Origin of the sequence: Streptomyces sp. P3 (assembly GCF_003032475.1) — a bacterium.
GTDB lineage: Bacteria > Actinomycetota > Actinomycetes > Streptomycetales > Streptomycetaceae > Streptomyces.
This window is the reverse complement of the sequence record NZ_CP028369.1, coordinates 9,277,663-9,392,004: the sequence shown is the minus strand read 5'-3', so window position 1 is coordinate 9,392,004 and position 114,342 is coordinate 9,277,663. Positions and strand designations below refer to the sequence as shown.

Below are 114,342 nucleotides of genomic sequence, written 5' to 3'. Positions count from 1 at the left end.
TCGCCGGAGGTGTTCACGGACCGGTTGCCGAACGCCGGGTCGCCGATGCCGACGACGTTGACGCTGTTGCCGCTGACGTTCACCGGGAGCTGCACCGGCAACTGCAGGCCGTTGCCGGAGACGACGCCCGGCGAGCCCTCCATGTCGCCCTGCGCGATGGCCCCGCCGCCGGCGGACGCTCCGTGACCGCCGTGACCGCCATGCTCGCCGTGACCGCCGTGACCGCCGTGCTCGCCGTGCTCGCCGCGCGCACCCTGCCCGCCGTGACCGCCGTGACCGCCGGCGGCGTCGCCTCCGCCCTTGCCGGCCTCGGCACAGGTGTTGCCCGCGGCGGGGTTCAGCACCCCCACCACGTCGACCGTGTTCCCGCACAGGTTCACCGGGAGGTGTACCGGCAGCTGCACCCCGTTGCCGGAGATCAGCCCCGGCGAGCCGGCCGCGGCGCCGTTCGCCGCGGAGTCGGCGTGTGCGGGCAGTGTCACAGCCATCGCGCCGGAGACCACGGCGACGGCCATCACACCGGTTCGGGTAACCCGCTTCATGGGTCCCTGCCTTCCAGACTTGAATCGCGGGCAGTCGCCCGCACCCGATAGAACGCCGGCGAAGCGTCCGAGTTATGCCTTAACACCCTTTCACCCCATTGGGTGTCACCCCCGTCGCGCTCGCGGCGGGCTGCGCCCGGGGCCCCCTTCGCCGCCCGGAGGCGGCGGGTCCACCTGCCGCTTATCGTGAGCGAGGGCGCCGTTCCCGGACCGCTGCGGGCGTCCCTGGAGGCACTGATGCTGGCCAATCTGTCGACGCGGCCCGGGCTGCGCAGCTGTGCGCTCGCCGCGACCGCCGCACTGACCCTGCTCGGCGGCGCGGGCCTGCCGACGGTCGCCGCGAACCGCGCGGACGACGACGGCGACCGTCCCGACCTGTCCCGGTTCACCGGTCAGAAGGTCGCCTGGTCGGCGTGCAAGGGCGAGGGCATGCCCAGGGATCTGCAGTGCGCCAAGCTGACCGTCCCGCTCGACTACTCCCGTCCCGGGGCGGGCACGCTCGACCTCGCGCTGGCCCGCTACCGGGCCACGGGCGAAAGACGCGGTTCGGTGGTGCTCAACTTCGGCGGCCCCGGCGGCGCGGGCGTCCCCGAACTCGCCTACGGCGGCAAGGAGTTCATGGACCTGACGGACGGCTACGACGTGGTCACCCTCGACCCGCGCGGCGTCGGCCGCTCCTCCCCCGTCAGCTGCGGGGAGGGCGAGAAGAGCGGGCTGGCCCCGCTGAACGACGACACGGCCCTCGCCGATCCGCCGGAGCTCCTCAGCCGGCTGAAGCAGGCCGCCGCCGACTGCGCGGAGAACTCCGGACCGGTCCTGCCGCACATCGGCACCGTCCACGCGGCCCAGGACCTCGACGTCATGCGGCAGGCGCTCGGCGACAGGAAGCTCAACTACCTCGGCTTCTCCTACGGCAGCCGGCTCGGCGCGGTGTACGCGGCCCGGTTCCCCGACAAGGTGGGCCGGATGGTCCTCGACGGGGTGGACACCCTCACCGAGCCGCTCACCGAGCAGGGCATAGCGGGCGCCCGGGGCCAGCAGGTGGCCCTGGACGACTTCGTCGGCTGGTGCGTGAAGGACATCGCCTGCCCCTTCGGGCAGGATCCGCGGGTGGCACGCCAGGAGGTCGTGCGGCTGGTCCACTCGCTCGACGAGGATCCGCTGCCGACCGACTTCGGCGACGACTTCACCGGACAGGATCTCGTGGGCGCCCTCGGGCAGGGCTTGTACAGCAGGGAGCTGTGGCCCCTGCTGGAGCGGGCGCTGGCCCAGCTGATCGAGAACGGCGACCCCAGCGGGGTCCTCGGTTTCACGACCGGGGGCTTCTCCCGTCCGCTGCCGTTCCCCGTGCCGGTCCCGGTCCCGGTGCCGCCGCGGGCCGCGGGCCGCGCCGATCCCTCCCCCGGCGCCCTGGTCGACGCGGAGGACGTGCCCCTCGACAACCTGCCCGCCGCTCTCATGGCGATCAACTGCGCGGACGATCCGGACCGGCCCACCGCCGCCCGGATCACCGCGGACCTGGAGCGGCTGCGGACCGCCTACGACAAGGCGTCACCGGTCTTCGGCCGGTACCGGCTCAACGAGGTCCTGCTGTGCTACGGCCGCCCCAAGGGCACCGACTTCATCCGCGACGAGGTGAAGGACCTCCGCACCCCGAAGATCCTCCTGGTCGGCACACGCGGCGACCCGGCCACGCCGTACCGCTGGACCGTGGAGACGGCGAAGCGCCTGGGATCCCCGGCCGTGGTGCTGGACAACAAGGGCGAGGGCCACACCGGGTACGGCTCGTCGAAGTGCGTGCACCGCAAGGTCGACGACTTCCTGCTGTACGGATCGCTCCCGCCCAGCGGCAGTTCGTGCGGGCCGGACGAGGACGCCGGCTGAGTGCGCCGGTTCCTGCCGCTGCTGCTCGTCGCCCTGTGCGCCGCCGTGGCGACGGCCGCCGCGGCCGCCCTGTCCGCCCGGTGGTGGTTCGCCGCCGCACCGCTGTTGGCGACGGCGTGCCTCGGCCTGCGGGATCTGCTGCAGCGCGGCCGCTCCGTGCCGCGCAACCATCCACTGGTCGGACGGCTGCGGTACCCGACGGCGCGGGCGCTGCCCCGGGGCCCCGGCCCGGAGCGGCCCGTCGACGCCTCCGGTGAGCCCGACGGGCACGAGTACCTGGTGCCCTCGCTGCGTCCCGTCGAGGCGGCGCAGGAGCCGCCGTCGGTGCGGGTGGGCGGCCCCGACTGCTCCCAGCCGTACGACATGGCCCTGCTGAACGTGTCCGCGATGAGCTTCGGCGCGCTGTCCTCGCGCGCGGTCCTCGCTCTCAACCGGGGTGCCGCGCTGGGGCGTTTCGCCCAGGACACCGGCGAGGGCGGGCTGTCGGAGCATCATCTGCGCGGCGGGGGCGACCTCGTGTGGGAGATCGGGACCGGGTACTTCGGCTGCCGTACCGCCGACGGCGGGTTCGACGAGCGGGTGTTCGCGGACAAGGCGGCGCTGCCCGAGGTGAGGTGCGTGTCGCTGAAGCTGTCGCAGGGCGCGGCGCCGGGCAGCGGATCGGTCCTGCCGGGCGCGAAGGTGGGCGTCGAGATCGCGCGGGAGCGCGACGTGCCGGTGGGCGAGCCCGTGGTGTCGCCGCCCGTCCACCGGACGTTCGCGACACCGCGCGAACTGGTGCTGTTCGTGGCCCGGTTGCGGGAGCTCGCGGGTGGCAAGCCGACCGGGTTCAAGCTGTGCGTGGGGTCGCGGCGGGAGTTCCTCGCGGTCTGCCGGGCGATGGCGGCGGAGGGCGTGACGCCGGACTTCGTGGTGGTGGACGGGTCGGAGGGCGGTACGGGCGCCGCGCCGGCGGAGTTCGCCGGGCGGCTGGGCATGCCGCTCACCCAGGGGCTGATCACGGTGCACAACGCGCTGGCCGGCGTCGGCCTGCGGGACCGGGTGCGGATCGGGGCGAGCGGGCGGGTGGCGTCGGGCTCGGACATCGTCCGGCGGCTCGTACAGGGCGCCGACTACACCAACGCGGCCCGTGCGATGATGCTCGCCCTCGGCTGTGTGCGGGCCGGGCGCTGCCACACCGGCGCCTGTCCGGCCGGTGTGGCGACGCAGGACCCGTTGCGGACCCGCGCGCTGCAGGTGGCCGACAAGGCCCGCCAGGTCCGGCGCTACCAGCGCGAGACGGTCCGTGACGCGATGCGGATCATGGCCGCGATGGGCGTGCGCGAACCGGGCGGGCTCACCCCCGCCCAGCTGGTCCGGCGTACCGGGCCCGGCACGGAGCGCTCGTACGCGGAGCTGTACGAGTGGCTCGCGCCGGGCGAACTGCTCGCCGGAGCGCCCGAGTCGTGGGCGGCGGACTGGAAGGCGGCGGACCCGGACAGCTTCGGGTGACTCCGCGCGGGGCCTACGCGGGGCTGCCGGTCACGAAGGCGTCGATCGCCGCGGTCAGCTCGGCGGGCTTCTCCACGGGGAGTTCGTGACCGGCGTCGATGATGCGCACGGTGGCGTCCGGGTAGGCCATGGCCAGCCGCAGCATCTGACGCACCGGGAGCTGGATGTCGTGGTAGCCGTGGATCATCAGCGTCGGCGCCTGGATCTCCCCGGCCCGGTCGAGGACGTCGAAGGCCCGCATGGCGCCGTACAGGGTCATGACCACCTCGCGCGGGGTGTCCGCCGAGGACTTGACGTACGCGCGGATCTCGTCGCGCGGGTAACCGGGGGCGAAGGCGCGCTGGATGTTGGCGGCGACGAACAGCTTGAAGGGGACGAGGGTGGAGACGCCCATCAGCAGTCCTCGGCCCCGGCTGTAGGTCATGCGGCCGATGGAGTTCACCAGCACCATGCGCTCCACCCGCTGGGGGTGGGAGAGGGCCACGGTCTGCGAGATCATCCCGCCCATCGAGTGGCCGACCGGCACGAACCTGTCGATGTCCAGGTGGTCGAGGAGGGCGAGGAGGTCCCGTGCCAGCTCCTCGACCGTCTTCACGCCGGCCCCGGTGCTCTCGCCGTGGCCTCTCAGGTCGAACCGGATCACCCGGCGCTTCCCGGCGAAGTGCGCCATCTGGTGGTCCCAGCGGTGCCGGTCGGCCGTCCAGCCGTGCACGAAGACCAGGGGCACGCCGTCGCCGTCGTGCGGGCCCTCGTCGTCGTAGGTCAGTGCTGCGCCGTCGACTTCGAGCTGCGGCATGGGTGCCTCCTGCGGTGCGGTCCCGGTTACTGACGCGTACGGTAACCGGCCGCCGGGGTCGTCGTCACCGACGGCCGCCGGGGAGACCGAAGTGTGACCCCGGCCGCCTCCCCGGCGCCGATCCCGCCCCGTTATTGCCCCGAATGCCTGATACGTGATTCGGACCTATCGTGCTCGTATGGAGCACGCACTCAGCCCCGCCACCCTCTCCGAACTGCGCCGCCCGCGCCCCTATCCGGCGGTGTCCGTGCTGACGCCGACCCACCGGCGCGAACCCGACAACGCCCAGGACCGGGTCCGGCTGCGCAACGTCGTGGCCGAGGCGAAGAGACAGCTGGAGCACGACCCGGCGATCACCCGCGAGCGGCGCGCCGACGTCGCGGGACAGCTCGATCGCGCGCTGGCCGAGGTCGACCTGACGCACAGCGAGGACGGCCTGGTCATCTACGCGGCGCCGGGCGAGCACCAGGTGTGGTCGCTGGCCCGTCCCGTGCCCGAACGCGTCGTGCTCTCCGACACGTTCCTGACGCGCAACCTGGTCTCCGCGCAGGCCGCCGAGCGGCCGTTCTGGGCGCTCTCGGTGTCCGCCGATCGCGTCACGCTGTGGAACGGCGGCGCCGACCGGGTGACCGAGGAGCATTCCGGCGGCTTCCCGCTGGTCAGAAGCCAGCCGAACTTCGACGCCGAGCGCATGCAGCGGACCGGCGACCTGCCCAGCACGTTCCGCGACGAGGGCACCCGCCACTTCCTGCGCGACGCCGACACCGCCGTGGGCAGACTGCTGCGCGCGCACCCGCGGCCGCTGGTCGTCACCGGCGAGCCGGCGGCGCTGTCGCTCCTCGACGAGCTGCGCGGCGTCACCCGCGACGCGCTGCACATCGCGCACGGCGGACTCTCGCACGGCCCGCCGGAGGCCGTGTGGCAGGCGGTGAGACCGCGGCTGGACGCGGAGTCCCGCCGGGACGCGGCGTCGGTCACCCGGGTCCTGGACTCGGCGCGCGGGCACCGCATGTTCGCGGCCGGCGTCGACGAGCTGTGGCAGAACGCGCGAGAGGGCCGGGTCCGGCTGCTGGCGGTCGAGGAGAACTACCGGATCACGGTCCGCGACCACGGCGACCACCTGGTCCCGGCCATGAGCGGCGACCTGGACGCCCGGGAGGACATCGTCGACGAGATCGTCGAGCAGTGCCTGGAGACGGGCGCCGCGGTGCGTTTCGTGCCGGACGGCACCCTGGGCGACGCGGACGGCATCGCGGGCGTGCTGCGCTACTGATCCCGGGCTCGCCCCGGCCCTGTCCAGGCGCCGCCCCCGGCGACGTACGCTACGGCGTGATCGTCGACCGGGAGGGGGCGGGCGCGTGGGCGACCTGCTGGGCGTGGCCGTACTGGGTGCCGGACACATGGGCGCCGACCACGTGCGCCGCCTGGACCGCGTGGTGAGCGGGGCCAGGGTGGCCGCCGTGGCCGACCCCGACACCGCGCGCGCCGAGGAGGCCGTGGCCGGCATCGAGGCGGTGACGGTCCACTCGGAGGCGGAGGCCGCGCTCGACGCGCCCGGCGTCGAGGCGGTGCTGATCGCCTCGCCCGGCCCCGCCCACCAGGAGGCGCTGCTCGCGGCCTTCGCCCGCGGGCTTCCGGTGCTCTGCGAGAAACCCATGGTGCCGGACACGGCGGGGGCGTTGCGCGTGCTGGAGGCGGAGGCCCGGCTCGGACGGCGGCTGGCGCAGATCGGATTCATGCGGCGGTACGACGCCGAGTACCGCAGGCTGAAGACGCTGCTGGACGACGGACGGCTCGGACGGCCGCTGATGCTGCACTGCGTGCACCGCAACGTGTCCTCGCCACCGGGCTTCACCAGCGCGATGCTGGTCGACAGTTCGGTGTCGCACGAGATCGACGCGGCCCGCTGGCTGCTCGGCCAGGAGCTGACCTCGGTCTCGGTGCTGCGGCCGCACGCCTCGTCCGGCGCCCCGCAGGGCCTGCTGGACCCCCAGTTCGTGCTCTTCGAGACCGCCGGCGGCGCCCTGGTCGACGTGGAGGTCTTCGTCAACTGCGGCTTCGGGTACCAGGTGCGCTGCGAGGCCGTGTGCGAGGCGGGCAGCGCGCGTATCGGCGACGATCACGGCATGCTCGTCACCGCACGCGGCGCCGCCTGCGCGGAGGTGCCGCAGGACTACCTCGTGCGGTTCGCGGACGCCTACGACCGGGAGGTGCAGACCTGGGTCGACGCCACGCGGCGCGGTCGGGTCACCGGCCCGTCCGCGTGGGACGGCTACGCGGCCTCGGCCGTCGCCGAGGCCGGGGTCCGGGCCCTCGGGAGCGGGGCGCGCGTCCCCGTCGAACTCGCCCCGCGCCCCGGACTGTACGCCGCCGGCGGCCGTTGAGCCGGAGCGGACCTCAGACGTTGCCGAGCAGGGCCTGCAGACCCCGTTCGACCGCGCCGCCGACGTCCTCCCGGCCACGGGCCACGACCGCGTAGCTGCGCAGCAGGAAGCGGCGCAGAGCCTTGGTGTCGAACTGGAGCAGGGCCATCCCGAGCGGGGAGTGGAACTCCATCACCGTCCGGGCCTGCCCGCAGGGCCAGATGTGCACGTCACCGCTCCCGGCCGGACCGTCCACGCCCTGCTCCAGCAGTCCGCGGCCGAAGGTCCAGGTGACCGGCTCACCGGCGAGGGAGACCTCCGGCGGGAAGTCGACGTGCACGGCGAACGGGTCGGCGGAGTCGTAGCGGAGCGTGGCGGGCACGGGCAGCGCCTGGTCCTCCGCGGTGATCAACCGGGCGCGGACGAGTTGTTCCAGAGTGGTGTCCATGCACATAGGACCTCGCGGAGGCCGATCGCATTACGCCTTCTCCGGGACCAATTAATGTGACCTGCATCACACCGCCGAAGGCGTAGAACATACGCCCGTCGAACACCCGGATGACACTCACCTCAGCCCCCTCACGGGTCCCTCAAGTCACGTACTCTGTCTACGACTTGAAACCCCCCGGAGAGACTCGGGCCGTACTCGTCCACCCCTCCGTGAAGACACTGGCATATGCCGGAAGCACCACCGAATCGTGTGTTGCCAAATCCCTTACACCGCGTCGCGGGCTGTGCCACAGTCGTAACGGCCCTCGCGTCAGCCTTCGTCGAACCGTCCCGCATCGGAGAGCGTCATGCCGCCCCACGTCTTCGCGGATCACCCAGCCGCCCAGCCGCCGGCGCGCGGCTCGGTGGACGCGCTGATCTCGCAGACCCGACGGCTCAAGGGCGACATGGACGCCGTACGACAGGACGCCCAGGGCGACGCGACGGACCCCGAGGGACGCTGGCAGCGCGCCCTCTACGATCTGGCCCGACACCAACTCGAGGACCTCGACGCCCACTTGGCCCAGTTACGGGACGGCCCGCGGCCGGTTCCGTCCGCCGGCCCGCCGCCCGCGGCCGCGGCTCCCCGGCCCGAGTCCCTGCTCAGCCGGGTCGGCAGCGCCGAGTGGAACCTGCTGACGGACGAAGCCGTGTGGTCCGAGGAGCTCTACCGGATCCTCGGCCGCGATCCGGCCACTCCCCCGCTCACCCTCGACGAACTCCCCTGCCTCGTCCTCGAGGAGGACCGGCCCCGACTGACCGCGATGGTCACGGACTGCCTGGTCGACGCCCGGCCCATCGACGGCGAGTTCCGCATCCTGCGCCCGACGGGCACCCATCGCACCGTGCACATGATGGGCGAACCGGTGCTCGACTCCGACGGCGCCACCGCCTCCATGTGGGCCGTACTGCGCGACGTCAGCGAACTGCGGCGCAACGAGCGCGCGGTGCGCGAGAGCCACGACTCGCTGCAGGCCCGGCGGCAGGCACAGACCGAGCACCGGCTGGCGGTCCAACTGCAGGAAGCCGTCCTGCCCCCGCACCGCGTCCCCCTGCGCCTGCCGCACGAGGGCCCGAGCACACTCGACGTCGCCGCCCGTTATCTGCCCGCCGCGACCACCTCCCTGATCGGCGGCGACTGGTACGACGCGCTCGAACTCCCCGACGCCGAGACGCTGCTCAGCGTCGGCGATCTCACCGGACACGGTCCGGCCGTCACCTCGAACACCGCGATGCTGCTGGGCGCCCTGCGCGGCATGGCCATGGCGGGCGCCCGGCCGGCCCGGCTGCTGTCCTGGCTGAACCAGTTACTGGACGCCACCGTCCGACCGGTCCTCGGCAGCGCCGTCTGCTGCCGATACCGGCCGCAGACCCGCACCCTGGTGTGGGCGCAGGCCGGCCACCCCGCCCCGCTGCTGTTCCGCGACGGGACGGGGCGCCGACTGCGGGCACCGGCGGGCTCCCTGCTCGGAACCGCCCCACGCGCCGCCTACGAGCAGGCCGAGGAGACCCTCCGCGAGGGCGACCTGATCCTGCTGCACACCGACGGCCTGGCCCCCGCCGACCGTCTCCTCGCCCTGGCCCCACTCCTGGACGGAGCAGACAGCGCCCTGGAGTGCGTCGAAGCGGCCGTGCAGGAGTGCGGTGCGGCCGCACGCACCGACGACGCCTGCGTGCTCGTCGCCCGGGTGACCCGGTAGCAGGCCGGGCGACCCGGTGACGGGTGGCGACAAGGAAGCCGACTCGCTCACGCCCGGGCGCTGCCGCCCCCTTTCGCGCCCTTCTGCTTGGGCAGCGCCAGCCGGATCTCCTCGCGCAGTTCGCTGATCCTCGGGTAGCGGGCGTACTCCGCGGTGAGCCGGTACATCTGGCTCAGCCGGTCCCAGGTGCGCCGGGAGGAGTTCGACCCCATCGACATCAGGGCCAACCGTGCGAAGCGGTCCGCCTGTTCGGGGTCGTCCGCGATGAAGCAGGCGGACGCCATGGACAGATGGTCGAAGATCTTGGACCGCTCGCGCCCGTCGACACGCAGCGCGAGGGCCTTCTCCGCGTAGTACTGGGCGTGAGCGGCCGCCTGCGGCTCGAACTCGGCCAGCGTGCGGTAGGCGAGAGCCTGCATCCCGTACAGATCCTCGTCCCTGAAGGTCTGCATCCAGGACGGCGGGGCGACGTCGCCCTTGTCGGAGACGAAGAGGTCCTCCGCCCGGCCGAGGGTGCGCCGCATGGCCTGCCCCTTGCCCATCGCCGCCTGCGCCCAGGCCTCGATGGTGTGGAACATCGCCCGGGTGCGCGGCAGCACCTCCTCGCCGGAGCCGGACTGGGCCAGTTTCATCAGGTCGAGGGCGTCGTCGGGCCGTCCGAGGTGCACCATCTGCCGGGCGGCGCGGGACAGCGCCTCGCCGGCCCGCGGGCGGTCGCCGCCCTCCCGTGCGGCATGGGCGGCGATGACGAAGTACTTCTGGGCGGTGGGTTCGAGGCCGACGTCGTGCGACATCCAGCCGGCGAGGACGGCGAGGTTGGCCGCGACGCCCCACAGGCGTCGCTGGAGATGAGCGGGGTGACGGTAGGCGAGGATGCCGCCCACCTCGTTGAGCTGTCCCACGACCGCCTTGCGTTGCAGCCCGCCTCCGCGGGCCGCGTCCCAGGCCCGGAACACCTCGACCGAGCGCTCCAGTTCGTCGACCTCCTCCGCCCCGATGGGAGCGGCCTCGTAGCGGTCGAACCCGGCGGGATCGGCATGGTGCGCGAGCGGATGGCCGACGGCGGGAGCGTCGGCGGAGAGAGTGGGGTCGGTGTGCAGCCAGTCGTACATGGCGCTGCTGAGAGCTGATCCCGCGGTGAGCGCGGCACCCGCGCCCACCAGACCGCGTCGGTTGAGCATGAGGTCCATTCCCGTGAATTCGGTGAGGACCGCAGCAGTCCGTTCGGGCGCCCACGGCACGCCGTCGGGATGTTCAGCACTCCCGCCGCCGGGCCGTCTACCTGTACGCCCGTGCCGGACCAGACCGAGGTCCTCGATGGTCACGACACGGCCGAGACGCTCGGTGAACAGGGCCGCCAGCACCCGCGGCACCGGATCGCGCGGGATCTCTCCCGTGTCGATCCACCGCCGCACCCGGGAGGTGTCGGTCGACAGCTGGGGGTGGCCCATGGCCGCCGCCTGCCGGTTGACCAGCCTCGCGAGTTCGCCCTTGGACCAGCCGGCCAGGCCGAACAGGTCCGAGAGACGGGTGTTGGGTTGTCCGCTCACGTCAAGCCCCCAGGTTCTCGGCTGAGTTGACAGTAGCCCCGTGAAAGTTGCCGGGCGACTATTCGCCAGGGTTCGCCAGGGTTCGCCAGATGGTGTGCCACTGGGCGACGGGTGTCAGGTAGGAAAGCGCCACCCCGACCCGGTCACCGAGGGACATTCCCCAGGGTGCACCCGAAAGGGCCGGTCGGGGCAGCGCTCTGACGTCCGGCACACGAAGGGATCTGTTTCCCCCATGTACGCAGCATCGTCCTCCGTGTCCGCCCCGCCCCGGTCGCTGCACACCCGCCCGGGCGGCGGCGGCCCCTACCTCGCCCCCGCGCGAACGGCGGCCCCCACGCTCGGCGCGGGCGGCGTGCGCCGTCCCGCGGGGCTCGGCACGCAACCGCTCAGCGGGAGGCTCGACCTGTCCGGCCCCCAGGGCGCCCAACTGCGCACGGCGATCGCCTCGGTGCACCGCATCTGTCCGGAGTTCGCGCCGGTCCAGGTCCTGCGCCGCAGCGGACGTTCCGTACTCCTGGTCGGCACGACGGGACGCAGCACTGCCGTCGCCAAGTGCTTACTGGACCACTCCCCCGCGTGGGCCGAGCGGATCCGGCACGAAATAGCGGCATACCGCACGTTCGTCCGGCAGCGCCCCCCGGTGCGGGTGCCGAGACTGATCGCGGCGGACCCGGACAACTGCACTCTGGTGATCGAGCGGATGCCGGGGCGGGCGGCGGCCCTGCAGCGGCACCCCACCGAAACCCCGCCGCGGGCGGACGTCAGGGCCGCGCTCGGCGCGATCTGCCGGCTCAACGCCTGGCGGCCGCCGGCCGGCTCGTTCCACGCGCCGCTGGACTACGCCGCCCGCATCTCCCGCTATCACGAGCTGGGTCTGCTCACCGACCGGGACCTGGGCGACCTGCAGAAGCTGCTGCACGGCATCGCGGCCACCGCGGGCCGGCAGGGCATGGGCCAGTTCTGTCACGGCGACGCCCTCCTGTCGAACATCCTCCTCTCACCGGCCGGTCCGGTGCTGGTGGACTGGGAGCACGCGGGCTGGTACCTGCCGGGCTACGACCTGGCGACGCTGTGGTCGGCGCTGGGCGACGCGCCGGTGGCACGCCGTCAGATCAGCCAGATCGCCCAGTCGGCGGGCCCGGCCTCCCGGGACGCCTTCCTGGTGAACCTGATGCTGGTGCTGACCCGCGAGATCCGCACCTACGAGACGGCCGTGCAGCGCTCGATGCACGACACGGCCGCGGTTCAGGGGGCGGCCCACCCGGGAGCCGCGCCGGCCGGCGAGGAACAGCGTCTGCTGCTGCGGCGACTGCACGACGACTGCCAACTGGCCCGCCGGGCCGTACGCGCGGCGGTCGGCACGCGCTGAGAGAGCGTCCGCCCGCGGAGCGGCTGAACGGCGGCGCACCGCGGACAGACCCATGCGGTGTCTTGACGAGGGAATTCATCCCGCTATGGGCATGATTGACGGGTCGTCGGCCAGGCTGACCACTCGGCCGTGGCCGGCCCGCACGCCCCGCTCTCTCGTCCCTGGAGGCCGCATTGCGCAGACCCGCCGCTCCCCCCGGACCGCACAGACGTACCCGTAGAGCCGCAGGCGCGCTGGCGTCGGCGGCTCTCGTGCTGCCCCTCCTCGGCGCCGCCGACCCGGCCGCCGACGCGGCGCCCCGGCCGGTGAACAGCCTCCAGCAGGCCTTCGCGGCCGCGGCAGCCGAGTACCACGTGCCGCAGAGCGTGCTGCTTGCGGTCTCCTACCTCCAGTCCCGCTGGGACGCGCACGCCGGAGCACCCAGCGTGACCGGCGGCTACGGTCCGATGCATCTCACCGACGTCCGTACGGCCCTCGCCGCAGCCCCGCGCCACGGCGCCGGCACGGCGGACCCGCGCGGCGACCTGGCCCGGGCGGCCCGGCCCTCGGCCCAGGCACCGTCCCCGCACTACCGGGCGCCGTCGAGCGGGCGGCTCCCGGCGCGTCTGAAGACCCTGTCGAGGGCCGCGAAACTCACCGGCATCGCCGCCGAGGACCTGCGCACCGATCCCGCGGCCAACATCGCGGGCGGCGCGGCCCTGCTCGCCGACGCCCAGCGGCGCATGGACGAGCCCCTGAGCACCGACCCGGCCGACTGGTACGGCGCGGTCGCTCAGTTCTCGGGCGCCGACGACACCGCGACCGCCGCCGCGTACGCGAACGACGTGTACGGCGTGCTGCGCGCCGGCGAACGGCGCACCACGGACGCCGGACAGGAGGTCGCCCTCGCGGCGCGGCCGGACCTCGTGCCGCGGACCGCCCAGCTGCGCGGGACCGGTCTGCGTCACGTCTTCGCGGCGGGCGCCGAATGCCCGTCCACGGTGTCCTGCGAGTGGATCCCGGCGCCGTACGAGCAGTTCGGCGACGACGACTACGGCAACCACGACGTCGCCGACCGGCCCGCCTCGCCCGACATCGACTACCTCGTCGTCCACGACACCGAGGGCGGCTGGGAGGGCGTGCTGACCATGGTCCAGGACCCGTCCTATGTGTCGTGGAACTACTCACTACGCGCCACCGACGGGCATGTCGCCCAGCATGTGAAGGCCAAGGACGTGGCGTGGCACTCGGGCAACTGGTACGTCAACTCCAAGTCGATCGGCCTGGAACACGAGGGATTCCTCGCCGCCCCGGACGCCTGGTACACGGAGGCGATGTACCGCTCGTCCGCGCGACTGGTGAAGTACCTGGCCGACAGGTACGACATCCCGCTCGACCGGCAGCACGTCCTCGGCCATGACAACGTGCCCGGCCCGACGGCGGCGAGCGTGTCGGGGATGCACACCGATCCCGGCCCGTTCTGGGACTGGCGGCACTACTTCGAGCTGTTGGAGGCCCCCTTCACGGCGAGCGCCGACGGCGGCGGCCTGGTGACGATCCGGCCGGACTACGCCGCGAACCGCCCGGTGTACACGGACTGCGCCGCCCGGCGTCAGACCTGCGCGGCGCACGGCTCCAGCGCGGTACGGCTGTACGCCGACCATGACGAGAAGTCCGCGCTGATCAACGACGTCGGCCAGGGCTCGGGCCCGACCAAGGGGCTCAACGACACCTCGTCACGGGTGTCCACCGGGCAGCAGTACGCGGTCGCCGACCGGTGGGGCGACTGGACGGCGATCTGGTACCTCGGCCAGAAGGCGTGGTTCGAGAACCCGGCCGCGCGGCCGACGGCCGTTCCCGCGGCGGGCCAGGTGGTCACGCCCCGGGACGGCCTCGCGAGCGTTGCGCTCTACGGCCGCGCCTACCCCGAGGCGTCGGCCTATCCGGCGGGCGTCCCCGTCCAGCCGATCTCCGCGCTGCCGTACAGGCTGCCCGAGGGGCAGCGGTACGTGGTCGGGGACAAGGTGCCGGGCGAGTACTACTACGCGACCACGTTCTCCACCGGTTCGCACCGGCTCGTCGTCGGCCACGAGCAGTACTACGAGATCCAGTACGGCCACCGGGTGGCGTTCGTGCGGGCCTCGGACGTGCGGGTGATGCCGTCGGACTCCTAGGGTTCCCGGGGACCGTAGGGAAGCCGGGCCTCAGCCCTGCTGGAACAGCTCCGCCGGGAGCGGCTTCAGCAGGGCGTACAGGTCGTCGGTGATGGGGCGGTCCCAGGCGGCGATGGTCACCAGGACGTTGTCGCTGCGGTCGAACTGCACGCAGGCGACGCGCCCCTCGGACAGCTTCAGCCGGCGCACGATCAGCAGGTTGTCGCCCTGCATCACCGGCATGTCCTCGACGCCGACGACGGTCACCTCCTCGTCGTTCTCCAGCGCGAGCAGCAGTTGGGCCACCTCGAAGGGGATCTCCCCCTCCTCCACCTCACGGGCCGGAGAGCCCTCGGGCAGATTGCCGATGATCATGGCGGGACCGCGGCCGCCGAAGAGGTCGTAGCGCAGGAAGACGCCCTGGCAACTGCCGTCGGGGGCGGGCAGCAGCCCGGCGCCGAGATTGCCGGGCCAGTCGCCCGGGTCCATGGCCAGAACGTCGAATTCGGGCCCGGCGGGAGTGGCGCTGCGGCGGCGGAGGAACGACATGCGGCCATGGTACGTGGCCGCGGCCGTTCGGCGGCGGTCGGGAGCGTCCCGGTCCGTCGTTCGGACGCGGGCCGGGGAACGGCCGCCCGCACCGGTTGCGAAGGCGCCTTCGGCCGTGCCCGCTCGCCGCGCGCGGCAGCGGGGCCCGCCCGCAGGCCCGGAACCCGTCGAACCCGCCGTCGCCGACGGGATCACGGCGGCCGGGCACACCCACGGTCCGGTCCGTCCGGGAAGGCCCGGGGGCCCGGGAAGCGGTCGTCGGACCGGACGGCCCGTGGTGGACCGGTCTCAGGTCAGGTCGAACTCCCCTTCCCGCGCTCCCGACACGAACGCGCCCCACTCCGCGGGGGTGAAGATCAGCGAGGGGCTCTGGGGGCTGCCGCTGTTGCGCATCGCGATGAACCCCTCGACGAAGGCGATCTGGACATCCCCCCGCCCCCGGCTGCTGGACTGCCACTCGGCGTTGCTGAGGTCCAGCTCCGGCTTGTCCCAGCCCGTGAGCGGCTGCTGCTGGATGGTGCTCTCGGCCACGTCCGTGCTCCTCCCGGTTCGTCGTCCGCGGGCCAGCCTAGCGACCGGTCCCGGACGCCGACAGAGCACGTGGAAAGGACCTTTCAGGACTCCGGCGGCCGATCACCCACGAGCCACATGGAGAAGAACTGCGAGCCGCCCCCGTAGGCGTGCCCGAGGACCCTGTGGGCCCGTTCCACCTGGTGTTCGCCGGCCTGTCCGCGCACCTGGAGCGCCGCCTCCGCGAAGCGGATCATGCCGGAGGCGCCGATCGGATTGGTGGACAGGACACCGCCCGACATGTTGACGGGCAGTTCGCCGTCGAGTTCGGTGACGCCCGCCTCGGTGAGCTTCCAGCCCTCGCCCTCGTCGGCGAAGCCGAGGTTCTCCAGCCACATGGGCTCGTACCAGGAGAACGGCACGTACATCTCGACGGCGTCGATGTCCCGGCGCGGGTCGCCGATCCCGGCCTGGCGGTAGACGTCCGCGGCGCAGTCCTTGCCGGCCTGCGGCGAGACGGCGTCCTTCCCGGCGAAGAGGGTCGGTTCGCTGCGCATCGCCCCGCCGAGCATCCAGGCGGGCGGGCGCGGCGCGCGGGCGGCTCCGGCCCGGTCGGTGAGGACCATCGCGCAGGCGCCGTCGGAGGAGGGGCAGGTCTCCGAGTACCGGATCGGGTCCCACAGCATCGGCGAGGCCTGGACCTTCTCCAGCGTGATGTCGTGCTCGTGGAGGTGCGCGTAGGGGTTCTTCAGCGCGTTGCGGCGGTCCTTGTACGCCACCAGCGAGCCGACGGTGTCGGGCGCCCCGCTGCGGCGCATGTAGGCGCGCACGTGCGGGGCGAAGAACCCGCCCGCCCCGGCGAGCAGGGGCTGCTGGAAGGGGACGGGCAGGGACAGCCCCCACATGGCGTTGGACTCGGACTGTTTCTCGAAGGCGAGGGTGAGGACGGTGCCGTGGACGCGGGCGGCGACGAGTCCGGCGGCGACCAGCGCCGTCGATCCGCCGACGGAGCCGGCCGTGTGCACGCGCAGCATGGGCTTGCCGACCGCGCCGAGCGCGTCGGCGAGGTACAGCTCGGGCATCATGACGCCCTCGAAGAAATCGGGGGCCTTGCCGATGACGACGGCGTCGACGTCGGCCCAGGTCAGCTCGGCGTCGTCGAGAGCGCGCCGGGCCGCCTCCCGGACCAGCCCGGCGATCGAGACGTCCCGCCGGGCGGCGACGTGCTTGGTCTGGCCGATCCCGACGACGGCCACGGGCTCCTTGCTCATCGCGCATCCCCTTCGAGTACGGCGACCAGGTTCTGCTGCAGGCACGGGCCGGACGTGGCGTGGGCGAGGGCCCGGTCGGACTCGCCCCGGTGGATGCGGGCGGCGGCCTCGCCGATGCGGATGAGGCCGGCGGCCATCATCGGGTTGGCGGCGAGGGCGCCGCCGGACAGGTTCACCCGCACGCTGTCGTCCAGCCGCAGCGCCTTGCGCAGAACGATCTCCTGCGCGCTGAACGGGGCGTGCAGTTCGGCGGTGTCGACGGGCCGTTCGAAGGCGCCGGCCCTCTCGGCGGCGAGGCGGGTGGACGGCGAGTCCGTGAGGTCGCGCACGCCGAGCGAGTGGGCTTCGACGCGGTGGTCGATGCCCCGGATCCACGCGGGCCGGGAGCACAGCTCGCGGGCCCGTTCCCCCGCCGCGAGGATCACGGCGGCGGCTCCGTCGCCGACTGGCGGGCAGTCGCCGGTGCGCAGCGGCCGTACCGCGTAGTCGCCCTGGGCGACCGTGCCGCGCAGCTGGGCGTGGGAGTTGAGGGTCGCGACCCGTCGGCTGCGGGTGCCGATCGAGGCGAGGGCGCTCTCGTCCGCCTCGCCCGCGTCGATCAGGGCCTGTGCCTGGAGCGCGGCGAGCGCGACGGAGTCGGGCCACAGGGGGGCGACGTAGTACGGGTCGAGCTGGCGGGTGAGGACGTCGCGCAGGGAGCCGGGTGAGGACTTGCCGTAGGAGTAGACGAGCGCGGTGTCGGCGTCGCCGGTGAGGAGCTTGGTCCAGGCCTCGTACAGCGCCCAGGCGCCGTCCGTCTCGACGTGCGACTCGGAGATGGGCGGCCAGGCGCCGACGCCGTCGAGGGCGAGGGTGAAGGAGAAGGCGCGGCCGGCGAGGTAGTCGCAGGAGCCGGAGCAGGTGAAGCCGATGTCCGCGGTCTTCAGACCGGTCCGGTCGAGGACGCTGTGCAGGACCGGCATGAGCATCTCGACCTCGGAGAGCTCGTCGGTGGTGCGCAGCACGTCGGTCTGCGCGAAGGCCACGACCGCGATGTCGCGGACGCCCGGGGTTTCCTCGCGGGTCACAGCAGCTCCTTGTAGGCGTCGTAGTCCGCGTCGGGTTCGCCGGTCGGCCGGTAGTGGTCGGGGTAGCGGGCGTCGTCCGTCCACACGGGTTCGACGCGCAGGCCCATGCGTACCTGGTCGTAAGGGATGCCGGAGATGCGGCCGTGCAGGGCGAGGCCGGCGCCGTCGAGGGCGATGTGGGCGTAGACGTAGGGGACTTCGATGTCGAGGTTCTTCGCCTTGATGTTCACGATGCAGAAGGTGGTGACGGTCCCGCGAGGTCCGACCTCGACCTGCTCGGCGGTCGGGACGCCGCAGGTGGGGCAGGCGCCGCGCGGCGGGACGTACACCTTGCGGCAGGACGGGCAGCGTTCGCCGACCGTGCGCCGGGTGGCGAGCGCCTCGATGTAGGCGGACTGGGCGCGGCCGGGCGAGTAGGTGTAGTCGAGGCGGGCGGGGGCGACGATGCCGGTGACCGGGTCCGTGAACTCGCCCGTGGTGCCCGTGAGTTCGGCCGGTCCGCCGTCGTGCGGCTCGAAGCAGGCGATGTCGGTGATGGCGCCGGTGCGCTCTTCGGCCCAGCGGATGCGGACCCGCATTCCGGTGTGGACCGCGCCTGGGCCGGGGGCGTCGAGGGCGTGCAGGAGGGCGGTGTCGGCGCCGTCGAGCCGGACCAGGACCCAGGCGAAGGGCGTGGCGAGGGGCTGGCCGCGGCGGGGGGCGTGGTTCCAGGCCCAGGTGGTGACCGTGCCGGTGGCGGCGACCTCGACGAGGTCGTGGAGCTCCTCGGCGGTGACGGGGTCGTACTCGACGGGCGGGACGAGGGTGCGGTCGTCGGTGGTCTTCACACCGAGGACGACGCGCTCGCGCAGACCCGTGAGGAAGGCGCTCTGGACGGGGCCGAGGGAACGGGTGAAGGGGAACTCGATGACGAGGGGGGCCTTGAGGACTTCGGGCATGGCCGGTCTCCTTTCGGGGCCTCGTGAGGGTCAGGCCCGCCGGTAGCGGGGCGGCCGCTTCTCCGCGAAGGCGCGGGCGCCTTCCTTGGCGTCGTCGGTGTCGAACACCGGCCAGCCACGCACGAGTTCGGCGGCCAGCCCCTCGGTCTCGGTCAGCTCGGCCGTCTCGTACACCGACGCCTTGACGGCCTCGACGGCGAGCGGGGCGCAGGCGTTGACGCGTTCGGCGATCTCCAGGGCCCGGTCCAGCGCGGCACCGGCGGGGACGACGTGCCCGATCAGTCCGACGGCCGCGGCCTCCTGTGCGCTGTAGGGCCGTCCGGTGAGCAGCATCTCCAGGGCGTGGGTGCGCGGGATCTGCCGTGGCAGGCGGACCGTGGAACCGCCGATCGGGAACAGACCGCGCCTGACCTCGAAGAGGCCGAAGGTCGCGCACTCCCCCGCGACGCGGATGTCGGTGCCCTGGAGCATCTCGGTGCCGCCCGCCACGCAGTGGCCCTCGACGGCGGCGATCACCGGTTTGCGGGGGCGGTGGTGGCGCAGCATCGCCTTCCAGTGCAGGTCCGGGTCGGCCTTGAGCCGGTCGCGGTGCTGCTCGCCCTGCATGCCCTGGCCGGCGAGCGCCTTGAGGTCCATGCCGGCGCAGAAGGAGCCGCCGGCGCCGGTGAGGACGACCGAACGGACGGAGTCGTCCGCGTCGGCCTCGAGCCAGCCGTCGTACAGGCCGACGAGCATGGCGATCGAGAGCGCGTTCCTGGCCTCCGGCCTGTTGAGCGTGAGCACCAGTGTGGCGCCCTCGCGCCGCACGGTGAGGTGTTCGGTACCGCCCATCGCAGATCTCCCCTCGGAAAGAACGAGAACAGGTTGCAGGAGGCGTGATGGCAGTTCAAGGGTTTTCTGACAGACAGTCAGATTTCTTGGCCGGGGCCCTTCCCACTTGCCGTGCCCTTTGCTCTGATGACCGGCGAACCGTCTGGGAGCCGCGCCGTCGTGAGGTCAGGAGGAACGGTGGAGTACAACCTTGCCGACCTGTTCGAGTCGGTCGTCGACGTGGCGGCCGACCGCGAGGCGCTCGTCCACGTGGACCACCCGGGCTCGGGCGCGGAACGCCGTCTGACGTACGCGGAGCTGGACGCCGCGGCCAACCGCATCGGCCACCACCTCCTCGACAGCGGGATCCGCCCCGGCGAACATCTCGGCCTGCACCTGTACAACGGCGTCGAGTACCTGCAGACAGTGCTCGGCTGCCTCAAGGCCCGGATCGTGCCGGTCAACGTCAACTACCGGTACGTCGAGGAGGAGCTGGTCTACCTCTACCGGGACGCCGACCTGGTCGCCCTCGTCTTCGAGGCGGAGTTCACCGACCGGGTGGCCGCCGCGCTGCCGCAGACGCCGGCGCTGCGCCACCTGATACGGGTCGGGCCGTCGGGCGAGGGCATCGTCTCCTTCGCGGACGCCGAGGCGGGCGGCTCCCCGGAGCGCGGCTTCCCGGCACGCTCGGGGGACGACCAGTTCATCATCTACACGGGCGGCACGACCGGCATGCCCAAGGGTGTGATGTGGCGTCAGGAGGACCTGTTCTTCGCGGGACTGGGCGGCGGGGCACCGACCGGGGAGCCGGTGAAGAAGCCCGAAGAGCTCGCCGAGCGGGTCGCCGCGGGCGGCTCCGGGATCACCTTCTTCCCCACTCCCCCGCTGATGCACGGCACATCGACCCTCACCGCGTTCATCGGCTTCAACTTCGGCCAACGGGTCGTGCTGCACCGCAAGTTCGTGCCCGAGGAGGTGTTGCGGACCATCGCCAAGGAGAGGGTCAACGCCATCTCCCTGGTCGGTGACGCGATGCTGCGGCCGCTGATCGACGCGCTCGAGGGCCCGATGCGGGGAACGGACTGCTCGTCCGTGTTCAGCGTCTCCTCGTCCGGGGCCGTCATGTCGGACACGGTGCGCCGGCAGTTCCGGGCGCTGATGCCCAACGCGATGCTGCTGAACAACTTCGGCTCCTCGGAGTCCGGCTTCAACGGCACCGCCACGGAGGACTCCGGCCCCGAGCGCGGCTTCCGCGTCCGGGTCAACTCGCGTACCCGGGTGGTCGATCCCGCCACGAAGGAGGCGACCGCTCCGGGTGAGGTCGGCCGGGTCGCCCAGTGCGGCCATGTCCCCCTCGGCTACTACAACGACCCGGCGAAGACCGCCGAGAACTTCTTCGAGAAGGACGGGGAGCGCTGGGTCCTGCTCGGCGACATGGCCACCGTCGACGAGGAGGGCGTGGTCGTCGTCCTCGGGCGCGGCTCGCAGTGCATCAACACCGGCGGCGAGAAGGTGTACCCCGAGGAGGTCGAGCAGGCGCTGAAGGCGCATCCGGACGTGTACGACGCCCTGGTGGCCGGGGTGCCGGACGCGCGGTGGGGCGCCCATGTGGCGGCGGTGGTCCAGGTGCGCCGGGGCGCCGCGCCGCTCTCCCTGGAGGAGATCCAGAGTCACTGCCGCACCCGGCTGGCCGGCTACAAGATCCCGCGCCAGCTGGTGCTCACCGAGTCCATCCGCCGCTCCCCGAGCGGGAAGGCGGACTACCGGTGGGCGCGGGAGGCGGCGCTGGCGGAGAACTCCTGATCGCGGCCCTCGGGCAAAACCCGTAGCCGAACTCTTGCCTGACGGCCTCGGGCCTGGATTACTGATCCCGAGGAAGATCGACCGAATGATCGGTCGCCCGTATTGGTGCGATTCAGGTGAGGGAGAGTCTCCATGGCGGACGCGGGGAACGCGCTGGACGAGGGCGAGCGCCTCACCGAGGACGCCCTGCGCGCACGGCAGCTGGAACGCCTGCGCGCCTCGCTGCGTCACGCGTACGCCCGTGTGCCCTTCTACCGTGAGGCCTTCGACAAGGCCGGCGTCCATCCCGACGACTGCCGCGACCTCGGGGATCTGGCCCGGTTCCCCTTCACCGCCAAGGCCGACCTGCGCGCGCACTACCCGTACGGCATGTTCGCCGTCCCCAGGGAGCGCATCCGCCGCATCCACGCCTCAAGCGGCACCACGGGCCGGCCGACGGTCGTCGGCTACACGGACGCCGACCTGTCCCTCTGGGCGGACCTGGTGGCCCGTTCGATCCGCGCCGCGGGCGGCCGGCCGGGCGACACGGTCCATGTGGCGTACGGCTACGGCCTGTTCACCGGCGGCCTCGGCGCGCACTACGGCGCCGAACGCCTCGGCTGCACGGTGATCCCGGCTTCGGGCGGAATGACGTCCCGTCAGGTGCGGTTGATCCAGGACCTCGAGCCCCGGGTCGTCATGGTGACGCCGTCCTACATGCTGACCCTGCTGGACGAGTTCGAGCGGCAGGGCGTCGATCCGCGCTCCACCTCGCTGCGGGTGGGGATCTTCGGTGCCGAGCCCTGGACCGAGCGGATGCGGCAGGAGATCGAGGAGCGGTTCGCGATCGACGCGGTCGACATCTACGGGCTGTCGGAGGTGATCGGACCGGGAGTGGCCCAGGAGTGCGTGGAGACCAAGGACGGGCTGCACATCTGGGAGGACCACTTCTACCCCGAGGTGGTCGACCCGCTCACGGGCGAGGTCCTGCCGGACGGCGAGGAGGGCGAGCTGGTGTTCACCTCGCTCACCAAGGAGGCCATGCCGATCGTCCGCTACCGCACCCGGGACCTGACCCGCCTGCTGCCGGGGACGGCCCGGGTCTTCCGCCGCATGGCGAAGGTGACCGGCCGCAGCGACGACATGGTCATCCTGCGGGGCGTGAACCTCTTCCCCACCCAGATCGAGGAGATCGTGCTGCGGACTCCGGCCGTGGCGCCCCACTTCCAGCTCCGGCTGACCCGCGAGGGCCGCCTCGACGCCCTCACGATCCGCGCGGAGGCCCGCCGCGACGCCACGCCCGCCGACCGCGACACGGCCGCCCGGGCCATCGCGGCGGCGGTGAAGGACGGCATCGGCGTGTCCGCCGCCGTGGAGATCGTCGACCCCGAGTCGCTGGAGCGGTCGGTGGGCAAGATCAGGCGGATCGTGGACCTGCGGCCCCGGGAGTGACGAGGACCGCGAGGGTCACGAGCCGAACCGCCCGCGCAGTTCCCGCTTGAGGATCTTCCCGCTGGCGTTGCGCGGGAGTTCGTCCACGAAGACCACCCGCTTGGGGGCCTTGAACGACGGGAGCCTCTCGCGGGCGTGCGCGATGAGCTCCTCCTCGCTCACCTCGCCGCGCGCGACCACCACCGCGGTCACCGCCTCGATCCACCGTTCGTCGGGCAGCCCGATCACCGCGGCCTCCGCGACGGCGTCGTGGGCGTACAGCGCGTCCTCGACCTGGCGTGAGGCGACCAGTACGCCACCGGTGTTGATGACGTCCTTCACCCGGTCGACGATCGTGAAGTAGCCGTGGGCGTCGCGCACGGCGAGGTCGCCGGAGCGGAACCAGCCGTCGCGGAAGGCCGCGGCGGTCTCCTCGGGCTTGTCCCAGTAGCCCTCGCACAGCTGCGGGGAGCGGTAGACGATCTCGCCGGGCGTGCCGTCGGGCACGTCCGCCCCGTCCTCGTCGACGACCCGGGCGTCCACGAACAGCACCGTGCGCCCGCAGGAGTCCATCCGCCCCTTGTGCTCGTCGGGCGCGAGGACGGTGGCGAGCGGGCCGATCTCGCTCTGCCCGAAGCAGTTGTAGAAGCCGAGCCTCGGCAGGCGTTCGCGCAGCCGCTCCAGCACGGGCACCGGCATGACCGACGCGCCGTAGTAGGCCTTGCGCAGTGCGCTCAGGTCACGCTCGCCGAAGTCGGGGCGGCCCGCCAGGGCGATCCACACGGTCGGCGGGGCGAACAGACTGTCGACGCGGTCCGCCTCGATCAGGTCCAGGAGGCGGTCGCCGTCGGGGGCGTCCAGCACGAGGTTCGTCGCGCCGACCGCGAGGTAGGGCAGCAGGAAGACGTGCATCTGCGCCGAGTGGTACAGCGGCAGGGAGTGCGCGGGACGGTCGCCGGCGCTCAGGTCGAGGGCGGCGATGGCGCTCAGGTACTCGTGCACCAGGGCGCGGTGCGTCATCATCGCGCCCTTGGGCAGGGCCGTCGTACCGGAGGTGTAGAGCAGCTGCACCAGGTCCTCGGGACGCGGCCCGGGGCCGTCGTACGGATCGGCCGCGGGGAGCAGGGCGAGCAGCGAGTCCTCGGCGTCGCGCAGGGGCGACGTGCGCACGCCGTCGGGGAGCCGGGCCGCGAGGTCGGGGTCGGCGAGGACCAGCGTGCTGCCCGACTGGCGCACGATGTACGCCAGGTCGTCGCCGGTGAGGTTCTGGTTCACGGGGACGTGGACCAGGCCGGCGCGGGCGCAGGCGAGGAACGCGATGACGTAGGCGTCGGAGTTGTGGCCGTAGGCGCCGACCCGGTCGCCGGGGGCGAGACCGGCGCCGCGCAGCACACTCGCCGCGCGCGAGACGGCTTCGTCGAGTTCCTCGTAGGTCCAGGTGCGGTCGCGGTATTCGATCGCGACGCGCGCCGGGGTGCGGCGGGCGCTGCGACGCAGCACCCCGTCGACCGTGCTGCCGTGTCCGGGCGTCATGACCCATGATCCTCGGGCGGGACCCGGGGCAGGTCAAGTCGCCGTGACGGGGACCGGGCCGCGGCCGGTCCCGAACACCGGCGGCGCGGGCCCGGCCGCCGCCGCAGGGCCGCGGTCGCCCTTCTCGCCGAACGGCCTGGGCGGGCCTTCGTCGAGGGCGCAGGTCAGGGTGCTGCCCGAGCGGCCGGGCCCGGCGCCCACCCAGCGGTGACCGGGTCCGGCCCACGCCGAGCGGCCGGATCGGGCCCTCGCCGAGGGGCCGTCGCCGTGCCGCCGGCCGTCCGCGGTCACACGGGACGTGTCCGGCCCTCCCAGTACGGCTCCCGCAGCCGCCGCTTGTACAGCTTGCCGTTGGGATCGCGGGGCATCTCGGTGATGAAGTCGACGCTCCTGGGCCGCTTGTAGCCGGCCAGCCGGTCGGCACAGTGGTCGAGGAGGGCGGCGGCGAGGGCGGGTCCGGGCTCGTGGCCGGGCGCCGGTTCGACGACGGCCTTCACCTGCTCTCCCCAGTCGTCGTGCGGGATGCCGAAGACAGCCGCGTCGGCGACGGCCGGGTGGGCCAGCAGGGCGGACTCGATCTCGGCGGGGTAGATGTTGACGCCGCCGGAGATGATCATGTCGATCTTGCGGTCGCGGAGGAACAGATAGCCGTCCTCGTCGAGCACGCCGAGGTCGCCGACGGTGAAGAACTCGCCGATGCGGTTCTTGCGCGTCTTGTCCTCGTCCTTGTGGTAGGCGAAGCCGCCCGTCGTCATCTTCATGTAGACGGTGCCGAGTTCACCGGCCGGCAGCAGGTCGCCCGCGTCGTCGAAGATCGCCAGCTCGCTGATGGGCCAGGCCTTTCCGACCGTGCCGGGCTTCTTCAGCCAGTCCTGAGCCGTGGCGAACGCACCACCGCCCTCGCTGGCCGCGTAGTACTCCTCGACGCAGTGGCCCCACCAGTCGATCATCGCCCGTTTCACGTGGTCGGGGCAGGGCGCGGCGCCGTGGATGGCGTGCCGCATGGACGACACGTCGTAGCGCGCCCGCACCTCCTCGGGGAGGGCGAGCAGCCGGTGGAACTGGGTGGGGACCATGTGGGTGTGCGTGCAGCGATGGCCGTCGATCAGCCGGAGCATCTCCTCGGGTGACCACTTGTCCATCAGGACCAGCCGGTGGCCGATGTGCAGGGACGCGCCCGCGAACTGGAGCACCGCCGTGTGGTAGAGCGGCGAGCAGACGAGATGCACGTTGTCGTCGAAGGGTTTGATGCCGAAGATGCCGAGGAAACCGCCGAGGTAGGCCTCCTCGGGCGGTTTGCCGGGCAGCGGCCGCCGGATGCCGCGCGGACGGCCCGTCGTGCCCGAGGTGTAGTTCATGACCCAGCCGAGGGTGCGGTCGGCGGGCGGCGATTCGGATTGGCCGGCGAGCAGTTCGGCGTACGGCCGGAACCCGTCGATCCCACCGACGGCGTACCGCTGACCGGCGGGCAGCGACGCCTCGTCGGCGGCGCGGCGGGCCTGGTCGGCGAACCGCTCGTGGGCCAGCAGCACCTTGGCGCCGGAGTCGGAGACGATCCAGGCGATCTCGGGGCCCGTCAGGTGGTGGTTGACCGGGACCAGGTAGAAGCCGGCCTGGCTGGCGGCGAGATGGGCGGTGAAGAACTCGGCCGAGTTGGGCAGGACGACGGCGAAGGCGTCGCCGCGTTCCAGTCCGGCGGCGCGCAGACCGTGCACGAGCCGGTTGGCGGCGGCGTGCAGGCGGCCGGCGGTCCACTCCTCGCCGTCCGGGGCGATCAGGACGACGCGGTCGGGATCCCGGCTCGCCTGGGCCCAGAATCCCGCGGGGGGTGTGCTGGTCACTGGCCGCTCCTTCCGGCGATGCGGTCGACGCGGTCGACGGCTTGTTCGAAACCGCGGGTGAGGTCGTCGAAGACCTCCTGCACGCTGCGGACTTCGTTCATCCGGCCGACGATCTGACCGACCGGGGTGCCGAGCAGGGGGTCGACCTCGTACTTCTGGACGCGGGAGACGGCCTCGGCGACGAGCAGGCCCTGCAGGGGCATCGGCAGGGTGCCGGGGCCGTCGGGGCCGTCCCAGGCGTCGGTCCACTCGGTGCGCAGCTGGCGGGCGGGCTTGCCGGTCAGCGCGCGGGAGCGGACCGTGTCGCCGGAGCCCGCCGCGAGGAGCTTGCGGGTGAGGGCGGGCGAGTGCAGGTCGGCCTCGGCGGTGGTCAGCCAGAGCGACCCGAGCCAGACGCCCTGGGCGCCCAGCGCGAGGGCGGCGGCGATCTGCCGCCCGCTGCCGATGCCGCCCGCGGCGAGGACCGGCAGCGGGGCGACCGCGTCGACGGCCTCCGGGGTGAGCACCATGGAGGCGATCTCGCCGGTGTGGCCGCCCGCCTCGTATCCCTGGGCGACGACGATGTCGATGCCGGCGTCCTTGTGCTTGCGCGCGTGCCGGGCGCTGCCGGCGAGGGCGGCCACCAGGACGCCCCGCTCGTGGGCGCGGTCGACGACGTCGGCGGGCGGTGAGCCGAGGGCGTTGGCCAGCAGCCGGATCGGGTAGTCGAAGGCGACGTCGAGCTGACTGCGGGCGACCTGCTCCATCCAGCCGGTGATCCGCCACCCGGAGGCCTCGCCCTCGGCCAGCTCGGGCACCCCGTAGGCGGCGAGGGTGTCACGCACGAACTTCCGGTGCCCCTCGGGGATCATCGCCTCGACGTCGGCCTCGGTCACCCCTTCGACCTTCTTCGCGGGCATGACGACGTCGAGCCCGTAGGGCCGGCCGTCGACGTGCGCCTCGATCCAGTCGAGGTCGCGTTTGAGGTCGTCGGGGTCGGTGTAGCGGACCGCGCCGAGCACGCCGAAGCCGCCCGCGCGACTGATGGCCGCGGCGACCGCGGGGAACGGCGTGAAGCCGAAGACGGCGTGCTCGACTCCCAGTTGTGTGCTCAGCTCCGTCTGCATGGGCGCAGGATGCCGCAGCAACGCGGACGACGGAAGAGCCTTTCTGATAGACCGTCAGATTCTTGCCGCCGGACGCCCGGACCGGACGCCTGTCCGGATCCATGACCGGATCCATGACCGGATGCCCGACCGGATGCCCGACCGGATGCCTGACCGTGCCTGCCGTCAGACTCCGGCGTGCTCCTCGAGCACCGCCATGGCGGCGTTGTGCCCCGGCACGCCGCTCACTCCGCCGCCGCGCACCGCGCCGGCCCCGCACAGCAGCACGTTCGCGTGCGGGGTCGACACCCCCCAGCGTCCCGCCCCCTCCTGGGCGTGGGGCCAGCTCAGGTCGCGGTGGAAGATGTTGCCGCCGGGCAGTCCGAGGTCGCGCTCCAGGTCGAGCGGGGTCCTCGCCTCGATACAGGGGCGGCCCTCGGCGTCGGTGGCCAGGCAGTCCGCCAGGGGCTCGGCGAGGTGGGCGTCCAACTGGGCGAGGGTCGAGCGCAGCAGTTCCTCGCGTACGGCGTCGTTGTCCCGTGCGAAGAGCCGGGCGGGCGTGTGCAGGCCGAACAGCGTCAGCGTCTGGTAGCCCCGCTCGACAAGGTCGGGGCCGAGGATGCTCGGGTCGGTCAGGGAGTGGCAGTAGATCTCGGAGGGCGGGGCGGCGGGCAGCCCGCCGGCCGCGGCCTGGGCGTGCGCGGCGGCCAACTGGCGGTAGCCCTCGGCGATGTGGAAGGTGCCGGCGAACGCCTCGCGCGGGTCGACGGAGCTGTCCCGCAACCTCGGCAGCCGCTTCAGCAGCATGTTCACCTTGAGCTGGGCGCCCTCGGCGGGGGTCGGCGGGGCGTCGCCGGTGAGGGCCGCGAGCGCCTGCGGCGAGGCGTTCACCAGGACGTGCCGGGCCACGGCGACGCCCTCGCCGTCGGCCGTGCGGTAGGCGACCTCCGCCGTACGGCCGTCCGTGTCGATCCGCACCGCCTCGTGGCCGGTGGCGAGGACCGCGCCCGCGTCACGGGCGGCGGCGGCCAGGGCGTCGGTGAGCGCGCCCATGCCGCCGACGGGGACGTCCCAGGCGCCGGTGCCGCCGCCGATCACGTGGTACAGGAAGCAGCGGTTCTGCCGGAGCGAGGGGTCGTGGGCGTCGGCGAAGGTGCCGATGAGCGCGTCGGTCAGGACCACGCCGCGCACCAGGTCGTCCGCGAAGCGCTCCTCCACGGCGACGCCGATCGGCTCCTCGAACAGGGTCCGCCAGGCCTCCTCGTCGTCGACGCGCCGGCGCAGTTCCTCGCGGGTCGGCAGCGGCTCGGTGAGCGTGGGGAACACCCGCCCGGCGACCCGCCCGGTCATCTCGTAGAAACGCTCCCAGGCCGCGTACTCGCGCTCGCCGCCGGTCAGCCGCGCGAACGCCTCCCGCGTGCGCCGGGCGCCACCGCCCACGAGCAGCCCGGTGGCCCGTCCGTCGCGCTCCACGGGGGTGTACGAGGAGATCGTGCGGCTCTGGACGCGGAAGCGGAGCCCCAGGTCCCGCACGATCTTCTGCGGCAGCAGGCTGACCAGGTAGGAGTAGCGCGAGAGCCGGGCGTCGACCCCGGCGAACGGCCGGGTGGAGACGGCGGCGCCCCCGGTGTGGTCCAGCCGCTCCAGCACCAGCACGGACCGTCCTGCCCGGGCCAGGTAGGCGGCGGCGACCAGACCGTTGTGCCCGCCGCCGACGACGACGGCGTCGTGGACGCTGCGCCCCCGGTGATCCCGCCGGCCGTGATCGCCCTCGTGTCCCGCGCGTCCAGCGCGTCCTTCGTGTGCAGCCATGGTTCTTCGTAACACGGGCCGATCAAGGTCGGCCAGAGGGGGTTGCGCCGGGCTGCTCCACGGCTCCGGAGCCGGAACCCGGGGTGCGGGCCGGTGCGGGCCGGGCTCCCCTACGATCGTCATGGCCTCAAGTGCGTCGAGGTGCAAGCGCGTTGGATTCAGGGGGAGCCCATGACCGTCCAGACGTCCGCCATGCCCGGAGCCGAGCCGCGCAATTCCGCCGCCATGCTGGTCAACCGGCGCGGCCAGTACCTCCTGCATCTGCGGGACGCGCACAAACCGATCTGTGACGCGGGCCTCTGGTCGCTGCCCGGCGGCGCGTGCGAGGGGGACGAGACGCTCGATGAGGCCGTCGCCCGCGAGCTGAGGGAGGAGACGGGCCTGGTCCTCGAGGGGCTGACCCGGTACGCGGTCGTCGACGGCATCCAGGTCTTCCTGGGCGGCTGGGACGGCGATCCCTCGCGGCTGCCCGTCACCGAGGGCATCATGTTCGCCTTCTTCGACGCGGCGACCACCGCGCACCTGACGATGGCACCGGGCGCCGCGGAGGTCATCGCCCGGCACCAGGCGGACCCGGTCGCCCCGCCGCCGCAGCCGACCGTGCGGGAGCCCGTCCTCAACGCCGTGGGCGTCCACCTCTACCTGGAGCGCGACGGCGAGATCCTCCTCGGTCTGCGCCACCCGGACTCGCCCTTCGCGCCCCTGAGGCACCACTTCCTGGCCGGCCACTGCGAGCGGGAGTCCGCGGTGGCGTGTCTCGTCCGCGAGGCCCGGGAGGAGGCCGGACTGGAGATCGCGGCACGCGACGTCGAGCTCGTGCACGTCGTGCATGTCGTCGACTCGCCCACCGCCCGGCCGCGCCTGCAGCTCGTCTTCCGGGCCCGGCGCTGGAGCGGCGAGCCACGGCTGCTGGAACCGGACAAGTGCCTGGGCTGGAACTGGTGGCCGCTGGACGCGCTGCCGGAGCCGATGGTCGGCTACGCGCGCACGGCCGTCGCCGGGATCCGTGCGGGACGGCCGTACTCGGAGCTGGGCTGGGAGCGGCAACCGGCCCCGGCGTGACGGCGTGTCCCGGCCGGCGGGCCTGGGCCGCCCCCTGCAGACGGCCCCGGTGCGCCGCGCCTCCCGCTCGCCCCGGCGGCCGGGCAGTGCGGTGTGACGCGGACCGTGTCGTCGTGCGGCGCGGTCCCGCAAGACCCGGTGCGCCCGGCTTCACGGGGCCTGCGCACCGTCCGGAGTCGGCACCGCCACCAGGGTCGCCCGGGGGATCCACTCGTCGGTCAGTGCAGCCCCGGCGTCCGGACGCGCGCCCCGCGGTCCGGCGCCGACGGCCCGGTGACCGACGGTCATGCCCCGGGTCCAGGACGGCAGTCGGGGACCACCGCCGTCCGCCGTGTGCCCCCCGGACGGCTGCGGCGCGGGCCGCGACGGCACGGACGTGGACGGGCCGGTCGGCGTGCTGCGGGCCTCGGCGATGCGCTGGACGATCTCGCGGGCGTCGTGGGGTCGCTGGGCGGGCTGCTTGGCGAGCAGGTCGAGGATGATCCGGTCGAGGTGGTCCGGCAGGTCGGCGCGGTGCTCGCGCGGCGGCCGCGGCGGGGTGTCCCGGTGTCCGACGAGGATCGCCCAGGGGTCGTCCAGGTCGAACGGCGGACGGCCGGTGGCGATCTCGTAGAGCACGCATCCCAGCGAGTACAGGTCGCTGCGCCGGTCGACCTCCTCCCCCGCTATCTGCTCGGGCGACATGTAGTGCGGGGTGCCCATGGCGATGCCGGTGCCGGTGAGCCGGGAGGTGAAACCCACGTCGTGGCTGAGGCGGGCGATGCCGAAGTCGCAGATCTTCACGGTGCCGTCGCCGAGGCGCACGATGTTCGCCGGCTTCAGGTCGCGGTGCACCACGCCCTGGCGGTGGGTGTAGGCGAGGGCCGCGGCCACCTGGTCGGCGATGTCGACGACCTCCGGCACGGGCAGCGGCCGGCGTTCCCCGTCGTCCAGCAACTGGCACAGGTTGCGGCCGTCCAGGAGTTCCATGACGAGGAAGAGGACACCGTCGTGGTCACCGAAGTCGTGGACGACCGTCACCCCGCGGTGCTGGAGCGCGGCGGCCACCCGGCCCTCGCGCCGGAACCGCTCGCGCAGGACGCGTCCCGAGGACGGGTCGTGGTGCGGTCCGGCCGGTTTGAGGCACTTCACGGCGACCTGCCGGCCGAGGGACTCGTCACGGGCCCGCCACACCTCGCCCATCCCACCGCGCCCGATACGGTCCAGAAGCCGGTAACGGCCCTGGATCAGCGTGCTCTCCGCCATGGTGTGCCGCCCCCGTCGCTTTCCGGCCCTCCCCCAGAGGGTTCAGTATGGCGGCCTATCGTCGCACCTTGTACGGTGCCGGACGGCTTTCGGGGCCCAGTCTCGCCATCGCCCGCAGGACGTGTTTGGGCGGGAGCTGCCATCGCAGACGTGCGGGAACGCAGCGCAGCGCGGCGCCCGTGGCACGCAGCCGGCGGGTGACGACGGCGGGTGCGGGGGCGGGTCTGCCGTACAGCGCGTGGGCGTACGGCGGCAGCGAGGCATACGCCAGGTTCGCCACGCGCCGCCACAGCACGGCGCGTGCCGGGACCAGCAGGGGGTGGACGGGCGGACGGCGCAGGAAGTCGTCGACCTCGCGGGCCTCCGCTCCCGCGGCGAGCTCGGGGAGGGTCCGGTCGAAGTACGCCGCCATCTGCGCCCGGTCGGCGGGCACCGTCTCCGGGTCGAGGCCCACCAGTCGGGCGCTGACGCGGTGTTCGGCGACGTAGCGGTCGGCGGCCGCGTCGGTGAGCGGGTAGCCGGAGCGGCGCAGCACCTGCAGATAGGAGTCGATCTCGGCGCAGTGCACCCACAGCAGCAGCGCGGGCTCGTCGACGCCGTACCGCTCCCCCGTCTCCGGGTCGGTCGCGGACAGCATGCGGTGGATCCTGCGGACGCGGGCGCCCGCCTTCTCGGCCGCCTCGGCCGTTCCGTACGCAGTGGTGCCGACGAAGTCGGCGGTGCGCATCAGCCGGCCCCAGGCGTCGCGCCGGAAGTCGGAGTTCTGGGTGACGCCGCGGACGGCTCGCGGGTGCAGCGCCTGGAGGTAGAGCGCGCGGATCCCCGCGACCCACATCATCGGGTCGCCGTGCATCTGCCAGGAGATGCAACCTTAAAGGGCCTGTTGCGACTGCTGGTCAGGCAGCAGCACGTCGGCTGCTCTGCCCCGGAAGCACAGAGCAGCCGACGGTCCGCTACCGGCCTGGCCGGCGCTCGGGCCGGGAGCGGAGATCGGGAGAGCCGCTACCTGCCGGCGGCCGCGGGCTGGTCTGCGAACCCGTCGACGTCGACGGGTTCGACACCCTGCAGGCTGACGAGCAGCCGGGCGGCGAGGAGCCAGCGTAGAGCCGTCGCGTCCGCGTACGGCACCTGGTGCAGGCCGCTCCCGCCGGCGCCCGGGCCGGGCAGCGGCGTGAGCGTGCGGGGGTCGTAGGCGACGCCTGCGACGCCCCAGAGCGGGGCGCGGCGTACGAGAGCGGCCACCCATCCCCTGCGCAGGTGCGGGCACTCCCGCACGGCCCTTCTCGCACACGCGTCGTGGGCGGGCGGGACGGCCGTGACCTCGCCCTCACGGATTGCGTCGCCGGGGCGGGAGTGCATGAGGAACAGAGACTGCTCGCCGCCGTCGACGGCCGTGCCGCAGACCTGGCACAGCATGTGCGTCATCGCCTGACGCTGGCGCAGGGGGTGCATGCTGCGCAGGTCGGGCCGCCCGACGCCGGGGGTCGCGGCGCGGCGTACCCACAGGGCATCGAAGCGGCGGTCGGTGTCGACCTCGTCCGCGTAGCCGAGGCCGACACCGCCCCTGCCGTGTCTGATCTCGACCTCCGCCATGGGGCGCACCTCGCCGGACCACGGCGTGATCCACGGCACCCGGATCCCCTGCCAGAGCAGCGGCCGCCTCATGTCCCCTCCGGGCATCCGCAGTTGAGGATGCCCCACACTAGTGCGACCGCCAGGACGAGCAGCACCCCCAGGTAGGTCACGGCGCGCCAGTCGATGCGTCGTCGGTTCATCGGGGCGGCTCCCGGTGGGTGACGGCGCGGTAGAGGTCATCGCCGAGGCGGGCCACGGCCAACGGGTCGCACGGCATGGGCGGGTCGGCGAGGGGGACTGCCCAGTACAGGCTGTAGGTATCCGGGTCGAGGACGTCGCGCGCCGGACCGGGCGCGCCCATCCACGAGCCCTCGCCCTGGTAGATGATGCCGACCTCTCGCCACGCGGCGGCGGCCCGGTGCCAGGCGGCGGGCAGGCCTGACGGGACGATGACGTAGTAGTGCAGGCTGGCGGGGTCGCAGATGACGGGGCCGCCCTCGAGGACACGGGCGAGGTACTCGTCGATGGCGGCGGACGGCGTCTCGGGCTGGCCCGTCAGCGCGCGGAGTGGCGCGCTCGGGATCCTCACCGCGGACAGCCCCTCGCCGAGCGGCAGCATGGCCGTCAGCTTGCGCTGCCACAGCGCGAGGATCCGCGCCTGGGCCTGCTCGGGCAGGGTCCTTAGCAGCCAGTCCGCGGCTGTCTCTTCGGGGTCTGTGCTGGGGTCCATCTGCACCGACGACGGTGTGTGGTGGGACATTGCGCTTTCCTTCCGACCCGACTCGGGATGGCTGAGTCGTCATGGTCGGCAAGGTCTGTGAGCGATCCGATACACACTGTGTATCACCCGGCGTATCGTCCCCTTATGGCCAGTCGGGAACCATGGGCAGACGTCCGTCTCCGTGCCGCGTGGGCACGCCAGGACTGGGCTGCCATTTTCCGCGAGTACCGGCGCGCTGCAGGCCTCTCTCAGCGGGGCCTCGAGCCGATCGTGGGCATGCCGCAGCCCCACATCTCCGCGATCGAATCGGGCCGCCGGCAGGTCACCTCAGCCGAGCTCATGGCCCGCCTCACCGAAGGGCTGCACGTGCCGGAAGAACTGACTGGTGCCCCGAGACCACAGGGGCCCGATGCGTGGGCGCCGCCAGCCGAGCTCCGCGAGCGCATCGCGCATGCCCACTCGGTGGGCCGCGCCGATCTGCGCACCGCCGACTGGATCGGCCTGGTGCTCGCCCAGCATCGCCGCGCAGAGGACGAGGTCCTGGGCACAGCACTGTGGGGCATCGTGCGCCAGCAGCTCGACGCGGTGACCGGGCTCATCCCCCAGGCGGCCGGGGCCGCTGCGGACCGGCTCATGCTGCTCGCCGCCGAGCACGCGCATTGGCTGTCCTGGGTGGCGTGGCAGTCCGAACAGCGCGGGTCGGCGCTGGCGTGGATCGACCTCGCGCACGGATGGGCCGTCGACGGCGGCCATGCCGACATGGCTTCCTGGGCGCAGCGCATCCGGGCCTACTACTCCCTCAGCCACGGCGACCCGGTCCGTGCCCTGCGCACCGCCGAGGCCGCGCGCTACGTGGGCCCGCGCACGCTGTCTCCTGCAGCAGAGGCCGCGGCGGTGCACCAGGAGGCGATGGCGGCCGCGCAGGTCGGCGAGCGGGACCGGGCCCGCAGGCTGGCCGAGGAGGCCTGCAAGCTGGCGCTGCGGGTGCCGGCCGAGGAGGAGCGGCCGGGCTGGCTGTACTGGCTCGATCCGACGCGCGCTCAGCTGCAGGTCGCCGACGCGGCGTACGCGTGCCAGCGGTGGGCGGACGCCGCCGACGGCTTCCGCACTGCGCTGCCGTCGCTCGTGGCCTTCCCCCGGGATCACGCCTACTACCAGGCGCGGCTGGACGACGCCGCGCGGCGGGCCTAGTCCGCGGTCGCCTTGAGATCCACGCTCCGGATGGTGCCTTCACGGCCGTCGTCCAGACGCCGGCGGACCGCCAGCTGCAGGTACCCCAGCGCCGGGCTGCCGTAGGAGGCGACGCCCTGAGCGTTCACCCTCGTCTCGAAGAGCCGGGCGGGCAGGTGGAACACCTCGCGCCGAGGAGGCTCAGCCTCGCCGGCGTCCGGGTCCGCGTCCGGCCGGTACGGCACGTACGTGATCCACAGCGGGATGGTCGGGCCACCCTCCAGCGGATCCTCGCCAGGCTCGTCGTCGACCAGGAGCACGGCCTCCCGCAGAGTGCCGGCGCCGCCGCTCACCCGGCGGACGTACTCGTGCGCGGCTGCGATGCCCTCGCCGAGGAGGTCGTCGAGCTCGGCGTCAACATCCCGTGGGCGGTGTGGCGTGCCGAGGTAATACTGCAGACTCCAGCGCGCCATGACTCCAGCTCCAGCGATCTCGACAGCACGACGCCCCCGGGTGTCGGGCCTCGGGGGCGTGTGCCACGAGGATAGCGGCCCCCACCGACAGCGACGCACCGAACGCGAGAAAGCCCCCTGCACGGCCACGTGGGCCGTGCAGGGGGCGTCTCTCATGGGTACTGGCGGCGTGGGTCGAGGCCTGCGGCGAGCGGCCCGGCTGGTGTGCTGCCGCCTGGGTCGGGGACGTCGTCCTTCCGGCAGACCAGCGCGTCCGGATCCCACGCAGGCACCTGCAGGCTGTAGCCGGCTTGGCACGACGGCCCGGGCGGTCCCTGCTCGCCGCGAGGACCTGTCTCACCGCGTGGGCCCTGCTCGCCCGCCGGCCCCTGCTCACCCTGCACGCCCGGTTCCCCCTGCACGCCCTGCGCGCCGTCCGTCCCGGGTGCCCCGTCCTTGCCCGCCGCGCCAGGGGCGCCGGTGGCGCCGGCGGTGCCCGGGGTGCCGTCCTTGCCCGGGCGGCCTGGGTCGCCCTTGGGGCCCGGGATCGGCACGGGTACCTCGGCCCGCGCCGGGAGGTCCTCGACGGCCTCGGACGGGTCCGGAGCCACGGGCGTCTGGCCCTCGCCCGACACCTGCGTCCGCAGCTGCCGTACGTCCGTGGCGAGCGTGCTGACGGCCTGGCCCCGCCGGTCGGCCTCCGCGGCGAGCTCGTCGGCACGGGACGTCTCGGCGTCGATGCGCGCCCAAATAATGATGACCGCGCCGGACAGCGCGATCAGCCAGCACAGCAGCGTCAGCGGACGCCAGCGTCGGGCCAGTGCCCGTTCGGTACGGGTCACGGGATTCCTCCGGGTGGGATCAGGGCGCGGAGCCGAGCGATCTCCGCCTGGTCTGCGGCCCGCAGCGCCGCCTGCTGCGCGATCTCGGCGTGCAGCTCGCCCACCTTGCGGTCGAGCCGGTCACGCTCTTCCTGCAGGTCGCCTGTGAGCGAGCTGTAGCCGGTCAGGGCGGTCTCGCCCCGCTTACCGAGGTACGTCACCACCGCGCCGACGACCGCCCCCACACCGACGAGCAGGGTCCCGAGGGTGGTCGCGTCCAAGGTGGCTCCTCAGGTCGTGCGATGGAACGTCAGGAACCGCTGCTCCGGTCCCCGCCCTGCGCCCGCTGCAGCGCGGCGCGCAGATCGTCGTCCTTGCCGCCGTACGCGGGCGGCTGAGCCCACCCGAGGAACACGCCGGCGGCGCGCTGCAGCGGCGCCCAGGACAGGCGCGCGGCCAGCCACTCCAGACCCCGGAACAGCAGGTAGTAGGCGGCGGCGAGGCCGAGCGCCACGGCGCTCGCCGCGGCGTTGCTGTCGACCGGGATCCCCAGGCGTCCTGTCCAGCTGATGACCAGGGCGGCGACGATCGGGACGAGGGTCCGCATCATCGAGACGAACAGGTTGCTGGGCATGGCGGGTCTCGCTTTCAGGAGAGGAGGAGCTTCCAGGTCAGCGGGCCCGGGTAGCCGTCGGCGTCGCCCGCGAGAGCCGGGGTGGCGCGCTGGAAGTCCCGGACGTTCAGGCGCGTGTTCTCGCTGAACAGGGGCCCGGGCGTGTAGGCCGCGCCCGCGTGGTGGCGGGCGTAGCCCTTCCGGATCAACCCGTTGTCCAGCGTCGTGACGGCGGGGTTGGATTTGCCGAGGACGAACGCGCTCCGGCCGGGGAACGGCGGCAGCGTCGTGGTGCTCGTCGCGCCGGGGAGGTGGCCGAGGAGCTTCTGCAGGCTGACCGGGCCGGGCACGCCGTCGGCGTCCTCGTGCGGGGCCGTCCCCTTGTAACCGAGGCTCACCTGAAAATCGCTGAAGCACTCGGTGTCGGCGTCGGTCCACCGCGGCCCGGGCCCCTCGGCGTAGTGCCGGCCGAACCCTGCGGCGACGAGCGCCCGCCCGACCGCGGTGACGTGCGCGCCCTCGGCGCCGTACCCGTACGGCAGCTTGTTGATGACGACCTGGTAGCGGGCGATCCCCGACCCGCCGCCGGCGCTCGTTCCGTCCGGGCGGTGCGCGCCGGCCTTCACCCACGCGTACAGCGTGGCGCCCGGGCACTCGGTCGCGTACCCGTCGCGGTGTCCGAGGATCTCGCTGCCCGCACCGCCCCCGGACCGCAGCCACTGGACGGCGTCGACCAGGCCGTCGAGCATCGCGTCAGTGGGCTGGACCAGGCCGGAGTTGCCGAGCATCGCGCACACCGCATAGTCCCGCTTGTTGAGGGTCTGGTCGCCGTTCGCGGCGGTCTTGCGGTGCTGGCCACGCCCCTCGAACGTGAAGCCGTGCGGGCAGACCAGCGCCGAGTACGCGATGTCGCTGTAGTCCTCCTTCACGTTGGCGAGGTGGCTGGCCTGGATGTCGCGTACGTGGCCGGCGCAGGAGCCGTGCGCGTCCGCGGCCGCGAGGGACTTCGGGACGTAGGTCCCCTCGTAGTGCACCTTCACACCCTGCGTGCCAGCGATGTACACGAGGTCGTAGCGGGGTGGGCGCGCACCCCAGGCCGCTCTGGTGATCAACTTCATGGGCCCTCCCGGGCATGAGAAACGCCCCGGCCATCAGGCTCAGGGCGGGCGGGGTGGGGTGGGGTCAGGCGGCAGGGGCGGGCACGTAGTGCTTGGCAATGAGCTGCCCGTATCCGGCGTCGGCGGTCAACGTGTCGTTGCCCCCGTTGTAGTTCCAGGCGGTCGAGTGGGCGTCGGCGCGCAGGACGACGACTGGGCGGTGTCCGTCGGTCCAGTCGTCGGGAACCTCGGCCAGGGTGGTGACGGCCAGCGTCATGTGGTGCATGTCCACGGTGACGTTCTGACCGCGCAGCTGGGAGATCTGCCACCACGGGCCCGCCGTCTTCAGCGGGTTGCTGTAGTCGTAGATCCACAAGTGCCAGCCGACACCGACGGTGTACCGCTTGCCGTTGGGGATACCGACCCCGACGTCGTTGGTGACGCGGGCCTCGCCGGTCACCTTCAGCATGTCGCCGCGTGAGACGGGGCCCATGACGACCCGGTACAGGGTGCGGTAGCTGGACGACGACAGGTCGACGGGGATCTCGCTGGTCTCCAGCGCGCCCAGCAGCAGGGGCGGCGCGGGGGGCTGGAACGGGTCGGTGGCGTTCTCGCAGCACTTGTGCAGGTCGGTGGTGGACAGGTAGGGCATTGCTACTCCTCAGAAAAATGTGATGACGATGACGACGCCGTCACCGCCGGCTCCGCCTCCGCGCTGGACTTGGGAGGCGGTGTTCGCCGCGCCGGAGCCGCCGCCGCCGTAGGTGAAGCCCGTGACTCCGGTGCCGTTGGTGGCGACACCACGGGCGCCGCCGCCGAGGACGGCGTTGCCGCCGGCCCCGCCCATCGCGCCCGCGGTGCCGAACTTGGCTCCGGCTCCTCCTCCGCTGCCGGACACCCGAATGCCGCCGGTGAGGGTCTGGGTCGAGGACCCTCCTGCTGTCGCGCCCGGGGTGCCGTCGGCGGCGCTGGCTGTGCCGCCGCCGCCGCCCGTGGCCGACACCAGCGACCCGAATGATGAGGTGCCGCCGGAGCCGCCGCCGCTCGCACCGCCCGCCCCGACGGTCACCGCCTGGGAAGCGCCAGCGGCGGACGCCAGAAGGTACGACTCGGCATAGCCGCCGCCCTGCCCGCCGCCGCCGCACGATGTCTGCGAAGCACCGGTGGCGACAGCGTTGTGCCCGCCTCCCCCGCCGGCCTGCACCATTACCCGCACCCACTTCGCGTCATCGGGCCGGGTCCACGTGCCGGAGGAGGTGAACACCTGCACGTCGGGCGGGCTGAGCTGCGGGTCGATGGACTCGGCCATCGTCTGCCAGTGCTCCCACGTCCGGGTGTGGTCGGTGCTCTCGGGGTAGACGATGCCGTTCGACGTCTCCTGGCTCATTAGCCGCGCCTCCAGTAGATCGTGAGGGTCCAGGCCGCGCTCCAGCTGCCTCGGCCCGCCAGGTGGATGTAGGGGGTGTCCGAGCCGATGGAGATGGCGAGACCTCCGCGGGTGCCGTCGACCATGGCCTGCGCCCACGCGGTGGGAATCGTGAAGCTGGTCGTCGTCGCGTTCACGGCCAGAGATGGGCCGGCGGTGGTCTCGTTGAGGGTGGGGGCCCCGCTCGGCCGCGTGGACTGCGACACCAGCCGCAGGGTGGGTGTGCGGGCGGCGAAGTCGCCGCCGGACAGGCGCCGGGCCTTGAGCGTGGCCTTGGTGACAGTGGCTCCGCTGAGGCTGCGGGGCTTGGTGCCGTAGAAGGCGCAGCCCGTCATCCGGCCGAACGACGAGCCGGCGTAGCGGCCCTGGTAGGTGTCGAACCCGCTCACGGGGTCGCCGTCGGAGCGCCAGGAGCCGTCCCGGTAGGTGGCTGTGGCGACCGGCGGGCAGGTGAGGACACCGGTAGTGATGTCCGGCTTCGGTGCGGGTGCCGGGTCACCGGTGGACGGCGGCGCGGTGTCGGGGGACGGCGGCGACGGCGCGACCACCGGGGCGGCGCCGAGCGTGGCGATCGCCCAGTACGTGGACCCGCGCCGCAGGATCAGCAGCACATTCCCGGCGGCCACGCTCAGCCCGGCCACGATCCGCACCGTCACCTGCAGGCCGGCCACGTTGGCGAGGCAGGCGCCGCCGGACCCGGCGGTCTGCGCGATGGCGACGAGGGTCCCCTGCCCGGTCAGGGATACGCGGGTATCGGCGAAGTCACCCATTGAGCACCCTCAGGGTCAGGGACATGGAGCCCGGCGTGTAGGGCAGCGACAGGCCTTCGACCACGCACGCCCTGGCGGTGAGTCCGGCACCGGTCACCGAGACGACGTCGCCGGTGACGATCCCGGGGTGCGGGACCAGGGTGGCCTTCAGCTTCCGGAAGGCGGTGCGACGCAGGGTCTGCAGGCGGGCGCTGGCCGCGGCACGGCACTGGGCCACGGTGGTGAGCAGGGGGGAGGAGACCCGGGTGGGCACCGGCAGCGGGCTGAACGGGCCGCCGGCGCGGAACGGGCTGCTGCCGTCGGTGTCGTAGGCGACGCCCTGCACCTGGCTGCCGGTGCTGTCCTCGCCCTCGGCGACGACCACGTTGAACGCCCCGTCGCGGGAAGTGTCTCCGGACCAGCGGATCACGGTGCCTCCCTGCCCGTCGGTGATGTCGAGTACCGGGGTGCCGCCGTCGGTGAGCAGCTCGACGAGCAGGTGCCCGTCGGCGGTGACTTCGGCTACGGCCGGCCACGCGTCGAGGACCTCCGTCAGTGCGGCCATCCGGTCGCCGTCCCACTGCATGCCGAGCGGGATGGCCCGGTCGATAAGGCTGCCGTCGAAGACGGCGGTCAGAGCGGGTTCGACGAGGCTGCGCACGGTCGAGACGAACGTGCCGGACGGCTGGAACGGGCCGACGAACTTGGCCTCGTCGATGAGAGTGAGCAGACCCTCGGCGGTGACGGAAACCGTGTCACCATCCACGCCGGAGTCGGTGATGAGGAACCAGCCGCGGTCGATCCACTCGAAGCCCCCGCCGACGTCGACGCCATAGGAGATCCGCAGCTGCTGCCCGTAGGCGGCAAGCGGATGCTCGGGGTCGATGCTCGGATCCCACGTGATGCCGCGGTCGCGGCGCGGCACGGTCAGGGTGACCCGCTCCGGGACCGCCAGCGAGCGGTCCCGGTCCTCGCTCCCGGCGGCGACGGGAATGTCCGCGGCGACGAGTTCGCCGTTCAGCCAGGCGTCGGCCCGGATCTTCATGGTGAAGGATCGCTGCACGATGCTCAGCGCCTCGTCCGACATGTCCAGCACGTCACACCGTCCCAAAGTCGAACAGCGCGATGTCCAGGAGCGTGCCGGGCGTGAAGTCGTCGGCCAGGTCCTGAAGGCTGGTGTAGTTGTCGGCGATGTCCTGCAGGGTGAACCCGGCCGCTTCCAGGACGTCCGCCCAGGCTTCGGTCTCGATTGTGTCGAGCGCCCAGTAGCGGATCGGGTTGTACCAGGTGCGGTTCTCGCTGTCGGCGAGGACCGCGAGGTAGTTGTCGACACCCGGCAGGGACACCTGCTTGCGGATGAGGAGCACGCCCTCGGTCGCCCCGTCGAGGGCCTCCTGCAGGGCGTCCCCCTCCTCGTCGGTCATGGTGCGCACGGTCACGGTGGCCTGCGCTGAGGAGCGGGGACGGGACACGGCGACCATGCGGCCGCCCACGTTGAACACCGTGGCGTCGCGGTCGCGTTTCTTGTCGGGCCAGGTCTGGATGATGACGGCGGCCCCGATGCCGCGTACCGCGTCGGACAGGACGTCGCTGTCGACGCTCGAGGTGATCGAGCCGGAGGTGATCCGCCATACGTTGCCGTTGACGTCGACCAGGTCGGCGGCGTAGTTGAGGCTGACTCCGAACGGCTGCTCCGCGTCGATGCGCAGCAGATCGTCGGCGCCGGTCACGTCGACGCCGCTGGCTGCGCGGACCGGGGTGAGGGTGGTGCCGACCTGCCGGTACAGGGTGGCGGTCACGATGTCGTCCGCGGCGAGGCTGGTCGCGGCCACCAGGTTGCGGGGCGGGAACACCGACTGTGCGCTGACGGTGAGGGTGCTGGACGCCTCGCGGACCCGCAGCACGCCGGCCACGCCGGTGGATGCGGCGGACAGCGTGGCGGTCATGGTCGGCGCCTGGGTGCCCGCCCCGGAGGAGACGGCCCCGGTGGCGGTGACGAACCGGGAGTCGTTGCCGGCGGTGATGCTGTCGTCGGCCTGCTCGGTGACCGTGCCGAAGGTGATGCCGCTGGCGGCGACGCCCTCGGCGCTGAACGTGGCCGTCGACAGGGGGATGCCGTAGCCGATGACGGCGAAATCCCCTGCCTTCCAGGTGAGTGCGATGGCGGAGGCGGCGGAGAAGCCGGTGCCGCTCGAGGTGTCCTCGGCGAACGCGGCCGCCCACCGCCACCCGGTGCCCGCCGACCGGGAGAGGGTGTAGATGCGGGCGGCGATCGTGGACCCTGTCCCGCCGGTGGGGATGGCCACGGTGGGTGCGCTGTTGGAGGCGAGGAGCTCGCGCACGAAGAACGTGATCCGGCGCGGCCCGGTGCCTGCCCCGAAGCTGCCTCCGCCCCCGCTAAACGAGCCGGCCAGCAGCCATCCCGACGGGGTCGCCGGGGTGGGGTCGTCCTGGTGGCCGGAGACGACCTGGAGGACGGCGAGCATGCCGGCGCTCGCCCCGGCGGGCAGGGCCGGGGTCACGCTCTCGGCGGCAGACGCGGATGCGCCCGCCGCGCCGTAGGAGATGGTCACCTGCGTCCCACCTTTGCTCTGAACGCGGCCTGCTGTTGGGAGTCGCGGATCATCGGCTGCAGGGTGCCGCGGACGACGCCGAGGAACTGGCCGCTGTCGAGGACGAGGGTGCCGGTGAACTCGCCGCCGCCCGCGCCCTGCTGCGGGGAAGCGGCGGCCGCCGCCGAGGCCGTCGCCGGCAGCCCGGGGCGGGTGTCGCGGCCTGCCGGCAGCTGTCCGTCGTTCAGGGCGTTGAGGAAGGCCAGACCGTATTTCGCGACGCTGGCGGCCTGGATCACGTATTCACCGTCGGACGCCATCAGCGGGATGCTGTCCGAGGTGCTGGTGCCCGGGCCCCGGATCAGGCCGCCGCCTGCCCGCTCGAAAATGCGGCCGCTCCCGGACGTCGACACCGCGGCCTGGGCCTGCGACGACCCGGTGACGTACATGTGCGCATTGATGTACACCGTTTTGTCGTGCAGCTGACCGAGCCCAAGCTTCGCTAGGTCGATCTTGTGCTGCAGGTCGCTGATCTCGCCCTTGATCTTCGCGGTCTTCGAGGACGGCGCTTTGGCCAGCCGCGCCTTGGCGTCGGCCAGCTTCGCCTGCAGGTCCTGGAGATCGCCCTTGAGATACGTCGTCTTACTCGGCGGCGTGCCCATGATCTGGTCAGCCAGCTTCTTGGCCTCCACCCGGGTCAGGCCCATCGTCTCGGCGCTCTTGATGAACGCGGCCCGACCCCGGTCGTAGATGCCGGACACCTCCGACCAGGACGCACCGGACTCACGCGCGGACGCCGTGGCCGCATCCGTCTTCGCCGCAAGGTCGTTGAGGGCCGATGCGGCGGTTGCGCTGCTTCTCGCTGTTGAGGACGAGCTTGCCGCCCTGCATGTCGAGAACGCCGGCGTTCTCCGACGCCGCCTTGCTGGCCGCGTCGATGGCCGCCTCGAACCCGATCATCCCGGACAGGCCCTGCCGGTTGACCTCGTTCAGCGCCTGGATGCTCTGCCGCAGCCCGTCGGCGGATTGCTTCTGCGCCTCGAGCTGGCCCTGCACCGTCTGCGCCTGCTCGCCGAACAGACCCATTGATTCGGCGGCCAGCTGCTGCTCGAGGGCCTGCCCGGCCAGCGCGTCCGAGTAGTCGCCCAGCTCCGCGCGGAGCTCGGCGGCCTCCTTGCTGGTGAGCCCCATCTTCTTGATGGTCGCGTCGAGACCCGCGGCCGCGAGGTCGGCCTTGCCGCCGGACACCAGACTGGCGAGGGACTTGTCGAGCGCGTCGATGTCCTCCTTGGCGTTCTTCACCGGCGTCGAGTCCGTGCCGAAGAACGAGATGATCGCCTGCTGGACGCGGTCGATCCCCTGCGGGTCGGTGATCTTCTGCAGGCTGTCGGACAGGCCGCCGAGGTCGGCGCCGTATGCGCGCAGCGCCTCGCCGCCCACCTTGCCGGACCTGCCGAGTTCCGCGATCGACGTCGACAGCTTGTCGACGTCCGGCTTCGGCCGCTGACTGCTTGAAGACAGCTCCGAGAGGGTGAGGAGCAGCAGCCCGAGGCCGGTCCCGGCCATCGCGAGTTTCGCGCCGCGCGACAGCCCGCCGATCGCCGCGGTGACGCCGCCGATGGCGCCGGGTGCGCCGGCGGCCGCCGCGCGCATCGCCCCCACCTGCACGCCCAGCGCGAGGAGTGCGGCCTTGGCCGCGTCCGTCCGACCGCCGCCAGGCGCACTGCCTTGACGGCGATGGCCAGCTGCAGCATGGTCGCGATCGCCTCGGGCGGTACGCGGAAACGATCCCGGACAGGGCGTTGATGACGTCGAGCATGCCGACGCCGACGTCGGAGCCGGCCTCGAGCACGTTCAGCAGGGCGTCGCCGATGTGTGGAGGGTCTCCCACACGGCGGCCCGTTGGCGTGCGCGTAGTCGAGGAACTCCTTGAAGTCGCCGCCGACCTCGCCGGCGTCGAGCTTGGCCAGGAAGATGTTCAGCTCGTCGACCGCGTGGTCCATCGTCCGGTCAGCGAAGTCGGTGAACCGGCTGTTCAGCTTGTCGAACCCTGGGGTGGAGATCGCGCGCCGACCATGGTGACGAGCCGGTCGACCTGCGTCGACGCGCTCTTGGCCAGGCCCGTCGTCTTGGGCAGCAGGGCGTTGGCGATCGCCACGCCCTTGTTGAACGGGCCCATCACGTCGCCCGCGAGACTGTCGGACCAGGTCCTGGAAGTTGTCGTGCAGGAGCCCCACCGCGACCGCTGCCTCACGGGTGGCGGGCGGCATCTTCTCGAGCTGCTGCTGATACGCGGCCTGCGCCTGAACGGCCTCCTGGGAGGTGGCGCCCGAGGTGCGCACCGCCTCCTCGTAGGCGTCCTGGGCTTTGGACCGCCTCGCTGATCGCGGCGATCTGCGGCTTGAGCGCGAGAACCGTAGGCGGCCGCGGCCACGGCCACGGCACCGAACTGCCCGGCCAGCTGCAGGGCGGAGCCTGCGAGAGCCGCGGAGGCGGGGATCGCGGCCGGCGCCAGGCTGATCAGGTTGGCCTTGAGGGATTCGCCGACCTTGCCGGCCGCCACGGACAGCTCGTCGAAGCGGCTGCGGACCTGCCCGGTGTGGTCGTCGACACGGCGCTGCGCGTCGGCCACCGTGAGGAGCCGGCCCTGCAGGTCGCGCAGCCGGCCGTCGGCGTCGGCAGATGCCCGCCATGCGCAGCCGGAGGCGGTCCGCGGAATCCGCCGAGCCGTCCAGGACCCGCGACAGCTCGTCCCGCCCGGCGAGGGTGAAGGTGAGACGCGTAGTCAACGGTCACCTCCTCACCTCGTAGCGATGTGCCGGTCGATCCACGCGACCAGTCGCAGGAACCGGTCGACCTTGAGCCGGTCGATCTCGGAGGGCTGCATTTTCAGGTAGAACATCAGCAGCGGTTCGTACTCGTGGATCAGTCCGCGGAGTCCTGGAGGCCGGGAGCCAAGTGGCCTTTTCCCAGCGCGTCGAGTGCCGCGTCCACGTCCGCCCGGTCGTGGGCGAGCTTGCGCAGGTGCGGCAGCATCGCGTCGATCGCCGCGTCCTCCGACTTGGCGAGGGCCTCGGACATGATCGTGGTCAGCACGTCGTCGATCTCGTGGCGTTCGATGCGGACCGTGAGGCGGCGCCGCCAGCTGGGCACGTCGAATGCGGCGAACTGCAGCCCGGGGTCCTCACGCCGGCGGAACGCCCACAGCACGGCGCGCATCGCGGTCGGGTCCTGGCCGCGCAGCCGGTCCTCGACCGTCCGCCATTGCAGGCCCATTTCCTCCTCGACGGCAGCCGCCTCGATCGCCGACAGATCGTCGGTCGTCATGCGCTCCGGCGTGCCGTCGTCCTGCGTGTACGTGATGATCATGCGTTGTCTCTTCTCACTGAAGGTCCCGGCGGACATCGCCGAGGACCCGTTCGATTTCGGCCCGCATCCGCGGCATCCCGGCCTCCACGGTGTTCGACCACCAGCCCGGTTGCCGATCGGGTCGGGCAGGTCGGGGTGGTGCCAGGTGGGGCGGCTGGGGAGGCGGTAGATGCCGGAGCGCTTGGGGTCGAAGCCACCGTCGGGTTGGTGGATGAGGGCGCCGATGGGCAGGTGGGTCTTGAAGGCGGACAGGAAGCTGGCGTTGGTATCGAGGGCGTTGACAGTGATCGGGGGGTGGGTGCCGTTTTGGAGGGCGTCCATGAGATGGGTGTTGGTCCAGTTGTGGCGGCCTTCCCAGATTTCGTCGGCGCCGTCTTTGGTTTTTTTGCGGAGGAATTCGAGGGTTTCCGGATAGACGGTGTGTTCGTAATTCCCGCCGACGCGGGTTGCCTCGAACAGGGCCATTGCGTTCGGAACGGCCTTTTTCACCAGGGCTTCGGTTGCAGCGGCGATGTCGCCGTCGTGGTCGTGGAGGGCTTCGTCGACGGCGCGGGTGATCATGCCGGTGAAGTAGCTGTAGTCCCGGTTGGCGTAGCCGCCTTCGGGCGGAGGTGGAGCGGTGGCGCGGCGGGGCGATGGCCTGGGTGGGGCGGCGGGGCGGGCCGTCGGCGCGGGCCGGGGGGGCGCGGGGTCCGGGGGCGGGCTGGTGGGGGCTTGGAGAGGCGCCTGCGGGGTCTGTGCGGGGGCGGGCGGGGTCACGGCCGGGGGTGTCTGTGGTGCTGAGGTGGAGGTGACGGCGCCGGCGTGGGGGTGGGTGAGGTCGGTGATGCGGGCGTGGGCGAGGTCAGCGTGGAGAGTGAGGGTTGCCTGCGGGCCGAGGTCGCGTTCGGTGACGGTGGCGTGGATCTGGTCGGCGTCGCGGGCCAGGGTGATGGTGATGTCGAGGCTGAGCGCGGCAATCAGCTGAGAGTCGTCGGTGTCGACGGCGGCGAGGACCGGGAGCTCGTGCGTGCGGGCCAGGTGAGCGAGGGCCTGGGCGGCGTCGGTGATCTGGGACGGGCCGGACAGCGGCAGCCGGGGGTCCTCGGTGGTCTGCAGGCGGTCGACCACGATCAGGGCCAGGCCCGGCAGGTCCGGGACGCTCTCGGTAATCGCGTCGGTGGTCAGGTCGGTGCCGTCGTCGATGTAGAGCGGGGCTTGGGCCAGGTGGTGGTGAAGGGCCGCGGCGTCGTCCTGCTCGGTGGGGGTGAGGCGGCCGGCTCGCAGGCGGCGGTAGTCGACGGGCAGGTGCGCGGCGACGATGCGCGCGGCGATGTCGGCGCGAGTGAGCCCGGAGGCGGCATAGAGGACGGGTTGATGCTGGTCGAGGGCGCTGGTGCGCGCGGCGGCAGTGGCGATCAGGCTGGATCCGGCGCCCGGGGCGGCGGCAACGAGATAGAAGCGGCCGGGCTGGAGACCACCGAGGACGTCGTCCAGGGCACGGATGCCAGTCGACAGGCCCATCAGGGGTGTAGGTGTGGTGGTGTCACCGGTGGGAACGGTGGTCGGGAGGACGGTGTCCAGGGCTTGCGCAAGTGCGGCCAGGCGCCGCGGGGTGCGCGGCGCAGGGGTAGCTGGTGGGCCGCTGGCCGGGATGCCGGTCTCGTGACCGGTACCGGGCATCGCGGGAGCGGGGGCCGGCGGGCTCGGCTCGGACATGGGCGAGGGGGGTACGGGGAGGGCGGTCGGCGGTGTGACCGGGTGCTGGAGTGTAGGAGCGGCGGGGGTGACAGCGGTGGTAGCCGGCGAGCCGGTGGGGGTGGCCGGTGCGGCTGGGGTGGTGCCAAGTGAGGCGGGGGGCGTGTCGGCAGGTGCAGGCGTGTCTTGGACTGCTGGCACCGGTTCCGGCTGCGGTTCCGAGGACGTGGTAGGGGCAACGGCCGCTTCGGCAGGGGTAGTTGTCGGCGCGGGGGTGAAGTCTTTGGCGGCTTCGGCTGCTGGCGCGGCCGGAAGGGGGTTCTGGCCTGCTTTCTGTCCCTCAGGGGGTGTGGTGGAGTCCGGGACTGCTGTTGCAGCCGGGGCTGTGTCGGGTGCGGGCTCGGCGTGAGATGCGGGCGGGACGGGGGTGCCGTCCGCTGCTGCAGGGAGCAGTACGGCGACGGGAGTCCTGTGGCGGCATAGCACTTGCGGGTGGCCCTCGGCGCCGAACCGGATCAGGTTCCCGAACTGTTTGCGGGCGTCCGCGATGCTGTGGGTTGGGGCTTGGATGAGGTCCCAGCCCAGTTCGGCTGCGTGGGCGGGGGTGGTGAGCAGTGCATAGTGCGGGCCGCGGGTCAGGAATGTGGGTTTCCCTTGGATGGCGGCGTCGATCAGCTGTCGCAATGCGTTGCGGGCCCCGTGCAGCGTTGCTGGGCCGGTGCGCACCAGAGCGCGTGGTGCTTCCGCACCAGGGGTGGCGGTTGTTCCCGGCTCGGTCAACGGGCCCTCAACTGACTCGGGTTGACTGTCCTCGCCATGCCGGCGGCTGGCGTCTTCGGAGGCTGTCCTGGCCCCTGCGGATGGGGTGGGAGGTGTCGGGAAACTCAGAGACCAGTTGCCCGCCCAGCGCGGAGCCAGGTCGGGCGGCTCCGCCGGGACTGCGGGCGGGGCAGTGGGGGCGGAGTTGTCCGGCACGGCAGCGCCGGAAGACGCCTCACCGGCGGTGCGGGATGAACGCGAGGAGGACACCCGGGGACTCCAAGAGCAGAAGCGGCAAGCGGGTTACGAGGGGAAGGTCGGGCAGTCGGCTCGGCGGTGGCCGCCAGCAGCTGTGGAACGACCGCGCCGTCAAAAAATGTAACGCTACGACCCAGTCTAGCTGACGGTACATAATATTCGCCGGAATTATGTACCGCCGGTCGCCGAATTATGTACCGCTGTGGTCGGGGTCTCGTGTGATCACGTGGCCTGGTCCTGCCTCCGGAGGGTGACGGTGTGCAGAGGGCGGCAGGCCCTCAGCTCGTGGGCCGTCAGGGCGAGCGGTGGCCCGCTTCATGGAGTGCCAGGTTCGGCCATGCCTTCAGCTGAGTGCGGGGGGCGGCCTGCTCGGCAGTCTGTGTTCGCCCGTCACTCTCGTCCACGAGTGACGGTCGGCGTGAGAATCACGTGGCCTTTCGTCGCTCATGTCAGCACGGGTGAGACCACCCGTCAGTGTCAGACCAGATCGCCGCGCCTGTGCCACTGCCGATCAGACGGCGGAGCTCAACTGGCGCTCCCCTGCAGACCATCATCGCGGCTAACCTGGACACGCCACCCTGGGCCAGGGCCGCGACCCCACAGGGACGCTCTCACGCAGAGAGCAGCAGGACCGCCGACCGCGAGGCGTACCCCACGCGGACGACACCACCGCTGGTGTCCGCCGTCTCTGCACGTCCTTCTGCAAGGAGACTCCCGATGTCTCGGGACCCACAGCCCCTCATACCCTCTCGCCCGGAACCGCCCAGCCCGGTCGGCCTGCCGTCTGCAGCATCGCCGCCGTTCGTGTCACTGCACACCACTGTGGTGATGCTGACCGCCGCATTTTTCGGCGTGGCCATGGGCGGGCTCATGTTCCTCTCCGAGAAGTCCGTGCCCAAGGCTGTTGCTACAGGCTTGACGACCGCGGCAGTCAGCACCCCTGTACTCCACAGGCTGATCGGCTAACCGGGCGGCGGGTCGGGCAAGACGGTCTTGCCCGACCCGTCACCCATCTCTGACTCGTCATGGCAGGCCTCGTACGCATGTGCCTCGGCAACCAGTTCTTCCGTGACTCGGAGCGCATCCCGGGAGCTACGGCGAGCGCGGACCAGGCGGTCCACGCGCTCGCACACGCCATCGTCGGTCAGCGCGGCCGCCCAGGCTGTGATGGTTTCGTTCATGCTGCTCCCGGCCAGCGGGACAAGCAGCTCAACCAGGCCGGTACGGGCTACGGATGCCTGGATCCGCTGGCTGCCTCTCTTTGCGGCAGACATGGCTCCTGAACGCGACAGTTCGCCACGGAGGTTGTCGTGTCCGGTTGAGATGTCCAGCTGCGGCGGCAGCGGCACGACGTCGCGGTTCCCCGTCACGAGGATGGGGATGGCCGTGGTGCGGACCCAGTCCTCCAAATACTCCAGCTCTTTGACCGCGATGTTCCACATCTCAGTGTGCGGACGCTGCAGTGACACAGTTGTCCAGATGGAGATGGGGATGTAGTCATGGCGCGGTGCCGTCGCGATGACGTCGTCGACATGTAGCGGCTGTCCGCTGCCGGGCTGAGGTCGCCGCTCAAGTGGCTGGGAGACGGCAAGGTCCGCATGCGGCACATCGGGATGCACCGCGCCAAGGCGAGCCGCTGCGACGGCCGGACGGCGATGCTTTGCCAAGTTGGTGTACTCGACCAGGATCTTGAGTGGGTGTTCGTCAGGAGTACGGCGTTGGAAGGGCTGCAGGTCCCGGATGCGCTGAGCAAGGGGAGCACTCTGCTGCAGCGGCGAAAGGCCGCGCCTGCGGCGGTGGTTGAGCCAGGACGCAAAGTCGGCGGGACTCGTGCTGGCGGGCATCTCAATGCTTCGTGCTTCCTCAGCTGTCAGAGGTCGTGCGAGTTGGTGCTCCACTTCGGCGTACACGGTGTGCTCGAGTGCGGCACGCAGCTGCGTGAGAGCGTCCGCGACGAGGCGGGGAATCGCTTCCGGCAGGGGAGCGATCGCGGTCACAACAGCCTGCGCTTGTTCGCCTTCCACGACGGTCTTGAGGGAGAGGGGCCCTTGGGCGGTGTAGTCGTGGATCATCCGGATGACACGGTCGACCGTCTGATCGACATGGGCCAGGGTTGCCGCCACGTGCAACTGATGATCCGGCAACCAGGCGTAGTCAGCAGCGGGGACACTCATGACTGCGAACCTAACGGTCTCAAGGATGGGTTGAGGTCGGTAGCGCGCGGGCGCAGCAGTGGGTCGGGCGGGGCTTCTGCCCGGCCCACTGCTGTTCGGTCTCAGCGGCGGGTCGTGTAGAGGTGCAGGATGTCGCCCATGGGCTCTTCCGTGCCGTCCGGGTTCTTCCGGATGCCGGGGGCCGTGTTGAAGCGCAGCGTGGGCCCGCGCTTGCTCAGTTGGACCCTGTCGAGTGCGGTGTGCCGGTCCGGGTGCCCGATGACGACCTGCTCGCAGCTGTCCGTGAGGTCCTGGTTGCAGCTGATCACTCGGCTGAGCTTGACCTCTTCTGAGGATGTGCCGTGGCCGGGGATGAGCACGAGCTGGGCCGTGGGGCTCACGGGGAACCTGATCTCGTGGGCGTCCTCCAGGCCGAACCCTTGGTAGGCGTCACTCGGAGTTTCCGGGCGCCAGAGTACGAGGGGTGCGTCGGAGGTGAGGAAGATCGGCTTGCGGCTGGTCTCGAGCCGCCAGTGCCGAGCACGGTACTGCGGGATGCAGGCCTGGACGGAGCTGAGCGGCACGGCGACCGCTTCGTCGTGGGTGGGGTCGTTGCCGCCGTTCATCGCTCGCGTGCCGTGGTAGTAGTCCCAGGCACCCTGGGCTTCGGCTGCCCGTGGCAGGTGACCGAGATGCTTGCGCGTGAGGTACTCGGTCATCAGCGCCTGGTCGACCTCTCGGCCGTTTGCGTAGGCGGTGACGTCGCGCCCGAAAAGCAGCATCGTGCGCTGCCTGGGCGTCCTGGCCATCTGTACGGCCAGGTAGAGGCAGAGAAGCTCGCGGTCGTCGGTGCCGACGGCCGGAGGCATTCCTGTCTCGTCTATTCGGCGCAGGGCGGCGAGCCCCTGGCCTTCCAGGCCACTGAGCTCGAGCTCGATGGCCGTGGAGGGCATGCCGTTCTCGTCCGTGATCGTGTAGAAGCCAGTCTCAGCTGCGACGTTCTTGACGTTGGCGAGGTGCGTCTTCGGCGGGCACCGGCGCCTCACCCTGACCATGTCGCCTCGGCCGAACCGTGCCAGATAGCTCTGAGGCACATAGTGGTGAAGTTTCGGTGCAGACACGCCACCCAGCGTAGGTGACCCTGCTGAGGGTGATTGATCGCGTGTTCCAGAAGCCGTTCGATCGGAACCGCGTGCTGGCTGATGTGACGGTGGGCGTGAGAATGACACGGCCTTTCGTCGCTCATGTCGGCACCGGGTGTCAGTGACCGGGGCGCCGCACCTGGACCAGTGACGCTCGGATGACGAAGCTCAACTGACACTCCCCCACAGACCATCACTTGCCGTGAGGGCGGGGAGATCAGGGTTCGATGAACGGTAGTGCGACGGCGTGCAGTTTGGTCTGGAGATTGATGTCGCTGGTGGCGACGTACCACGCAGAGCCGGGGTGCCGGGACTGCAGGAGCAGGGTCGAGGCGATGAACCGGTCGTCCGGGACATCAAGGTCGAGCCAGTCGGGCAGCGCGTCGGACTTGGGCTCGATGTACTCGAAGACGGCGTGGACGTCGCCGGCGACCCGGACCCCGAGGGTGACGTCGCCGTTGTTGCGCAGCCCCTTCAGGCGCCGGTCGGCTTTCTTGGCCGCCTCGCGCAGGACGTCGGTCCGGCCGGCGCGCTTCTTGTCGTCGAGCTCGCGCAGCACGACCGGCAGCAGGTGCGCCATGTAGCGCGGACCGATCTGCCCTGTGTAGGCGGCGAGGTCCGGGTTGTCGATCAGCGCGTTGGTGTCGACCGTCAGGCGCACCGGCCACGGGTCCGTCGGCAGCAGATCGGTCAGGCTCCGCAGCTGCTGGACGGACGTCTGCAGGAGCTTCACCGCCTCCGGCATGTGCTGCGGGACGGACCAGTCGGACCAGGTGCCCTCCCGGACCAGCCAGCGCTCCAGGTGCTCCAGACTCTCGTCGAGCTTCTCCGCCGCCTCGGGAGTCGGGTGCGGGAACAGCAGCCGGAACCGCGGCTCCCAGCTCCGCAGACGGCGCAGCAGGTCCATCCGCTGGGACTCCAGCGCCGGGCCGCTCGGTGCCCAACCCCAGTCCGCCGCGCTCATGATGATGACGGCGTAGTCGCCTGGCCTGTTCGGGTTCACGTACTGGATCTCGGAGGCCTCCAGCACGGCGAGGTAGTCCCGCTCGATCGTGTCGAGCTGCTCCAGGAGGCGCTCTCGGTAGGTCGGCGGGAGGGGCTTCTTCTGCGGCATCCACCGATGATGGCCCACCCCACTGACATCCCAGGTCCCGCCGAGTCCTGCCACCGGGGAAAACCCGTGCACCAAGGACCTGTTGGGGGCCTACGCTCCCGTCATGTACAGCCTCTACACCCGCCCCCGCCCGGCGACCGGTGCCGGCTTCCGGCTCGGGGTCTTCGACACGTCGGTGCTCACCACGGACGTCACCGCGGCGGTGTTCCGCGGCCGGCCGTCCTCGATCCTCGACGGGATGCGGTACGGCACGCTGCGGGGCTTCATCCCGCACTACGTGTGGGCGGAGGTCCCCCGGGTGCTGGCCGATCTCAAGCGCGAGGGCGGCGCCTTCGATCTCGCGGCGGCGGAGCGGCTGTGGTGGCAGCAGTACGTACCGCTGCTGCACGTCGTCTGCGTGAACGGACTGCCCATGACGGCAGCCGCCGACAAGCTCGCCCAGGAGGATCTCAGCGACGTCGGCATCCTCCAGCTGGCCGGCGTCCTCGCGCCCGTCGTGCTGTTCGCCGAAGACCCCGACCTGATCCGCCAGGGCATCGCCGTATCGGGGTGGAGGGACGTACGGGCCGCTCTGGGGCGGATCGGCAAGGCGGAGGCAGGCATGCAGGCCAGCGGCACCGCGTTCGTGGGGACCGGCTACGGCCTGTACGGTGCCGCGCGCCTGGCCCGTGCCTATCCCGTGGCTGCTGGGATCGTGGCGGCTGTCGCTGGTGTCTACGCCTACCGCAACCGTGCCCGGTTCACCGCCGACACCCGCGCGAAGCTTGCTCGGTTCGGCACGGAGGCCTTGAGGATCCTGACCGAGCCGTACGGCCAGTACGAGCTGCACAAGCCCGGCTGGACGCAGGCGGAACGCGGTACAGCGGGAGATGACGTGCTGTCACAGGTCGCCCGGCTGCTGGCCCGTGCGCCCGTGCCAATGACCCGCACCGAGATCCTCGCCGCCCTGCCCGAGTCGGTGCAGACACCGCACCGCAGGCAGATGGACGGACTGGGGCGGCTCCTGCACCGTTTTCCCGCCTTCCATCAAGTGGGGCCCGGGAGATGGCAGTTGGGCCGGACCAACGTGCAGGTACGTCCCGCTCGGTCCACATCCGTGGCGTGACCCGTGGTCAGACGCGGCCAGCATCCGAGACGACTTCGCCCGCGGCGGCTGACGTGCCGGGGCGGAGCCGTTCGTCGACGGGACGGGTCAGCCGATGCAGACAATCTCCAGTACGGACAGGTGCCGCACCGTGCGGTTGGCGAAGTACACGACCGACAACTGCCCGATGGCGGCGGCACGAACGTCTTCGCCTTCAGGGTTCCCTTGCGGCTGGCCACCGGCACTGCGCGGCGCAGGCGGGTCTGCTACTTGCCGCAGTAGGGGCAAGTCTGGGAAGTCGGACCGAGATCAACTTTGGTGATCCCCCAGTCCCTCGTGGATTCGTCGATAATGCGATCCTGGGTGAGCGGGCCGCCGTTGATGTACCTGTTGGCGATGGTGATGAATTCGTCGCGCTGGGCTGGTGTGAGGGCGATGAAGCCCCGCAGGGCCGCGGCTACCTTGTTGTCCATCTACTGATTCCTTACTGGCTTAGAACTGTCCGCAGACACCGCAGCCGGATGGCTCCATCGTTGTAGGAACCTGATGGCAGGCCGCGCACGGGCGCTGGTACTTCCGGAGCCCGGCGCGCATGCCCATGCGACGCTCCTTTTCCGTCACGCCTCTTTCGTTGTCTCTGTCTCGCCTTGCGGTGTCTTCGATGCTGAGCTTTTCGAATTGAGTCCGCAGCGTTGGAAGCCCTGGGGGGTCTTCACCAAGTGCGGCGAACCTGGAGGCCAGGGACTCATTGACTGTGGCCGATGCTGAGGAGTAGGACAATTCTTCTGTCCACCGTTTGACGAGCGACCATAGGCTCATGGCGAGTTGCAGGGCCGCGACGGCAGTCGCAACGGCAAGGACCACGTTCCAGTACTTGTATTGGCCGAACGTTCCTACCGTTGCTCCGATGAGCAACGGGACCACGAAACCAATCCAGGTCAGTACGTCGGTTTTGCGCTTCAGACGTTCGGCGCGCTTCTGAAAGATGTACCCGGTCCCATAGGCGTGCAGGGCTGCGTCCCAGCACTTGCGTCGGTATTCGTCGGTGCCTGGCGCCATGCTTCCTTCCCCCGGTTGCCATCCTTCGCCGCCCAATGGAAGGCCAGTGGGGGCACCGGAGTCTACTGCGGCGCTTGAACTCACCTTGCCTGCCAGGCCGCTGAACTGGTCCGGCCAGGTGCGATCAGACCACCCATCGTGCGCTGACGGTCGGCGTGAGAATGACATGACCTTTCTGTCACTCATGTCAGCAACGGGTGGGCACAACGCGTCAGTGCGCGCCGTCCCAGGCTCTGTCGCGGCGGTGCGGTATGGCCCCTGGAGGACCTCGGATCGCCGTCGAGGCGGCCGGCCGCGCACACCCGCGGCTTTTGGAGAACAGCACCAGCATGTCGGGGTGGTCGCTGCGCTGTACCTGCGCACCCGGGTCAGATCGTGTCGTCCTGAGTGGCCGGCCAGCCGAACGGGTCCGTGTGCTCGATGTCGTCCGTCCAGTAGCCGTACCGGTCGCCGAGCACCGACAGCAGTGCCTGAGGGTCGAGCGGGCCGGGGCGGATGGCGAGGCCGAGGCCGCGCGCGGTGCTCACCGCAGCCACGGACAGGTGTGAGCGCAGGGCATGTTCGGTAAATGCCTCTGCGGGAACCGGCGGGTCGTCGGGACGCTCGGGGGCCTGCATGGCGGCGAGGATGCGAGCTCGGTGTTCTGGGGAATCGCCCGGGGAAGGACGCAGGCCCTGCTGCTGGGCGCGATGGTTTCCGACCGCGTTGGCGATGGCGGTCAGCAGGTGCCAGTCGCGCCACCCTTCCTGCCTCAACTGCGTGGCTGTACGCCGGAAGCCGGGGTCCGCGGCCAGGCGGGGAAGGGTGTAGCGCACGATGGGGAGCAGGTTGGCATAGCGGTTGCGGACGGTGTCGAGGGCTGTCTCGTGCTCGTAGCCGGGCCCAGGCCCGGTCCGGGCCGGCAGGGCAGCCGGTTTCGCCTGGCCGCGCGGCGTGCCTGCTCCGACGGCCGGGTCGGCGAGCGCAGCCATCGTCTGGTAGTCGTCGGCCCTCAGGAAGTCGGCCAGTTCGTCGTAGGGGCGGCCGACGAAGAGCTTGTGCCAGAGGCCGCCGGCGAGCGCCTGCTCGACGAGGTGCATGAATGCCTGGTCGGAGAGCAGCGACTGGGAGAGCACCACCTTGACCAGGGCGGTGAGCAGACGGGAGGGCTCTGTTTCCAGGTCCGCGGGGGCGATTGTGGGCAGGCGCAGCCTCCACCGGTTGGTGTCCCGGTCGGCGCTCTGGTCGAAGAGGGCGGGCTGGTCGTGGGGCAGGGTGGCGTCTGCGTGGATCTCGACGCTCAGGCATCCGGGCAGGAACAGCGGGTCTCCTAGGGCGAGTTCGCCGAGGAACACTTGGAGTGCTGCGGTGTAGCGTTCCGTGGCCAGTACCGACAGCCGGTCGTTCAGACAGGTGATCTCCCAGTCGACGCCGAGCGCGTTCCAGGCGTAGCGGCGTGTGGGGCCGGCGTCGCTGAAGGGCCGTCCCGCACCGTGGGTGTCGGCCTCCTCGGCGTACGTCTCTTCGGTTGCTGTGGGGACGTTGGCGGTCGGGGCGAGCATCTCGTCGATGATGGTGTCGATGCCCACCGAGGCGGTGATCGTGCGGAGCAGGGGGACGAAGCCGGGCCGCACCTCGCCGGCCACGCGCAGAGTGAGCGCCTGATTGCCCATCATGTCCCAGACGTGGGGGTAGCGTTCGTTGTTGTACGGCTCGTCGCAGTAGTCGGTTTGTGCCATGAGGCCGATGCAGAACAGGCGGGTGGCGGAGATCCAGTTTCCGGCCTGGCGGTCGTACTGGGCGGCGTGGATGATGCCGCGGGGGATGAAGCGGCTGAGTTCGGGGTTGGGCGCGGACTTTGCGGCGGTGGCGGCTGCGAGTGCGTACTGCTTGGCGGCGATGGGCAGGCCGAGTTCGCTGTAGAGGCGCGCGCACAGCAGCAGCATGATCAGGCCGCCCTCGAGGGTGTCGCCGCGCAGCCAGTTGGCCTTGGCCTCGTGGATCTCCTGGAGTGCTTGGAGGATGCGGCCGCTCTTGATCAGGGCGTGGCCCCGGGACTGAGCGCGTTCGCCGCGTGCACTCTGGCCGATGACCCGGTCGGTTGCCTGGTCGAGCAGGTCACGGACCTCCCGGTACAGGGGGTGGTCCACCAGTACGGGGGTGAGGTAGTCGAAGAGGTCGGCGGTGTGCTCGATGGGGAACAGCGGTGCGTTGTCCAGGTGGTGGCCGAGCCGGAGCAGGATGTTCATGGCGGTGTCGAGGTCCGTGAGCGGCGGCCGCGTCTGGAGAGCAGGTACCGGTTCACCGGCTTCCACCGCTTCGAGGACGGATGCGGTGACCTCCGCGACGGTCGGCAGGTCCTCGGGCACGGATTCGAGGTCGGCGGTCATGTCGGTGTGCAGGGCCAGGCGGGCTCGCATGGCCAGCAGATGGGCCATGGCGTTGGCGGGCGGGTCCGCGTTCAGCAGGCGGTCGGTCTTGTCGGCCAGCAGGCGCTGCCAGCCGCACAGGTCGTCTGCACTCAGCGCGGTGAGATTGCGGATCAGTGCCCCGAATCCGTATCCGAGGAGCACGACGGCGTCCTCGAGGATTCCCGGGTCGGTGAGAGTGTCGTCGGCGGTGACCGTGTCGAAGAAGTCGCGGGCCACCTGGTCCGCCGGGCGCATGTCGCCCAGGCCGCGCAGGGTGGCCACGACGATCTCGTAGCGGGCCCGCAGAGCGGTGTGCTCCCCCGCCGCGGCGGCCAGCAGGGCACGTGCGTGACCGATCCATTCCGGCAGATCCGCCCGGGCCTCGTCGTGGAAGGTGGCGTGGCGCAGCGGGCCCCGCAGGTCCACCAGGTCGCCCAGGGTGCGGGCCGGCTCGTCGTTGGCCTGCCATCGACGGCGGGCTTCGGCATACCAGTCGGGCAGTTCACCGGCTCCGTCCGGGCGCGGTGAAGTGAGGTCGGAGGGCAGGTGGAGGTACTGGACGGCGAGGTAGAACAGGTCGTAGTCGGCGAGGTGGAGAGCGAGGGCGGCCGCGTCCCAGATCTCCAGGTCGACCTGGTGCGTCCGGGCGGCTTCTTCGATCAGGTCGTGCCGTTTTCTGGTGGGCACGGCGGTCACCGTGAAGTAGATGACGCGGTCAACGGGTGTGCCCTGCCCGCAGATCGATGCCAGGTCCTTTCGGATCTTGCCGGGGATGTCGGCGGCCTGGATGGTGCAGGCCATCACCACCCTCTGGGTGGAGGCCAGCGACGCGAACAGGGACGTGTCGGGCAGTTCCCTGGGAATGTTGCTCCAGTGGCTTTCGGCGTCCCGGCCCTGGTCCCCGCCGGCGCTGACGGGGCCGGTCGCCGGCAGCAGATTGCTGGTGATCCTGCGGCGGGCCAGGCCCAGGCACAGGGCCTCGAACTCGTGGTGGCTGTTGCTCTCGCCGAGGGTGCCCAAGGCGAAGCGGATACGCTTCTCGAGCTGGACGGCATCGTCACTCACGTCGTTCCCCCCGGTCTCACTGCCGCAGTCACGCACGACCAGTGTCCGGTACTCCACTGACATCCCGGGGCCATGCAGGCGTCTGGGGCGCTGAGTGCTCAGGCGCGTCGTGTACCAGCACCCCTTGTGGGCTGAGCCTCGGCAACGCGCGGTGCGCGAGGATGGGGCCATGGCTGACGACCCCGCTGCCCCTGATGCGCGCCCGGTACAGATTCCCGCGCGGATCCACGCAGTGGGGCCGGGCTGGCGACATCTGCTGGAGCGTCTGCATGAACAGATCCGTGCGGCCTTTCCCGGTTACCGTCTCCTCGATCTCAAGGAGAAACTCGGTGGTCTGCGCGTCTATGTGGAAGGGCCGCCGGGCAGCGGCGACACCCTAAGGAGCCTGATCGCCCCGGCCGAGGAGGAGGCGGAGCGCACCTGTGAGTTCTGCGGCGCACCCGGCCGTATCCGCACCCGCGACGACTGGCCAGGGGGATGGCGCAAGGCCGTATGCGGCGCCTGCCATAGCGCGTGGTCGGCACATCGCATCATGATCGTTTGCGGTGTGGTGCGCGACCGCGGGTGAGGGCAGGCCGATGCGCGCGTTGCAGGCGCGGGCCACGAGCTGCTCATCCGCGTCGGCGACCGGGCCGTGCCTGGGCGTTGATGGTGTGCTCGGTCAGGTGGGCGAGGACTGCGTGGTTGGCCTCCCAGCCGTCGGCAACCTTGGAGGCGGCGCCGGGGTGTACGGGGTCGTTGGAGGGGTGGGCGTCGAGGAGTTCGGCGATGCCGGCGCGGGCGACGACGATGCAGGCGTGGCGGTGGCGTGAGGTGAGGACGCACAGGCGGCCGGCTTCCAGGTGGAAGGCGGAGGCGTCGCCGCGGCCGGAGAGGGGGTGCAGGACGATGGTGATGCGGAATTCGCAGCCTTGGAGTCGGTTGGCGGTGTCGACGGTGATGCCGTGCAGTTGGGGGTAGTGGCGGGTCAGGAGTGCGCGGATGTCGTGGGCCTGGCTGCGGTGGGCGGTGCCGATGGCGATGTCACCGGGCTGCAGGATGTGCCCCTGGGGGTTTTCCTCGCAGGTGGTGATGGCGCGCCGGGTCAGCAGCCGCTCGGCGATGCCGAGGACGGCCTGGAAGGCTTCGATGTCGCGTCGGCCAGTGATGCGGGCCGGTAGCTCGAACAGTGCCCATCCGGTTCGGGCGGCGTGTTCGATGACCTCGTCGGTGGGGGTGCGGATGTCGAGGGGGGAGAACGTGAGGGTGCGGTCGGCTTCACGGCTTCCGGCGTGGAAGGGCGTGGAGGGGTAGAAGGCGTTGCTGATCGGGGGGACCGCTGAAGGTGGCAGGCGCCAGGACACGGGCAGGGAGTGGACGGGCAGGTCGCGGTTGTTGGCGAGCAGGACGGCGACCGCGCTGTTCATGGGGTCGTGGGACAGGCCATGGAAGCGGTCGGTTTCGACCTCGGAGAAGGGGTCGAGTTGGCCGGGGTCTCCGACGAAGAGGGCCCGGTCGAAGATGCCGGCGATCCACAAAAGCGTGTCGGAGCGCATCTGGTAGGCCTCGTCGATGATCGCCCATGGCCATCGGCGGTCGGTGACCGTGGCCCATTTCATGGCGGTTCCCACAATGACGTCGGCCGTCTTTTCGAGGGCTTCGATGCGGGTGCCGATCCGGATGCCGGGATGTGCCTGCAGGTCGTGCGGGACGGTGTGGTCCGTTGCGGTGAGCCGGGCGGTTCGCAGGTGCGGGTGGTGCTGGGCGAATCGCCGCACGAGGTGGTCGACCTGGCTGTTGGTCTGGGTGATGACGACGCGGGGGGCGCTGGATTGCGCGAGAGCGTCGGCGGCCTGGGCGACCAGGGTGGATTTGCCGGCGCCGGGCGGAGAGTCCACGACGAGTCCGCGGTGGGTGAGCGTGGGCAGTTGTTCCAGGATGGCGTGGGCGGCCTGATCCATCTGCTGCTGCGGCGATGGCTGGTGAGGGGGTGTCACTGTTCTTCCTCGCCCCTGTCGTCGCTGTGGTCCGGATGGTCGGCAGGAGGTCCGCCGTGGGTCCAGGGTGTCTGCTCTCGTGCGGGGAATTCCGGCATCCGGTAGTGCCCCGGTGCGATGGTGAACACGAGGAAGGCGCCGGCTTCGGGCAGGACGGCGTGGTTGGGGCGGGCCATGGTGCCCATGCCGGCGGTGATCTCGAGTTCGACGAGGGTGTCGCCGTCGGCCGGAGTGACCTCGCAGATCTTGTAGCGGGCGTTGGGGTAGGTGTGGCAGACCAGGAGCTGGCCTGGTTCCATCGGCACGGGGTCCGGGGTGGACACGGTCAGCCTGGGCCGCCATTGGGTTCGTCCGCTGGGCCCGCGCAGGGTGCGCTCCGAGTCGATCACGGTGACAGGACCGCCGAAGGCTTCGCCGGTGGTGCGCAGTTCTGCCCGTACGAAGGGGTCGTCGGCGGCGCGTTCGGCGGCGAAGGCGGCGGCTGCGTGTTCCATGTGGGCCAGGCGGACGGCGGCGGCGACGGCGTTGTCGCGGGCCGGCCGGGGGCGTCCGTCCTGGGCCAGGTAGAGGCATTCGTCGGTGAATGCGGTGCGTTCGTGGTCCCAGCGGCGTGCGGTGCCCTTGGCTTCGGGGAGGGCCTGCAGGAGCGTGTAGGCCTGCCACATGAGGTCCCAGGTGGGCTGCAGGTAGGTGGCCAGCAGGCGGTCGAGTTCTTGCAGGGTGCGGGTCTGCTCCTGGCCCAGGGCCCGGCGCCGGGCGCGGGCGTGGGCGTCGAACAGGGGCGCCAGGTGGTCGTTGTCGAAGGCGGCGTCGGTGGCTGGTCCCGCCGGGCGGTGGGTGGCCGGGTCTTCTGCCTCCAGTGCGGCGCCACGTCCGGAGGCTGCGTGGTGGGGCGGGTCGATCCAGGCCAGCAGGGTGGCCAGGTCCTCGTCCTCGAGGGGGCTTTGGCCGCTGATCCAGTGCATGCCGAGGAAGCTGGTCATGGGGATGAGGGCGGCTGAGCCGGCCAGGTCGGCGCGGTCGGTGAGATAGGTGAGCCAGTGTCCCAAGCGCTGGACGGCTCGGGAGTCGGGATTCTGGTCGTCGGCGCTGCGGAACCTCAGGTCGTCTCCGAGGTCTTTCAGGTGCTGCACGGTCTGCGGGTTGGGGACGAGGATCTGGGGGGCATCGGTGTAGCGGCGGCGTGCCGGCTTGTTGGAGGTGGCGGGCAGGTGCTCGCTGTGCCGCTGGCAGGCGTTGATGTAGGCGGTGACGGCGTCTGCCAGGGCGGCGAGCATGGGAGTGGTGCTGCCTGAGGGCGGGGCGAGCAGGAGCTGGGGGCGGTGTGGGTCGGTGCCCAGCATGATGGCCAGCGGTCGTGCGGCGGGGCCGGTTTGCTTCAGCGCCAGCAGCATCAGCGGCTGGTCGCTGAGGTGGAGGTGGCGCAGTTGGCTGGCGCGTTGAGCATTGCCGGTGTGGGCGGCGCGCATCCGCAGGAGTGAGGTAAGCCGGATCATGCGGTGTCCGTCTGGAGGTCTGCGTGGATGCGCTGTGCGTGGCGCAGGGCCTGGGTGAGGTCTTTCTGGCCCCGTGAGGGGTGCAGGTGCCCGTCGGTGAGGGCCAGGGCCTTGGCGATGGTGTCGATCCCCGCGAGGTCGTCACGGACTGCGGTGCCCAGGGCCGCGGTCCGGCCCTGGTTGCGGGCCTCGGTTCGGCAGTGGAAGGCCAGGTCGCAGTGGTGGCGGCAGCCGGGGGTGTAGTGCGGCCGCACGGTGGCGAGTGCGGCAACGAGTTCACCGGGGGGCCGGGTCGGTTTCTGGTCGGGGCCGGGCGCCAGGTCGAAGGTGGTGTCGGGGGGAAGTTTGTCCAGCATTTCGGGCAGGCGCCTCAGTCTGCCGAGGTGGCGGCTTAGGTTCTTGATCTGCTTGTGGGCGCTGAAGGGCGTGGCCGTGGGGTGGCGGGTGAAGTTGCGCGGGTTGACCAGGATCACGGTGTCGGAGACGTGTTCTGGCGGGAGGCCGTCGCCAGCGAGGAGTTCCCGCAGGGCCAGGACGTAGGCGGCGGCCTGGGTCAGTGCTGCGTTGGCCTTGATGGGGTCGGGCTGTCCGTGGATGACGGGGAAGGATTTGATCTCCACGACGTGGAAGATGCCGTCGCGCTGGAAGGCGATGACGTCGGGCTCGAGGTAGACCTGGTGGCCGGCGACGGTCAGACACAGTACGGGGTGGTCGAGCAGGGTGCGAGGGTTGTCCGACCTGTGGTGTGCTGCGCTGAGGATGCGGGAGCGGGTATGGGCGCGGCGTAGTTTCAGGGGGGACTTGTCGTCATCGCTGCCGACGCTGTTGACGTCCTCGTAGGACACCTCCGGCAGGGTCAGGCCCAGGGCTTGGCGGAGCAGCGGCACCAGGGGGGCTCCGGCCTGAGCGGTGACCGTGCGTTCGAAGGCGATGCCGTAGTCGAGGGCGAGCTGGGATTTTCTCAGCGGCCGCGGGAGGCCCAGATGGCCGGCGAGGGCGTCTTTGTCGATGCCGGCCGCGTCCAGCAGGGAGCGGCGGTCGCAGCTCGGATTGGCGGTCAAAGCAGCCAGGGTGCGTGCGTTGTGCGGGATGGGCGGCGCGGTTCCGCGCAATACGCCCAGTCGTGCGTCGAGCGAGCTCACTGATTTCCTTGGCGGGACAGGGCACAGCCGTGCTGGTTGCAGGGGCGGGTTTATGAAGTGCGGCGCAGGCGGGCGGTGTCGCGCAGGATATTGCCGAAGATCTGCTCAACGTCGCCGAGTTGCTCGCGTGCGCGCTGGGCCGCTTCGGCGCGGGTGTCGGCGTCGTCGTCGGCGTGGATCTCCAGCTCCGCTGCGGCGGCCCGGCGCAGCGCCTCCAGGTCGAGCGGGCCCCGGGGGGTGTCGCCGTGAATGTTGCGGCTGTAGTGCAGCAGGAGCTGCTGGACGGGCTGTGGCATCCCGGCCTCGCCAGCGAGGTGTTCGGCGGCGTCCGCGAGCCGCAGGGCCGAGGTGAGGAAGTGGACGCGCTGGGTGAGCGGCCCCACCAGGCGCTGCTCCAGCGGCCAAGTGCTCAAGGCGAGCAACCCGCGGGCCGGTGAGAGCAGGTCGAAGGTCAGCGCGGGACAGATGTAGTAGGCGCGGCCATAGGGGGCGGAGCGGAAGGAGCGTTCCTCGTCACGGCGCAGGGTGGTCAGGCGGGCCGTGTTCAGCGGGCTGGAGAAGAACGCCTGGTGCACCTGGCTGAGCAGCTTGGGCGAGGCGGGGACGGTGAGGAGGGCCAGCGCCTGGTGGACCTGGTCACGTACGGGCACGCCCTGGGGCGGCTCGGCGACCGTAAGCACGGGCTCCGGCCGGACCTCTGGCTGGGCCTCCGGCGGGGTCGTGTCCGGGACATCACTGAGCCCGCACAGCACGTCCCAGGCGTGTCGAATGCGGGTCAACTCCTTGCCCAGGACGTTCACTTGGGCGTCGTCATGTTGTGTGAGCGCCTGCCGGAGCGCCTCTTGCAGCTGTTGCATGCGCTTCTCGAGAGCGACCAGATGCTCGTCCATGCACGCATGCTAGCAGTCACTCGGGGCTCCCAGTTTTATTCCAGTAAATTACCAAGACCGACGCTTGATGGATCCGGTCGCGTGTGGGCACACCTTGGCGGAACTCGGCGCCGTAGGCGCGGGCGTCGACTGGACCGTGTCGGGGCATCGCTGAGCCCGCAAAGAACGTTTCAGACGCCTCAGGCGGATGTCAAATTCGAGCTTAGAAAGCAGACTTGGAAAGTATCGTGTTGCGTGAGCGCCTGCCGGACCGCCTCCTGCATCTGTCGCATGCGCCTCTCGAGAGTGACCCGATGCTCACCCATGCTGGATGTCGACAGCTACTCGGGACATCCAGTTTTACTCCAGGGAATTTGGTGTACAGTCCCGGGCTCATAAGGCACCACCGGTGCCCTCCTACGCCTCGCTTCCAGAAGGGCGCATGAAGGCATGAGCAGACTGCTCCACACCTCCGACTGGCATTTGGGCCACATCCTGCACGGGCATCCACGCGACGAGGACTTCGACGCCGTCCTGGCCGAGATCGTGGCCATCGCCCAGGAGAGCCAGCCGGACCTGATCGTCAACAGCGGCGACCTGTTCCACTCCTCCCGTCCCACCGTCCGGGACATGTTCCGCGCCATGCGCACCCTGCGCGAACTCGCCGCCATCGCCCCCACCGTGGTCCTGGCCGGCAACCACGACTCCCCCGACTACTTCGAGTTCTTCAACTTCATGAGCGGTCCCTCCTGCGGCCGGGGCCTGTTCTTCGTCGACCGGCTCCGCCCAGCACACGACGGGGGCGTAATGACCTTCGAGGCCTGCGGCGGTGAGCAGCGCATCCGGCTGGCTGTCCTGCCCTTCGTGCACCCGAACCGGTTCTGGCGGCACGATTCCACCTCCGGCACGTCGTATGCCGACTACACCGCGGCGATGCGCGGTCTGCAGGGGGAACTGACGGAGGCCTTGCACGAGGGATACGACCCCAACCGGGACATCCTGCTGTTCACGACCCATGTGTTCATCACCGGCGCTAGGACCTCCCCGAGCGAACGGGCCGTGGACGAGGCCTTCGAAACCCCTCCCGAAGACCTTCCGGTGGTGTCGTACGCCGCTCTCGGACACATCCACCGCCCGCAGGCCATCGAGGGCCTGAAGTTCGCCGCCCGCTACGCGGGCAGCCCGCTTGCCATGGACTTCGGCGAGGCCGACGAGATCAAGAGCGTCGTGATCGTCGACGCCGACCCGGGGCGGCCGGTGCGGGTGCTGCCGCGCCGGCTCTCCAGCGGCCGGCGGCTGACCCACTTCACCGGGACCCTCGAGGAACTGAAGGCCACGGCCGACCAATACGACGGGACCTTCCTCAAACCGGCGATCACCGGCGAGGAGCCCGACGGGCTCCTCAGCCAGAAGATCGCCGAGATCGTCCCGAACGCGATCCTCATCAACGCCGCCCCGGCGCGGGAAGCGGCCGTCAGCGCCGTCCTGGACGGTGACCTGAGCGACGAGCCGGCACTCCCCGACGCATTCCGGGCCTACCTGGCACGTGAGGGAGTGGACGCAGATGCCGCGGAGTCGACCGTCACCGCATTCCTCCACCTGCTCAACGAACTCGACGACGAGACGCTGACCCCGGTCCCTGCCGAGGAACAGCTGCGCGCCGCGCTGGAAAACCCCTGGAAGGAGGCGTCATGAGGCCCGTGCGGCTCACCCTCACAGAAGTGCGCAATTACCCCGGCGCCAGCACTATCGACGTCACCGGCAAGCATCTGCCTGGCATCACTGGCGATACCGGCGCGGGCAAGTCCACCATCCTCGAGGCGATCATCTTCGCCCTGTACGGGAGGTGCCCGTGGCCGAAGGACAGCAGGGGTTTTGAGGAACTGCCGCGCACCGCGCTGGAAGACACCGGGATGGAGGCATCGTGAAGCCCTTGCGGCTCACCCTCACGGGAGTGCGCAGCTACGCCGGCACCTGCAGCATCGACTTCACCGGCAAACGCCTGCTCGCCATTCTGGGCAACACCGGCGTGGGCAAGTCCACCATCCTCGAGGCGATCATCTTCGCCCTGTACGGGACGTGTTCGTGGTCCAAGGACCCCAAGGCCGCCTACGAGCTGATCGGCAAGGGATGCCCCAGCATGGACGTGGCATTCGAGTTCTCGGCGAACGGCCGCGAGTGGAGTGTGCGCCGCACCCTGCATGCGGACCGCAAGCAAAGGCCGCAGGCCCTGCTCGAGCCCCTGGCCGAAGACAGCGCCGACTTGCAGGTCGACGGCAAGGCCGCGGTGACGCAGGCGGTGACCCGGATCATCGGACTGGACTGGGACGGCTTTGTCAGCACGGTCCTGCTGCGCCAGGGGAAGTTCGACACCCTCCTCAAGGCCCCCAAGGCCATGCGTGCCGACATCCTGCGGCACATCTTCGGCATCAACGAGCTCGAGCGTGTACGCAAGCGGGCCGGCGTGCGACTGGAGCGCCTGAATACGCAGATCACCGAGGGGACCAGGGCCCGCGCGCTTCTCCTGCCGGATCCTCATGCTGCCGCTTCCCAGGCGCTGCTGGACCTGGAACGCACCCGGGGTATCGCGGCCCGTCGGCGCGAGCGACTGGATGCGCTGCGCGCGGCCCAGAGCCGGGCCGTCGAGCACAAGCACCGCAAGACGGGCTTGGACAAAGCGGCGCGACTGCTGCGTGAGCGTGCTGTTGCGGATGCGAGCATCACGATGGCCGCGCTGGCCCGGAAGAAGAGGGAACTCGATGCCGAGGCAGCAGAACAGGAGACCACCGGACGCGACCTGACCGAGAAACTGGAGGCGGCACAGGGCGCCCTGGATACGGCCGCACAGTCCGGTGACACGCTCCGCTCCCTGTCCAGCGCGTTCGCTGTCCTGTCCCGCCTGCCGGAGCGTGCAGCCGGCCTGGACGCCGTCGAACAGCGGCTGAAGCAGGAGCAGGAGCAGCACAACGAGCACGAACAGGAGCACACGCAGGCACGACAGGAACTGGAAGAGCACGAGCAGCGCAAGGCGGCCCTCGTCGAGGCCGCCGGCCGGGCCGAGCGCATGGTGAGCGAGGCACGCACGCACACCGACCAGATCCAGGAGGCCGTCCGGGCAGCGCTGCAGGAGGCCAACACCGCGGCCGGGCATCTGCAGACTCAGCGCACGACGCTCGAGACGGTGGAGGAACAGCGCGGCCACAGCGCCAGCCTGGAGAGCGAGCTGAAGAAGCTGCGCGGCGCTCTGGAAGCAGCCCAGGACGACCTCGCAGCGCTGCAGCGCAAGGAAGCGGCCCCCGCGGCGGGTGCTGGTCTGGCGCCCGGGGACGCCTGCACGGTGTGCGCCCAGCCCCTCCCGAGCGACTTCACTCCCCCGCCGCTGCTGGACGGCAAGGCGCTTACTCAGGCCAGACGCAAGGTCACCACACGCTCGAACGCCGTCGAAACGGCGGTCGTTGCCAAGACGGAGGCGGCCGCCCAGCTGAAGGCAACCGAGCGGAAGGTCGAAAAGCACCGCCGCGGACACCTGGCCGCCCGCGAGCGCATGGACGCGGCGCTGCTCCAGGTGCAGGAGCTGGTGGACGCGGTACACCCAGCCGGTGCTCCTGCCACGGCCACCGCCCTGGACACGCTGGGCCGGCAGACGACGGCTCAGGCACACGCCCTTGCCGAGGGCGAACCAGTAGGCCGGGCGGAGATCACCCGTGCGGTCAAAGGACTTGCCCAGCCGCTGCGCGACGCGGAGGGTGAGGCCCTCACAGCCCACACGAGCGCCCAGGCGGAGCTGGGGGCGGCGCAGGCCGAGCACGAGGCGGCCCGGGCCGAGCTCAAACGCCAGCGCGGCCGCTTGCAGCGTGAACGCAAACGGCTGGACAAGACCCGGCTGCAGTACGAGACCGAGCTGGCGAGTCTGCTGACGGAGGTCGGCGAACTGCCGCCCTCCATCCGCCCCGCCCAGCCCTCCCCGTCACAACTACCCTCCCTGCAAGACATCGCCTCCGCGCAGGAGGCGGCCGGCCAGCGCCTCGAACGGCTCGAGCAGAGGACACTGGAGCGTGACGACGCCCGGCAGGCCCTCACGCTGCACAGCGAAAACCTCCAGGCCCTGGAGGCACGCCGCCGGCGCACGATCGAGACCCCCACACGCAATCTCATCAAGCAGCTGGAGCGCTGGGCGGACACGGCCACCGAGGCCGCAGGCCTTCTCGAGGCCAAGGCATCCCCCGACCTGCCTCCTGTCCCGGACGCAGGCGACCTGGCCGCCGTCGACACCTACTGCATGGCCCTCGCCTCGCTGCATCAGCGTCTGACCGGCACGCTCGGGCAGGCCGCGCAGCACGCCGTCGACGAGGTCCGCGCATTCGAGAAGGAGCTGATCCGCCAAGCCGGCGCCCCCGCCGACGAGACAGACCAGGAACCCGGCTTCTCGGTGCCCGAGAAGAGCGACCTGCTCGCCCCCGCCGTTCTCGACCCGCTCAGCCGCAAGACCATCCAAGCCGAAGCCGCGCACGACAAGGCCAAGACCGACCTGAGCACCGCGCGGTCCCAAATCCCCTACGCCGACGCGCTGGGCACCGCCCTCACAGATGCCCACCGGCAGGCCGCGGTGTGGAAGAACGTGAGCGAACAGCTCACCGACGGGAGGTTCCTCACCTATCTCACCGATCAGCGCACCCATGCGCTGCTAAGGCACGGCAGCAGGATCCTCCGGCAGATCTCCATGGGCGACTACGGGTTCACCGAGGACTTCCAGATCGTTGACCGCGCCACCAATCACGCGCGCGAGCCGGAGACCCTCTCCGGCGGAGAGACCTTCCAGACCTCCCTCGCGCTGGCGCTGGCGCTCGTCGAACTCCACAACACCAGCCACAGCAAGCTGGAAAGCCTGTTCCTGGACGAAGGCTTCGGCTCGCTGGACAACATCCGCCTGGGCGACACCCTCGCCGTCCTGAGCGACAGCGTGGCCCAGGACACGAGGGTCATCGTCATCAGCCACCTGTTCCCGGTAGCCGATGTCGTCGACGACGTCCTGCTCGTCCACAAGACCGACCAGGGCTCCACCGCCGCCTGGCTCACACCGCAAGAAACCACCGAAGCCATCCAGGACGCGATCGGGCGCCTGCTGGAAAACACCTGAGCAGTACTGCCAAACCGACCCTTTCCGGCGCATCACAGGGCACACGCCCCTGCATGCCGGCGGCCGGCGCTGACAGCAACTGACTCAGCGCCGACCGCAGCCGCCCACCCGACGACGCCGCGCCTGTGCCGGGTTCTGCCCGGCATCCCGGCGCAAGAGTGCTCTTCCTTGGAGCAGCCGGGCCGTCGAGGAACACGCCCCCCTTCCAACGCAGTTGCTGAACGCTCGCACCCGGCGCGGACTGACGGCGCCGTGCCCCGCCTTCCCTGGCATGACGCCGCGTCACGGCCCTGAGGGCCGGCGGCGCCCGCACAGTCCTGCCCAGAAACCGCCAACTCCCCGAGAAAACAAGGCACTTGTCGTGCTTCCGCGATTCGCATTCATGTAAGGAACAGACCGTATGAGTGACTCTTCTGCCGGCACGCAGGGTGCCGAGAAAGCGGTTTTCACCGCCCGCTCGGGGCGGCTGGCCGCGCTGCCGCGCCTGCTGTCGCTGGACCAGAGCGGCGAGCTGACCAGCGCGCACGTGAAGCTGGTCGCCACGGCCGTGGGCCGCTCGGAGCGGGCGGTGTGGCGGTGGGTCGCCAAGGCGCGCGCCACCGGCCACGTCGACGCGGCGGACCGGACACGGTTCAGCGTCACGCCGGAAATCCGGCGCCTGCTGGTGCTGTGGGGAGGCAACGCCTCCGCCGTGCACCGCGAGCTGAAGCAGCGGGCCCTGAACGATCCCCGGCTGCCTGCGGCCCCGTCGCTGTCGACGATCCACCGGGCGCTGCGCCGGGACCTGACGCCCGGGGAGCGGGCCGGGCTCGCCAAGGGGGAGGCCGCCCGGCGGGCCTTCGATGTGTTCGGGCAGCGCCCTGCCACGCATCGCAACGCCGCCTGGGAGGGCGACCACAAGTGTGTGCCCGTGCGGGTGTTGCTCGAGGACCAACTCGTGCAGCCCTGGGTGACCTGGTTCATCGACTGCCGCACCAAAGTCATCACAGGGGTGGCCGTGACGCCCCACGCACCCAGCGCGGATGCGGTGCTGGCGGCCCTGCGGATGGCCCTGGACCGTGCCGAGCCCTTCGGCCCGGCCGGCGGCCTGCCGGGCCTGATCCGGGTGGACCGCGGCAAGGAGTTCCTGTGTGCCACCGTGGCCTCGGCCCTGGGCGCCTTCGCCGTGCCCGTCGTCGATCTCCCGGCCTACAGCCCGCATCTGAAGGGCACCATCGAGGCGCTCAACGGTGCAGTCGAGGACATGCTGTTCGTCTCCATGCCGCGCTACGTGCACCGGCAGACTCTCACCGGCGGGCGCACCGCGGATCCGGACGAGCCCGCGCTCTCCTTCGAGGCGTTCGTGGAACTGCTGCTGAAGTGGGTGCACTGGTGGAACACCGAGCACCAGCCCAGGGCGCTGGGCGGCCGCACCCCGATGGAGGCGTGGTCGAGCGACCCCACTCCCCTGCACGACGTTGCCGCCGAACAGCTGGCCCATTTCGGGCTCGAGGACGACGGACGCACCCGCACCATCACCACGCAGGGCGTGCAGTGGCGCAACCGCCACTACATCGCCCCCTGGATGGTCGGCCAGGCCGGCATCCACGTGGTGGTGCGCCACCTGCCCCACCACGACACGACCATCGAGGTCTTCGACCTCAAGGGTGCGTACCTGGGCAGCGCCGTTCTGGCCGAGGCGGCCAGCGAGGAGCAGGTCAACAAGGTCCGCAAAGCCCGCACCGCCAAGGCGCGGCGGCTTCGCGCGGACATGAAGGCCGCCGCCCGGCTGCGCCGCGAGCGCTTCGAGGCCGTCACCACCGCCACCCCGCCCGAGCGTCTGGGTGCGCTGACCGAGGCGGAGGCCGAGGCAGAACTTGCCGAATCGGACGCCGCGGACCTGCGGCGGGCCGATCCCGACTACATCCCGCACCAGCCCGTCCCGGACGGCTGGGCGCGCCCGATCCCGCCGGCCGCGGACGGGCCGGAAAACGACACCCCTGAGGAGAACGCGTGAGCGGCGACATGGACTACGGCAGGCTTCCCGCGGAGGACGAGGACCACTTCCACCGCCTCGATGCGCATCTGGTGGCCACCGACACGCTCATGACGACCCTGGACGACGTCCAGGCGACGATCGACGCCAAGGCCATGATGGTCGCCTACGGATCGGCCGGATACGGCAAGACGATGTCGGTGAACTCGGCGCTGCGCAAGATCGCCCCCGACAACACCTACCGCCTGGAGCTGCGCTCGGGGCCAACCCCGCGCGACATCCGCCACGGACTGTTTAACGCCCTGGGGCTGCCCGGGGAACCGCCGACCCGGCCGATCGAATTCGACACCCTCCTGAAGGAGACGCTGTCGCAGACGTTCCGCGTGCTGGTGTGCGACGAGGCCCAGTGGATGGGCCGCAGTTCGTTCGAGTACTGGCGCCATCTGTGGGACGACCGCAACACCGACATCGCGGTGATCTTCGCCGGCGGCGACAACTGCTACAAGGTCCTCAAGCGTGAACCGATGCTGGCGTCACGGATCTTCATCTGGCAGAAGTTCACCCGCATGCCCGAGGACGAGGTCGTCGCCACGCTGCCGGCGTTCCACTCCCTGTGGGCCAAGGTGGCCCCGCAGATGATCCGCAACATCGACCGGGCCGCGGCACACGGCAACTTCCGCAACTGGGCCACCATCACCAAGCACATGCTCAACGGCATGAAGATGAAGGGCCTGACCGAGGTCAAGCAGGACCTCGTCAACTGGGTGTACAGCAAGCTGGGCGGCATGTAGCAGCGGCCGCACAAGGGGCGGCGGCCCGGCGCACGGGCCGCCGCCGACAACCTGGTGCGCCGCGCAGACGGGCCTGGCGTCTCCACATCCGCGGCAGGTGCCCGGCCGGAAGGGAGCGGCGGTGGCGCTGGCTTATGGCGACGTGACGGTCGTGGTGGACGAGCGGGACGACCTGTTCTATACACGGGCGGCGTTGCAGGCCCACCGGCCCGCAGAAGGCCGCATCACTGTGCAGCCGACGCCGGCCAGCGGCAGCCCGGCCGCGCTGGCGCACGACATGCTGTATGCGCTGGGCAAGCGGCTGGCCCCCGGGCCCCACTCCCCCGATGTGTGGCTGGACTCGGTGAACGCGGCCTGGCTCGCCGCGGCTGCCTGGGGTGTCGCGACCGGGGTGCGGCACGTTGTGGTCACCCGGGCCCATCTGCTGACCATCCGGCGCATCGACCAGTTGCTCGCCTGGCGCGAGTTGACGGGAGCTCAGCTGACCCTGCTGTGGCAAAAGCCCCCGCGCGGGCTGCCGCCGGCGCTGGCCCGCGTGGAGCGCCGTATCAGCGGCCGAGAGGAGTTCGAGGCCCTTCTCTCCGAGCCGGGACCGATACCCGCGCGCCCGTCCTTCCCTCCTGCTGCGCCGGCGATGCCGGGACCGGCGGCGCTGGCGGTGGCTGCGGGGCGGTCCTCACCCGCCCGGCCGCCGCGGGGGACCAGGGCGGCGGCGATGAGGCCCGGGCGGCCGGCTCACCCTTGCATCGGTGCGTTGGCAACGGCGCAGCTGGTCCAGGCCGCCCCTGCCATCGAGATCGCGTCCCAGGAGGCCGCCGCTCTGGCCGCTCTCGCGCACCCGCTCATCGCCGCAGCGCTGAGTGTGCTGGCCTTCACCCGGGCCGGCCTGGGCAGCCTGCGCTTCACCCGCGACCTCGACATCACCGGCGACGTCTGCGCCATCAAGCTCCATGGGGTAGGCCATCGGTCCTGTCCTCTGCACGCTGTGCCTGCCTGGGCACGCCCCCTGCTGGCCGGCGCCCGCGCCCACCACCGTCTGACGACCCACCCGCCCGGGGACGGCGTGTTCGCCCCCGTGATGCTGGCCGAGGCTCGGCATCTGCGCGCGCACGCCGGACGCCTGCCCCGGCTCGGCCTGACCCTGCCCGCCGGCGCTCTTGTCCCTTGAGTCGTGCGTAGCGAAGCACCCGCTCTGCGCACCGGGGAAACGGCAGCGCTGCTGCACGTGATGTCGGATACTTCGCCCGCTCTGTGGCCGGGCTTCGCAGCGACGCCTGTTCTCTCAGCACGCAAGCACAGGAAGCCTGCTCAGGTGCGCTTCGGCACGGGAGCTTTCCTGCGGGCCGCGGCAGTCCTGCGGGCCTGGGCGCGTGCAGCGTGCTGATGCTCGAGTGCTTCACGGGTGCGCTTGGGGATGATCAGTTTCATCTTGGTGGCGGGCGCTACGAAGGTGCTGGCGCCGGTGCCGTAGCGGCCGTTGTGGGTGTCGCTGTCGGTCTTGTAGAGCAGGACGTCGACGATGCCGAGGGCCCGCAGGCTGGTCAGGACGCGTTGGACGTCGTCGATGTTGCGCCAGTCTCGGGTGTAGACGCAGATGGGACGGCGGGTGTCGTCGCTTTTGGTGCGGGTGTTGATGAGCGTGGCCGCCTTGCTGCGGTAGCCGAGAAGGCCGTCTTCGGTTGCGGTGCGGATCGTGGCCCAGGAGCGGTCAAGGAGGCTGAGCGGGGTGAACCAGAGCCACTTGCCGCTCCAGGGATGGTCGTCCTCGGTCAGGGGGGCGTCCGGGGCGGCGGCCCATAGCCAGTGCTCGGTGGTCTCGCGTGATGGGGCGTCCTGCTGGGCCGATGGGGCGGTCTTGACGATCACGATCGGCACTGTATGCGAAGTTCATTAATTTTTTTGCTTATTTACCCGTTATGGGTCTTGTGGAACGGAACTCCCTCCGGTGGCGCCGTGATCTGGCGCTGACCGCGTGCTGCGCTGCCGCTGTCGCGGAAGCGGACCGCACCGGCGATCCGGGCCAGCGAGCCGCCCGCCTCATCGACTGCCTGGGAGTCCTGCGCTCGGCACACGGCGTCGGCGCAGCCACCGCCGTGGATATGCGCGCGCTGCGGCGCGGCTTGCGCCACGGGCTCGCACCCCTCCTGCCCGCCTGCAGCGAGGACGGTGATCCGCTCGGCGAGATGAGGCTGCTGGACCACGACGGCCTGCTGCGTGACGCCGTGGAGGACCTGGGCCGCGAACACCTCGTGCCTCAGCAGGCGTTGATGGAGTACTGGCCCTGGGCACGCTTGCGTGCCGAGCAGGAGGAGCAGCAGCTGTACGCGGAGATCCGGCGGCTCCCGCCGGACGACTACGCGAAGGTGCGCGAGCTGCTGGCGAGTGATCCTGTGGCGGAGCAGGGCGTGCTGTGGGAGAAGTGGGACGGGCTGTGGGGGCGGTTCGGGTTCTTCGAGCCGGTTGCGTCCTGGCCGTGGTGCAACGCGGCGGGCTGGTGCTTCCCGTGTCCTGTCTGTGCCTGGCCGATGCGCGCACAGCCCGCCGGGCAGGGGGTCTTCGCCGTCGCGTGCGACGCCCATCTGCTGGAGGGGGTGCAGTACACCTACCGCCCGGTGCGAGGCAGCAGCGGCCCTCCGGTCCTGGAGGACGGCGGGGCCTCAGCCGGTCAAGTGGAGGGCTTTCCCGCTGCCGGCGACTACTTGGCGGTCTCCCGGACGGTGTGGCGGTATATGACCCTGCCGGGCCGCATGGAATTCGCGATCCGGGACGCGCTGTCGGGGATCGCCGGGCTCGACGTCCTCATGTACCCCGGCGGTGACCGCTACGACCTGCGCATCACGGCCGCAGAGCCGCTGGTGGCCAAAGAGTGGCGGGTGGATGCGAAGGCGTGGCGATCTTTCGGGGCCCTGGCCGATGCCCTGCTGGAGCGTCCCGTCCTGGCCGCGCCGGTGCCGCTGACGATCGTGGTCCCCCACCGGCAGCGATCCGACCTTCCGCTGCTACAGGCACGCCTTGCGGGGCGGCGGGACCTTGAAGTGATGACCGACAAGGACTTCATCGCCGAGGTTCTTCGCTGGTGCCGGGGTGAGTGGTGAGCGGCGATGTCCGTGAGGCGTTGCAGCGGTGCGCCATCGCGGCGTATCTCGCCCTGTCCGAGCAGTACTTCGCATTCGAGACAGTCGATGGCCGTCGCGGTGTGCCGCTGGACTTCGCGCAGATGTTCGCCGCCCGGCGCACCGATGCATGGGGTAGGTGGCTGTCGCTGCCGCGCGCCGAGTACGAGCTGGTGGGCCGGCTGTGGCAGGCACTGAAGCAGGAGGGGGACCTGGCGCAGCCGGACACGTTCCGCGAGGCGGTCCTGGAGTACGCGGTGACTCCCACTGCGCTGTTCCGGATTCCGGGGGAGTCGAATGCTGACGAGACCCACTGGTTGGTGGCCTGCCACGCGCAAGAGCCCCTCGTCCTGGCCGAGCATCTCGTCGAGGAGGCCGAGGAGTACCGGGCCATGCTCCACAGGGTGCTGCCGACGGCCGGCGAGGGCCTGTGGTCCTTCGGGCGGGAGCGTCTGTACACGGTGGAGATTCCTGCCAGCGAGAAGGACGCCTTCGTGGCCCCGGTCCGGTTGCGCACCGAGCCGTTCCTTGAGGAGGTGAAGCTGCCTCGACAAGCGGTGATGGACCGCGTGGTGGGCCAGGCAACCGCCCAGCCGGAGAAGTTCGGGTGGAAACCCGGTCTGCTCCAGGGGTTCTTCGACCGGCTCACCGACGCGTACGGGCGCACGGCGGCAGAGTTGCGGCTGCCCGCGGGGCCGATGACGCTGCTGAATGCGCCCACCGGAGTGGGCAAGAGCGTGCTGATGCGGGATGCGGCGCACCTGCTGGCCGCCGGCGGCCAGGGACCGGTCCTCATCGTGGTGGGCCGCATCCGTGAAGGCCTGCAGACCGCCGAGCAGTTGGCCGCGGACGATGAGCTGGTCGAGGACACGGCCACCGATGTCCGGGACGCTGCCGAGCGGTCCGGCAAGCCGCTGCGGGTGGTGGCGTGGGTGGCGTCCTCACGCCACGATGACCAGGCCGCGCTCGCCTTCGCGCAGGGCCGCGAGGACCGCTTCGAGCAGTTCGCCGGCGGCTGCGAGATGACCGGCTGGCAGGTGGACGGCCTCCGGCTGGACCGCACCAGGCTCCCCTGCTCCCAGCTGGAGTGGGTCGCCGGTCCCGCCGAGCCGGAGCAGGCCGGCAAGCATTTGTGCCCGCGTATGGGCGTCTGTCGGCGCTTCGAGCACATCCGGCAGGCCGCGGAGGCCGACATCATCGTCACCAACCACCACAACCTGATCCGTGGACGCTGCAAGGTGCCCGTCGAGGTGGACGGCGAGCGGATCGTCCAGGACATGAGCGTGCTGGAGTTCGTGCTGCGGCGCTGCCGCGTCGTCATCATCGACGAGGTCGACGCCTTCCAGGCGACGTGGTGCACGCAGGGCGCGCAGGAGTTCACCCTCATCAGCCGCGGGCAGGGTCACGCGGGGCGGCTTGAAGAGGTCGACCGGCACCGGGGCGGCCTGTCGGCGCTGGAGAACCTGCTGGTGACCGGCCCGTTGATGGAGGCGCGCCGGCTCAGCGAAACCTTCCTGGACAACGTCTTGACCGGGCACCTCTACCTGGACTCCGAGCAAGAGCGGCACAATCGCCCGGGCTCCGGCTGGTACATGGTGGGCAAGAAGGATGCCGAGTTGTGCCGCCTTTTGACCGGCGCCTCGTCGGACGCCGAGATCACCGAAGCGGTGCACCAGGCTTACCTGGCCCTCTTCCCCGGCGAGCGGTCCGGTGCCGAGTTGCCGACGGGCTGGCAGCCGCTCGCCGATCAGATCCGCCAGGCCCTGGCCGGCAAGGTCAAAGGCACCCGCCGCAGCAGAAAGCTCGCGGTCTTCAAGCACTCCATCGCCCGCATCCTGGCCGACGCGCCATTCCACGTGCCCGCCTCCCAACGGGCCGCTGTGGTCAACGACCTCCTCGTGCGGGCCTGGCTCGGGGCGCTCCACAACGAACTCCACACCCTGAAGTGGTCGATCCTGCCGCTGCTCGGACAGTTGAACGCGGCCACCGACCTGGTCTCCACCATGGGCCTGCTCCCTCGCGACGAGCCGATTCCCTACGGGCCGCTGGGACAGAACCTGTACGGATTCAAGCTCGACAAGAACGCCAGCGGCACCGGCCGCCTTTCGCTGCAGTCCCTGGGCGGCGATCCGCACACCTCCACCGTCCGCCTCGGCGACACCGTCGCGCTGGCCACCGCCGGAGTGCGGCGCAGCGTTCTGGGCCTGTCCGCCACCGCGTTCTTCCCCAAGGCCGCCCTGCAGCACGTGCACACCCTGCCCGCCTATGTGATGACCGACGCGGCCCCGGGCGCGGTCACCGCCCACGCCGGGAGTGTGTCGTCCACCGATCTGGGCTGGCAGCCCATCTCGATCGGCGGTGTGGAGGAAAAACGCAAGCCCTCCGAGCTGCGCAGGCTCGCCGAACGGCTCTGGCACACCCAGCTGTCGTCGCACCTGGAGAAGGTCGCCCGCAACGACCCGCTGCGGGAGCTGGCGCTGCTGGCCGGGAACTCCTACTTCCATGCGGCGGTGATGGCCGCCGGGATCGCGGCCGCGTGCGGCCGCCCCGAATGGGTCGCGGTCCTCGTCAGCAGCAACCAGACCTCCTCCGGGAAGGCGGTGGATCTGCCCGAGAGCGTGGTGCGGGTGACCATCGACGAACTCGAGGACCTGCCCGCCACCCATCCACGGGTGAAGGTGATCTGCGCGCCGCTGTCGGTGGTCTCCCGCGGCCTGAACATCCTCATTCCCCACACCGACCGCTCGGCGCTCGCCTCGGTATGGGTGGGTGTGCGCCCCCTCACGCACCTGCACGAGCCGGCCGTCATGTACGCGAGCATCAACGCCTGCGGCATCGCGGCCGGCACCGTCAGCGCCGATCCCGCCGGCATGCTCGCCTCCCAACGCACCGCAGCCGTCCGCCAGCGGGAGTTGCTGCTGCGCACCGACCCGCGGTTTTCCCGCATGCCGAAGTTCCTCAAGACCGAGATCCTGGCGGGCATCCTCGTCGAACTCATCCAGCTGGCCGGGCGCGCACGCCGCGGCGGCACCCCCGTCGAGCTCTACCTGGTCGACCACGCCTTCTTCAACCAGCAGTTGGGCTGCGACTTCCCCCGGCTGCTGCGCTCCTACTACGGCCAGCTGGACGCTGACGAGCAGGACATCCTGCGCCGCGTCTACGGCTCCACCCTCACCGCCTGGCTCGACCTCGCTCACAGCGAGGACCTGCTGCCGAACCCCGTCACCCTCATCCCCGCCCCCACCCCGGATGCCAAGGACCCCAGTGATGCCGTCGAATGACACCCGCATGTCCATGCTGGCCGCGCCGTTGACCAGCTCGTTGATGGGCACCGCGTGGCTGTACCGGCTCCCCGAGAAGATCGAGCCCGCATGGAAGAAGCTGCGCGCCATCTACCACGGCAAGACCGGCTCGAAAGCCAACCTGCCCTATGCCGGACTGCTGATGGTGCTGCGCGCCAGCGGCACCACCAGCGCATCGCTGTATCCCACCAGCAAGAGCAAGCCACCACAGTTCCTTGCCCTGTCCAAAAAGCTGACACCGACCCACCTGCGGGCCGCGGTCGCACTGTGGGAGCAGGCCCTGCTGCAGACACCGCAGGACGAGATCTCCCTGGCCCACCCCAGTGACCTCGCCGACCTGTTCGCCTCGGTGGAGCCCGAGCAGGTGGCGGTGTGGGACCACGTCCGCCTCGGACCGCACGCGGTGGACGCCGACGGCTGGGTGTGGGACGCGGCCAGCTGGAACCTCGCCTCCCTCCTGGCCCGGACCGACCTGACGGCGGACGGCCGCACCATCGCGCTTCGCCCGGACACCGAGAACAACATGATGGTCTGGGACACCGAACACCTCTGGTCCAACACCTGGCTCGAGGCCCGACCCGCCAAGGAGAAGACGGGCGAGGACGGGACAGACGAGGAGGCGGAGGAGTGGAAGGTCAGGCGCCACTACGCCGCGCTGCGTGTGGAAGTGGCGATGAAGTCGCTGCACTGCCTTCCCGTTCCGCTCGTGGTCATGACACCACGCGTGTCGAGACTGAGCAACCAGGTCAACGGCGCCCGCACCGCCTGGTGGGCGCCCCGCTCCCCCAACGCCCCGCTGCTGCGTGTGAACCTGGGCGGGAGGGGCAAGCACACCCACCTCGAGCACACCAGCCGCCTGGCCCTGAACGCCTGGGTCCGGCTGATGGACGACCCGGTCTTCCCCCGCAGCGCTGACGACACCGAGTTCCTTCCCCTCAGCGCCATGGACCTGTGCGGCAAACCAGGCAACCTCCGCGCGCTGATCCCTTTCTCGAAGTCGTTTCCCATCGGCAAGGGCGTCGGCCTGCACACCATCACCGCCCTCGCCGAGCACCTGTCCACCGTCACCGGGCAGGACCTCGTCCACGGCCGGCAGGTCGCCAAAGTCCTCTCGGTGGGCGCCCGCAAGACCGAGTACGGCCGCGATGCCACCCTCCTCGACGACGCCAGCCTCAAGGACATCCTGGCCGCCGCCGGCTGCTCCAAGCTGCGCGTCCTGGCCCTGTACCTGCACCAGGACATGCGCACCCGCATGCAGCGCCTGCTGGCCTACCACTTCAACCAGCCCCACCTCGCCGACGGCATGCCCGACGACAAGGTCGTTCAGCTCGGCTGCCACACCGAGGTATTGCTGCACCGGGCCCCTGAGCTGCTGTCCCACGGCAGCCACCATGACCGGCGCGGCGCACTCACCGACGCGCTGCCCGGACTCCAAGCCCCAGACACCGGGGTCCTGGCCCTGGTCGAAACCGAGTACGACGCCAAGGACTGGCGCCGTCAGCGGCGCGCCGCCCGCCGCGAGGAGGACGGCGCCGTCGACCCGTACACGCTCGATGCCAAGCCGGAGGTCTCCCGCCACCTCGCACGTCACGGTGTCCTCGCCCAGTTCCTCACCCCCGAAGCCAAGAAGCGGCGCTCGAAGAAGAAGGAACGCGAGGCGCAAACCCCGCTCGAGGCCCTCGGCCTGGAGCTCGCCGCGGACTTCCCCGGCCACCACGCCATCGGAGACATGCTGCGCTCCGCCGGCCTGGTCCATCCCCGACTGACCCGCGCCATCTCCACGGGAAAGGGGATCAAGAATCGCGTCGCTCACCTCGGCCTGCACATGCGCGCCCAACTCGGCGACAAGCACACCAATCGCACCGAGGAACCCAAACTCATGTGGGTCCTCACCGCGTTCGTGCCAGTCGGCGAGCAGTGGAAGGCTCTCGCCTACCTTCCTCCCGGCAAAGGCGGCCACGGCGGCTGGTTCAACTACGCCCGCGCCCAGGGTCTGTCCCGCAGCCGGCCCATCCCCGAGGGCAGCCGCGGCGACGACACCCTGCCCCGCCGCATCGACCACGCCCTGTACGAACTGAGCCGGTACCTCGAGTGCGGCTACGTCCTCTACGTCTCCGGCGACTCCACCCGCCCCGTCTGGCCACTGCTGTCCAACAAGAACGCCGACCTGCTCCCCGACGACAACGGCCTGGCCAACGGCAGGCCCGCCCTGCCCGGAGCCACCCTTACACCCGATCACCGGCCGCGTGCCGTCATCCGTACCACCTCCAGCGCCGACCCCAGCATCCCCCTGCCCGCGTTCTTCCACGAGATCGACGAGAACGGCGCCACGAGCGACGGTGACAAGACCAGCAACGCGCTGTTCCAGCTCGACGGCACCGACACCACGTTCATCATGAGCCGCCGCCCCCACCAGATGGACGGCAAGACTCCCTCGGCCAAGTCCGGTCGCAGTCAGGGACGTTGGCGGTGTGACGATCAGGAGCAGCAGGCCGAGACCTGGCACAACCTCACCGCCACCGAGATCGCCGTCGTCCAGCATCCCGCCGAGGACGACGCCCTCCCCTACGCCCTGACCGCAGCACGGCTGTGCAACCACGCCCTGGCCTGGGAACACCGCACCCGGCATCCCCTGCCCGTCCACGCCGGCATCCAGATGGACAAAAACCACCCCGAGTACCGGCGCACCGTCGACTGGGACAACGACGACGCCACCGGATGACCGCCAAAAGCGATGCATGCGCGCGGTCACCGGTGGCACTGGCGCAGCGGGCCCATGGGGCTGATGCTCTTCGTCCTGGTGTCGGCTGGAAGTGGCAAAGGAGACATCCTCGGCCACGACATCCGCATCGGTCACCGCGGCATGCGCCCCGGCCTCGGCTTCGGCAGCGGCTGCCTCCCCAAGGACATCCGCGGCTTCATGGTCTCCGCCAGTGAGCTCGGCGTCGGCCAGGCCCTGACGATCCTCGGCGAGGTCGACGCCATCAACAACCGGCGCCGCGAGCGCATCATCGACCTCGCCCGCGAACAGATGGGCGGCGACCTCGCCAGCAAGCGGATCACTGTCTGGGGCGCCGCCTGCCCCTGGCCGCCCTGGCGACCCGATCCGCTTCGGTACCGCTCATGGTCGTCCGGGTCGCGAAGCCGGGTCTCGGGATCCAGGACCTCGCCGGGGCGCGCCAGCACGGTCTGGTACGGCGAGAACGGCAGCTAGCACCTGGGGCTGTTACAACGCGGGCGATGCGGCGAGCGTGGCGCAGATGTCGTCGTGACACGTCCTCTTCACTCCGCCGGAGGCTCTCCCCCGCTGGACGCACGGCGCTGATGGCGGCGATGGTTCGCGTCCTCCTGGGCCAAGCGGCGCAGAAGTCTGACGACCGGTTCGAAGAGCACGGTGAGGAACACGGCCCGTTCGGCGAGGGCGATGCGGTCGTCAATTCCGTTGAGTTGTTTGAAGTCCAGGTCCGCGGTGGAGGTGGCGAGCTGGGCGTAGGGGAGGAGGTCGTCAATTGCGTACTCGGCGCCGAGGCGGGACAGTGCTGCCAGGCTTTCGGCGAGCGCCGGGCGGTGCGGCGACTCGTCGGAGATCTGCCAGCCCATGCTCTCGATGAGGATCTCGACCCTCGCAGCGGTTCCCTCGCCTGACGCCGCCTCGTCGACCAAGCTATCTGACCCCGAGTTGCCCCGGCCGTCCCTTCCGGTCTTGTCGGCGGAGGGTACGGGCAGTGCGTGGTGGACGACGCCCAGGGTCTCGAACGCGTCCAGCGGACGGTCAACAGCTTCGAGCACTTCGCGGGTACGGGCGACGGACAGTCCGCCGAGCTGGGTGAGGGAACGGATCAGACGGAGCCGCTGGATGTGCTCTTCGCCGTACTCGACCGCTGTCGGGTTCAGCGCGCGGCCCTCGGGAAGCAGCCCTTCCCGTCGGTAGTACTTGATAGTCGCCACCGGTACCCCGGACCGCCGACTGAGCTCTGAAATCCTCATGCGCTCCCTCACACTCAACTGTCCCACCGGTGTCCCCAGGGTTGCCCCCGATTCTCGATAGTGCCACTATCAGGCACTCGGTAGTAACGCTATCAAGTGCCTCTTCGGCGTGCCCGCTTCCTCCGTTCGCGTGGACAACATGCTCCTGCGGAAGCCTTCGGCGTCACCCCGGCCGCACCCGGCCGTAGTTCCTCCCCCGTCCCCGGACCCGGGCAAGTCAGTCGTGGGTCCGGTCGTCTCGTACGCCTCGACCATGGAGAACCACACAATGTCCCAGCGAATCGGCAAGACCCACTGGAAGCGTTTCGCCATAGCTGCGGTGCCGACGGTGGCCGCAACAGCAGCCGTCGTCGTCTCCATGGCCCAGGGCGCACTGGCCGCTTCGTTCAGCATCTCCGGCGCCGACTTCCAGGTCTCGGCCGACAAGCTGAGCGGCAAAGGATTCGGCAACTACGCCACCGTGGATGTGGCCAAGAACGGCAAGCGCATACCTGTCGCCGTCTCGTCCATCGAGAACGCGACGATCACCGGCATGTGCCAGTCCGTCCCCGTCACCATCCCTGTGCTCGGGACCTACACGATGACACTCAAGGCCGGCGGGTCGGGCACACCGGTCAGGGCCGAGGACCTGTACATCGACATGACCGACCTCCAGGCCAAGACCGCCACCTTCAACAACGTCGACATCGGCGTCGCCACCGGCTCCATGACCAAGGGGCAGGTCAATCCCAAGGACCACGTCGACCCCGACGGCTACGCACAGCAGGCGGACTCGGTCGAGATCATCGACGCCCACCAGCAGGTCTGGGCCACGAGTGCGGGAACCTTCGAACTGCCGGGCCTGCACATGAACATCGCCGCCGGCCGCCACGACTGCTTCTGAGGTCGCTCCCGCCCTCGTCGTCTCCGGCATGGAAGCGGCCGGCGACAGAGGCGGGACGCCGAGCGACCCGCCCGCTCATAGACACCCCTCCCCCACCCATGACTCGGGAGCTCCCCCATGACGAGTGTCGGCGCACCCGCGAACGCCCACCGTGACATCGGCTTCACTGGCGCTCGCCGGGCCTTCCGGACCTGGCGGCGCACCCGCCCTTTCTGGGCGGGCCTGCTGGTACTCCTGGCCGCCGCGCCGATCATCTACTTCCCGTACTTCAACCTCTCCCTGGGCGCCCTGTCCGTGGCGATGTCCACCACCGCGGGAGCCGGGTCCCTGGTCATCGGCCTGACCCTGATCGTCCTCGGCGGACTCCTCTGGTTCCAGCCGATCATCAGGTTCTTCGCCGGCTGCGTCGCCGTCTTCCTCGGTGTGCTGTCACTCCCCATCTCCAACTTCGGCGGCTTCTTCATCGGCACGCTGTTCGCGGCCACGGGCGGGCTCCTGGCTCTGGCTTGGGGACCGGCCGACGTACACCTGACGGAGACACCCGGCGGCGCCCAGGAGGCGTCGGACACCGCCAGTCCAAAAGAGAGGACCGGCGAATGACCGACCAGTCATCCGATGCCTACGGCGAGATCGCAGAACCCAGCTTCGCCCGGCCGTCGAGAAGCCGACAAGCCGGCCTCCGCACGTCCACGCTGACGCGCCCACGCCTCCGCCCGCGTCCGCGCGCACGCCTGCGCCTGCCGGTTGCGAGGGCTCTCGCGCTGACCGCGTTGCCGACCGCCCTCATCCTCGGGAGCCAGCGTCTGCCCGCCCCTGACACCAGCGCCCTCGCGGCTCATTCCGCTCTTGAAGGGGACGCGGTCAGAGGTGTCGACTGCGCCCGCCTCGGCGACGCATCGGCCCCGGTGACGGCGGCCCCCGCAAGCCCCTCCCCCTCCGCTGGCCCCAAGAGGTCGAGTGCTCACCGCAGTGGCGAGGCGGGCAGGCCGTCGGACCACGCACATGACCAGGAGACGCCACCGTCCCCAAGACAGACCGCCGCCCCCAGCCCTTCAGCCCACAACACCTCCGCCGAGACAGGCCTTGCGGACCTCCTCGCTCCCCTGGATCTCCTCAACGGCGACGCCGACCAGCAAGGTGCGGCACCCCCCACGATCCCCTCGCCGAGCTCGGTCACCGCTACGCCCGAGGCCACGGAGCCGTCCCACCTGCGGCTGTCCACGACGTCGGCGTCACCCGTCCCCAGCCACCGCGTCGCCGAGCCGTCGCCCCCACCGAAGTCCACGCCCGCGGCCGCCCGGGGAGCCGTTCGCACCTGCGACATCAGTGACGTCGAGGCCCCCGAGGAGACGAGTGCCGGCCGCTTCGCCGCCGAGCCCTGGAACATGAAAGGGAGCCGCCTCGAATTGCACGACCTCGTCTTCCACGGCGTCGTGACCGTGGACACGGCCGCCGGACCCAGGCGGGTGCTCAAGTTCTCCGCAGCGGCCGTCAAGATCCGTGACCTGAAGATGGCGGTACCCGTCGGCCAGCAGATCCAGCACATCGACGGAGCACCCGGCTCCACGTCCACGCTGCGAGGCGACGACATCACCATGTACGTCGAAAGCCTGACGGGCACCCTCTCCCGCGTCGGAAACGTCCCCACGCCACCCGTCCTCCATCTGCACCTCACTTCTGACACCGTCCCGGAATGGCTCTACGACACGACCGGGAACATCGGCCTCAAGTTCCAACTGAGCCTGAAAGATGCCGACATCGATCAGGCCGGCCAGACGGGTGGGGAGCTCAACGTCCCGGGGATTCACGGATATGGCACGACACGGTGACGCCGGCGCATGAGTCCGCGCGGCTTCGTGACCATGCGCGACAACGCCGGACCGCGGCTTGTCGCGCGTGCGGTGGTCTGTTGAGCGCCGACGGCGAGGCGACGGTAGCTCACGCAGCCGCACCGCTTCCCTGGAAGGCGTGCTCTCGATTCGGACTTGGCTCGCGGCCGAGCTTCGACCGCGTCGACGTTGAGCGGGCCATCCTGTACGTGCTGCGAAGGGACCCGTTCGTTCCTGGCTCTGGGCGAGGAACGCACCAGGTGCGGCAATCAGGCGGTGACTATCGCATCTGCGCGCTACTCCACTTTCCCTGGTCGGGTCTGGCAGCGGTCGAGGATGCAGGGCCTTCCAACTCCACACCGCACGCGACGTCGTCGAGATCTGGCGCCACAGCCCGGCCACCCTCGACACCCCGTAGATCACCGCGGCGCATCTGGAGCCGACCGCTGACTCACGGAAACGCAGTGCGCGTTGGTTGCAGCGCTGCATCGGCCCGCTGGCGTGATAGGCCCTCTTATGCGCGCATCAGTAAGTATGTTGAGGTCTTGGATCAGCACCGGTTCGAGATCGTGCAGCAAGCGCGGGCAAAGAGTGCGCTAGGGGGGTGCGTGGTCTCCGGCAGCTTGGCAGGCGCTTTCCGGCGCGGTTGCGTCGATGCCGGGCGCACGGTGCGTTTCCCGATGTCGGGGACGCACTTCGTCGAGGGGAGCCTTCATCGTTGCTGCGGAGCCGCTTCCTCGCTTCGTCGGCAGCGCGAGCCCCCTTATCTGCCACTGCAGCCCCGCTGCACCGGCACGCTGGGCAAGGTCGGCAACTACGCAGCCCATTACGGCAACAACGGCTTGTGAGTGCGCGAACAACGTTCGCCGTCCTTCGAGGGCTTTGCAATCTGTGTCGAGCCCTGCGGGCATTCACCAGACGCCCGACACAGCGCCCTGTGCATCGAGTGGCGACAATTGCGAGTAGCGCGTCCGTGTTGCAACTGGGGCGTTCACCCTTCGCCCTGTGTTCATCATTGCCTGTGCCTCGTCGGCCAAATCCCCGTCCCGGCGTCGGAATGCTGCGAGCTGCGCCGTTACCCACCCTCACCGCTTGGAGATTCTGTGCACCCGTACGTTCCGCCCACTCGACCTGGTCCGCTGGCATCGAGTGCCACGCATGATGCCGCGAAGTGGCAGCGCATGGACAGCCTCCGCGTAACCACGCATCGTGCGCAGCGTGCCTTCCTTATCGTCAACGCGGTTCCCTTCGCCGTGAGCATCGTCCTGAGTTGCTTCACCGATGTTCCCGCCGTGGCGGTGTACGGGGAGTTCACTCTGGGATTGGCGTGGGGCATCGCGCAGTGCGCCCTATTCGTCGCCAGTGCCTGGTTGTGCGACATGCGAATTACACAGAAGTCCGAACCTGCCGAAGATTTCTTGGCGTCCGACGTGCAGCGCACCGAGATGTCGGGTGTTGTCCCCATCGACGGGTTCCGGCGGTGGGATCAGTGACCATGGATATCCTGAGCTCGGGGGCACTCGACCCTATCGGTTCGGACGCGAGGCGCCTCGTGATCGTTGTCTTTTTGATTTTCGTCGGAGGTTCTCTCTTGTGGCTCTTCGCGCTCGCCGCAGCGGAGGAGTCGAACCCGGAAAGGCTTTATGTTGCCAACCGATCCCTCTCTTCGGTCTTCAACGGTTTCGCTATGGCTGGCGAGCAGATATCGGTCGTCACCCTGTTGACGGTCTCTGGGAGCGTCGCCCTGTTCGGCTACGACGGGTTCACCTTCGCCCTCGACAGTCTGATCATGCTCGGCGTGCTGTTGCTCCTCGGCCAGAAGGTACGAAACAGTGGTCGCTATACTCTGGGTGGCCTGTTCTCATTGCGGGCTTCAGGTTCCGGGCCCCGAGTTGCCGCGGCCGCAGTGACTCTTGCCATCGTGATCCCCATTCTCGCGATCCAACTGCGTGCCGCCGGCATCAGCGCAGCCCTCCTGATCGGTATGCCGACGGCTGGCGCACAGTTGTTGTGCACGGTGCTGATGGGCTGTCTCGTTGTCTGCTTCGCAGCGATGGCGGGGCTGAGGGGCAACAGCTTCATGCATGTCGCCAAGGTGCCGATCATCTTGGTGACGCTTGCTGCGGTCACACTGCTTGCCCTAAAAAGGTTCGAGTGGGAGCCGGGAACTCTGCTCTCGACCGCGGCGGAGAAGAGCTTGGCACCGGACAGCTATCTGAGTCCGGGTTTGTGGCCGTACACGGTGAGCTTCGGGCCGCTCAACACGCTCGGCAATCACGTAGTCTTCATCCTCGGTACGGCCGTGATGCCCCACCTGATCCTGCGGATCGGCGCGTCGCGGACAGGGCATTCGGCGCGGCGCTCTATGAGTATCGCCACGGGGCTGGTCGGCGCGTTCATCCTCCTGCTGGTCACCACCGGCTTCGCCTCAGCTGCTGTGGTAGGCGCGAGCGGCATCGGCGCGGTGGATGCCTCTGGGCAGTCGTCCCCGATTCTGCTGGCCGCAGATCTACTCCGAGAGGGTTCGACAGGACGCGTCGTCCTCATCACCCTCATGGCATGCGCCGTCTTTTTGACAGTGCTCACCGGGGTAACCAGCGCGACGTTCGCTGCCGCTGTCTCCTTCGCGCACGATGTGTTCGCGGGAGGGAAACGCAGCCGCACCGACAGCGAAGAGATACGAGCATTGCGCGTGGCCGCCGTCATCGTGGGCGCGGTCGGCCTGTCATTGGCCGCTGTAATCCGCCGATACCCGACCGACTTCCTGATCGCATTTTCCATAAGCGTTGCCGCTTCATGCGTATTCCCTGTGCTGATGTACACGTTCTTCTGGAGCCGGTTTAACCGCAGGGGACTACTGTGGTCCGTGTATGGGGGACTTCTGCTCTGCACCGTCCTCACTACCTTCTCACCCATCGTCTCTGGGACGGAATTCGCGCTATGGCCTGAATCCAGCTTCAATTGGTATCCGTTCCAGACTCCTGGACTGGTTTCCGTTCCTGTCGCGTTCATCCTCGGGTGGCTCGGAAGCATTATTTCACCCCAAACTTCCGAGGCCGATTTCCGGAGCATGAAATACAAAATCTTGACGGGAAAGGAAAGCTAGGATTCACTCCGGCAGTGCACAATGGTAGGGCGTGCGTCGACACCCTCAATGTGAACCATGGGATCGGTTGAGCAACACCGATATCCGTCGCAACCCCCCAGTTGCACACGGCTGGGTATGGCTGTCCACCGGCATCCATACCCCTGCCTCCGTCGGTGAGTAGCCACCGACGGTGACCCTGGCCGACCGGTTCGAAGTGGCGCTGCCAGTGGCCGGTCGGCTTGCGTCTTGGGCCTACTTTGGGGGCCTCGACGACGATCTTGCGTCCGCCTGGAGGCCTACGTCGCCGAGGCGGTCAGTCGGGCTCGGCATCACCGATTCGCGGGCTGCGCGGTGCGCAACGACGTGCGCGAAGCGCGGGCCGAGGACGACGAGCTCGTACGGATTGCGCAGTCGTGGCTGTCGGACGCTCGCGAGCGCCCGCCTGATCGTCGCCGGCTCGGTGCCGACGACTCCGACACGCTCGCCGACCCGTCTGGCTGGTTATGGACGGTGGCCATGCTGGTGGGCCAGCGTTCACTGACGCGGCTCTCGCACTCACCCACCGCCTGCTCGAACACTCCGTCTGACGCCTGCCTCGCACGAAGCGGCTGTCCGCCTCTATGAGTCGATCAAAACCGAGTGGCTCTTCGGCTCCTGCCCTGTGCGCCGTACGGAAGGTGACGTGTCGAACCACCGACGTACCGCACGAGTGAGACTGGCCTGCTCGTGCATTCCCAGTCTCGCCGCGATGTGCGAGAACGACAGGTCGGTCGTTGTGATCAGGTCAAAGGCCTGACCCCTGCGAACGCGATCGACGACGCCGATGAAGGTCGTGCCCTCCGCGGACAGGGACCGCTGCAGCGACCGCGGGTGGAGACTCAGCAGCCGTGCGACTTTCGACAGGTCCGGATAGTCGCTTCCGTGCTGCTCGCTGAGAATCGCTGCCACCAGGTCCGAGATCGGCAGGTCCTTGCGGCCGAAGTGCGTGTCGAGATAGCCGATCGCGATGTCACGAAGCAGGGCGTTGCCGCCGCTGACCGGCATCGAGACAGTCCGCTCGTGACGCGGAGAACCGCACTCGGACAAGCAAACCGGACCTCCGCTCCGAGGCTCCCGGGTAGGCGCTTTCAGGGGCCAGACGCGCGTGCGGAAGCTGGACCGAACGAAGTCCGTAGGGTGCGTCGCCGTTGATCAGCGTCAAGAATCGGTGAACGATCGCGATGCCGTAGTCGATCGACCGCGGTGACGCGTCCATCGTCTTGCTCGCGTAGCGAAGCCCGATCACCCCGGGACTTCCCAGCGGATCCTCGGTCACCTCGAGTGAGATGGCCGGGTGTAGACGAACAGGTACCGGCTCGCGCACCCGACGGCCTTGCCGATCGTGCGTGAGTTCTCCATGGCGATCGCCAGCGGCCCCAGCATATGCAGATCCTGCTGCGCAGCCATCCTCAACCCGAGGCCAGGCAGCGCGAACTGACTAGCCCTCTCCTCAAGAACGCGCTCGACCAGTCGGAGGCTGACAAAGGAGTTGCCCTCGACGATCTTCGCCTCGTCGAAGCCATACGCTGCGAGGAGGCCGGGAACCGGGCCGCCGGCCGCGCTGACGAGCGTGGTCAACCCCCGCAAGGTTCTCGTTGTCGCCCAGCGACTACCGCGAAGCCCACGGATTCGCCTGACCGGCCTGATCACAGGCCGTGGCACAGCCATACCAGCACGCGGCGCAATCGTTCTATGTGCTGCCGGGTCGCACTCATAGATTGCGTCTGTCCGAAACCACGGCTCGAGAAACGATCACTCCAAGTGAACCACAGCTCGAGAGACGGACCACTACCAGAATCGGAACATCACATGAACCGCGAAGATGTCGAGTTCAAGGGTGAGGGTGGCGTCACCCTCCGGGGCTGGTTCTACCCGGCCAAAAACACCAGCGACCCCGCACCAGTCGTCGTCCTGGCGCACGGGCTGTCAGCCGTTAAGGAGATGCACCTCGACGACTACGCCGTGGTCTTCGCCGAAGCCGGTCTCAACGCGCTTGTTTACGATCACCAGAACTTCGGGGCCAGCGATGGAGCTCCCCGCCAGGAGGTTGACCCGGTCCTGCAGTACCGGGACTTCCGGAACGCAATCACCTACGCCACCACCCGCCCTGAAGTCGACGCGTCGAACGTCGGCATCTGGGGCTCCAGCTTCTCCGGTGGACACGTCCTCATGGTCGCGTCGATCGACAAGAGAGTGAAGGCCGTCGTCTCCCAGGTGCCTTTCGTCTCGGGATCGCACATGCTGAGCCAGGCCATCCGGCCGGACTTCATCCCACACACCCGTGCGGCACTGCAGGGCGACCGACTCCACCAGTTCACGGGCGGAGAGCCCACGATGCTCCCGGTCGTCACATCCGACCCGATGGCGCAGGCGGTGATGCCCGCAGCCGAGGCCTACGAATGGTTCAGCAAGACATCGGCTGACCGGGCCCCCAACTGGAAGAACGAGATGACGGCTCGGAGCCTTGAGCTGGCGAGCGAATACGAGCCGGGCAGCTACATCAGCCGGATCGCCCCGACCCCACTCCTGATGATCGTGGCCGCCGGCGACACTGTGACACCGTTCGAGCACGCCCTCGACGCGTACGAAGAGGCCCGGGAGCCGAAGCAGATCATCGTCATCCAGGGCGGCCACTTCGACGCCTACACGGGATCCGGGTTCGACGAGTGCTCCGCAGCCGCACGTGACCACTTCGTCAAGCACCTCCAAGTCTGAGACGCCCGTACCAAAGCCACATCCACCCGCCGTGCATCCAGAGGAGCCGCAATGCCGTACTGGGAGATCTTCGCCCCCGAGAACGCCTACACGCCGGAGGACAGGGAACAGCTGTCCGAGCGCATCACCTCGTTCTACGTGGACTACGCCAACCTGCCCAAGTTCTACGTCGTGGTCCTGTTCCAGGACGTTCCGGAGAACACCATGTACGTCGGTGGCAAGGCGGCCACCAACTTCGTGCGGATACGGGTGAACCACGTCGCCAGGCAGATGGTTGACCCCGAGATGCGTTTCACGTGTATGGAGGTGATCGGGGAGAAGCTCGCGCCGTTCGTGAAGGATCGCGGCTACGACTGGGAGATCCACATCGATGAGAGCCCCATGGACCTGTGGCGCACGCAGGGCCTCGTTCCGCCTCCCCCCGAGTCCGACGTGGAGAAGCTCTGGGCAAAGGAGAACAGGGCCATTCCCTTCAAGGTAGCGAGCTGACCTGCTGACCGAGGACCCGGCGCACGGTCGGGCGCTGACGGTCACCGCGCCCCGGGCCCTCTTCTTCCATCTCCGGCGTCTGAGGGGTGTGCCGTGACCACAGCGCGGGCACCGCTCTGGCCATCGCGATCACCCTTGCGCTCTGCGCCGCCGCTGCCTCCGCACAGTGTTGCTGGTCCTGCGGTGAGCAGGATCAAGGGCTCCGGCGGCCGCGGGGGTGCTCCAGAGGACTGAGGCGCTCACGTACCAGCGCTGGGCGCGCTCGTCCTACGAGTCACCGATCGCGCGTTCAAAACTTGACTTCGCCCACCGCCGACGATCGCCATGCGACGCCGGCCGCCCACACCGCTCCCGGAGGTACCTCATGAACTCTGAGACCCCCTCGCCAGCCGTACCCATCCGCGCGACGGTCTTTGTCGGTCGCTCGCCGAACATCCCCGCCGAAGAGGTGCCCGGCATACCGTCCGGCACCTTCTCGCCGACCACGGCCACCCTCGTGAGCGGCGCCACCGAGGTGGTCCTGATCGACGCGCTCTACCTCAAGAAGGACGTACAGGAACTCGGTGATCTGATCGAGCGCACCGGCAAGAAGCTCACGACGATCTACATCACCCACGATCATGCTGATCACTACTTGGGCTTCGGACCGCTCCTGGAGCGGTTCCCGGAGGCGAAGTGCGTGGCGCTGCCCCACGTCATCGAGTCCATGAAGGCCACCATGCAAGCGCAGGCCGACCAGTGGAAGTTGCTGTTCGGCGACACCTGCGTCATGGCGGGACCGGTTCCGGACCCGCTGGAAGGTAACACCCTGTACGTCGACGGATCTCCCCTGCACATCATCGAGGTGAAGCAGGCCGACATCCATCCCACGTCCATCGTGCATATCCCCGGGATCGACGTCGTCGTGGCCGGTGACTCCATCTACAACGAGATCCACCCGATGCTCGGTCTGTCGACGCCCGCGGAGTGGCAGGACTGGCTCGAGACCGTCAATGTCGTGGAGAGGCTCCGACCGCGAATGATCGTGTCCGGACACCGCAGGCCGGACAGCGACGACTATGCGGTTGACACCATGATCGCCCAAACCCGTGCCTACATCCAGGACTTCGCAGCCGCCTACGAGGTCGCGAAGGACGCCGAAGAACTGATGGCCGTCATGACTGCGAAGTACCCGCACCACGGCAATCTCTGGACACTCGAGTTCTCCGCCATCTTCGCGATCATGGGACGCGATGCCGCACCGTGACCGAGCCTTTCACTCGGAGCCAGCACCAGTTGCCAACCGCACCTATTCATCTTGTTGATTATGAGAGGTGGGTTCATGCATCCCTTCTGCAAGGCTGTCGAGAGCGGTGACATGGATGCCGTGACCGCGCTGCTGGCCGACGACGTCGTCTTCACCAGCCCGGCCGCATTCAGGCCGTACCCGGGCAAGGCGATCACCGATCACATCCTGCGCAGCGTGACTGGCGTCTTCAAGGACTTCACCTACACTCGCGAGATCACCAATCCTGACGGCCGTGACCACCCCTTCGTCTTCACCGCCACCGTCTCGGGCAAGAACGTCCAGGGCTGCGACTTCATTCACTTCGACGAGAACGGCCAGATTGACGACATCACGGTGATGGTGCGCCCGCCTTCCGCCCTTCAGGCCCTGGCCGAGGCGATGGGTCCCCACTTCGAGCAGACCACCCTGGAGACTGCGAAGAAGTGAGCGCGGCAATCAACTCCAGCGCGATCGAACTGGAGCAGTGCCACCCACGCCGCAGCTCACAGAGCCCTGGCCCGTGCCGCAGTGGGCTCGAGCACGGCCTGCACGTCGCCGCATTCCAGTGCAGTTAGTCTCGATCTTGCACGACGGTCCGCCGACGGCGTCGGTGGACCGTTTCACTTTCTGTGGCTGATGGTGGGCATGCTGGCGGCGCGAGTGTCGCGTCGGGTAGGCACCGGGTTCCACTGCTCGGGCTGGGTCCACCGAACATCAGCAGTTGCGGCTTTCCGCGATGTAGTCGCCAGTGAGCCTTCCGGCGGTGTCGTCGCCCCCATCGGGGGCCATGCCGGCCCCCGGGGCTGTGGCCGGCCTGCATGTTCTCAGCCGTGGTCAGGCGCCATCGAGACCACGACCTTGCCGGCCTTGGCGCGGCCGTGCTCGACGTGTGCCATCGCCTCGAGTGTCTGGTCGAACGGGAAGACGCTGTCGATGACGGGGCGGAGCTTTCCGCTGTCGTAGAGGGCGCTGAGTTTGCGCAGCTGGGAGCCGTCGGCCTGCATGAAGAAGAACTCGTAGCGCACGCCCAGCGTCCTGGCACGCCTGCGAATCTTGCGGCTGAGCGCGTTCATGACCAGGCCTAGGGCGGAGGGGGCGCCGAGCTGCTTGGCGAAGGCGGCGTCCGGCGGGCCGGCGACACCGATGGCCAGGCCGCCGGGCTTCAGCACCGTCAGCGACTTCTTGAGGTTCGCTCCGCCGAGGGAGTCCAGCACCAGGTCGTAGCCGGACAGCACCTTCGAGAAGTCCTCCTTGGTGTAGTCGACGACGACGTCGGCGCCGAGGGTCCTGGCCAGTTCCTCATTCTCGGTGCTCGTGGTCGTCGCCACCGTGGCGCCGAGGTGCTTGGCGAGTTGGACGGCCGTCGACCCGAGTCCGCCGGCGCCGGCATGGATGAGCACCTTCTGCCCTGGCTGCACCTGAGCGCGTTCGACGAGGATCTGCCAGGCAGTCAGGGCCACCAACGGCACTGCAGCCGCCTCTTGGAAAGTGAGAGAGGCGGGCTTGGGCGCGACATCGTCCGCGTCGATGGCGATGAACTCCGCAAAGCTTCCTACCCGTAGGTCTCGCGGACGGGCGTAGACCTCGTCGCCGACATTGAGGTCGTGTACGGCGGAACCGACCCTCGTCACGACGCCGGCCACATCGTGGCCGAGCACGAACGGGAGCTTGTACTTCAGGAGCAGCTTGAGCTCCCCGTCGCGGACCTTTTTGTCCAGCGGGTTGATGCCGGCGGCGCTCACTTTGACCAGGACGTCGCGCTCTCCGACGGTGGGCTCGGGTACCTCTGCGGCGCGGGTGCCGTCCTTGCCGTACTTCTGGACGACGAATGCCTTCATGCCGGCCGCCTTTCTGCGTGGGTGTCTCGGTGGTCGATCCGACTCTTCGGGCAGAACCCCCTGCGCGCCCGTGTCTCGTGTGCGGCCGGGTCCGTGCCGGTCACGACATTACTTTCTGAGTATAGAAAAGTAAACTCAGATGAGGTTAGAATGACCCCCCATGGACGCGACGACCGAAGCCCTGCAGGACGCCGACATGGACCCCCGACTCGACCGGGACATGTCGAACTGCTCCATCGCCAGGACGCTCGAGGTCGTGGGCGAGAAGTGGACGATTCTGATCCTGCGTGAGGTCTGGTACGGCTCGTCCCGCTTTAGCGACTTCGAACGCACCCTGGGCTGTCCTCGAAATCTGCTCGCGTCCCGGCTCCGGATGCTCGTGGAGGAAGGGGTCCTGGCCACCGAGACGTACAAGGAGCCGGGCTCGCGGAGCCGTCCGAAGTACGTGATCACTCCCAAGGGCATGGATCTGGTCCCGGCCGTGATGGGACTCCTGCAGTGGGGTGACCGCTACCGCGCCGACCCGGAGGGGCCAGCCGTACTGGCGCGGCACCGTGGATGCGGCGCCCACGTCGACATCCGGATCCGCTGCGAAGAGGGCCACGCCGTACAGACGGAAGACATCGAGAGCATCCCCGGCCCGGCTTTTCGCCTGAGGCCCGCCGAGTGAGCAGAGCGTAGTGCTTCAGTGACCCACGGGGCTCCGTCGGCCGGGTGGTGCGCTTGCTCCGTCCGGCGCGTTGCCGAAATAGCCCCCGCCGATCATGCCGACGGAGCCGTTCGAGCCGAGCAGGGCAGCGGCCCACCGTACGGCACCGTCCCCGTTGCTCTCCTCGTGCGTCCACGGTTTCCGCTCCCCTTCGGAGGCGAACCAGCCGCGAGTTTCCTGGTGACGACGATGAAGCCTGACCTGGCTGCGGCCGGCAGTTGCGGATCTGGTTGTCGAAGGCCCGGGCGGGAACGACGCGGCGCAATGTGCTCGCGCGTTCGGTCATGGGGCCAGCGGTCTAGTGCCGCTTCGGCTTCGCGTCAGTTGCTGTCGCGACGACGGCCAGGGCGTCGCCGCACTCGATTGCCTCTGTCATCAGGCGGTCGAAGGCATGTCGTTGCTTCGTGTAGACCTGCAGGGGTATGTCGGGCTTCGCCGCAGCTCTACCACCTGCTGGACCGCGATGGCGACCGAGGCGTCCCTGGCCACGTTGAGATTGAGGATGGTCACACCGCTGAACGGGGCGACGCCTGAAACGTCGCAGCTCGTGCCCACTGCGTAGAAACCCACTGCGATCAGCGCCGACGCGGGTTCTTTCCCGATGTCGGATGAGGCACCCGTCACAAGCGCCACCGGCCGATTGGTCATCGCCAGAGGCTTCCGAAGCCTAAAGGAAACTGACCGGTTTCCAATGCGGGCGGGATCAGGCGGACTCGGCAGGGCGGACGCGCGCAGGCATGGGCTGGCCGAGCGGGCAGCCCATGCCTGCGATCGACGGGCGCCGACACATGGAGGCTATACATTTATTATAGTATCCGCTAGCGTTTTCGGTTATGATGAACGAGTCACTCGTCGGGCTGCGCTTCTTGGCCACAGGAGCCGTCCGGACCTGGCGCAGCGTTCTGCACGAGGCCTATGGGCCAGGGAGCCCGGGACAAGCGACCGCATGCGCCGGTCACGTGCGCGATGTGTGTGCTGGTCGGCGCCCGCGCTGTCCGGGTGTTGAGCGTTGAAGCGATGGCAGCCGCCGAGACGTTGTCGTCTGGTCAAGTCCGGGTGGATCCCGAGGTCGGCTCGACGCAGTGACAGGGCATCGGGTCACTTGGCTCGTCCACCGGATCGTGGGCAGAGGCGCATCGCATGCCGGAACTGCAGGCTTCGCTGAGATGAGTCCGTATGCCAACACCGGGTGAACCAACAACCGGTTGCTCGATCTGCCGCACTCACGGCAACACGGCTGGGACTGGTCCGCGGGCCGAGTCCTCGAAAGGATCACTGAATGTACATCGACGCCGAGAACCTCACGGCAAAAGCCGCGTATAAGTTGCTGATCGGCAGCGTCATTCCGCGACCCATCGCATGGGTCAGTACTCAGTCGGTCGATGGGGTCGGAAACCTGGCGCCGATCTCGTTCTTCACCGTCGTGGGCCGCAAGCCGCCTATGGTTTCGTTGTCCATCCAGCCCCGGTCCGATGGTGTCACGCTCAAGGACAGTTTCGTGAATATGCGTGACACCGGCGAATTCGTGACCCACTTGGCCACACTGCCGCAGGCGCTTCCTCTGCATCTCAGCGCCGGCGAATTCGAACCCGATGAGGACGAGTTCGACATGGTCGGGGTGAAGAAGGTGCCCAGTTCCGCTGTGAAGCCACCTCGTATTGAGGGCGCACCCATTGCGTTCGAATGCGTGGTTGAAATGATCGCCCCCTCACCGGACAAACTCAATCACCTCGTGGTGGGACGGGTCGTGCAGTTCTATATCCGCGATGACCTCTACCTGCCCAACGGGCGGATCGACACCGGTGCTGTTGCACCGATCGGTCGGCTGGCCGCCGAGTACACGGTGGTGAACAACGCGTTCGTCCCGCCACTGGACAGCGAAACCCTCGCACGGTTCGACGGCCGCAGGATGCAACGACTCGACCAGCACGACGAGGACTACTCGATGATCGACACCGCCGAGTGGTCACCGTCCGGATCCATCATGCGGGGAGATGAACAATGACCGATCGGACACGCGTTGCCACCCACCAGGTGCGCCGACTCGAAATCGCGATCGACCTGCCCTTCGAGGAATTCCGTCAGCGCTACGAGCAGGCGGTCCCTCCCTTCAACCCCGGCCACTTCGGTGACCTCGACCCGGACCGGACCGACTGGGCCACGATCCGCCGGATCACCGACCAGCAGGCCCCGCACGATTTCCTGCTGTACTGGCGCGCCGAGACCGACCTGATGATGCGAGTGGCCGGGCACGCACGCCGCTGTACCGCCTACCTCATGGGCAACCACACGATCGCCGAGCGCATGTATCGCCACAATCCTGGGGTCATGCTCTACGCGCCCCTGCGCACCGCCATCTACGAGGACCACGACGACCGGCTGTGGTTCTCCGTCGATCAGCCCAGCACCCGCTTCTCGAGTTTCGACGATCCGGAGATCGCCGACGTCGGCGTGGACCTGGACGGCAAGCTCGCCGAGCTGTTTACCACGCTGGGTCTCGAAGTTCCCGCCGAGCTGACGCGGTGAACGGGGACCGGGGACCGGAGGCAGCGCTCATGACAGCCCCCGCGGCCAGTGAACCCGACTATGACGTGATAGTGGTCGGTTCGGGCTTCGGCGGCAGTGTCGCTGCCCTCCGGCTCACGGAGAAGGGCTACCGGGTCGCAGTAATCGAGGCGGGCCGCCGATTCGCCGACGACGAGTTCGCCATGACGTCGTGGGATCTGAGGCGCTACCTGTGGGCGCCCGCGCTCGGCTGCTTCGGCATCCAGCGCGTCCACCCTCTCAAGAACGTCATAGTGAACGCGGGCGCCGGCGTCGGCGGCGGTTCACTCGTCTACGCCAACGCGCTGTACCGGCCGCCCAAGCCCTTCTACACGGATCGGCAGTGGGCGCACATCACCGACTGGGAGTCGGAACTGGCGCCCTACTACGACCAGGCCAGCCGCATGCTGGGCGTGGTCACCAACCCGACCACGACCGCCTGCGACAAGGTGATGCTCAAGGTCGCGACCGACATGGGCGTCGCGGACTCATATCAACCGTCCCCGGTCGCGGTCCACTTCGGCGAGCCGGGCAAGGACATCGACGATCCTTTCTTCGGCGGCGCCGGGCCCCGGCGTACCGGGTGCACCGAGTGCGGCTCCTGTATGACGGGGTGTCGGGTCGGCGCGAAGAACACCCTGGTCAAGAACTACCTGTACATCGCGGAGCGCGCCGGTGCGACGGTCATGCCGCTGACCATGGTGGACGCTGTACGGCCCCGGCCGGACGGGTCCTTCGTGGTGGACGTCCACAGGACCGGGAGGCGGTCACGCCGCTTCCGGCGGAGTCTGACGGCGACCCAGGTCGTACTGGCCGCCGGCACGTGGGGGACGCAACGCTTGTTGCACCGGATGCGGGACAACGACGTACTGCCGGAGCTCTCCCCTCGGTTGGGGGAGCTGACCCGCACGAACTCCGAGGCGATCATCGCCATCAGCCGGTCCAGAGTCGACCCTGAGTTCGACTTCACCAATGGTGTGTCGGTCACATCGTCGATCCACCCGGACGACGACACGCACATCCAGGCGGTGCGCTACGGCAAGGGAAGCAATGGGATGGGCCTGCTGCAGACCGTCGCCACCGACGGTTCGCTGCCCCTGCCGCGGTGGCTGCAGATGCTGCGCACGATCGCGCGGGAGCCGGTCAAGTCGATGACGATGCTGTTCAACGGCTTCCGGTGGAGCGAGCGGTCGATGATGCTGCTGGTGATGCAGAGTCTGGACAACTCGATCACCACCTACACCAAGCGCGGCCTGTTCGGGCGCCGCAAATACACCTCGAAACAGGGGCACGGCGCGCCGAACCCGACCTTCATCCCCGCCGCGCACGAGGCGAACCTACGCGCGGCCGAGCACATCGGCGGCATCGCGGGCGGGACATGGGGCGAAATCTTCAACCGGCCCATGACCGCGCACTTCTTCGGCGGAGCGCCCATCGGAGTCTCGCCGGAGGACGGCGTGATCGACCCGTACCATCGGGTGTTCAACTATCCGGGACTGTCCATCGTGGACGGAACAGCGCTCACCGCGAACCTCGGTGTGAACCCATCGCTGACCATTACCGCCATGGCCGAGCGTGCCTTGTCGCTCTGGCCCAACAAGGGCGGGACCGATCCGCGCCCAGCCCAGTCACAGCCCTACCGTCGGCTCATCCCTGTGGCCCCGGACAACCCCGCCGTTCCGGTGACGGCCCCGGCGGCTCTGCGGCTGCCGATCGTGGGCTGAACCCCTCGCACTGCGGGTAACCGACGGGATCGGTACACCGATCCCGTCCGTTGCGTGGCGTCCGCCCAGCAAGACGAGGGTGAAGTGGGAGAACGGCGGATCGTCCGGGGCCGTGAACGCGGGCGTTGGCGGACGAATGTGTGCCCGCCCAACATTGCCGACCGCCTGGGCCGCCGTCGAGTTGGGCGGGCGTCTCGTCAGTGGCCGGACATGCCGCCGTCGACGGCGAGCGTGGCGCCGGTGACGTAGGACGAGGCGGGGCTGGCGAGAAAGATGACCGCGGCGTCGAGCTCTCGTTGCAACCCCAGCCTGCCCATCGGGCTGGTCTGCCGGACGAATGTCATGAGCGGTTCCTCGGGGATCCCGGAGGTCATTTCACTGGCGAAGTATCCCGGGGCGATGGCATTGACCCGGATGCCCCGGCGTCCCGTCCATTGCTGGGCGAGGTCGCGGGTGAGGCCGATGAGGCCGGCCTTGCTGGCGGCGTAAGCAGCCTGCGGGGCATAGGACTTGATCAGACCGAGCACGCTGGCCACGTTGACGATGCTGGAACCGGGTTCCATGACACGGCCGCATGCCTGCGCCGCCCAATAGGCGCCGTTGAGGTTGATGTCGACGACGCGGCGGAACTCCTCCGGGCGTTCCTTCAGAGCGGGAACCGCCGTGCCTGTGCCGGCGTTGTTGATCAGGATGTCGATGCGGCCGAACTCGTCGACAGCCGCGCGGGCCAGCGCCTCGCACTGCTCCGGATCTCCGACATCGGTCGCGACGGTGACGGCTTGGCGGCCGGTGTCCTGGACCTGCCTCGCAGTATCGGTGAGTCGGTCGGGGCGGCGGGCGGCGAGGACGACGTCGGCTCCCGCCTCCGCGAGAGCCCGGGCGAACCCGGCGCCGAGGCCGGAACTCGCCCCGGTGACGACGGCGACCTTGCCGTCGAGCCGGAAGAGATCGAGCACGTTGGTCATCGCGGCTCCAGGTGCGTCAGAGCACGGAGTCCGGCGGCGGTGAGCGGCGCGACGGCGCGGCCGACCGTGTCGAATCCCGTGCCGCGGGTCAGGCCCTGCTGGAAGCGGGCGTGTATTCCCTCGGCGATGACGGCGATCTTGAAATAGCCCAGCGCGAGGTAGAAGCCGAGTTCGCCGAGGTCGCGGCCGCTGGTCTGGGCGTAGCGCTGGGCGAGGTCGGCCCGAGCCGGCAGGCGCTCGCTGGTCGAGGCGGCCGATCCGCTGAGGACGGGCGAGAAGGTGGGGTCGGCGTAGACGAGGTGCAGACCGAGGTCTGCCAGGGGATCGCCCAGGGTGGCCATCTCCCAGTCGACCACCGCACGCACGATTGCCGGGTCGGCGACGTCGAGGATGGCGTTGTCGATGCGGTAGTCACCGTGCACGATCGACGCACCGCTCTCCGCCGGACAGGTGGCGGCGAGGCGGGTGTACAGCCGCTCCACGTCGGCGAACTCGCGCGTCCGGACGCGTTGCCACTGGTCGTACCAGCGCTGGACCTGACGCGTCAGATAGCCCTGCGGCCGCCCGAACCCGGCCAGCCCGACCGCGCCGGGATCGACGGCGTGCAGGCGCGCGAGCACGTCGACCAGACCGTACGCGCAGCGTGCGATCTCAGCGTCGGGCAGTGCGTGCAGTTGCTCGCGAGTCCGGATGACCTGGCCGTCGATGTGCTCGACGACCGAGAAGGGCACCCCGAGTCCGTCGCCGGCGTCCCCGAAGGCCACGGCACGGGCCACGGGGACGTCGCTACCGGCGAGTGCGGCGACGACCCGGTACTCGCGCTGCATGTCGTGCGCGGAGGGGGTGAGCCCGCCCAGCGGAGGACGGCGCAGAACCCACCGCGTGTGTCCGTCGGTAACCAGGTACGTCAGGTTCGATCGCCCGCCCTGCAGCAGGTCAGCGTTCAGCCCGCCGCGGAAGCCGGGCACGCGCTCGCCGAAGAACCGCTCCAGTGCGGGCAGGTCCAGGCCGTCGACGGTGATGCGGTCCCTGTCACTCATCGTGCGGCCGTCTCGGTGTGTCGGCGCAGGACGCGGCGGGCGATGGCCCAGCGGTGGGTCTCGGACGGGCCGTCGTAGATCCGGAAAGGCCTCACCTCCCGCAGGAACCGCCCTAGCAGGATGTCGTCGGACACGCCGAGGGAGCCGCAGATCTGCAGCGACCGGTCCACGACCCGCCAGACGGCTTCGGCGCAGAAGGTCTTGGCGATCGAGGTGGACTGCGAGGCCGACCGGCCCTGGTCGAGCTCCCAGCAGGCCTGGAGGATCAGCCCGCGGGCGGCGGCGATGTCGATCTCGTTGTCGGCGATCATCTGCTGCACCATGCCGAGATCGCCGAGCCGGGAACCGAACAGCCGGCGGTCGGCGGCCCGGGCGACGGCGATGTCCTGCGCGCGGCGGGCGATGCCCAGCCACCGCATGCAGTGGGTCGTCCTAGCGGGTCCGAGCCTCACCTGCGCATAGCGGAAGCCCTGGTCGACCTCGCCGAGCACCGCCTCGTCGGGTACGACGCAGTTGTCGAAGCTCAGCTCGACGTGGCCGCCATAAAGGCTCTCGTCGAGCGTGCCGATGTGCCGGACTGTTTTCATACCCGGGTTGTCGGCGTCGACCAGGAACATGGTCGCGCCGCCCTGGTCACCGGGTTCACCCGAGGTCCTGGCCATGCAGATCGCGAACCCCGCGCCATCGGCGCCGGTGATGAACCACTTGTGTCCGTCGATGCGCCAGCCGCCCGCAACGCGTTCCGCGCGGGTTGCCAGGGCACTGGGGTCGGAGCCGGCGCCGGGCGCGGGTTCTGTCATTGCGAAGCAGGACCGGATGGCGCCGGCCGCGAGCGGGAGCAGGTAGCGCTCCTTCTGCTCCGCGGTGGCGATGGCTTCCAGCATGTGCATGTTGCCCTCGTCGGGGGCGGCGATGTTCAGCGCCAGCGGACCCAGCAGGGAGTACCCCGCCTCCTCGAACACGGCAGCCCTGCCCCGCATGTCCAGGCCGTGCCCGCCGAACTCCGTGCCGACGTGCGGCGCGAAAACACCCGCATCCTTGGCGGCCCGCTGGAGCCCGATCCGGACGTTCTCGGTCCGCGCGACGCCACGGTGCTGTTCCTCGGCCGGGATCACCATGTTGCGGACGAAGTCGGCGGTGCGGCGCGCGAGGTCCGCGGCGACGGGATCCTGGGTGAGGTCTACTGCCATGGCGACTCCCAATCTTGGCTAATGAGTATTAGCCGTGACTCTAAGCGTCCGCTTGGTGAAGCGCACCATGGTGCATGTCACAGCGGCCGAGGCTGTCGGCTATCGTGTGTTAGTCCTGAAAGTGGAGGTGAGGGTGAGCCGAGCCAACGACATTCGTGCCGCGGCGCTGGAGCTGTTCACGCGCCTCGGCTACGAGGCGACCACGATGGCCGACATCGGGCGCGCAGTGGGTATCCGCGGACCGAGTCTGTACAAGCACATCGCGTCCAAGCAGGACCTGCTCGCCCAGATCATGATCGGCACGATGGAGGACCTCCTCGCCGCACACCGCGCGGCCATCGCCAGCAGCGATGGCCCGGTATCACGCCTTCGCCGCGCCACAGAGGCGCACGTCCGCTACCACGCCCGGCACCGGCTCGAAGCCTTCGTCGGAAACCGTGAGATCCGCAGTCTCGTCGAGCCGCATCGCAGTCGAGTGCTGGCCCTGCGCGCGCACTACGAGGCCGGCTTCCGTGCAATCGTTGACGCGGGCGTCGCGGAGGGACGCTTCAAGGTCGCCTCAGCGCGGCTGGTCTCCTATGCCGTCCTCGACCTTGGGATGGGAGTCGCAGCCTGGTACCGCGAGGACGGTGAACTCGCGGAGGACGCGATCGTCTGGCAGTACGGCGACTTCGCCCTCCGCCTCGCGGGCGCAAGCTCTGAAAGCTAGAGCTCCAGATGTAGCCCTTCTTGAGGACCGCTATGGCGTCGAGGCCGCCGCCGGAGATACAGCAGAAGGCCCTGGCGTTTGGCCAATCGCGGGTGCCGCGGCAAGCCGGTCCGGCGCGCCGGGTGCCGGCGACCTGACCGCAAGGTTCCTCCCGGCCGGGGCCGGAGCCCTCGACTGCGGCCGTCACCGCCGCGACTCGTAGATCCAGGTCGTGGCGCAATGGCGGGACGAACAACTGACGCTCATCGCCCAACGCGTTGTCGATGCGTGGGGGTGACGATCAGGTGCTCAGGTGCCGTGGCGCGCCGTGCTCCTGATGCCAGAACACCGTTCTTACGGTAGGCGTTATGCGTTCTCGCCGCTGCCCCTCGGGCGCCACCAACGCCGATTGAGCCCTGATCGAGCTGCCGCTGCCGGCCCCGGCCTTCGATACCGCGCGGGCGGGCATCCGGAGAGCAGGACGGGGTCGGCCCTCTCCGGACTGTCACGCGGATGCGCCCGGCTTCGATCTCGGCAACAAGCTGATCGATCTGGCCAGAGCCGCGGTTCGTCGGGTCACTGCGCCCTTCAGCCGAGGGAAGGCGGCCTCCCCCTCTTCCCGGCAAGAAACAGGTGCGTGAGCAACCTCTCGATGATATACATTTATTATAGTCACTGCTAGTGTCCACGGATAGGCGAAGGGGCACCCGATACTGCGCGACCTGGTCGTCGGCGCCGCGCGCAGGACCTGTCCGACGAGTGTCGCGAGCGTCGTAAGCGCTGTCACTGAAAGGGGACGCGCGCGACTGTCCGGCCTGGCCCCAACGGTCACCTGTGACGTCGGGAGCTCGCTCCAGGCCTGTCACGCACCTGATGCCGACGGCTCGCCAAGCGCGTTTCACCGTCCCGACCCCGGATTGCCCGGCTACTGAAGTCCTTCCTGAAAGGAATCTGTCGACATGTCAGACAAAGCCGTCGCGGCCACTCGTGCCGAGGTGACCGCATGGTTCTTCGAGGACTACCTGCCGCGTTGGGTCGCAGTGGCCGCGGGCGCGTCGGACGAGGGACCCGAGTTCATTCACCAGTACTGGGGCACCCCGTTGCACGTCACAGGACTGGAACAGTCGTTCTGGTGCCTCGACGACGCGAGCGTGCTCGCCTTCCTGGACATGAACTACGCACCTCTGCGGGAGGCGGGCTACAGCCACACCGCGGTGCCCGATCGACGTGTGTTCGTCTACAACACCGTCGGTGCCGCGGTCGAGGTGATCTGGTCGCGGCGCCGTGCCGACGAGAGCGAGATCCAGCGTTGGGCGGTGCAGTTCAGCGTCGCCAAGTCCGACAAGGGCTGGCGCGTGGTCGGCATCCACTCGGCGGCGACGGACAAGGACAGCCTCGCTGAGGTCTGGCCCGTCGAATCGGTCCTGGAGGAGGCGAGTCATGGCTGAGAAGGCCTATCCGCCGCTGGTCATGCCCGAGGGCGTCGGCCGGCAGCAAGTCACCGTGTGGAGCGACGGCATCGCGCTCGACGCGGACCTGTACCGACCGACGAACCTCGCCCCTGGCGCCGCCCTGCCCGCCGTCGTGCTGTGTCACGGGTGGGGCGGCAGCAAACTCACCGCGGAACGCTATGCGGCACTGTTCGCTTCAGCGGGCATGATCACCCTGACCTTCACGCAAGGCAGCTGGTTCGACTCGGGCTCCCCGCTGCAACTGGTCGGCGAAATACCCGATCTGGATGACGGCAACGAGGCACGCGCCCGAGTGCGGTTCATCCGCGACCTCGTAGATCCGTTCGCCTGGACGGCGAATCTGCGCGCGGCGCTGGACTACCTCGAAGGTGAGCCAGGCGTCGATCCTGCCCGGATCGGGTTGTGGGGGACCAGCTTCGGCGGAGGTATCGCCGTACACCTGGCCGCCCACGACAAGCGGGTCAAGGCGCTGGCCGTGCAGGTGGCCGCCATCGCCCCGCTGAGTGGACGCGTCGCGGAACTGGCCCGCAAGCGTGCGATCGACACCGCCCGCGGCGACGCGGACGCGATTCCCCAAGGCGTCGACGCGTGGCCGAACATGGCGGGAACCCCCTACATGGCGAAGCTCGCGCACTTCGACCCACTAGCCCAGGTCGACCGGCTGCGGATGCCCACCCTCATCATCGACGCCGGCGACGAGGAGATGTTTCCCATCGCGGACAACGGGGCCCGCACGGCGGAAATCCTCAAGAGCACTCCCGGTGGTGTCGTCGACTACCAGGTCATCCCCGGCATCGACCATTACGGCATCTACTTCGACGGCTATGAGCCCAGTAGCCGGGCGGCCCGGGACTGGTGGGAGCGTCACCTGTGACGCCTCCGTCCACTCGCGTTCTCTCCGTGTCGACCGCGCTGGGCCCGCTCCGCGTGCAGGATGCCGGTCCCGCCGACGGCCCCGTGGCGCTGCTGTGGCCGAGCCTGTTCAGCGACGGGGAGACCAGCTGGAGCACCCAGCTGGCCGGCCTGCACGAGTTCGGGTGGCGGACGCTGCTGGTCGACCCACCCGGTACGGGCGGCAGCGCGCCGGCCTCGCGGCGGTTCACCATGGAGGAGTGCGGTGAGGCCGCGCTTCAGGTGCTCGACGACTCGGCCGTCGACCGGGCTGCCCTTGTCGGACTGTCGTGGGGCGGTTTCGTGGCGCTGCGGGTCGCTCTCATCGCGCCGCAGCGTGTGACCGCCCTGGTCCTGTCCAACACCACCGCCCGGGGTGTGGGCTTTTTCGAACGCCTCAGAGTCCGCATGACCTCCATTCTCATCCGGGTCGGCGTTCCGGGCGGGCCGGGCCGACTGGTCGCGGCCCAGATGCTCAGCGACCACTCACGCCGCCACGACAGCCCCTTCGCCCACAAGTTCGCCGCAACGGTCAACAACCTCGACACCGTGGGACTGGCCCGTGCCGCACGGTCGGTGCTGGGCGACCGCAGCGACGTCACCGATGCCCTGCACGGGATCACCGCCCCCACCCTGGTGATCGCCGGCGCCGAGGACAAGGCGTTGCCGCAGGCTCCCCACTCCGACGATCTGGTCGAACACATCGTTGGTGCCCGACTCGTGGTGCTGCCGCGCGTGGCTCACCTGGCTCCCTGCGAAGCGCCCACCGAGGTCGCCGCCCTGATCAAGGAATTTCTCGCACCACTCGGATAGCGCTGTCTCGCGTCGACCGCGAGTCCGGCGACACGACACATCGCCTTACGGCACCGAAAGGAACACCAGGCATGACTGAACTGACATACGGCGTGTACGTCTGCGACGGGGTCCCGCGAGCGCGGCCTGAACGGCTGCCCGACGGCGGTGTGATCGTGTCGTCTCCGCTGGCTTCGACGCTGATCATCGGTGAACGGGAGGCCGTGCTGGTCGACCCGCCGTTCACCCGCGAACAGACACAGCAGGTCGGTGACTGGGTCCAGCGCTCCGGCAAGCGACTGGCCTACATCTACGCCACGCACGGCCACGGCGACCACTGGTTCGGCACCGGTCAGCTGCTGGAGCGCTTTCCCGACGCCGTCCCGTACGCGACCGTGGGCACCATCGCGATGATGCACCGGAACGTGGAAGCGCGCGAGTGGTTCTGGGACGCCGACTTCCCCGGGCTGATTCCCGACACCCCGCTCGTCTACCAGCAGATCCCCGCGGACGGGTTCACGTTGGAGGGCCACCGGATCGAGGCGATAGAGGTCGGACACACCGACACCGACGACACGACCGTGCTGCACGTCCCCTCCATCGGCCTGATCGTCGGAGGCGACGTCGTCTACAACGGCGTACACCAGATGCTCCTGGAAACCCCTGGTGGCGGCTTCGAATCATGGCTGGCAGCGCTCGACGTCCTCGAGTCGCTCAACCCTCGTGCGGTGGTGGCCGGGCACAAGAACCGTGACCTGCCCGACGATCCGGCCATCATCGACCAGACCCGCCAGTACCTGCGCGACGCACAGCGTCTGCTCGCGGAGAAGCCTACCCCCCGCGAGTTCTATGACGAGATCGTCGCCCGCTATCCCGATCGGCTCAACGTCGGGCCTGTCTGGTACGGCGCGCACGGCCTTCTCGGAGGCCCCGCGTCCGCAGCGACTGCGGACGACCCCAACCACGCGAGCGAGTAGGGGCGACCAGTGACACAGCCCAGGACCAATCCGTCAGCCGGCCGGGATGAAGTGCCCTTGTCAGGTTTCGACGTGTTCCGCAGTGCGTTCGTGGAGGCCGTCGGTCTGCGCTTCACCGAGGTGACGGAGACGCGGGTGCGGGGAGAGGTGCTGCTGGGCGCCGAGCACCACACACCTTGGGGAGTGGTGCACGGCGGGGTCTACACCACCGTCGTGGAATCCGCCGCCACCGTCGGTGCGTCAGCCGCGGTGGCCGATCGCGGCCAGGTCGCCGTGGGAGTGGCCAACAGCACGGACTTCCTGCGACCGATCACCGCCGGGACGGTGGAGGTGCTGGCCGAAGCGATCCAGCAGGGGCGCAGTCAGCAACTGTGGCAGGTGGCCATCACAGGCGTCGACAGCGGCAAACTCATCGCTCGCGGCCAGCTGCGGCTGGCCAATGTCCCGGCCACAGGACTCCCGAACACTTTGGGACAGCACTCATGACCACCACTGCTTCTGCCTCCGGTGAGCACGACCGCAGTCCGGCGGGCCTCGAGGTGTCGGCGGCGTTCGCGACCACGTTGGAAACACCGGAACACATCCGGATCGCCGAGGAACTCGGTTACCAGCGTGCGTGGTTGTACGACACACCGCAGCAGAGCCCCGATGTGTGGATGTGTCTGGCGCTGGCCGCCGAACGCACCCAGCGCATCGGGATCGGCCCTGGCGTTCTCGTACCGGCGCTGCGCCACCCCATGGTCAACGCCAGCGGGGCGGCGGCGCTCGAGCGCCTGGCCCCCGGGCGGGTCGCCGTGGCCTTCGGTACTGGGTACACCGGCCGTCGGGCCATGGGACAACAGCCCGTCTCCTGGACGTACCTGTCTCGCTACGTCAAGGCGTTCCGCGCGCTTCTCCGGGGTGAAACGGCCGAGTGGGAGGGCAGCCCGCTGCGCATGCTGCACACCGCCGGATCGCTCCCGAGCACATCGGACACCATCCCGGTCTACATCGGAGCGATTGGTCCCAAGGGCATCGAGATCGCTTCGTCACTCGGGGACGGTCTGTTCGTCGCCGGAGGCGGCGTCCCCGACCGGGCCAAGGAGTTCGAGAAGGTCTCCTACCTGGCCGTCGGGACGGTGCTCGGTGACGGCGAAACCCTAGACAGCGAGCGACTGCGCACGGCCGCAGGCCCCGGACTGGCGCAGGTCTTTCACATCTCCTACGAATTCGGCGGCGCGGAAGCCGTCAAAGCGCTGCCCGGAGGGTCGGATTGGCTGGCCGTCGTGCAGAAGACACCAGAGGTTCAACGCCACCTCGCGGTGCACAACGGGCACCTGCTGCATCTGAACGACGCCGACACCGCGGCCTGGGACGCCGGGGGACACGCACTGGTCGAGCACGTCACCCTCACCGGGACGGCCGGCGACGTCCTGGCCAAGGTCCAGGACCTGGCGGCGAACGGTGTCACCGAGATCATGTATCAACCCGCCGGCGACATCCGCCGTGAGCTCGAAGCCTTCGCCGACGCAGTGGGGATACGACGATGAGGGCGACGTGCGAACCAGGACCGGCGGCGGTGTACAACATGGATAGTGAGGAGTTATCGAGCCGTACAGTAGGAGCATGACAACCGCTAGAACATACGGCCAGATGTGCCCGCTCGCCCGTTCCCTGGACGTCCTCGGTGAGCGATGGACCCTGTTGATCGTGCGGGAGCTGTTGCTCGGACCCAAGCGGTTCAAGGATCTGGTCGACACCCTCCCGGCCCTCGGACCGAACCGCCTGACTACGCGACTGCGCAGCCTGGAGGACGCCGGGATTGTTCGCCGGGCCACGCTGCCGCCTCCCGCGGGAGTGGCCGTGTACGAGCTGACCGAGAGGGGCGCGGGGCTTGAGGAGCCGCTCGCCGCCCTTGCACGGTGGGGCCTGGCCCTTCCGCCGTCTCCGGAGATCGATCCGAAGACGACACGGGTGGACCTCATCGCGCTCAGCGTGGCAAGCGTTGTCTCACCGGACAAACTCGTCGGTCTCAAGGAGATCTACGAGATGCACGTGGGCAGAGCGACGTTTCACATTGAGATCGCCGACGGCCGGATGCGGACGAGGAGCGGTCCCGCACCCGTTCGCCCCGACCTTGAGATCACCTGCCGGGTGCGGACCTTCCTCCAGCTGATCTTCGGCGGCACGCGGGCGGTCGACGCTGTCCGATCGGGAGATCTGCAAGTGGCCGTCGGTACGGACGAATTGGTCGAGCGTGCCTTCGACCTGATGTCCGGTACAGAGATCGATTATCCGGTGCACATGGGGATCTAGCGCGAGCGCCCCTGCCGCCGGAGCGTGAAGGAGCGATGTATGAGCTTCAACCCGGCGACACCCGCCCTGTCATTCGAGGACTTGAGTCCCGTCTCGTTCCTGGACCGGTCGGCCGCGGTCTTCCCCGACCGCACGGCTGTGATCGACGGGGACCAACGGTTCACGTACGCCGAGTTCCACGACCGGTGCCGTCGCCTGGCCGGCGTCCTGGCCCCGCTCGCGAACGGCCGGCCGGTGGCCGTACTCGCACCCAACACGCACATCATGCTGGAGGCGCACTACGGCGTTCCGTGGGCCGGTGCGCCGCTGGTCACGATCAACACCAGGCTCTCCGCCCCCGAGGTGCGCTACATCCTTGAGCACTCGGAAAGCGCGGTGCTCCTGCAGGATCCGCAGTACGACGACCTCGTGGCCACGGCAATCGAGGCTATGTCGCACCCACCCGTGATCGTGCGCGCGGGCCCGGGCGACGACGGTGCCTACGAACGACTCCTCGCGGCGGCTGTGCCCACTGCCGTTGGGGTGTTGGATGAGCGAGCGCTGTTGTCCCTCAACTACACCTCCGGAACGACTGGACGCCCCAAGGGCGTCATGTACCACCACCGCGGCGCCTACCTCCAGGCGCTCGCAATGGTCACGCACACCCAGCTGAGCACGGCCTCCGTCTACCTGTGGACCTTGCCGATGTTCCACTGCAACGGCTGGTCCTTCCCGTGGGCGGTCACCGCCGCCGGAGCCACGCACGTATGCCTGCCGAAGGTGGAGGCTTCCGAGATCTGGCGGCACATACACGCCGAACAGATCACTCATCTGTGCGGTGCTCCTGCCGTGTTGTCCATGGTCGTGAACGCCCCGCAGGCCACCCGCGACGTCGACGGCATCATCCGCGTCCTCACCGGCGGGGCGCCACCCAGCCCCACCCTCCTCGCCGCCGCGGAGGCACTGTTCATCGACGTCACCCACCTGTACGGACTGACCGAGACCTTCGGGCCAGCGGTGCTGTGCGACTGGCACCCCGAATGGAACGGCCTCGATGCCGCGGAACAGTCCAGACTCCGCGCACGCCAGGGCGTATCTAACGTCATTGGCCTCACCGCCCGTGTGGTCGACCGAGGAGGGGGGGACGTCCCCGCGGACGGCACCACGATCGGTGAGATCCGGCTGCGCGGCAACAACCTCATGCTGGGCTACTTCAAGGACGACGCTGCGACCGCCGCGGCCGCACCCGACGGCTGGTTTCGCACCGGCGACCTCGGCGTGCGCCACCCCGACGGATACATCGAGCTGAGGGACCGCAGCAAGGACATCATCATCTCCGGCGGAGAAAACATCACCTCGATCGAGGTCGAGCAGGCCATCGCCAGCCATGCAGCAGTCCTCGAGGTCGCCGTCGTCGGCGCCCCGGACGAGCGTTGGGGTGAGGTGCCGGTCGCGTACGTCGTGCTGCGGCCGGATGCCATCGTCTCCGAGCAGGACATCGTCGACCACGTCAAATCCCGCATCGCACGCTTCAAAGCGCCCAAGCGGGTTGTCTTCGGAGAACTGCCCCGCACCTCCACCGGAAAGATCCAGAAGTACCTGCTCCGCGAGGGCGAGCGGGTCGCCTCTGACGATCGATGTTCCTGAAGCAGGCCGCACGGGACCGCGACTTCCGTCCATGTATGCCCCAGCCACGTACGACGCCGACCACTTCGGCTCCTTGACCGAAGTGCACTTCATACAGGACAGGTGCACCCCGTCATGGATTTCGCCTCACCCGTGTCCTTGCACCCCGACGGCACGCAGGAGGAAGGGCAGCAGGCGGTCGGCCATCTCCGCTGCGGACGCCGCGTCGACGTCGTCCGGCATCAGCGGGGTGAGGAAGAACCTGCTCATCATGGGGCCGATCACCAGGTCGCCGAGAAGACTGGCGTCTTCGACCGGCGAGATCTCGCCCCGCCCCACCGCACTCTGCACGATGTGCTCCATGCGTTCGCGTACGGGCACCACAAAGGTGTTGGTGAGCGCCTCGGCCAGAGCGGCGTTGTGCGCGGCCTCGGCGATCAGCGACCGCAAAACCCCTCCTTCCTTCCCGGTCATGGAGGTCGCCTTGGCCCGGAGCAGGGCACGCAGGTCCCCTTCCAGGGTGCCGGTGTTCGCGGGCGCCGTGAGGTCGTGGGCATAGGCCGCGGCGGCGGCGACGACCATGACCTCCTTGGACGGCCAGCGACGGTAGAGGGTGGCGGTGGACACGCCGGCGCGGGCGGCCACGGCGGCGGTGGTGAGTCCGCCGTACCCGCTCTCGCTCAAGACGGCCAGAGTCGAGTCCAGCAACGCTCGGTCCCGGGCGGCATCGCGAGGACGCCCCCGGCGGGCCGCTGACTTGGTCATGCGCCGACTCCGGAGGACGCGCGGAGCTGTTTGCAGAGTTCGGAATGAGTGGGAGGGGTCACACCGAACAGCATACGCCCATACGAAACGAAATAACTTCGTTTCGTATATGCTCTAGGCATGACGCCGAACACTCACGTGGACATCTCCTCCACTGCAGAGCATGCGACGGAAACCGTCACCCGGCTGCGTGCCACCTTCCAGACCGGCCGCACCAAGCCCCTGACCTGGCGGAAACAGCAACTGCGAGCACTTCGCGCCTTGTTGACCGATCATCAGGACGTATTCGCGGAGGCGCTGCACACCGACCTCGGCAAGAGCGCGACCGAGTCGCACGTCATGGAGATCGGCTTCCTCGTGCGGGAGATCGACCACACCCTGCGCCACCTCGACCGGTGGCTGCGCCCGAGCAGGGCGTCCGTTCCCCTGTCGCTCGTGCCAGCCCGGGCCTGGACCGTGCGGGAACCGCTGGGCACGGTGCTGATCATCGCTCCCTGGAACTACCCGCTGAACCTGGCCCTGGCGCCACTCATCGGTGCACTGGCCGCCGGCAACTGTGTCGTCCTCAAGCCCAGCGAGGTCGCCCCCGCGACCTCGGCCGTGCTGGCTCACTGGCTGCCCCGTGTCTTGGACCCGCAGGCCGTGGCCGTCGTTGAGGGTGGCATTCCCGAGACGACCGCCCTACTGGAGCAGCGGTTCGACCACATCTTCTACACCGGCAACGGCACGGTCGGGCGCATCGTCATGGCCGCCGCGGCCCGTCATCTCACCCCGGTCACCCTGGAGCTGGGCGGCAAGAGCCCCGCCGTCGTCGAACCCGGCGCCGACCTCGCGACGGCCGCCCGCCGCATCGCCTGGGGCAAGTTCATGAACGCGGGTCAGACCTGCGTCGCACCCGACTACGTGCTCGCGATAGGCGAGGCGGCCACTGAGATCGAGGCGCACTTGCGCGATGCGATCCGCGAGATGTACGGCACCGATCCGGCCCGCAGCAACGACTACGGCAACATCATCAACGAGCGCCACTTCGACCGGCTGACCGGCTTGCTGAATGACGGCCGGACCGTCGTCGGCGGCGATCACGACCGCCCCACCCGCTATATCGCCCCGACCGTGCTCGCCGACGTCGACCCCGAGTCGCCCGTGATGCGCGAGGAGATCTTCGGCCCCATCCTGCCCATCGTCCGCGTCCCCGACCTGGACGCGGCCATCTCCTTCATCACCGGGCGCGACAAGCCGCTGGCCCTCTACGCCTTCACCGCGTCCAAGCGCACCAAGCGGCGCCTGATCGCGGAGACCTCCTCCGGCGGCCTGACCTTCGGAGTCCCGACCGCCCAGCTCGCCGTGCCCGGCCTGCCCTTCGGCGGCGTCGGCGAGAGCGGCATGGGCCACTACCACGGCTCCTATTCCCTGGACACTTTCAGCCACACCAAGTCCGTACTCGACAAACCACTCAAGCCCGACACACTGCGCGTGACCTACCCGCCCTACACCCGCCGCAAGGACCGCCTACTGCGACGAATCACGTGAGCCGGGTGGACAACGCGTCACGACGCCGCCGAGGGCTGCTCGAGACCCCGCCTCACATCCACCACGTCAACGAACAACCGCCGACCGATACCGCGGAACACGGCGGGCCCCTCTCGCGTGAGCGGGCCCCGAGGGTTGGCGAAAGGATCACCAATGAGACCTAACCGTGCGGAAGCTTTCCGCCTGGAGCGCGCGGAGTTGCTCCGCTTCTGCCGGGAACTGGACGCGAAGGAATGGAGCGCGGCGAGCGCTGCGGCCGGCTGGCGCGTGCAGGACGTGGTGGCGCATATCGGCGCCACCTGCCGCTCCTTCTTCACTCCCTCCGTAGTGACCATGATGCGCATGAGGGACCTCGAACGGACCAACGACCTGTTCGTCGACCGTCGCCGAGACCGGCCGGTCCCGCAGACGCTCGCCGAGTACGAACGATGGAGCCGGATGATCGGCGTGGCCACCAGGTTGCCCCTCGACTGGATGCGTCTGCCGATGGCCGACCTCGGCTGGTACCCGGGCGGGATGATGATCGCCGGCGCGATGACGTTCGACCATCACACCCACCTGCGCTACGACATCGCTCCCGCGCTGGGGCGTCCGGTTCCGGGCACCGACGCGAACCGGATGGCCGTGGTGCTGGAGTGGATGTTCGCCGTCCTGAGGAACCAGCTGAAGTCGGCGCGGCCGGAGTGGTTCGACCGTCCCGTCACGATCGAGCTGGAAGGTC

101 protein-coding genes and 2 pseudogenes (2 of these 103 cut by a window edge) are annotated in these 114,342 nt (G+C 69.9%); 49 read left to right on the top strand and 54 right to left on the bottom strand.

Annotated elements, in window-relative coordinates; all coding sequences use genetic code 11:
• Positions 1 to 542, bottom strand: partial view of a chaplin gene (locus tag C6376_RS41620; protein ID WP_107448364.1) — the 5' portion only. Its footprint begins 247 nt before the window's first position; 542 of the gene's 789 nt are visible here — the first part of the coding sequence; it begins with the start codon at positions 540 to 542; its stop codon lies off the left edge, out of view.
• A 237-nt stretch (positions 543 to 779) separates the two neighbouring features.
• On the opposite strand from C6376_RS41620, the gene C6376_RS41615 reads away from it, so the two are divergent.
• Both C6376_RS41615 and C6376_RS41610 read left to right on the top strand, forming a co-directional pair.
• Entirely contained in the window at positions 780 to 2,426 is a 1,647-nt protein-coding gene (locus tag C6376_RS41615) for an alpha/beta hydrolase (RefSeq protein WP_107449480.1), read from the top strand.
• Positions 2,427 to 3,917, top strand: coding sequence for an FMN-binding glutamate synthase family protein (locus tag C6376_RS41610; protein WP_107448363.1), 1,491 nt, complete (start codon positions 2,427 to 2,429; stop codon positions 3,915 to 3,917). It abuts the gene before it with no gap.
• 13 nt (positions 3,918 to 3,930) lie between these two features.
• Here the strand turns inward: C6376_RS41610 and C6376_RS41605 are convergent, their stop codons facing one another.
• A complete protein-coding gene (locus C6376_RS41605) occupies positions 3,931 to 4,713 on the bottom strand; it encodes an alpha/beta fold hydrolase (protein ID WP_107448362.1) in 783 nt (260 codons plus the stop codon).
• Positions 4,714 to 4,891: 178 nt separating this feature from the next.
• Between C6376_RS41605 and C6376_RS41600 the strand changes: the two genes are divergently transcribed.
• Together C6376_RS41600 and C6376_RS41595 are read left to right on the top strand one after the other, a co-directional pair.
• Positions 4,892 to 5,986, top strand: a complete 1,095-nt coding sequence (locus C6376_RS41600; protein ID WP_107448361.1) for a chemotaxis protein — start codon at positions 4,892 to 4,894, stop codon at positions 5,984 to 5,986.
• Positions 5,987 to 6,071: 85 nt separating this feature from the next.
• Entirely contained in the window at positions 6,072 to 7,097 is a 1,026-nt protein-coding gene (locus C6376_RS41595) for a Gfo/Idh/MocA family protein (RefSeq protein ID WP_107448360.1), read from the top strand.
• Positions 7,098 to 7,110: 13 nt separating this feature from the next.
• On the opposite strand, the gene C6376_RS41590 is transcribed toward C6376_RS41595, so the two are convergent.
• Positions 7,111 to 7,524, bottom strand: coding sequence for an SsgA family sporulation/cell division regulator (locus C6376_RS41590; RefSeq protein WP_107449479.1), 414 nt, complete (start codon positions 7,522 to 7,524; stop codon positions 7,111 to 7,113).
• A gap of 349 nt (positions 7,525 to 7,873) precedes the next feature.
• On the opposite strand from C6376_RS41590, the gene C6376_RS41585 reads away from it, so the two are divergent.
• Positions 7,874 to 9,265, top strand: a complete 1,392-nt coding sequence (locus C6376_RS41585; protein WP_107448359.1) for a PP2C family protein-serine/threonine phosphatase — start codon at positions 7,874 to 7,876, stop codon at positions 9,263 to 9,265.
• A gap of 47 nt (positions 9,266 to 9,312) precedes the next feature.
• Here C6376_RS41585 and C6376_RS41580 read toward each other — a convergent pair whose 3' ends face one another.
• Positions 9,313 to 10,815 carry a hypothetical protein gene (locus tag C6376_RS41580; RefSeq protein WP_107448358.1) on the bottom strand — a complete coding sequence of 501 codons (1,503 nt, stop codon included), beginning with the start codon at positions 10,813 to 10,815 and terminating at the stop codon, positions 9,313 to 9,315.
• 232 nt (positions 10,816 to 11,047) lie between these two features.
• Here C6376_RS41580 and C6376_RS41575 point away from each other — a divergent pair, with 232 nt between their 5' ends.
• The gene (locus C6376_RS41575) at positions 11,048 to 12,184 is read left to right on the top strand and encodes an aminoglycoside phosphotransferase family protein (RefSeq protein ID WP_107448357.1); all 1,137 of its coding nucleotides are present in this window, start codon (positions 11,048 to 11,050) and stop codon (positions 12,182 to 12,184) included.
• A 173-nt stretch (positions 12,185 to 12,357) separates the two neighbouring features.
• The gene (locus C6376_RS41570; protein ID WP_254076290.1) at positions 12,358 to 14,337 is read left to right on the top strand and encodes an N-acetylmuramoyl-L-alanine amidase; all 1,980 of its coding nucleotides are present in this window, start codon (positions 12,358 to 12,360) and stop codon (positions 14,335 to 14,337) included.
• Between the two features lie 30 nt (positions 14,338 to 14,367).
• Here the strand turns inward: C6376_RS41570 and C6376_RS41565 are convergent, their stop codons facing one another.
• The 6 genes from C6376_RS41565 to C6376_RS41540 form a co-directional block, all read right to left on the bottom strand.
• Positions 14,368 to 14,865 (bottom strand): hypothetical protein, encoded by a 498-nt coding sequence (locus tag C6376_RS41565; protein ID WP_107448356.1) that lies wholly within the window; start codon positions 14,863 to 14,865, stop codon positions 14,368 to 14,370.
• Between the two features lie 288 nt (positions 14,866 to 15,153).
• Positions 15,154 to 15,396 carry a DUF397 domain-containing protein gene (locus tag C6376_RS41560; protein ID WP_020126126.1) on the bottom strand — a complete coding sequence of 81 codons (243 nt, stop codon included), beginning with the start codon at positions 15,394 to 15,396 and terminating at the stop codon, positions 15,154 to 15,156.
• Between the two features lie 83 nt (positions 15,397 to 15,479).
• Positions 15,480 to 16,646: a thiolase domain-containing protein gene (locus tag C6376_RS41555; protein ID WP_107448355.1), complete on the bottom strand. Its 1,167-nt coding sequence runs from the start codon at positions 16,644 to 16,646 to the stop codon at positions 15,480 to 15,482.
• Positions 16,643 to 17,713 carry a thiolase domain-containing protein gene (locus C6376_RS41550; protein ID WP_107448354.1) on the bottom strand — a complete coding sequence of 357 codons (1,071 nt, stop codon included), beginning with the start codon at positions 17,711 to 17,713 and terminating at the stop codon, positions 16,643 to 16,645. Before C6376_RS41550 ends, C6376_RS41555 begins: the two co-directional genes overlap by 4 nt.
• Complete coding sequence (locus C6376_RS41545; protein WP_107448353.1) at positions 17,710 to 18,651, bottom strand: Zn-ribbon domain-containing OB-fold protein; 942 nt, start codon at positions 18,649 to 18,651, stop codon at positions 17,710 to 17,712. Before C6376_RS41545 ends, C6376_RS41550 begins: the two co-directional genes overlap by 4 nt.
• A 30-nt stretch (positions 18,652 to 18,681) precedes the next feature.
• Entirely contained in the window at positions 18,682 to 19,482 is an 801-nt protein-coding gene (locus tag C6376_RS41540; RefSeq protein ID WP_107448352.1) for a crotonase/enoyl-CoA hydratase family protein, read from the bottom strand.
• 177 nt (positions 19,483 to 19,659) lie between these two features.
• On the opposite strand from C6376_RS41540, the gene C6376_RS41535 reads away from it, so the two are divergent.
• Both C6376_RS41535 and paaK read left to right on the top strand, forming a co-directional pair.
• The gene (locus C6376_RS41535; RefSeq protein ID WP_107448351.1) at positions 19,660 to 21,264 is read left to right on the top strand and encodes an acyl-CoA synthetase; all 1,605 of its coding nucleotides are present in this window, start codon (positions 19,660 to 19,662) and stop codon (positions 21,262 to 21,264) included.
• 132 nt (positions 21,265 to 21,396) lie between these two features.
• A complete protein-coding gene (gene paaK / locus C6376_RS41530) occupies positions 21,397 to 22,695 on the top strand; it encodes a phenylacetate--CoA ligase PaaK (RefSeq protein ID WP_107448350.1) in 1,299 nt (432 codons plus the stop codon).
• A 15-nt stretch (positions 22,696 to 22,710) separates the two neighbouring features.
• Here the strand turns inward: paaK and C6376_RS41525 are convergent, their stop codons facing one another.
• From C6376_RS41525 to C6376_RS41505, 4 genes are all read right to left on the bottom strand, one after another.
• A complete protein-coding gene (locus tag C6376_RS41525; RefSeq protein ID WP_107448349.1) occupies positions 22,711 to 24,207 on the bottom strand; it encodes an acyl-CoA synthetase in 1,497 nt (498 codons plus the stop codon).
• Between the two features lie 287 nt (positions 24,208 to 24,494).
• Positions 24,495 to 26,048: an acyl-CoA synthetase gene (locus tag C6376_RS41515; protein WP_107448347.1), complete on the bottom strand. Its 1,554-nt coding sequence runs from the start codon at positions 26,046 to 26,048 to the stop codon at positions 24,495 to 24,497.
• Positions 26,045 to 27,154 (bottom strand): nitronate monooxygenase family protein, encoded by a 1,110-nt coding sequence (locus tag C6376_RS41510; RefSeq protein WP_107448346.1) that lies wholly within the window; start codon positions 27,152 to 27,154, stop codon positions 26,045 to 26,047. The genes C6376_RS41515 and C6376_RS41510 overlap by 4 nt, the downstream gene beginning before the upstream one ends.
• A 165-nt stretch (positions 27,155 to 27,319) precedes the next feature.
• On the bottom strand, positions 27,320 to 28,945 hold the full coding sequence (locus C6376_RS41505; protein ID WP_254076289.1) for an NAD(P)/FAD-dependent oxidoreductase: 1,626 nt from the start codon (positions 28,943 to 28,945) through the stop codon (positions 27,320 to 27,322).
• Positions 28,946 to 29,116: 171 nt separating this feature from the next.
• Between C6376_RS41505 and C6376_RS41500 the strand changes: the two genes are divergently transcribed.
• Positions 29,117 to 30,007, top strand: a complete 891-nt coding sequence (locus C6376_RS41500; protein WP_107448345.1) for an NUDIX domain-containing protein — start codon at positions 29,117 to 29,119, stop codon at positions 30,005 to 30,007.
• 198 nt (positions 30,008 to 30,205) lie between these two features.
• On the opposite strand, the pseudogene C6376_RS41495 reads toward C6376_RS41500, so the two are convergent.
• From C6376_RS41495 to C6376_RS41480, 4 genes and pseudogenes are all read right to left on the bottom strand, one after another.
• Positions 30,206 to 31,252: pseudogene (locus C6376_RS41495) on the bottom strand (serine/threonine-protein kinase); the annotation flags it as partial.
• A gap of 55 nt (positions 31,253 to 31,307) precedes the next feature.
• Positions 31,308 to 32,105, bottom strand: coding sequence for an oxygenase MpaB family protein (locus C6376_RS41490; protein ID WP_107448344.1), 798 nt, complete (start codon positions 32,103 to 32,105; stop codon positions 31,308 to 31,310).
• A gap of 149 nt (positions 32,106 to 32,254) precedes the next feature.
• The gene (locus tag C6376_RS41485) at positions 32,255 to 32,917 is read right to left on the bottom strand and encodes a hypothetical protein (RefSeq protein WP_107447858.1); all 663 of its coding nucleotides are present in this window, start codon (positions 32,915 to 32,917) and stop codon (positions 32,255 to 32,257) included.
• Positions 32,918 to 33,023: 106 nt separating this feature from the next.
• Positions 33,024 to 33,587 (bottom strand): hypothetical protein, encoded by a 564-nt coding sequence (locus tag C6376_RS41480; RefSeq protein WP_107447856.1) that lies wholly within the window; start codon positions 33,585 to 33,587, stop codon positions 33,024 to 33,026.
• Positions 33,588 to 33,692: 105 nt separating this feature from the next.
• Between C6376_RS41480 and C6376_RS41475 the strand changes: the two genes are divergently transcribed.
• Positions 33,693 to 34,739 (top strand): helix-turn-helix transcriptional regulator, encoded by a 1,047-nt coding sequence (locus C6376_RS41475; RefSeq protein ID WP_107447854.1) that lies wholly within the window; start codon positions 33,693 to 33,695, stop codon positions 34,737 to 34,739.
• Here the strand turns inward: C6376_RS41475 and C6376_RS41470 are convergent.
• The 17 genes from C6376_RS41470 to C6376_RS41390 form a co-directional block, all read right to left on the bottom strand.
• Complete coding sequence (locus C6376_RS41470; RefSeq protein ID WP_107447852.1) at positions 34,736 to 35,191, bottom strand: hypothetical protein; 456 nt, start codon at positions 35,189 to 35,191, stop codon at positions 34,736 to 34,738. The genes C6376_RS41475 and C6376_RS41470 overlap by 4 nt on opposite strands.
• Before the next feature lie 152 nt (positions 35,192 to 35,343).
• Positions 35,344 to 36,012 carry a collagen-like protein gene (locus C6376_RS41465; RefSeq protein ID WP_107447850.1) on the bottom strand — a complete coding sequence of 223 codons (669 nt, stop codon included), beginning with the start codon at positions 36,010 to 36,012 and terminating at the stop codon, positions 35,344 to 35,346.
• A complete protein-coding gene (locus tag C6376_RS41460; protein ID WP_107447849.1) occupies positions 36,009 to 36,272 on the bottom strand; it encodes a hypothetical protein in 264 nt (87 codons plus the stop codon). Before C6376_RS41460 ends, C6376_RS41465 begins: the two co-directional genes overlap by 4 nt.
• A gap of 29 nt (positions 36,273 to 36,301) precedes the next feature.
• Positions 36,302 to 36,625: a hypothetical protein gene (locus C6376_RS41455; RefSeq protein WP_107447847.1), complete on the bottom strand. Its 324-nt coding sequence runs from the start codon at positions 36,623 to 36,625 to the stop codon at positions 36,302 to 36,304.
• A 14-nt stretch (positions 36,626 to 36,639) separates the two neighbouring features.
• A complete protein-coding gene (locus C6376_RS41450) occupies positions 36,640 to 37,722 on the bottom strand; it encodes a peptidoglycan-binding protein (RefSeq protein ID WP_107447845.1) in 1,083 nt (360 codons plus the stop codon).
• Between the two features lie 64 nt (positions 37,723 to 37,786).
• Positions 37,787 to 38,353, bottom strand: a complete 567-nt coding sequence (locus tag C6376_RS41445; RefSeq protein WP_107447843.1) for a hypothetical protein — start codon at positions 38,351 to 38,353, stop codon at positions 37,787 to 37,789.
• Positions 38,354 to 38,362: 9 nt separating this feature from the next.
• Positions 38,363 to 39,088 carry a hypothetical protein gene (locus tag C6376_RS41440; protein ID WP_107447841.1) on the bottom strand — a complete coding sequence of 242 codons (726 nt, stop codon included), beginning with the start codon at positions 39,086 to 39,088 and terminating at the stop codon, positions 38,363 to 38,365.
• Positions 39,088 to 39,897, bottom strand: a complete 810-nt coding sequence (locus tag C6376_RS41435) for a hypothetical protein (RefSeq protein WP_107447840.1) — start codon at positions 39,895 to 39,897, stop codon at positions 39,088 to 39,090. Before C6376_RS41435 ends, C6376_RS41440 begins: the two co-directional genes overlap by 1 nt.
• On the bottom strand, positions 39,890 to 40,963 hold the full coding sequence (locus tag C6376_RS41430; protein ID WP_254076449.1) for a DUF5047 domain-containing protein: 1,074 nt from the start codon (positions 40,961 to 40,963) through the stop codon (positions 39,890 to 39,892). Before C6376_RS41430 ends, C6376_RS41435 begins: the two co-directional genes overlap by 8 nt.
• Positions 40,964 to 40,973: 10 nt before the next feature.
• A complete protein-coding gene (locus tag C6376_RS41425; RefSeq protein WP_107447836.1) occupies positions 40,974 to 42,449 on the bottom strand; it encodes a hypothetical protein in 1,476 nt (491 codons plus the stop codon).
• Entirely contained in the window at positions 42,446 to 43,189 is a 744-nt protein-coding gene (locus C6376_RS41420; protein ID WP_107448343.1) for a hypothetical protein, read from the bottom strand. The genes C6376_RS41425 and C6376_RS41420 overlap by 4 nt, the downstream gene beginning before the upstream one ends.
• Before the next feature lie 22 nt (positions 43,190 to 43,211).
• Complete coding sequence (locus tag C6376_RS41415; protein WP_107448342.1) at positions 43,212 to 44,081, bottom strand: hypothetical protein; 870 nt, start codon at positions 44,079 to 44,081, stop codon at positions 43,212 to 43,214.
• A 382-nt stretch (positions 44,082 to 44,463) separates the two neighbouring features.
• On the bottom strand, positions 44,464 to 44,610 hold the full coding sequence (locus C6376_RS44310; RefSeq protein WP_159083460.1) for a hypothetical protein: 147 nt from the start codon (positions 44,608 to 44,610) through the stop codon (positions 44,464 to 44,466).
• A gap of 743 nt (positions 44,611 to 45,353) precedes the next feature.
• Positions 45,354 to 47,495, bottom strand: coding sequence for a DnaB-like helicase C-terminal domain-containing protein (locus tag C6376_RS41405; protein ID WP_107448340.1), 2,142 nt, complete (start codon positions 47,493 to 47,495; stop codon positions 45,354 to 45,356).
• 1,607 nt (positions 47,496 to 49,102) lie between these two features.
• Positions 49,103 to 49,429, bottom strand: coding sequence for a hypothetical protein (locus C6376_RS44305; protein WP_159083459.1), 327 nt, complete (start codon positions 49,427 to 49,429; stop codon positions 49,103 to 49,105).
• 24 nt (positions 49,430 to 49,453) lie between these two features.
• The gene (locus tag C6376_RS41395; protein ID WP_107448339.1) at positions 49,454 to 50,665 is read right to left on the bottom strand and encodes a hypothetical protein; all 1,212 of its coding nucleotides are present in this window, start codon (positions 50,663 to 50,665) and stop codon (positions 49,454 to 49,456) included.
• A 101-nt stretch (positions 50,666 to 50,766) separates the two neighbouring features.
• A complete protein-coding gene (locus C6376_RS41390; RefSeq protein WP_159083458.1) occupies positions 50,767 to 51,765 on the bottom strand; it encodes a DUF4238 domain-containing protein in 999 nt (332 codons plus the stop codon).
• 14 nt (positions 51,766 to 51,779) lie between these two features.
• Here C6376_RS41390 and C6376_RS46295 point away from each other — a divergent pair, with 14 nt between their 5' ends.
• Entirely contained in the window at positions 51,780 to 51,911 is a 132-nt protein-coding gene (locus C6376_RS46295; RefSeq protein WP_301554736.1) for a hypothetical protein, read from the top strand.
• A gap of 92 nt (positions 51,912 to 52,003) precedes the next feature.
• Here the strand turns inward: C6376_RS46295 and C6376_RS41385 are convergent, their stop codons facing one another.
• Entirely contained in the window at positions 52,004 to 52,900 is an 897-nt protein-coding gene (locus C6376_RS41385; RefSeq protein ID WP_107448337.1) for a PIN domain-containing protein, read from the bottom strand.
• 103 nt (positions 52,901 to 53,003) lie between these two features.
• Between C6376_RS41385 and C6376_RS41380 the strand changes: the two genes are divergently transcribed.
• Positions 53,004 to 54,005 (top strand): PIN domain-containing protein, encoded by a 1,002-nt coding sequence (locus C6376_RS41380; protein WP_107448336.1) that lies wholly within the window; start codon positions 53,004 to 53,006, stop codon positions 54,003 to 54,005.
• 245 nt (positions 54,006 to 54,250) lie between these two features.
• Here the strand turns inward: C6376_RS41380 and C6376_RS41370 are convergent, their stop codons facing one another.
• From C6376_RS41370 to C6376_RS44295, 3 genes are all read right to left on the bottom strand, one after another.
• The gene (locus C6376_RS41370; protein ID WP_107448334.1) at positions 54,251 to 54,457 is read right to left on the bottom strand and encodes a hypothetical protein; all 207 of its coding nucleotides are present in this window, start codon (positions 54,455 to 54,457) and stop codon (positions 54,251 to 54,253) included.
• Between the two features lie 19 nt (positions 54,458 to 54,476).
• The gene (locus tag C6376_RS44300; protein WP_159083457.1) at positions 54,477 to 55,043 is read right to left on the bottom strand and encodes a mobilome CxxCx(11)CxxC protein; all 567 of its coding nucleotides are present in this window, start codon (positions 55,041 to 55,043) and stop codon (positions 54,477 to 54,479) included.
• 368 nt (positions 55,044 to 55,411) lie between these two features.
• Positions 55,412 to 58,498, bottom strand: a complete 3,087-nt coding sequence (locus C6376_RS44295; protein ID WP_159083456.1) for a hypothetical protein — start codon at positions 58,496 to 58,498, stop codon at positions 55,412 to 55,414.
• Positions 58,499 to 58,667: 169 nt separating this feature from the next.
• On the opposite strand from C6376_RS44295, the gene C6376_RS44290 reads away from it, so the two are divergent.
• The gene (locus C6376_RS44290; protein ID WP_159083455.1) at positions 58,668 to 59,066 is read left to right on the top strand and encodes a hypothetical protein; all 399 of its coding nucleotides are present in this window, start codon (positions 58,668 to 58,670) and stop codon (positions 59,064 to 59,066) included.
• 43 nt (positions 59,067 to 59,109) lie between these two features.
• On the opposite strand, the gene C6376_RS41360 is transcribed toward C6376_RS44290, so the two are convergent.
• From C6376_RS41360 to C6376_RS41345, 4 genes are all read right to left on the bottom strand, one after another.
• The gene (locus C6376_RS41360) at positions 59,110 to 60,474 is read right to left on the bottom strand and encodes an AAA domain-containing protein (RefSeq protein ID WP_159083454.1); all 1,365 of its coding nucleotides are present in this window, start codon (positions 60,472 to 60,474) and stop codon (positions 59,110 to 59,112) included.
• Positions 60,471 to 61,970 carry a hypothetical protein gene (locus tag C6376_RS41355; RefSeq protein WP_107448332.1) on the bottom strand — a complete coding sequence of 500 codons (1,500 nt, stop codon included), beginning with the start codon at positions 61,968 to 61,970 and terminating at the stop codon, positions 60,471 to 60,473. Before C6376_RS41355 ends, C6376_RS41360 begins: the two co-directional genes overlap by 4 nt.
• A complete protein-coding gene (locus C6376_RS41350; RefSeq protein ID WP_159083453.1) occupies positions 61,967 to 63,031 on the bottom strand; it encodes a hypothetical protein in 1,065 nt (354 codons plus the stop codon). The genes C6376_RS41355 and C6376_RS41350 overlap by 4 nt, the downstream gene beginning before the upstream one ends.
• A 131-nt stretch (positions 63,032 to 63,162) precedes the next feature.
• Positions 63,163 to 64,002, bottom strand: a complete 840-nt coding sequence (locus C6376_RS41345; protein ID WP_107448330.1) for a hypothetical protein — start codon at positions 64,000 to 64,002, stop codon at positions 63,163 to 63,165.
• Positions 64,003 to 64,431: 429 nt separating this feature from the next.
• Between C6376_RS41345 and C6376_RS41340 the strand changes: the two genes are divergently transcribed.
• The 6 genes from C6376_RS41340 (at position 64,432) to C6376_RS41315 (ending at position 73,052) form a co-directional block, all read left to right on the top strand.
• Positions 64,432 to 65,676: an exonuclease SbcCD subunit D gene (locus C6376_RS41340; RefSeq protein WP_107448329.1), complete on the top strand. Its 1,245-nt coding sequence runs from the start codon at positions 64,432 to 64,434 to the stop codon at positions 65,674 to 65,676.
• Positions 65,673 to 65,909, top strand: coding sequence for an AAA family ATPase (locus tag C6376_RS41335; RefSeq protein ID WP_107448328.1), 237 nt, complete (start codon positions 65,673 to 65,675; stop codon positions 65,907 to 65,909). The genes C6376_RS41340 and C6376_RS41335 overlap by 4 nt, the downstream gene beginning before the upstream one ends.
• Entirely contained in the window at positions 65,906 to 69,118 is a 3,213-nt protein-coding gene (locus tag C6376_RS41330; protein WP_107448327.1) for an AAA family ATPase, read from the top strand. Before C6376_RS41335 ends, C6376_RS41330 begins: the two co-directional genes overlap by 4 nt.
• Before the next feature lie 400 nt (positions 69,119 to 69,518).
• Positions 69,519 to 71,114, top strand: coding sequence for a Mu transposase C-terminal domain-containing protein (locus tag C6376_RS41325; RefSeq protein ID WP_107448326.1), 1,596 nt, complete (start codon positions 69,519 to 69,521; stop codon positions 71,112 to 71,114).
• Entirely contained in the window at positions 71,111 to 71,884 is a 774-nt protein-coding gene (locus tag C6376_RS41320) for an ATP-binding protein (RefSeq protein ID WP_107448325.1), read from the top strand. The genes C6376_RS41325 and C6376_RS41320 overlap by 4 nt, the downstream gene beginning before the upstream one ends.
• A gap of 121 nt (positions 71,885 to 72,005) precedes the next feature.
• Positions 72,006 to 73,052 carry a hypothetical protein gene (locus C6376_RS41315; RefSeq protein WP_107448324.1) on the top strand — a complete coding sequence of 349 codons (1,047 nt, stop codon included), beginning with the start codon at positions 72,006 to 72,008 and terminating at the stop codon, positions 73,050 to 73,052.
• 140 nt (positions 73,053 to 73,192) lie between these two features.
• Here the strand turns inward: C6376_RS41315 and C6376_RS41310 are convergent, their stop codons facing one another.
• Positions 73,193 to 73,750 (bottom strand): putative phosphothreonine lyase domain-containg protein, encoded by a 558-nt coding sequence (locus tag C6376_RS41310; RefSeq protein WP_159083452.1) that lies wholly within the window; start codon positions 73,748 to 73,750, stop codon positions 73,193 to 73,195.
• 50 nt (positions 73,751 to 73,800) lie between these two features.
• Between C6376_RS41310 and C6376_RS41300 the strand changes: the two genes are divergently transcribed.
• From C6376_RS41300 to C6376_RS46665, 4 genes are read left to right on the top strand one after another with little or no spacing between them, the layout of a single operon-like run.
• Positions 73,801 to 74,979 carry a hypothetical protein gene (locus C6376_RS41300; RefSeq protein WP_159083451.1) on the top strand — a complete coding sequence of 393 codons (1,179 nt, stop codon included), beginning with the start codon at positions 73,801 to 73,803 and terminating at the stop codon, positions 74,977 to 74,979.
• Positions 74,976 to 78,278: a hypothetical protein gene (locus C6376_RS41295; RefSeq protein ID WP_107448320.1), complete on the top strand. Its 3,303-nt coding sequence runs from the start codon at positions 74,976 to 74,978 to the stop codon at positions 78,276 to 78,278. Before C6376_RS41300 ends, C6376_RS41295 begins: the two co-directional genes overlap by 4 nt.
• The gene (locus C6376_RS41290) at positions 78,265 to 81,021 is read left to right on the top strand and encodes an RNaseH domain-containing protein (RefSeq protein ID WP_159083450.1); all 2,757 of its coding nucleotides are present in this window, start codon (positions 78,265 to 78,267) and stop codon (positions 81,019 to 81,021) included. Before C6376_RS41295 ends, C6376_RS41290 begins: the two co-directional genes overlap by 14 nt.
• Before the next feature lie 54 nt (positions 81,022 to 81,075).
• Positions 81,076 to 81,513: a hypothetical protein gene (locus C6376_RS46665; protein WP_367881080.1), complete on the top strand. Its 438-nt coding sequence runs from the start codon at positions 81,076 to 81,078 to the stop codon at positions 81,511 to 81,513.
• A 68-nt stretch (positions 81,514 to 81,581) separates the two neighbouring features.
• On the opposite strand, the gene C6376_RS41280 is transcribed toward C6376_RS46665, so the two are convergent.
• Positions 81,582 to 82,286 (bottom strand): MerR family transcriptional regulator, encoded by a 705-nt coding sequence (locus tag C6376_RS41280; RefSeq protein WP_107448318.1) that lies wholly within the window; start codon positions 82,284 to 82,286, stop codon positions 81,582 to 81,584.
• 268 nt (positions 82,287 to 82,554) lie between these two features.
• Between C6376_RS41280 and C6376_RS41275 the strand changes: the two genes are divergently transcribed.
• The 6 genes from C6376_RS41275 to C6376_RS41250 all read left to right on the top strand — a co-directional run bounded on the left by C6376_RS41275 (position 82,555) and on the right by C6376_RS41250 (position 88,104).
• Positions 82,555 to 83,169 carry a DUF6230 family protein gene (locus C6376_RS41275; RefSeq protein ID WP_107449474.1) on the top strand — a complete coding sequence of 205 codons (615 nt, stop codon included), beginning with the start codon at positions 82,555 to 82,557 and terminating at the stop codon, positions 83,167 to 83,169.
• A gap of 117 nt (positions 83,170 to 83,286) precedes the next feature.
• Complete coding sequence (locus C6376_RS41270; RefSeq protein ID WP_216825676.1) at positions 83,287 to 83,769, top strand: DUF6114 domain-containing protein; 483 nt, start codon at positions 83,287 to 83,289, stop codon at positions 83,767 to 83,769.
• Positions 83,766 to 84,998: a hypothetical protein gene (locus tag C6376_RS44285; protein WP_159083449.1), complete on the top strand. Its 1,233-nt coding sequence runs from the start codon at positions 83,766 to 83,768 to the stop codon at positions 84,996 to 84,998. The genes C6376_RS41270 and C6376_RS44285 overlap by 4 nt, the downstream gene beginning before the upstream one ends.
• Before the next feature lie 545 nt (positions 84,999 to 85,543).
• Complete coding sequence (locus C6376_RS44280; protein ID WP_159083448.1) at positions 85,544 to 85,846, top strand: hypothetical protein; 303 nt, start codon at positions 85,544 to 85,546, stop codon at positions 85,844 to 85,846.
• 333 nt (positions 85,847 to 86,179) lie between these two features.
• Positions 86,180 to 86,491, top strand: a complete 312-nt coding sequence (locus C6376_RS41255) for a hypothetical protein (protein WP_107448315.1) — start codon at positions 86,180 to 86,182, stop codon at positions 86,489 to 86,491.
• A 2-nt stretch (positions 86,492 to 86,493) separates the two neighbouring features.
• Positions 86,494 to 88,104, top strand: coding sequence for a transporter (locus tag C6376_RS41250; protein ID WP_107449473.1), 1,611 nt, complete (start codon positions 86,494 to 86,496; stop codon positions 88,102 to 88,104).
• Between the two features lie 600 nt (positions 88,105 to 88,704).
• Here the strand turns inward: C6376_RS41250 and C6376_RS44275 are convergent.
• Positions 88,705 to 89,130: a helix-turn-helix transcriptional regulator gene (locus C6376_RS44275; RefSeq protein WP_159083447.1), complete on the bottom strand. Its 426-nt coding sequence runs from the start codon at positions 89,128 to 89,130 to the stop codon at positions 88,705 to 88,707.
• A 267-nt stretch (positions 89,131 to 89,397) separates the two neighbouring features.
• Positions 89,398 to 89,703 (bottom strand): AraC family transcriptional regulator ligand-binding domain-containing protein, encoded by a 306-nt coding sequence (locus C6376_RS44270; protein ID WP_159083446.1) that lies wholly within the window; start codon positions 89,701 to 89,703, stop codon positions 89,398 to 89,400.
• Between the two features lie 183 nt (positions 89,704 to 89,886).
• On the opposite strand from C6376_RS44270, the gene C6376_RS41240 reads away from it, so the two are divergent.
• From C6376_RS41240 to C6376_RS41225, 4 genes are all read left to right on the top strand, one after another.
• Positions 89,887 to 90,840 carry an alpha/beta hydrolase gene (locus tag C6376_RS41240; protein ID WP_216825675.1) on the top strand — a complete coding sequence of 318 codons (954 nt, stop codon included), beginning with the start codon at positions 89,887 to 89,889 and terminating at the stop codon, positions 90,838 to 90,840.
• Between the two features lie 51 nt (positions 90,841 to 90,891).
• Complete coding sequence (locus C6376_RS41235; RefSeq protein ID WP_107448313.1) at positions 90,892 to 91,329, top strand: tautomerase family protein; 438 nt, start codon at positions 90,892 to 90,894, stop codon at positions 91,327 to 91,329.
• Positions 91,330 to 91,693: 364 nt separating this feature from the next.
• A complete protein-coding gene (locus C6376_RS41230) occupies positions 91,694 to 92,575 on the top strand; it encodes an MBL fold metallo-hydrolase (RefSeq protein WP_107448312.1) in 882 nt (293 codons plus the stop codon).
• Positions 92,576 to 92,650: 75 nt separating this feature from the next.
• The gene (locus tag C6376_RS41225; protein WP_107448311.1) at positions 92,651 to 93,043 is read left to right on the top strand and encodes a nuclear transport factor 2 family protein; all 393 of its coding nucleotides are present in this window, start codon (positions 92,651 to 92,653) and stop codon (positions 93,041 to 93,043) included.
• A 377-nt stretch (positions 93,044 to 93,420) separates the two neighbouring features.
• Here the strand turns inward: C6376_RS41225 and C6376_RS41220 are convergent, their stop codons facing one another.
• Positions 93,421 to 94,434 carry an NADP-dependent oxidoreductase gene (locus C6376_RS41220; RefSeq protein ID WP_107448310.1) on the bottom strand — a complete coding sequence of 338 codons (1,014 nt, stop codon included), beginning with the start codon at positions 94,432 to 94,434 and terminating at the stop codon, positions 93,421 to 93,423.
• A 196-nt stretch (positions 94,435 to 94,630) separates the two neighbouring features.
• On the opposite strand from C6376_RS41220, the gene C6376_RS41215 reads away from it, so the two are divergent.
• Entirely contained in the window at positions 94,631 to 95,104 is a 474-nt protein-coding gene (locus tag C6376_RS41215) for a helix-turn-helix domain-containing protein (protein WP_107449472.1), read from the top strand.
• A 15-nt stretch (positions 95,105 to 95,119) separates the two neighbouring features.
• Here the strand turns inward: C6376_RS41215 and C6376_RS46035 are convergent.
• Both C6376_RS46035 and C6376_RS46660 read right to left on the bottom strand, forming a co-directional pair.
• A pseudogene (locus C6376_RS46035) lies at positions 95,120 to 95,263 on the bottom strand (hypothetical protein); the annotation flags it as partial.
• 255 nt (positions 95,264 to 95,518) lie between these two features.
• Positions 95,519 to 95,791 carry a hypothetical protein gene (locus C6376_RS46660; RefSeq protein WP_367881079.1) on the bottom strand — a complete coding sequence of 91 codons (273 nt, stop codon included), beginning with the start codon at positions 95,789 to 95,791 and terminating at the stop codon, positions 95,519 to 95,521.
• A gap of 631 nt (positions 95,792 to 96,422) precedes the next feature.
• Between C6376_RS46660 and C6376_RS41200 the strand changes: the two genes are divergently transcribed.
• The 3 genes from C6376_RS41200 to C6376_RS41190 are packed head-to-tail and all read left to right on the top strand — an operon-like array spanning position 96,423 to position 99,411.
• A complete protein-coding gene (locus tag C6376_RS41200) occupies positions 96,423 to 97,148 on the top strand; it encodes a flavin reductase family protein (RefSeq protein ID WP_107448309.1) in 726 nt (241 codons plus the stop codon).
• The gene (locus C6376_RS41195; RefSeq protein ID WP_107448308.1) at positions 97,145 to 97,669 is read left to right on the top strand and encodes a DUF302 domain-containing protein; all 525 of its coding nucleotides are present in this window, start codon (positions 97,145 to 97,147) and stop codon (positions 97,667 to 97,669) included. The genes C6376_RS41200 and C6376_RS41195 overlap by 4 nt, the downstream gene beginning before the upstream one ends.
• A 29-nt stretch (positions 97,670 to 97,698) precedes the next feature.
• Positions 97,699 to 99,411, top strand: a complete 1,713-nt coding sequence (locus tag C6376_RS41190) for a GMC family oxidoreductase N-terminal domain-containing protein (RefSeq protein WP_107448307.1) — start codon at positions 97,699 to 97,701, stop codon at positions 99,409 to 99,411.
• A gap of 197 nt (positions 99,412 to 99,608) precedes the next feature.
• Here C6376_RS41190 and C6376_RS41185 read toward each other — a convergent pair whose 3' ends face one another.
• Genes C6376_RS41185 through C6376_RS41175 form a run of 3 tightly spaced genes read right to left on the bottom strand, consistent with a single transcriptional unit; the run spans position 99,609 to position 102,606 of the window.
• Positions 99,609 to 100,376 (bottom strand): SDR family NAD(P)-dependent oxidoreductase, encoded by a 768-nt coding sequence (locus C6376_RS41185; protein WP_107448306.1) that lies wholly within the window; start codon positions 100,374 to 100,376, stop codon positions 99,609 to 99,611.
• Positions 100,373 to 101,416: a phosphotransferase family protein gene (locus C6376_RS41180; protein WP_107448305.1), complete on the bottom strand. Its 1,044-nt coding sequence runs from the start codon at positions 101,414 to 101,416 to the stop codon at positions 100,373 to 100,375. The genes C6376_RS41185 and C6376_RS41180 overlap by 4 nt, the downstream gene beginning before the upstream one ends.
• Positions 101,413 to 102,606 (bottom strand): acyl-CoA dehydrogenase family protein, encoded by a 1,194-nt coding sequence (locus C6376_RS41175; protein WP_107448304.1) that lies wholly within the window; start codon positions 102,604 to 102,606, stop codon positions 101,413 to 101,415. Before C6376_RS41175 ends, C6376_RS41180 begins: the two co-directional genes overlap by 4 nt.
• 55 nt (positions 102,607 to 102,661) lie before the next feature.
• Between C6376_RS41175 and C6376_RS41170 the strand changes: the two genes are divergently transcribed.
• The 9 genes from C6376_RS41170 to C6376_RS41130 all read left to right on the top strand — a co-directional run bounded on the left by C6376_RS41170 (position 102,662) and on the right by C6376_RS41130 (position 111,347).
• Positions 102,662 to 103,315 carry a TetR/AcrR family transcriptional regulator gene (locus tag C6376_RS41170; RefSeq protein WP_254076287.1) on the top strand — a complete coding sequence of 218 codons (654 nt, stop codon included), beginning with the start codon at positions 102,662 to 102,664 and terminating at the stop codon, positions 103,313 to 103,315.
• A 938-nt stretch (positions 103,316 to 104,253) separates the two neighbouring features.
• Positions 104,254 to 104,742, top strand: coding sequence for a hypothetical protein (locus C6376_RS41165; RefSeq protein WP_107448303.1), 489 nt, complete (start codon positions 104,254 to 104,256; stop codon positions 104,740 to 104,742).
• Entirely contained in the window at positions 104,735 to 105,640 is a 906-nt protein-coding gene (locus C6376_RS41160; RefSeq protein ID WP_107448302.1) for an alpha/beta hydrolase, read from the top strand. Before C6376_RS41165 ends, C6376_RS41160 begins: the two co-directional genes overlap by 8 nt.
• A 26-nt stretch (positions 105,641 to 105,666) precedes the next feature.
• On the top strand, positions 105,667 to 106,470 hold the full coding sequence (locus tag C6376_RS41155; protein ID WP_159083445.1) for an alpha/beta fold hydrolase: 804 nt from the start codon (positions 105,667 to 105,669) through the stop codon (positions 106,468 to 106,470).
• Between the two features lie 71 nt (positions 106,471 to 106,541).
• Positions 106,542 to 107,426, top strand: a complete 885-nt coding sequence (locus C6376_RS41150) for an MBL fold metallo-hydrolase (protein WP_107448300.1) — start codon at positions 106,542 to 106,544, stop codon at positions 107,424 to 107,426.
• Positions 107,427 to 107,498: 72 nt separating this feature from the next.
• Entirely contained in the window at positions 107,499 to 107,912 is a 414-nt protein-coding gene (locus C6376_RS41145; RefSeq protein ID WP_254076286.1) for a PaaI family thioesterase, read from the top strand.
• A complete protein-coding gene (locus C6376_RS41140; protein ID WP_107448298.1) occupies positions 107,909 to 108,955 on the top strand; it encodes an LLM class flavin-dependent oxidoreductase in 1,047 nt (348 codons plus the stop codon). The genes C6376_RS41145 and C6376_RS41140 overlap by 4 nt, the downstream gene beginning before the upstream one ends.
• A 76-nt stretch (positions 108,956 to 109,031) precedes the next feature.
• The gene (locus C6376_RS41135) at positions 109,032 to 109,721 is read left to right on the top strand and encodes a winged helix-turn-helix transcriptional regulator (RefSeq protein ID WP_107448297.1); all 690 of its coding nucleotides are present in this window, start codon (positions 109,032 to 109,034) and stop codon (positions 109,719 to 109,721) included.
• A gap of 39 nt (positions 109,722 to 109,760) precedes the next feature.
• Positions 109,761 to 111,347 (top strand): AMP-binding protein, encoded by a 1,587-nt coding sequence (locus tag C6376_RS41130; protein WP_107448296.1) that lies wholly within the window; start codon positions 109,761 to 109,763, stop codon positions 111,345 to 111,347.
• Positions 111,348 to 111,473: 126 nt separating this feature from the next.
• Here C6376_RS41130 and C6376_RS41125 read toward each other — a convergent pair whose 3' ends face one another.
• Positions 111,474 to 112,091, bottom strand: a complete 618-nt coding sequence (locus C6376_RS41125) for a TetR/AcrR family transcriptional regulator (protein ID WP_107448295.1) — start codon at positions 112,089 to 112,091, stop codon at positions 111,474 to 111,476.
• Between the two features lie 120 nt (positions 112,092 to 112,211).
• Here C6376_RS41125 and C6376_RS41120 point away from each other — a divergent pair, with 120 nt between their 5' ends.
• A complete protein-coding gene (locus C6376_RS41120) occupies positions 112,212 to 113,621 on the top strand; it encodes an aldehyde dehydrogenase family protein (RefSeq protein ID WP_107448294.1) in 1,410 nt (469 codons plus the stop codon).
• Positions 113,622 to 113,774: 153 nt separating this feature from the next.
• Positions 113,775 to 114,342 carry the 5' portion of a maleylpyruvate isomerase family mycothiol-dependent enzyme gene (locus C6376_RS41115; protein ID WP_107448293.1) on the top strand. 203 nt of this gene lie beyond the right edge of the window, so only the first 568 of its 771 coding nucleotides appear in the window; it begins with the start codon at positions 113,775 to 113,777; the stop codon falls past the right edge of the window.

Bases quoted from the DNA above. Each gene is read 5' to 3' on its own strand.
- C6376_RS44290 (WP_159083455.1), top strand. From the start codon at position 58,668: ATGGCTGACGACCCCGCTGCCCCTGATGCGCGCCCGGTACAGATTCCC.
- C6376_RS41575 (WP_107448357.1), top strand. From the start codon at position 11,048: ATGTACGCAGCATCGTCCTCCGTGTCCGCCCCGCCCCGGTCGCTGCAC.
- C6376_RS41385 (WP_107448337.1), bottom strand. From the start codon at position 52,900: ATGCCGCAGAAGAAGCCCCTCCCGCCGACCTACCGAGAGCGCCTCCTG.
- C6376_RS46665 (WP_367881080.1), top strand. From the start codon at position 81,076: ATGGGGCTGATGCTCTTCGTCCTGGTGTCGGCTGGAAGTGGCAAAGGA.
- C6376_RS41510 (WP_107448346.1), bottom strand. From the start codon at position 27,154: ATGCAGACGGAGCTGAGCACACAACTGGGAGTCGAGCACGCCGTCTTC.
- C6376_RS41585 (WP_107448359.1), top strand. From the start codon at position 7,874: ATGCCGCCCCACGTCTTCGCGGATCACCCAGCCGCCCAGCCGCCGGCG.
- C6376_RS41190 (WP_107448307.1), top strand. From the start codon at position 97,699: ATGACAGCCCCCGCGGCCAGTGAACCCGACTATGACGTGATAGTGGTC.
- C6376_RS41230 (WP_107448312.1), top strand. From the start codon at position 91,694: ATGAACTCTGAGACCCCCTCGCCAGCCGTACCCATCCGCGCGACGGTC.
- C6376_RS41470 (WP_107447852.1), bottom strand. From the start codon at position 35,191: ATGGCGCGCTGGAGTCTGCAGTATTACCTCGGCACGCCACACCGCCCA.
- C6376_RS41250 (WP_107449473.1), top strand. From the start codon at position 86,494: ATGGATATCCTGAGCTCGGGGGCACTCGACCCTATCGGTTCGGACGCG.
- C6376_RS41435 (WP_107447840.1), bottom strand. From the start codon at position 39,897: ATGGGTGACTTCGCCGATACCCGCGTATCCCTGACCGGGCAGGGGACC.
- C6376_RS41605 (WP_107448362.1), bottom strand. From the start codon at position 4,713: ATGCCGCAGCTCGAAGTCGACGGCGCAGCACTGACCTACGACGACGAG.
- C6376_RS41480 (WP_107447856.1), bottom strand. From the start codon at position 33,587: ATGTCCCACCACACACCGTCGTCGGTGCAGATGGACCCCAGCACAGAC.
- C6376_RS41395 (WP_107448339.1), bottom strand. From the start codon at position 50,665: ATGAGTGTCCCCGCTGCTGACTACGCCTGGTTGCCGGATCATCAGTTG.
- C6376_RS41490 (WP_107448344.1), bottom strand. From the start codon at position 32,105: ATGCACGGCGACCCGATGATGTGGGTCGCGGGGATCCGCGCGCTCTAC.
- C6376_RS41415 (WP_107448342.1), bottom strand. From the start codon at position 44,081: ATGCGCGCGGCGGCCGCCGGCGCACCCGGCGCCATCGGCGGCGTCACC.
- C6376_RS41340 (WP_107448329.1), top strand. From the start codon at position 64,432: ATGAGCAGACTGCTCCACACCTCCGACTGGCATTTGGGCCACATCCTG.
- C6376_RS41335 (WP_107448328.1), top strand. From the start codon at position 65,673: ATGAGGCCCGTGCGGCTCACCCTCACAGAAGTGCGCAATTACCCCGGC.
- C6376_RS41180 (WP_107448305.1), bottom strand. From the start codon at position 101,416: ATGAGTGACAGGGACCGCATCACCGTCGACGGCCTGGACCTGCCCGCA.
- C6376_RS41545 (WP_107448353.1), bottom strand. From the start codon at position 18,651: ATGCCCGAAGTCCTCAAGGCCCCCCTCGTCATCGAGTTCCCCTTCACC.
- C6376_RS41255 (WP_107448315.1), top strand. From the start codon at position 86,180: ATGGACAGCCTCCGCGTAACCACGCATCGTGCGCAGCGTGCCTTCCTT.
- C6376_RS41165 (WP_107448303.1), top strand. From the start codon at position 104,254: ATGTCAGACAAAGCCGTCGCGGCCACTCGTGCCGAGGTGACCGCATGG.
- C6376_RS41600 (WP_107448361.1), top strand. From the start codon at position 4,892: ATGGAGCACGCACTCAGCCCCGCCACCCTCTCCGAACTGCGCCGCCCG.
- C6376_RS41475 (WP_107447854.1), top strand. From the start codon at position 33,693: ATGGCCAGTCGGGAACCATGGGCAGACGTCCGTCTCCGTGCCGCGTGG.
- C6376_RS41120 (WP_107448294.1), top strand. From the start codon at position 112,212: ATGACGCCGAACACTCACGTGGACATCTCCTCCACTGCAGAGCATGCG.
- C6376_RS41450 (WP_107447845.1), bottom strand. From the start codon at position 37,722: ATGAAGTTGATCACCAGAGCGGCCTGGGGTGCGCGCCCACCCCGCTAC.
- C6376_RS41160 (WP_107448302.1), top strand. From the start codon at position 104,735: ATGGCTGAGAAGGCCTATCCGCCGCTGGTCATGCCCGAGGGCGTCGGC.
- C6376_RS41430 (WP_254076449.1), bottom strand. From the start codon at position 40,963: ATGTCGGACGAGGCGCTGAGCATCGTGCAGCGATCCTTCACCATGAAG.
- C6376_RS44275 (WP_159083447.1), bottom strand. From the start codon at position 89,130: ATGCCGGTCAGCGGCGGCAACGCCCTGCTTCGTGACATCGCGATCGGC.
- C6376_RS41130 (WP_107448296.1), top strand. From the start codon at position 109,761: ATGAGCTTCAACCCGGCGACACCCGCCCTGTCATTCGAGGACTTGAGT.
- C6376_RS41440 (WP_107447841.1), bottom strand. From the start codon at position 39,088: ATGAGCCAGGAGACGTCGAACGGCATCGTCTACCCCGAGAGCACCGAC.
- C6376_RS41175 (WP_107448304.1), bottom strand. From the start codon at position 102,606: ATGGCAGTAGACCTCACCCAGGATCCCGTCGCCGCGGACCTCGCGCGC.
- C6376_RS41615 (WP_107449480.1), top strand. From the start codon at position 780: ATGCTGGCCAATCTGTCGACGCGGCCCGGGCTGCGCAGCTGTGCGCTC.
- C6376_RS41220 (WP_107448310.1), bottom strand. From the start codon at position 94,434: ATGAAGGCATTCGTCGTCCAGAAGTACGGCAAGGACGGCACCCGCGCC.
- C6376_RS41215 (WP_107449472.1), top strand. From the start codon at position 94,631: ATGGACCCCCGACTCGACCGGGACATGTCGAACTGCTCCATCGCCAGG.
- C6376_RS41225 (WP_107448311.1), top strand. From the start codon at position 92,651: ATGCATCCCTTCTGCAAGGCTGTCGAGAGCGGTGACATGGATGCCGTG.
- C6376_RS46660 (WP_367881079.1), bottom strand. From the start codon at position 95,791: ATGACCAATCGGCCGGTGGCGCTTGTGACGGGTGCCTCATCCGACATC.
- C6376_RS41380 (WP_107448336.1), top strand. From the start codon at position 53,004: ATGTACAGCCTCTACACCCGCCCCCGCCCGGCGACCGGTGCCGGCTTC.
- C6376_RS41590 (WP_107449479.1), bottom strand. From the start codon at position 7,524: ATGGACACCACTCTGGAACAACTCGTCCGCGCCCGGTTGATCACCGCG.
- paaK (WP_107448350.1), top strand. From the start codon at position 21,397: ATGGCGGACGCGGGGAACGCGCTGGACGAGGGCGAGCGCCTCACCGAG.
- C6376_RS41525 (WP_107448349.1), bottom strand. From the start codon at position 24,207: ATGACGCCCGGACACGGCAGCACGGTCGACGGGGTGCTGCGTCGCAGC.
- C6376_RS41290 (WP_159083450.1), top strand. From the start codon at position 78,265: ATGCCGTCGAATGACACCCGCATGTCCATGCTGGCCGCGCCGTTGACC.
- C6376_RS41275 (WP_107449474.1), top strand. From the start codon at position 82,555: ATGTCCCAGCGAATCGGCAAGACCCACTGGAAGCGTTTCGCCATAGCT.
- C6376_RS41140 (WP_107448298.1), top strand. From the start codon at position 107,909: ATGACCACCACTGCTTCTGCCTCCGGTGAGCACGACCGCAGTCCGGCG.
- C6376_RS41505 (WP_254076289.1), bottom strand. From the start codon at position 28,945: ATGGCTGCACACGAAGGACGCGCTGGACGCGCGGGACACGAGGGCGAT.
- C6376_RS41150 (WP_107448300.1), top strand. From the start codon at position 106,542: ATGACTGAACTGACATACGGCGTGTACGTCTGCGACGGGGTCCCGCGA.
- C6376_RS41270 (WP_216825676.1), top strand. From the start codon at position 83,287: ATGACGAGTGTCGGCGCACCCGCGAACGCCCACCGTGACATCGGCTTC.
- C6376_RS41500 (WP_107448345.1), top strand. From the start codon at position 29,117: ATGACCGTCCAGACGTCCGCCATGCCCGGAGCCGAGCCGCGCAATTCC.
- C6376_RS44300 (WP_159083457.1), bottom strand. From the start codon at position 55,043: ATGGCGCCAGGCACCGACGAATACCGACGCAAGTGCTGGGACGCAGCC.
- C6376_RS41125 (WP_107448295.1), bottom strand. From the start codon at position 112,091: ATGACCAAGTCAGCGGCCCGCCGGGGGCGTCCTCGCGATGCCGCCCGG.
- C6376_RS41280 (WP_107448318.1), bottom strand. From the start codon at position 82,286: ATGAGGATTTCAGAGCTCAGTCGGCGGTCCGGGGTACCGGTGGCGACT.
- C6376_RS41445 (WP_107447843.1), bottom strand. From the start codon at position 38,353: ATGCCCTACCTGTCCACCACCGACCTGCACAAGTGCTGCGAGAACGCC.
- C6376_RS44285 (WP_159083449.1), top strand. From the start codon at position 83,766: ATGACCGACCAGTCATCCGATGCCTACGGCGAGATCGCAGAACCCAGC.
- C6376_RS41345 (WP_107448330.1), bottom strand. From the start codon at position 64,002: ATGGACGAGCATCTGGTCGCTCTCGAGAAGCGCATGCAACAGCTGCAA.
- C6376_RS41405 (WP_107448340.1), bottom strand. From the start codon at position 47,495: ATGTCCGAGCCGAGCCCGCCGGCCCCCGCTCCCGCGATGCCCGGTACC.
- C6376_RS41325 (WP_107448326.1), top strand. From the start codon at position 69,519: ATGAGTGACTCTTCTGCCGGCACGCAGGGTGCCGAGAAAGCGGTTTTC.
- C6376_RS41135 (WP_107448297.1), top strand. From the start codon at position 109,032: ATGACAACCGCTAGAACATACGGCCAGATGTGCCCGCTCGCCCGTTCC.
- C6376_RS41235 (WP_107448313.1), top strand. From the start codon at position 90,892: ATGCCGTACTGGGAGATCTTCGCCCCCGAGAACGCCTACACGCCGGAG.
- C6376_RS41370 (WP_107448334.1), bottom strand. From the start codon at position 54,457: ATGGACAACAAGGTAGCCGCGGCCCTGCGGGGCTTCATCGCCCTCACA.
- C6376_RS41555 (WP_107448355.1), bottom strand. From the start codon at position 16,646: ATGAGCAAGGAGCCCGTGGCCGTCGTCGGGATCGGCCAGACCAAGCAC.
- C6376_RS41195 (WP_107448308.1), top strand. From the start codon at position 97,145: ATGACCGATCGGACACGCGTTGCCACCCACCAGGTGCGCCGACTCGAA.
- C6376_RS41355 (WP_107448332.1), bottom strand. From the start codon at position 61,970: ATGATCCGGCTTACCTCACTCCTGCGGATGCGCGCCGCCCACACCGGC.
- C6376_RS41565 (WP_107448356.1), bottom strand. From the start codon at position 14,865: ATGTCGTTCCTCCGCCGCCGCAGCGCCACTCCCGCCGGGCCCGAATTC.
- C6376_RS41300 (WP_159083451.1), top strand. From the start codon at position 73,801: ATGGGTCTTGTGGAACGGAACTCCCTCCGGTGGCGCCGTGATCTGGCG.
- C6376_RS41200 (WP_107448309.1), top strand. From the start codon at position 96,423: ATGTACATCGACGCCGAGAACCTCACGGCAAAAGCCGCGTATAAGTTG.
- C6376_RS41185 (WP_107448306.1), bottom strand. From the start codon at position 100,376: ATGACCAACGTGCTCGATCTCTTCCGGCTCGACGGCAAGGTCGCCGTC.
- C6376_RS41455 (WP_107447847.1), bottom strand. From the start codon at position 36,625: ATGCCCAGCAACCTGTTCGTCTCGATGATGCGGACCCTCGTCCCGATC.
- C6376_RS41485 (WP_107447858.1), bottom strand. From the start codon at position 32,917: ATGAGGCGGCCGCTGCTCTGGCAGGGGATCCGGGTGCCGTGGATCACG.
- C6376_RS41540 (WP_107448352.1), bottom strand. From the start codon at position 19,482: ATGGGCGGTACCGAACACCTCACCGTGCGGCGCGAGGGCGCCACACTG.